The organism is Glycomyces terrestris (genome assembly GCF_003933745.1).
Lineage (GTDB): Bacteria > Actinomycetota > Actinomycetes > Mycobacteriales > Micromonosporaceae > Glycomyces > Glycomyces terrestris.
In genome coordinates this window covers 168,438-259,353 of the sequence record NZ_RSEB01000006.1, presented here as the reverse complement: position 1 = coordinate 259,353, position 90,916 = coordinate 168,438, and the positions used below count along the sequence as shown (strand labels likewise).

At 72.5% G+C, this 90,916-nt stretch carries 78 protein-coding genes and 2 pseudogenes (1 of these 80 running past the window's edge); 40 read left to right on the top strand and 40 right to left on the bottom strand.

The annotated features are described in order from the left end of the window. The first annotated feature begins 262 nt into the window (after positions 1 to 262). A complete protein-coding gene (locus EIW28_RS21300) occupies positions 263 to 688 on the top strand; it encodes an OsmC family peroxiredoxin (RefSeq protein WP_125249724.1) in 426 nt (141 codons plus the stop codon). Positions 689 to 894: 206 nt separating this feature from the next. Next, positions 895 to 2,187, top strand: a complete 1,293-nt coding sequence (locus EIW28_RS21295; RefSeq protein WP_125249723.1) for a KamA family radical SAM protein — start codon at positions 895 to 897, stop codon at positions 2,185 to 2,187. A 78-nt stretch (positions 2,188 to 2,265) separates the two neighbouring features. On the opposite strand, the gene EIW28_RS21290 is transcribed toward EIW28_RS21295, so the two are convergent. After that, the gene (locus tag EIW28_RS21290) at positions 2,266 to 3,015 is read right to left on the bottom strand and encodes an NAD(P)H-dependent oxidoreductase (RefSeq protein WP_125249722.1); all 750 of its coding nucleotides are present in this window, start codon (positions 3,013 to 3,015) and stop codon (positions 2,266 to 2,268) included. Between the two features lie 131 nt (positions 3,016 to 3,146). On the opposite strand from EIW28_RS21290, the gene EIW28_RS21285 reads away from it, so the two are divergent. Beyond that, a complete protein-coding gene (locus tag EIW28_RS21285; RefSeq protein ID WP_125249721.1) occupies positions 3,147 to 3,998 on the top strand; it encodes a helix-turn-helix transcriptional regulator in 852 nt (283 codons plus the stop codon). Between the two features lie 21 nt (positions 3,999 to 4,019). On the opposite strand, the gene EIW28_RS21280 is transcribed toward EIW28_RS21285, so the two are convergent. Genes EIW28_RS21280 through EIW28_RS21270 form a run of 3 tightly spaced genes read right to left on the bottom strand, consistent with a single transcriptional unit; the run spans position 4,020 to position 6,692 of the window. Next, positions 4,020 to 4,883, bottom strand: a complete 864-nt coding sequence (locus EIW28_RS21280) for an NAD(P)-dependent oxidoreductase (protein ID WP_125249720.1) — start codon at positions 4,881 to 4,883, stop codon at positions 4,020 to 4,022. A gap of 11 nt (positions 4,884 to 4,894) precedes the next feature. Continuing rightward, entirely contained in the window at positions 4,895 to 5,764 is an 870-nt protein-coding gene (locus EIW28_RS21275) for an NAD(P)-dependent oxidoreductase (RefSeq protein ID WP_125249719.1), read from the bottom strand. A gap of 16 nt (positions 5,765 to 5,780) precedes the next feature. Then, complete coding sequence (locus tag EIW28_RS21270) at positions 5,781 to 6,692, bottom strand: NAD(P)-dependent oxidoreductase (protein WP_269462618.1); 912 nt, start codon at positions 6,690 to 6,692, stop codon at positions 5,781 to 5,783. Positions 6,693 to 6,790: 98 nt separating this feature from the next. On the opposite strand from EIW28_RS21270, the gene EIW28_RS21265 reads away from it, so the two are divergent. Beyond that, a complete protein-coding gene (locus tag EIW28_RS21265) occupies positions 6,791 to 7,135 on the top strand; it encodes a winged helix-turn-helix transcriptional regulator (RefSeq protein WP_125249717.1) in 345 nt (114 codons plus the stop codon). 1 nt (position 7,136) lies between these two features. Here EIW28_RS21265 and EIW28_RS21260 read toward each other — a convergent pair whose 3' ends face one another. The 4 genes from EIW28_RS21260 to metH all read right to left on the bottom strand — a co-directional run bounded on the left by EIW28_RS21260 (position 7,137) and on the right by metH (position 12,630). After that, positions 7,137 to 7,664 carry a DUF2087 domain-containing protein gene (locus tag EIW28_RS21260; RefSeq protein WP_125249716.1) on the bottom strand — a complete coding sequence of 176 codons (528 nt, stop codon included), beginning with the start codon at positions 7,662 to 7,664 and terminating at the stop codon, positions 7,137 to 7,139. Positions 7,665 to 7,705: 41 nt separating this feature from the next. Beyond that, the gene (locus tag EIW28_RS21255; protein WP_125249715.1) at positions 7,706 to 8,374 is read right to left on the bottom strand and encodes an HAD family hydrolase; all 669 of its coding nucleotides are present in this window, start codon (positions 8,372 to 8,374) and stop codon (positions 7,706 to 7,708) included. A 71-nt stretch (positions 8,375 to 8,445) separates the two neighbouring features. Then, complete coding sequence (locus EIW28_RS21250; protein ID WP_125249714.1) at positions 8,446 to 9,003, bottom strand: thymidine kinase; 558 nt, start codon at positions 9,001 to 9,003, stop codon at positions 8,446 to 8,448. A 90-nt stretch (positions 9,004 to 9,093) separates the two neighbouring features. After that, positions 9,094 to 12,630, bottom strand: a complete 3,537-nt coding sequence (gene metH / locus EIW28_RS21245) for a methionine synthase (protein ID WP_232014103.1) — start codon at positions 12,628 to 12,630, stop codon at positions 9,094 to 9,096. 180 nt (positions 12,631 to 12,810) lie between these two features. On the opposite strand from metH, the gene EIW28_RS21240 reads away from it, so the two are divergent. Beyond that, a complete protein-coding gene (locus EIW28_RS21240; RefSeq protein WP_125249712.1) occupies positions 12,811 to 13,449 on the top strand; it encodes a pyridoxamine 5'-phosphate oxidase family protein in 639 nt (212 codons plus the stop codon). Here EIW28_RS21240 and EIW28_RS21235 read toward each other — a convergent pair. The 3 genes from EIW28_RS21235 to mshC form a co-directional block, all read right to left on the bottom strand. Next, positions 13,446 to 14,339 (bottom strand): phenylalanine 4-monooxygenase, encoded by an 894-nt coding sequence (locus tag EIW28_RS21235; protein ID WP_125249711.1) that lies wholly within the window; start codon positions 14,337 to 14,339, stop codon positions 13,446 to 13,448. The genes EIW28_RS21240 and EIW28_RS21235 overlap by 4 nt on opposite strands. Before the next feature lie 48 nt (positions 14,340 to 14,387). Next, positions 14,388 to 16,043, bottom strand: coding sequence for an enoyl-CoA hydratase-related protein (locus EIW28_RS21230; RefSeq protein ID WP_125249710.1), 1,656 nt, complete (start codon positions 16,041 to 16,043; stop codon positions 14,388 to 14,390). Between the two features lie 71 nt (positions 16,044 to 16,114). Next, positions 16,115 to 17,356: a cysteine--1-D-myo-inosityl 2-amino-2-deoxy-alpha-D-glucopyranoside ligase gene (gene mshC, locus EIW28_RS21225; RefSeq protein ID WP_125249709.1), complete on the bottom strand. Its 1,242-nt coding sequence runs from the start codon at positions 17,354 to 17,356 to the stop codon at positions 16,115 to 16,117. Between the two features lie 117 nt (positions 17,357 to 17,473). Between mshC and EIW28_RS21220 the strand changes: the two genes are divergently transcribed. Continuing rightward, complete coding sequence (locus EIW28_RS21220; protein ID WP_125249708.1) at positions 17,474 to 18,448, top strand: aldo/keto reductase; 975 nt, start codon at positions 17,474 to 17,476, stop codon at positions 18,446 to 18,448. A 35-nt stretch (positions 18,449 to 18,483) separates the two neighbouring features. On the opposite strand, the gene EIW28_RS21215 is transcribed toward EIW28_RS21220, so the two are convergent. After that, on the bottom strand, positions 18,484 to 18,966 hold the full coding sequence (locus tag EIW28_RS21215; RefSeq protein WP_125249707.1) for a VOC family protein: 483 nt from the start codon (positions 18,964 to 18,966) through the stop codon (positions 18,484 to 18,486). A gap of 76 nt (positions 18,967 to 19,042) precedes the next feature. Here EIW28_RS21215 and EIW28_RS21210 point away from each other — a divergent pair, with 76 nt between their 5' ends. Continuing rightward, positions 19,043 to 19,879, top strand: a complete 837-nt coding sequence (locus EIW28_RS21210) for a helix-turn-helix domain-containing protein (RefSeq protein ID WP_125249706.1) — start codon at positions 19,043 to 19,045, stop codon at positions 19,877 to 19,879. Positions 19,880 to 19,887: 8 nt separating this feature from the next. On the opposite strand, the gene abc-f is transcribed toward EIW28_RS21210, so the two are convergent. From abc-f to kdd, 9 genes are all read right to left on the bottom strand, one after another. After that, the gene (gene abc-f / locus EIW28_RS21205) at positions 19,888 to 21,504 is read right to left on the bottom strand and encodes a ribosomal protection-like ABC-F family protein (RefSeq protein WP_125249705.1); all 1,617 of its coding nucleotides are present in this window, start codon (positions 21,502 to 21,504) and stop codon (positions 19,888 to 19,890) included. A gap of 246 nt (positions 21,505 to 21,750) precedes the next feature. Next, the gene (locus EIW28_RS21200; RefSeq protein ID WP_125249704.1) at positions 21,751 to 23,073 is read right to left on the bottom strand and encodes a M20/M25/M40 family metallo-hydrolase; all 1,323 of its coding nucleotides are present in this window, start codon (positions 23,071 to 23,073) and stop codon (positions 21,751 to 21,753) included. A gap of 105 nt (positions 23,074 to 23,178) precedes the next feature. Then, positions 23,179 to 24,369: a cation:proton antiporter gene (locus EIW28_RS21195; RefSeq protein WP_125249703.1), complete on the bottom strand. Its 1,191-nt coding sequence runs from the start codon at positions 24,367 to 24,369 to the stop codon at positions 23,179 to 23,181. Next, positions 24,369 to 24,854, bottom strand: coding sequence for a cation:proton antiporter regulatory subunit (locus tag EIW28_RS21190; RefSeq protein WP_125249702.1), 486 nt, complete (start codon positions 24,852 to 24,854; stop codon positions 24,369 to 24,371). The genes EIW28_RS21195 and EIW28_RS21190 overlap by 1 nt, the downstream gene beginning before the upstream one ends. Positions 24,855 to 24,990: 136 nt before the next feature. Continuing rightward, on the bottom strand, positions 24,991 to 26,319 hold the full coding sequence (locus EIW28_RS21185; RefSeq protein ID WP_232014102.1) for a glutamate mutase L: 1,329 nt from the start codon (positions 26,317 to 26,319) through the stop codon (positions 24,991 to 24,993). Beyond that, positions 26,316 to 26,696 carry a 3-aminobutyryl-CoA ammonia lyase gene (gene kal / locus EIW28_RS21180; RefSeq protein WP_125249701.1) on the bottom strand — a complete coding sequence of 127 codons (381 nt, stop codon included), beginning with the start codon at positions 26,694 to 26,696 and terminating at the stop codon, positions 26,316 to 26,318. Before kal ends, EIW28_RS21185 begins: the two co-directional genes overlap by 4 nt. Continuing rightward, positions 26,693 to 27,439 carry a lysine 5,6-aminomutase subunit beta gene (gene kamE / locus EIW28_RS21175; RefSeq protein WP_125249700.1) on the bottom strand — a complete coding sequence of 249 codons (747 nt, stop codon included), beginning with the start codon at positions 27,437 to 27,439 and terminating at the stop codon, positions 26,693 to 26,695. Before kamE ends, kal begins: the two co-directional genes overlap by 4 nt. Continuing rightward, positions 27,436 to 29,022 carry a lysine 5,6-aminomutase subunit alpha gene (gene kamD, locus EIW28_RS21170; RefSeq protein ID WP_125249699.1) on the bottom strand — a complete coding sequence of 529 codons (1,587 nt, stop codon included), beginning with the start codon at positions 29,020 to 29,022 and terminating at the stop codon, positions 27,436 to 27,438. The genes kamE and kamD overlap by 4 nt, the downstream gene beginning before the upstream one ends. Position 29,023: 1 nt before the next feature. Further along, a complete protein-coding gene (gene kdd, locus EIW28_RS21165; RefSeq protein ID WP_125249698.1) occupies positions 29,024 to 30,073 on the bottom strand; it encodes an L-erythro-3,5-diaminohexanoate dehydrogenase in 1,050 nt (349 codons plus the stop codon). 180 nt (positions 30,074 to 30,253) lie between these two features. Between kdd and EIW28_RS21160 the strand changes: the two genes are divergently transcribed. Together EIW28_RS21160 and EIW28_RS21155 are read left to right on the top strand one after the other, a co-directional pair. Continuing rightward, positions 30,254 to 31,705, top strand: coding sequence for a KamA family radical SAM protein (locus EIW28_RS21160; RefSeq protein WP_125249697.1), 1,452 nt, complete (start codon positions 30,254 to 30,256; stop codon positions 31,703 to 31,705). Then, a complete protein-coding gene (locus tag EIW28_RS21155; protein WP_125249696.1) occupies positions 31,702 to 32,541 on the top strand; it encodes a BKACE family enzyme in 840 nt (279 codons plus the stop codon). Before EIW28_RS21160 ends, EIW28_RS21155 begins: the two co-directional genes overlap by 4 nt. A gap of 119 nt (positions 32,542 to 32,660) precedes the next feature. Here EIW28_RS21155 and EIW28_RS21150 read toward each other — a convergent pair whose 3' ends face one another. From EIW28_RS21150 to EIW28_RS21135, 3 genes are all read right to left on the bottom strand, one after another. Continuing rightward, entirely contained in the window at positions 32,661 to 33,026 is a 366-nt protein-coding gene (locus EIW28_RS21150) for a hypothetical protein (protein WP_125249695.1), read from the bottom strand. Between the two features lie 297 nt (positions 33,027 to 33,323). Further along, the gene (locus EIW28_RS21140; RefSeq protein ID WP_125249694.1) at positions 33,324 to 33,881 is read right to left on the bottom strand and encodes a DinB family protein; all 558 of its coding nucleotides are present in this window, start codon (positions 33,879 to 33,881) and stop codon (positions 33,324 to 33,326) included. A gap of 84 nt (positions 33,882 to 33,965) precedes the next feature. Beyond that, on the bottom strand, positions 33,966 to 34,268 hold the full coding sequence (locus tag EIW28_RS21135) for a hypothetical protein (RefSeq protein WP_125249693.1): 303 nt from the start codon (positions 34,266 to 34,268) through the stop codon (positions 33,966 to 33,968). Positions 34,269 to 34,429: 161 nt separating this feature from the next. Here EIW28_RS21135 and EIW28_RS21130 point away from each other — a divergent pair, with 161 nt between their 5' ends. The 3 genes from EIW28_RS21130 to EIW28_RS21120 are packed head-to-tail and all read left to right on the top strand — an operon-like array spanning position 34,430 to position 38,524. Then, positions 34,430 to 36,076, top strand: a complete 1,647-nt coding sequence (locus EIW28_RS21130) for an ABC transporter transmembrane domain-containing protein (protein ID WP_125249692.1) — start codon at positions 34,430 to 34,432, stop codon at positions 36,074 to 36,076. A gap of 20 nt (positions 36,077 to 36,096) precedes the next feature. Beyond that, positions 36,097 to 37,839 (top strand): ABC transporter ATP-binding protein, encoded by a 1,743-nt coding sequence (locus tag EIW28_RS21125; protein WP_125249691.1) that lies wholly within the window; start codon positions 36,097 to 36,099, stop codon positions 37,837 to 37,839. A 43-nt stretch (positions 37,840 to 37,882) separates the two neighbouring features. Continuing rightward, positions 37,883 to 38,524, top strand: a complete 642-nt coding sequence (locus tag EIW28_RS21120) for a hypothetical protein (RefSeq protein WP_197717408.1) — start codon at positions 37,883 to 37,885, stop codon at positions 38,522 to 38,524. Between the two features lie 54 nt (positions 38,525 to 38,578). Here EIW28_RS21120 and EIW28_RS21115 read toward each other — a convergent pair whose 3' ends face one another. After that, a complete protein-coding gene (locus tag EIW28_RS21115; protein WP_125249690.1) occupies positions 38,579 to 39,778 on the bottom strand; it encodes a serpin family protein in 1,200 nt (399 codons plus the stop codon). Then, positions 39,775 to 40,965 carry a serpin family protein gene (locus tag EIW28_RS21110; protein WP_125249689.1) on the bottom strand — a complete coding sequence of 397 codons (1,191 nt, stop codon included), beginning with the start codon at positions 40,963 to 40,965 and terminating at the stop codon, positions 39,775 to 39,777. The genes EIW28_RS21115 and EIW28_RS21110 overlap by 4 nt, the downstream gene beginning before the upstream one ends. A 172-nt stretch (positions 40,966 to 41,137) precedes the next feature. Between EIW28_RS21110 and EIW28_RS21105 the strand changes: the two genes are divergently transcribed. Next, a complete protein-coding gene (locus EIW28_RS21105) occupies positions 41,138 to 43,072 on the top strand; it encodes an elongation factor G (RefSeq protein ID WP_125249688.1) in 1,935 nt (644 codons plus the stop codon). Here the strand turns inward: EIW28_RS21105 and EIW28_RS21100 are convergent. Continuing rightward, positions 43,039 to 43,986, bottom strand: a complete 948-nt coding sequence (locus EIW28_RS21100) for a GlxA family transcriptional regulator (RefSeq protein WP_125249687.1) — start codon at positions 43,984 to 43,986, stop codon at positions 43,039 to 43,041. The genes EIW28_RS21105 and EIW28_RS21100 overlap by 34 nt on opposite strands. Positions 43,987 to 44,113: 127 nt before the next feature. Here EIW28_RS21100 and EIW28_RS21095 point away from each other — a divergent pair, with 127 nt between their 5' ends. The 9 genes from EIW28_RS21095 (at position 44,114) to EIW28_RS21055 (ending at position 54,840) form a co-directional block, all read left to right on the top strand. Then, positions 44,114 to 45,004 carry an NAD-dependent epimerase/dehydratase family protein gene (locus EIW28_RS21095; protein WP_125249686.1) on the top strand — a complete coding sequence of 297 codons (891 nt, stop codon included), beginning with the start codon at positions 44,114 to 44,116 and terminating at the stop codon, positions 45,002 to 45,004. 393 nt (positions 45,005 to 45,397) lie between these two features. Beyond that, positions 45,398 to 46,576, top strand: a complete 1,179-nt coding sequence (locus EIW28_RS21090) for an NAD(P)/FAD-dependent oxidoreductase (protein WP_125249740.1) — start codon at positions 45,398 to 45,400, stop codon at positions 46,574 to 46,576. A 22-nt stretch (positions 46,577 to 46,598) separates the two neighbouring features. Then, entirely contained in the window at positions 46,599 to 46,856 is a 258-nt protein-coding gene (locus tag EIW28_RS21085) for a (2Fe-2S)-binding protein (protein WP_125249685.1), read from the top strand. After that, a complete protein-coding gene (locus tag EIW28_RS21080) occupies positions 46,853 to 48,238 on the top strand; it encodes an NAD(P)/FAD-dependent oxidoreductase (protein ID WP_125249684.1) in 1,386 nt (461 codons plus the stop codon). The genes EIW28_RS21085 and EIW28_RS21080 overlap by 4 nt, the downstream gene beginning before the upstream one ends. A 90-nt stretch (positions 48,239 to 48,328) precedes the next feature. Further along, positions 48,329 to 49,411: a LacI family DNA-binding transcriptional regulator gene (locus tag EIW28_RS21075; protein WP_197717407.1), complete on the top strand. Its 1,083-nt coding sequence runs from the start codon at positions 48,329 to 48,331 to the stop codon at positions 49,409 to 49,411. Further along, complete coding sequence (locus tag EIW28_RS21070; RefSeq protein ID WP_125249683.1) at positions 49,408 to 50,769, top strand: ABC transporter substrate-binding protein; 1,362 nt, start codon at positions 49,408 to 49,410, stop codon at positions 50,767 to 50,769. Before EIW28_RS21075 ends, EIW28_RS21070 begins: the two co-directional genes overlap by 4 nt. Beyond that, positions 50,766 to 51,695: a carbohydrate ABC transporter permease gene (locus EIW28_RS21065; protein ID WP_125249682.1), complete on the top strand. Its 930-nt coding sequence runs from the start codon at positions 50,766 to 50,768 to the stop codon at positions 51,693 to 51,695. Before EIW28_RS21070 ends, EIW28_RS21065 begins: the two co-directional genes overlap by 4 nt. Next, entirely contained in the window at positions 51,692 to 52,657 is a 966-nt protein-coding gene (locus EIW28_RS21060) for a carbohydrate ABC transporter permease (RefSeq protein ID WP_125249681.1), read from the top strand. The genes EIW28_RS21065 and EIW28_RS21060 overlap by 4 nt, the downstream gene beginning before the upstream one ends. A 68-nt stretch (positions 52,658 to 52,725) precedes the next feature. Then, on the top strand, positions 52,726 to 54,840 hold the full coding sequence (locus EIW28_RS21055) for a beta-galactosidase (RefSeq protein ID WP_125249680.1): 2,115 nt from the start codon (positions 52,726 to 52,728) through the stop codon (positions 54,838 to 54,840). A 402-nt stretch (positions 54,841 to 55,242) separates the two neighbouring features. Here EIW28_RS21055 and EIW28_RS25230 read toward each other — a convergent pair. Next, positions 55,243 to 55,701: pseudogene (locus tag EIW28_RS25230) on the bottom strand (sigma-70 family RNA polymerase sigma factor); the annotation flags it as partial. 59 nt (positions 55,702 to 55,760) lie between these two features. Beyond that, on the bottom strand, positions 55,761 to 56,330 hold the full coding sequence (locus EIW28_RS21045) for a TetR/AcrR family transcriptional regulator (RefSeq protein ID WP_125249679.1): 570 nt from the start codon (positions 56,328 to 56,330) through the stop codon (positions 55,761 to 55,763). A 105-nt stretch (positions 56,331 to 56,435) separates the two neighbouring features. Between EIW28_RS21045 and EIW28_RS21040 the strand changes: the two genes are divergently transcribed. Continuing rightward, on the top strand, positions 56,436 to 56,846 hold the full coding sequence (locus tag EIW28_RS21040) for a DUF4267 domain-containing protein (RefSeq protein ID WP_125249678.1): 411 nt from the start codon (positions 56,436 to 56,438) through the stop codon (positions 56,844 to 56,846). 101 nt (positions 56,847 to 56,947) lie between these two features. Here EIW28_RS21040 and EIW28_RS21035 read toward each other — a convergent pair whose 3' ends face one another. Then, positions 56,948 to 58,246 (bottom strand): MFS transporter, encoded by a 1,299-nt coding sequence (locus tag EIW28_RS21035; protein WP_125249677.1) that lies wholly within the window; start codon positions 58,244 to 58,246, stop codon positions 56,948 to 56,950. A gap of 82 nt (positions 58,247 to 58,328) precedes the next feature. Here EIW28_RS21035 and EIW28_RS21030 point away from each other — a divergent pair, with 82 nt between their 5' ends. After that, a complete protein-coding gene (locus EIW28_RS21030) occupies positions 58,329 to 58,874 on the top strand; it encodes an ArsR/SmtB family transcription factor (RefSeq protein ID WP_125249676.1) in 546 nt (181 codons plus the stop codon). Between the two features lie 366 nt (positions 58,875 to 59,240). Here EIW28_RS21030 and EIW28_RS21025 read toward each other — a convergent pair whose 3' ends face one another. From EIW28_RS21025 to EIW28_RS21010, 4 genes are all read right to left on the bottom strand, one after another. Beyond that, positions 59,241 to 60,872 carry a glycerol-3-phosphate dehydrogenase/oxidase gene (locus EIW28_RS21025; protein ID WP_125249675.1) on the bottom strand — a complete coding sequence of 544 codons (1,632 nt, stop codon included), beginning with the start codon at positions 60,870 to 60,872 and terminating at the stop codon, positions 59,241 to 59,243. A 38-nt stretch (positions 60,873 to 60,910) separates the two neighbouring features. Then, complete coding sequence (gene glpK / locus EIW28_RS21020) at positions 60,911 to 62,440, bottom strand: glycerol kinase GlpK (protein ID WP_125249674.1); 1,530 nt, start codon at positions 62,438 to 62,440, stop codon at positions 60,911 to 60,913. A gap of 55 nt (positions 62,441 to 62,495) precedes the next feature. After that, a complete protein-coding gene (locus EIW28_RS21015; RefSeq protein WP_125249673.1) occupies positions 62,496 to 63,269 on the bottom strand; it encodes an MIP/aquaporin family protein in 774 nt (257 codons plus the stop codon). A 277-nt stretch (positions 63,270 to 63,546) separates the two neighbouring features. Further along, positions 63,547 to 64,311 (bottom strand): IclR family transcriptional regulator, encoded by a 765-nt coding sequence (locus tag EIW28_RS21010; protein ID WP_125249672.1) that lies wholly within the window; start codon positions 64,309 to 64,311, stop codon positions 63,547 to 63,549. A 235-nt stretch (positions 64,312 to 64,546) separates the two neighbouring features. Here EIW28_RS21010 and EIW28_RS21005 point away from each other — a divergent pair, with 235 nt between their 5' ends. Then, positions 64,547 to 65,437 carry an SMP-30/gluconolactonase/LRE family protein gene (locus EIW28_RS21005; RefSeq protein ID WP_125249671.1) on the top strand — a complete coding sequence of 297 codons (891 nt, stop codon included), beginning with the start codon at positions 64,547 to 64,549 and terminating at the stop codon, positions 65,435 to 65,437. Here EIW28_RS21005 and aspT (EIW28_RS21000) read toward each other — a convergent pair. From aspT (EIW28_RS21000) to aspT (EIW28_RS20990), 3 genes are read right to left on the bottom strand one after another with little or no spacing between them, the layout of a single operon-like run. Then, entirely contained in the window at positions 65,434 to 67,119 is a 1,686-nt protein-coding gene (aspT, locus tag EIW28_RS21000) for an aspartate-alanine antiporter (protein ID WP_125249670.1), read from the bottom strand. The genes EIW28_RS21005 and aspT (EIW28_RS21000) overlap by 4 nt on opposite strands. Before the next feature lie 12 nt (positions 67,120 to 67,131). Beyond that, a complete protein-coding gene (gene aspD / locus EIW28_RS20995; RefSeq protein ID WP_125249669.1) occupies positions 67,132 to 68,751 on the bottom strand; it encodes an aspartate 4-decarboxylase in 1,620 nt (539 codons plus the stop codon). 19 nt (positions 68,752 to 68,770) lie between these two features. Beyond that, a complete protein-coding gene (aspT, locus tag EIW28_RS20990) occupies positions 68,771 to 70,468 on the bottom strand; it encodes an aspartate-alanine antiporter (RefSeq protein ID WP_125249668.1) in 1,698 nt (565 codons plus the stop codon). A 230-nt stretch (positions 70,469 to 70,698) separates the two neighbouring features. Between aspT (EIW28_RS20990) and EIW28_RS20985 the strand changes: the two genes are divergently transcribed. From EIW28_RS20985 to EIW28_RS25535, 12 genes and pseudogenes are all read left to right on the top strand, one after another. Then, positions 70,699 to 72,510: an ABC transporter substrate-binding protein gene (locus EIW28_RS20985; RefSeq protein ID WP_125249667.1), complete on the top strand. Its 1,812-nt coding sequence runs from the start codon at positions 70,699 to 70,701 to the stop codon at positions 72,508 to 72,510. Continuing rightward, entirely contained in the window at positions 72,507 to 73,565 is a 1,059-nt protein-coding gene (locus tag EIW28_RS20980) for an ABC transporter permease (protein ID WP_125249666.1), read from the top strand. The genes EIW28_RS20985 and EIW28_RS20980 overlap by 4 nt, the downstream gene beginning before the upstream one ends. Beyond that, a complete protein-coding gene (locus EIW28_RS20975; RefSeq protein WP_125249665.1) occupies positions 73,562 to 74,494 on the top strand; it encodes an ABC transporter permease in 933 nt (310 codons plus the stop codon). Before EIW28_RS20980 ends, EIW28_RS20975 begins: the two co-directional genes overlap by 4 nt. After that, complete coding sequence (locus EIW28_RS20970) at positions 74,491 to 75,474, top strand: ABC transporter ATP-binding protein (RefSeq protein WP_125249664.1); 984 nt, start codon at positions 74,491 to 74,493, stop codon at positions 75,472 to 75,474. The genes EIW28_RS20975 and EIW28_RS20970 overlap by 4 nt, the downstream gene beginning before the upstream one ends. Further along, positions 75,461 to 76,453, top strand: coding sequence for an ABC transporter ATP-binding protein (locus EIW28_RS20965; RefSeq protein ID WP_125249663.1), 993 nt, complete (start codon positions 75,461 to 75,463; stop codon positions 76,451 to 76,453). Before EIW28_RS20970 ends, EIW28_RS20965 begins: the two co-directional genes overlap by 14 nt. Then, positions 76,450 to 77,280 carry a M55 family metallopeptidase gene (locus EIW28_RS20960; protein WP_125249662.1) on the top strand — a complete coding sequence of 277 codons (831 nt, stop codon included), beginning with the start codon at positions 76,450 to 76,452 and terminating at the stop codon, positions 77,278 to 77,280. The genes EIW28_RS20965 and EIW28_RS20960 overlap by 4 nt, the downstream gene beginning before the upstream one ends. Next, on the top strand, positions 77,273 to 78,565 hold the full coding sequence (locus EIW28_RS20955; RefSeq protein WP_125249661.1) for a M20/M25/M40 family metallo-hydrolase: 1,293 nt from the start codon (positions 77,273 to 77,275) through the stop codon (positions 78,563 to 78,565). The genes EIW28_RS20960 and EIW28_RS20955 overlap by 8 nt, the downstream gene beginning before the upstream one ends. A gap of 9 nt (positions 78,566 to 78,574) precedes the next feature. Beyond that, positions 78,575 to 80,554 (top strand): prolyl oligopeptidase family serine peptidase, encoded by a 1,980-nt coding sequence (locus EIW28_RS20950; RefSeq protein WP_125249660.1) that lies wholly within the window; start codon positions 78,575 to 78,577, stop codon positions 80,552 to 80,554. After that, positions 80,551 to 81,468: a S66 peptidase family protein gene (locus tag EIW28_RS20945; RefSeq protein WP_125249659.1), complete on the top strand. Its 918-nt coding sequence runs from the start codon at positions 80,551 to 80,553 to the stop codon at positions 81,466 to 81,468. The genes EIW28_RS20950 and EIW28_RS20945 overlap by 4 nt, the downstream gene beginning before the upstream one ends. A 135-nt stretch (positions 81,469 to 81,603) precedes the next feature. Then, positions 81,604 to 83,382, top strand: a complete 1,779-nt coding sequence (locus tag EIW28_RS20940; RefSeq protein WP_125249658.1) for a glycoside hydrolase family 3 protein — start codon at positions 81,604 to 81,606, stop codon at positions 83,380 to 83,382. A 9-nt stretch (positions 83,383 to 83,391) separates the two neighbouring features. Beyond that, a complete protein-coding gene (locus EIW28_RS20935; RefSeq protein ID WP_125249657.1) occupies positions 83,392 to 84,639 on the top strand; it encodes an exo-beta-N-acetylmuramidase NamZ family protein in 1,248 nt (415 codons plus the stop codon). A 23-nt stretch (positions 84,640 to 84,662) separates the two neighbouring features. Then, positions 84,663 to 85,925, top strand: a pseudogene (locus tag EIW28_RS25535) (serine hydrolase domain-containing protein); the annotation flags it as partial. Between the two features lie 486 nt (positions 85,926 to 86,411). Here EIW28_RS25535 and EIW28_RS25530 read toward each other — a convergent pair. Next, positions 86,412 to 87,410 carry an SDR family oxidoreductase gene (locus EIW28_RS25530; RefSeq protein WP_125249738.1) on the bottom strand — a complete coding sequence of 333 codons (999 nt, stop codon included), beginning with the start codon at positions 87,408 to 87,410 and terminating at the stop codon, positions 86,412 to 86,414. A gap of 154 nt (positions 87,411 to 87,564) precedes the next feature. Between EIW28_RS25530 and EIW28_RS20920 the strand changes: the two genes are divergently transcribed. Then, positions 87,565 to 88,218: a VOC family protein gene (locus EIW28_RS20920; protein ID WP_158630490.1), complete on the top strand. Its 654-nt coding sequence runs from the start codon at positions 87,565 to 87,567 to the stop codon at positions 88,216 to 88,218. Positions 88,219 to 88,254: 36 nt separating this feature from the next. Next, complete coding sequence (locus EIW28_RS20915; RefSeq protein ID WP_125249655.1) at positions 88,255 to 88,896, top strand: hypothetical protein; 642 nt, start codon at positions 88,255 to 88,257, stop codon at positions 88,894 to 88,896. On the opposite strand, the gene EIW28_RS20910 is transcribed toward EIW28_RS20915, so the two are convergent. Beyond that, positions 88,887 to 89,795, bottom strand: coding sequence for an AraC family transcriptional regulator (locus tag EIW28_RS20910; protein WP_125249654.1), 909 nt, complete (start codon positions 89,793 to 89,795; stop codon positions 88,887 to 88,889). The genes EIW28_RS20915 and EIW28_RS20910 overlap by 10 nt on opposite strands. A gap of 80 nt (positions 89,796 to 89,875) precedes the next feature. Here EIW28_RS20910 and EIW28_RS20905 point away from each other — a divergent pair, with 80 nt between their 5' ends. Continuing rightward, positions 89,876 to 90,484 carry an NAD(P)H oxidoreductase gene (locus EIW28_RS20905; protein ID WP_232014099.1) on the top strand — a complete coding sequence of 203 codons (609 nt, stop codon included), beginning with the start codon at positions 89,876 to 89,878 and terminating at the stop codon, positions 90,482 to 90,484. Here the strand turns inward: EIW28_RS20905 and EIW28_RS20900 are convergent. Beyond that, positions 90,481 to 90,916 carry the 3' portion of a hypothetical protein gene (locus tag EIW28_RS20900; RefSeq protein ID WP_125249652.1) on the bottom strand. 128 nt of this gene lie beyond the right edge of the window, so only the last 436 of its 564 coding nucleotides appear in the window; its start codon lies off the right edge, out of view; the stop codon is at positions 90,481 to 90,483. The genes EIW28_RS20905 and EIW28_RS20900 overlap by 4 nt on opposite strands.

The following is a 90,916-nucleotide window of genomic DNA, read 5'->3' as shown; positions in this document are numbered from 1 at the left end:
CCTCCGTGATCTCCGGACCGGCTCAGCCGTTCCGTTCCCCCGCGGGCAAAGACAAATATACACACCCCCGAAGGGGCCGAAACCAGGGGGGTCATCTGCCGTTCAACGTTACGCTTGACCAGCGGAGACGGCAAGGACTTCGCGAGAACACCGCGGCAGGTCGGCAGGACGACCGCCGTCGCGGACCGTCTTCAGGCGCCCTTCAGGCGTCAACTCCGACTGTTAGCCTGCGAGCGAAGGAACTCCGATCAGAGGAGAAGGCATGTCAGTCACTCGCAACGCAAGCACCCGATGGACCGGCGGACTCCAGGACGGCGGCGGCGTCACCAGCTTCCTGTCGTCCGGCCTGCCGGACACTCCGGTGACCTGGGCGTCGCGCGCGAACGAGCCGGAGGGCAAGACCAGCCCCGAGGAGCTCATCGGCGCGGCGCACGCCTCCTGCTACTCCATGGCGTTCGCGGCCGGCCTCGGCAAGGCCGGTTACACCGCCGAGGAGATCGTCACCGAAGCGGCCGTGGACTTCAAGCCCGGCACGGGCATCACCGGCATCGCCCTCACCGTTCGGGCCGTCATTCCCGGGATCGAGAAGGACGAGTTCGAGCAGATCGCCGCGGCGACGAAGGACGGCTGCCCCGTGAGCCAGGCGCTCAAGGCGGTCCCGATTTCGCTTGAGGCGACGCTGGGCTAGGGTCGCCTCAAACGCCTGAAAATTTCATATTCACGCACAGTGTGCGCGAAAGCATCGGGTGCACCATCCGTGGCCGAAAGGCCACGGAGCCGACGCGGACTCCGGTCCGCGAAGGCGGGGTGAGCGTTGGTTTCGCGCACTTGTTTGTAACTGGAGGCCCTGCCGGCCGCGTTGCAAACCGACAACCGCAAGAGGAGGGAGTTCTCGTGACTGCCCCTGAAAACACCGGTAGGCGGTTCCAGGCCTACACCATCCGCCACCTGGACGATCTGCTGCAACGAGCGCCGCTGTCGGAGGAGCAGCGGCTCCGCACCAGGGCCGTCGCCTCGGTCCTGCCGTTCCGGACGAACGCGTACGTGGTCGATGAGCTCATCGACTGGGACCGTCCGTTCGAGGACCCGATGTTCCGGCTGGTGTTCCCGCAGGAGGACATGCTTCCCGCGGAGGACGTCGACCACATCGCGGGGCTGCTCAAGTCCGACGCCTCCAAGCAGGAGGTGACGGCCGCGGCCAACGAGGTCCGGTTCAAGCTCAACCCGCATCCGGCGGGTCAGCTCGAGCTGAACATCCCCAAGGCCGGCGAGGAGCCCATTCCCGGGCTCCAGCACAAGTACCGCGAGACGGTGCTGTTCTTCCCGCAGCAGGGCCAGACCTGCCACGCGTACTGCACCTACTGCTTCAGGTGGGCGCAGTTCGTGGGGATCGCCGACCTGAAGATGGCGAACAACGACGTGGAGCAGCTCGCCGGCTACGTGCGCGAGCACCCGGAGGTGAGCAGCGTGCTGCTGACCGGCGGGGACCCGATGATCATGGGCGAGCCGGTCCTGCGGCGGTACATCGAGCCGCTGCTGGGCATGGACCACGTCGAGTCGATCCGCATCGGGTCGAAGGCGCTCGCGTACTGGCCGCAGCGGTTCGTGTCGGACCCCGACGCGGACGACACGCTGCGGCTGTTCGAGCAGGTGGTGGACTCGGGGAGGAACCTCGCGTTCATGGCGCACTTCTCGCACTCGAAGGAGCTCGACTCCGACATCGTGCGGGAGGCGGTGCGCCGCATCCGGTCCACGGGTGCGGTGATCCGGACGCAGGCGCCGCTGATCAGGACGATCAACGACGACGCGGACGAGTGGGCGGGGATGTGGAGGACCCAGCACCGGCTGGGGATGATCCCGTACTACATGTTCGTGGAGCGCGACACCGGACCGAGGGACTACTTCTCGGTGCCGCTGGTGCAGGCCTGGGAGATCTACCGGGACGCGTTCAGCCAGGTCTCCGGCTTGTGCCGGACCGTGAGAGGCCCGTCGATGTCGGCCACGCCGGGCAAGGTGGCGGTGGACGGCGTCGTCCGGATCGGCGAGGAGCAGGTGTTCGCGCTGCGGATGCTCCAGGCGCGCGACCCGAGCATCGTGGGCGTGCCGTTCTACGCGAAGTTCGACGAGAACGCCGTGTGGGTGGACGAGCTGAAGCCCGCGTTCGCGGACAAGTTCCCCTTCGAGTAGACCCGTCCTCATCGGCTGGACGGCGTCTGGCGGGCCGGAGCGGTTTCGACCGCTCCGGCCCGTTTCATGTGCGCCCGGTCAGGCGATGTGCAGCGCGAAGCCGGTGGTGCCCGCGGGCTCGAGGCCGGGCTTGAGGCGCTTGGCGTCGTCGTAGTCGTCGGCCTGCCTGCGGTAGGCGATCGGCGCGGTCTCGGCGACGGCCGCCATGCGGATGCGCACGAGTTCCGTCGCGCCGGCGAAGCCGGCCTCGTCCATGACGGCGGCGCCGGTGACGACGACCGGGGGCAGGACCTCCATGCCGGTGTAGAACAGGACGCCGTGCTGGAGCGGGAACAGCAGGTCGTCGATGGAGCCGTTCACGCCGCGGTCGGAGAGGTGGGACTCGGCGGCGCCGGTGGTCACGACGACCATGGCGCGCCTGCCCTTGAGGACGCCGTCGCCGAAGCGGGGCCAGTCGCGGGAGGTGCCGTAGCCGAAGCCGTTGGTGAAGACCCGGTCTATCCAGCCCTTGAGGATCGCCGGGACGGTGTACCACCAGAGCGGGAACTGGAGGACCACGAGGTCGGCGGCGAGGAGCTTCGCCTGCTCCTCCTTGACGTCGGCGGCGATCTCGCCCTTCTCCCACGCCTCCCCCGCGGCGAACATGAACCGCTCCTCCTCGGTGGGGCCGAAGTCGTCGTAGTCGGCGACGGCCTTCCACTTCATGGCGTACAGGTCCGAGACGGTGACGGCGTGGCCGGAGCCTTCGAGGGTCCGGACGGCCTCGTCGCGGAGCGCGGCGTTCAGGGAGGCGGTGTGCGGGTGGGCGTAGACGATGTGGATCTTCATGGCGACCATGCTTCGCGGAAACCGCGGGGCCTGCCAGACGTCTGTTCGACCTGGGGTCGTTCGACCCTAGGACTGACAGACCTAGGCACCGCCGGGCGGGCGCGGGCATGCTTGCCGCGGAGGTTTGAGTGATGTCATCTGATGCGACCGGGATCCACAAGCTCGAGGACGTCGTGGACCTGGGCAAGTTCCTGCAAGCGCGGCGCGCCCGGGTGAATCCCGACGAGGTCGGGCTGCCGGCGGACTCGCGGCGGCGGGTGCCCGGGCTGCGGCGCGAGGAGCTGGCGCTGCTGGCCGGGGTGAGCGTGGACTACTACACGCGGCTGGAGCAGGGGCGGGCCAAGCGGCCCTCGGATCAGGTGCTGGACGCGGTGGCGCGGGCGCTGCGGCTCGACGAGACCACGCGGGCGCATCTGCACCTGCTGGCGGGGAACACGCGCCGGAGCCCGGTGCAGGAGCGCACGGGCGTGCGGCCCTCGCTCCAGACGATGCTCGCGGCGATCGACAACTTCCCCGCGCTGATCATGAACCACCGCCAGGACGTGCTCGCCTCGAACCGGCTGGCGCGGCTGCTGTACGGCGGGTTCGGCTGGGACCTGGAGTCGGGGCCGAACTTCGTGCGGCTGCTGTTCGACGAGGACTCGCGGGAGTTCTTCCCGGACTGGGGGGCCATGTGCTCCCACGAGACGGTGGCGCAGCTGCGGAAGATGTCGGCGCTGTTCCCCGAGGACGCGGAGATGACCGCGCTCATCGGCGAGCTGTCAGTGGCGCACCGGGACTTCGCGGAGATGTGGGCGAGGGCCGAGGTCAAGGACTGCAACATCGGCTGGGTGCGGTTCGACCACCCGATGGTGGGCCTGCTCCAGCTGTACAAGGACCAGTTCCGGGTCGCGGACGGGTCCGGGCAGATGCTCGTGACGCTGACGGCCGCGCCGGGGACGGACGGGTACGAGAAGCTCGCGCTGCTGGGGGCGGGGGCTTGATCCCCCGCCCCCAGGCGGCGGCTAGCCGATGGCGAGCTGCTCGTTGACGCTGGTCCAGTCGGCGCCGCCGCGGCCGGTGGCGCTGAGCTCGTCGAGGCGGCTCAGGAGCGGCTCGAGGAAGTCGGCGCTGACGCCCTGCTCGCGGCTGGCGGCGATGAGCGAGCCGACCGCGGCGCGGGTGAAGTCCACGCTCTGGCCGGCGCTGTAGTCGCGGCTGTCGATGACGCCGGCGAAGAGCTCGGTGTGCGGCAGGATCGCGCCGAGCCAGGCCGACACCTCGCGGGCCGTCTCGGCCGCGGGGACGCCGACGGTGCGCATCATCGCGGCGGCCTGGATGAAGCCGCTGAACAGCTGGTACATCGAGGTCAGCAGGGCCATGTCCTTGAGGGACGCGAGCCCGGCGTCCTCGCCTTCGTAGTCGGCGGCGCCGAGCGTCTCGAGGATGCCGCGGGCGGCGTCGTAGGCGCCCCGGTCCCCCGAGTACAGCAGCCGCGAGACGGGGGTGCCGATCATCTCGGGGACGGCCATGATGGCGCCGTCGAGGTAGGTCAGGCCGTGCTCGGCGGCCCAGGCGGCGGTCGCGCGGGCCTGGTTCGGCGTGGTCGTCGTCAGGTTGACGACGACCTTGCCCTTGAGCTCGGCCGCGACCGGGTCGAGGTGCTCGCGGACGCTCAGGTGGTCGAGCAGGACGACGAGGACGACGTCGCCCAGCGCGGCCGCTTCGGCGACCGTGGCGGCGGCGCGGGAGCCGGCCGCGACGTGCGGTTCGGTCTTGGCGGCGGTGCGGTTCCACACCACGGTGTCGTGGCCGGTGTCGCGGAGCCGGGCGGTGATCGCGGCGCCCATGGCACCGAGCCCGAGGATGGAGACGGTCTGGTTCGGCATGTGCTGCTTCCTTATCGGGGAATCGTGAGTCGGTCGATGATGCGGGGCCAGTCGCTCGCGCCGTGGCCGGCGGCGGCGAGCTCCTCGAGGAGCCGCTGATGGGTCTCGAGGAGTCGCGCGCTGACGCCCTGCTCGCGGCTGGCGGTGATGAGCGAGGCGAGGCCGCGGCGGTCGAAGTCGACGCTCTGGCCGCCGGTGTCGTAGGTCCCGCCGTCCACGACGGCGGCGATCTCCTTGCCGTACGGGAGCATCGCGGCGAGCCACGCCTCGGTCTCCTCCGCGGTGTCGGCGGCGCTGGCGCCGACGGTGCGCATCATCGCGATGGCCTGGAGGTAGCCCTGGAGCATGAGGTCCATGGCCGCGAGCAGGGCCATGTCCTTGAGGGAGGCGACCCCGGCGTTGGCCCCCGCGAACTCGGCGGCGCCGAGGGTCTCGAGGGCCGGCCGGGCGATCGCGTAGGCGTTCTCGTCGCCGGAGTACAGCAGGCGGGCGCCCGGGGAGCCGATCATGTCCGGGACGGCCATGATCGCGCCGTCGAGGTAGGCGATGCCGTGCTCGGCGGCCCAGGCGGCGGTCGCGCGGGCCTGGTTCGGCGTGGTCGTCGTCAGGTTGACGACGACCTTGCCCTTGAGCTCGGCCGCGACCGGGTCGAGGTGCTCGCGGACGCTCTCGTGGTCGAGGAGCACGACCAGGACGACGTCCCCCGCGCCGACCGCTTCGGCGACCGTGGCCGCGGCCTTCGAGCCGGCCGCCACGTGCGGCCCGGTCTTGGCGGCGGTGCGGTTCCAGACGGTCACGGCGTAGCCGGAGCCGCGGAGCCGCTCGGCGATCGCCGAGCCCATGGCGCCGAGTCCGAGGACGGTGAGGTGGCCTTTCGGCATCGTGGGATCTCCTTTCCTAGGCGTCGCCGCGGAAGATGCGGTAGACGGGGACGGCCTCGCCGGCGCGCTCGCTCGCCTCGAGTGCGCGCTGGTAGTAGTCCTGGATGGTCTTGGTGATAGCGGCGTCGACGCCCGCGTCCTCGCTGGCGTCGATGACGTGCTGGGCGCCGGCGTGCATCATCTTCAGGCTGGCCAGGTCGCCCCAGCCGCCGCCCTTGGCGGCCTGGGCGAAGAAGTTCGTGAAGTCCTGCTGGCTGACCGGCTCGTCCTTGCGGAGGTCGAGGAAGGTGTCGATGTCGCCGCCGGAGCGCTCGATCATGGCGAACGCCTGCTGGAGCGAGATGAGGTAGGCGTGGAACATGGCGAGCCCGGCCTGGTAGTACAGCTGGGCGAGCCCGTAGTCGCCGCCGAGGTAGACGTTGGCGCAGAGCTTCTCGAGGATCGGCCGGAGCGAGTCGTGGAGGTCGGCGGGGCCGCTCACGTACAGCTTCGAGGCCGGGTGGGCGATGTCGTCGCTCTGGGTCATGTACGCGCCGGTGAGGAACTTCGCGCCGCGCTTGAGGACCCAGTCCGCGCCCTTGGCGGTGTTGGCCGGGGAGTCGGAGGAGAGGTTGACGATCGTCTTCCCGGTCAGGTCGGCCGGGCCCTGCTCCAGGACGCCGTACATGGCGTCGTAATGGATCAGGGAGAGCAGGATCGTGTCGCTCGCGGCGATCGCCTCGGCGACGGTGGCGGCCGGCTTGGCGCCGAGTTCGGCCAGCGCCTCGGCCTTGCCGGGGGTGCGGTTCCAGACGGTGACGTCGAAGCCGGCGTCGAGGAGGAGGCGGGCGGTGGCGCGGCCCATCGGGCCCAGACCGAGGACGGTGACGGCAGACATGTTGTGCCCCTTCGTTAGTGGTGATTTCCTGTCGGTGTCGACGGGATCCATCGTCGGTCGGGGCGGGTACGCTCGGCAAGACCGCACTTCCTGGTGGGGTTGCTTACGTCGAGGTTCGGAATATGGTCGGGAGGCGCGCAGTGGCGGCGATGAGTGACGGAGATCAAACCTGCGGCATGTCGATCGCGATCGACGTCGTGGGCGGCAAGTGGAAGATGCACCTGATGTGGGTGCTGGCCGAGGGGCCGGTCCGGTTCGGGCAGATCCGGCGGAAGCTCGACGGGGTGAGCGAGAAGGTGCTCGCGGAGAACCTGCGGCAGCTGGAGGCGAGCGGGGTGGTGCACCGCGAGCTGTACGCGGAGGTGCCGCCGCGGGTGGAGTACTCGCTGACGCCGCTCGGGGAGTCGCTGAACCGGGCGCTCGCGCCCCTGGAGGCGTGGGGCGACGAGCACCGCGATCAGTTGGAGGCGCGGCCGCAGGTCGCGGCCTGCTAGGTCAGATGGGCGGGGCCTCGCGGCGGCGGTACTCGCGGCCGCCGAGGGTCCGTTCGAGGAGGAGTTCGTCGATCATCTCGCGGCGGAGGGTCAGCGGGTCGTCGTGGACGTCGGCGAGCGCCGCGGTGACCTCGTCCTGGGTGTAGACGCGGTCGTGCTCGAAGAGCCGGTCGGCGAGGTCGCGGAGGACGGCGACGCGGGTGGCGCGGCGGGTGGGGATGACGGTGAGGCGTCCGGCGCGGTAGAGGTGGGCGACGTCGGGGGCGGTGCCCGCGGGGGCGTCGGGGACGGCGGAGCGGGCCGCGGCGGCGGCGTCGCGGAACGCCTGCGGGTCGGCGCGGAATCCGGTGTCGGCGGTGGTCACGAGTCCGGCGCGGACGAGGCGCGGGAGGGCCTGGTCGGCGCGGGGGTGGGTCTGGCGGAGGGCGGCGAGGCCGGTGCCGGTGTCGCCGGCGAGGACGATCGCGGCGAAGACGCGGAGGCGGTCGGGGTCGGCCAGGGCCTTGACGATCTCGTGGCTGGGTTCCATGGCCCCACGATGGCCGGGTCCGGCCGGGGCGTCAACGCGATTTAGGCGGCCGCGACGGCGCGGAGGCGGGCGAGGGTGACGCCGGCGAGGGTGTCGAGGCGGTGGGCCGGGAGGTCGTCGGGGAGGGCGACCTCGCTGGGGACGGCGATGGTGACGGCGCCGGCGGCGAGCGCGGACTCGCTGCCGGAGCGGGAGTCCTCGATGGCGATGGTGCGGGTGATGTCGACGCCGAGCTTCTCGGCGGCGGTGCGGTAGGGCTCGGGGTCGGGTTTGCGGGCCTGGACTTCGTCGCCGCAGATGATGACGTCGAAGTTGGCGGGGTCGAGGGTCTGGAGGAGGACTTCGGTGAGTTCGCGCGCGGTGGAGGTGACGAGGGCGGTGGGGATGCCGGCGGCGCGGACTTCGAGGAGGAGTTCCCGCGCGCCGGGCTTCCAGTCGACGCCGTCCGCGAAGAGGGTCTTCATGCGGTTGCGGAGCCAGGCGACGTGCTCGGGGAAGGTCTCGACGGGGAGGCCGAGGTCTTCGAGGAGGAAGACGACGGAGGCGTCCTCGTTGGAGCCGACCATGCGGTCGCGGACTTCGGGGCGGAGGGTGCCGCCGAGGAGGACGGCGAGCTCTTCGAGGGCGGTGTCCCAGCGCGGCTCCGAGTCGAGGAGGGTGCCGTCCATGTCGAAGAGGACGGCCTGCGGGAACGCGTGAAGCTCAGCCATGGGGTGAACGGTATCGGGGGCGCGGGGGCGATCCGGGGTTTCGGCGGTTCCGGGCGAGGAGGCTCACAGCGTCAGGCGAGTCCGGCGCGGTGGTGGCGGCGGCAGAGGACGGTGTAGGAGTCCATGTCGCCGACTTCGACGAGGTCGCCGGAGAAGACCATGACGCCGTCGCGGACGCGGGCGTTGTGGGTGCCGCGTTCGCCGCACCAGCAGTTGACGCGGACGGGGAGTTCCTCGACGCGGTCGGCGAGTTCGATGAGGCGCTGGGAGGCGGGGAAGAGGCGGCCGAGGAAGTCGGTCTTGAGGCCGAAGGCGTAGACGTCGAGTCCGAGGCCGTCGACGGCGTCGGCGAGGTGGTTGATCTGCTTGGGGGCTTCGAGGAACTGGACTTCGTCGACGATGACGTAGGGGGGCCGGAGGGCGGCGAGGTCGTCGTAGATGTCGAAGCCGGGTTTGACTTCGCGGGCTTCGTGGGCGAGGCCGATGCGGCTGGAGACGACGCCTTCGCCGCCGCGGTCCATGGAGGTGTAGACGACGCCTTGCCCGCCGAGGGAGTGGTGGTACTGGAGGGCGAGGGTGGACTTCCCGGCGTCCATGACGCCGAGGTAGGCGACGAGTTCGTGCGACATGGGCCTATCGTGCCGGGCGGGTGGACGGGGTTGGAAGCGGGCTGCGCGCGAGGTGCCCGGGACCCTATGGGCCCCGGGCTCCTGTGGCGGTCATTTGGCGTTGAAGTAGCTCGCCTCGGGGTGGTGCAGGACGATCGCGTCGGTGGACTGCTCGGGGTGGAGCTGGTCCCCTTCGGACAGTTCGACGCCGATGCGGTGGGCGCCGAGGAGGTCGACGAGGGTGGCGCGGTCGGCGAGCTCGGGGCAGGCCGGGTAGCCGAAGGAGTAGCGGCAGCCGCGGAAGTCGACGTCGAGGATGCCCTTGAGGTCGGCGGGGTCGGCGTCGGCGACGGTGCCGCCGGAGGGCAGGACCCATTCGCGGCGCATGCGGCGGTGCCAGTACTCGGCGAGGGACTCGGTGAGCTGCACGGTGAGGCCGTGCACTTCGAGGTAGTCGCGGTAGGCGTTGGCCTGGAACAGCTCGTTGGTGTACTCGGAGACCTTGGAGCCGAGGGTGACCAGCTGCATGCCGAGGACGTCGAGCTGCTCGCCGTCCTTGGCGCGGAAGAAGTCCGCGAGGCACAGGCGCCGGCCTTGGCGCTGGCGCGGGAAGGTGAAGCGGGCGCGTTCGGCGTGGCCGTTCTCGTCGAGGACGACGAGGGTGTTGCCTTCGGCGTAGGCCGGGAAGTACGCGTAGGCGACCTTCGCCTCGATGACGTTGTCGGTGGCGAGGCGGTCGAGCCAGTAGCGCAGGCGGGGGCGGCCCTCGGTCTCGACGAGCTCCTCGTAGGAGGGGCCGTCGTCGCCGCGGGTCGGCTTGAGGCCCCACTGGCCGAGGAAGGTGGCGCGCTCGTCGAGCAGGGCGGCGTACTCGGAGGTCTGGACGCCCTTGACGACGCGGGAGCCGTAGAAGGGCGGGACGGGGATCTCGACGTCGGTGGCGACGTCGGAGCGCACCGAGGTGTCGTCGAGGTCGGGGAGGGTGTCGGCGACGAGCGTGGCCTGCTTGGCGCGGCGTTCGCGGCGCAGGGCGATCTTCGCCTCCTTCTCCGCGTCGACGATGGGGACGCCGGTGCGGCGGGCGGTCATGACCTTGTTCATGAGGTCGAGGCCCTCGAACGCGTCGCGCGCGTAGTGGACTTCGCCGCCTTCGAACATCTCGCGCAGGTCGTCCTCGACGTAGGCGCGGGTGAGCGCGGCGCCGCCGAGGAGGACCGGCCAGCGCGTGTGCATCGAGCGGGCCATCATCTCGGCGAGGTTGTCCTTCATGATGACCGTGGACTTGACGAGGAGGCCGCTCATGCCGATGACGTCGGCCCGGTGCTCCTCGGCGGCGTCGAGGATGGCGTTGATGGGCTGCTTGATGCCGAGGTTGACGACGGTGTAGCCGTTGTTGGACAGGATGATGTCGACGAGGTTCTTGCCGATGTCGTGGACGTCGCCGCGGACGGTGGCGAGGACGATGGTGCCCTTGTCGGTGGAGTCGGCCTTGTCCATGTGGGGTTCGAGGTGGGCGACGGCGAACTTCATGGCCTCGGCGGACTGGAGGACGAACGGGAGCTGCATCTGGCCGGAGCCGAAGCGGTCGCCGACGACCTTCATGCCTTCGAGGAGGTGGTCGTTGATGATGTCGAGCGGGCGCCTGCCTTCGGCGAGGGCCTCGTCGAGGTCGGTGTCCATGCCGTTCTTGTCGCCGTCGATGATGCGCTGGGCGAGGCGCTCGCCGAGCGGGAGGGCGGCGAGGGCTTCGGCGCGGGCCTCCTTGGAGCCGGCGAGGCTGACGCCGTCGAAGATCTCGATGAGGCGCTGGAGCGGGTCGTAGTCCGCAGTGCGGCGGTCGTAGACCATGTCGAGGGCGACCTGCTGCTGTTCCTTGGGGATGGAGGCCATGGGCAGGATCTTGGAGGCGTGGACGATGGCGCTGGTCAGGCCCGCTTCGACGCATTCGTTGAGGAACACGGAGTTGAGGACCTGGCGGGCGGCGGGGTTGAGGCCGAAGGAGATGTTGGAGATGCCGAGGGTGAAGTTGACGCCGGGGTAGCGGCGGGCGATCTCGCGGATGGCCTCGATGGTCTCGAGCCCGTCGCGGCGGGTCTCCTCCTGGCCGGTGGAGATGGGGAAGGTGAGGGCGTCGACGAAGATGTCCTCGATGCGCATGCCCCAGGTGCCGGTGAGGTCGTCGATGAGGCGGGCGGCGACTCCCACTTTCCATTCGCGGTCGCGGGCCTGGCCCTCCTCGTCGATGCAGAGGGCGACGACGCCGGCGCCGTGCTCGGCGACGAGGGGCATCATGCGCTGGTAGCGGGAGTTCGGGCCGTCGCCGTCCTCGAAGTTGACGGAGTTGACGATGCACTTGCCGCCGAGGGCCTCGAGGCCGGCTTCGACCACGTTCGGCTCGGTGGAGTCGAGCATGATCGGGAGGGTGGAGGCGGTGGCGAAGCGGGAGGCGAGGACCTTCATGTCCTCGGCGCCGTCGCGGCCGACGTAGTCGACGCAGAGGTCGAGGAGGTGGGAGCCGCCGCCGGCCTGCTCGCGGGCGATCTCGACGCAGCGGTCGTAGTCGGCGGCGAGCATGGCGTCGCGGAAGGCCTTGGAGCCGTTGGCGTTGGTGCGCTCGCCGACGTTGAGGATGGAGGCGTCCTGGCGGTAGGGGACGTGGTGGTACGAGGAGGAGGCGCCCGCTTCGAGGACGGGGGTGCGCTCCCTGGGGGCGATGAGGTCGGCGCCGCCGAGGCGCTCGCGGACGGCGCGGATGTGGTCGGGGGTGGTGCCGCAGCAGCCGCCGACGAGGTTGACGCCGAAGTTCTTGACGAACTCCTCGTGGGCGTCGGCGAGCTCCTCGGGGGTGAGCGGGTAGACGGCGCCGTTCGGGCCGAGGACGGGCAGGCCGGCGTTCGGCATGACCGAGATGGGCACGGGCGAGTGCCGGGAGAGGTAGCGGATGGACTCGCTCATCTCGTCGGGCCCGGTGGCGCAGTTGAGGCCGATGAGGTCGATGCCGAGGGCGGCGAGGCTGGTGAGGGCGGCGCCGATCTCGCCGCCGACGAGCATGGTGCCGGTGGTCTCGACGGTGACCTGGGCGATGATCGGGACGCTGGTGCCGAGGGCGGCGTTGGCGCGCTTGGCGCCGATGACGGCGGCCTTGGCCTGGAGGAGGTCCTGGGCGGTCTCGACCAGGAGGGCGTCGGCGCCGCCTTCGATGAGGCCGGCGGAGCACTCCTCGTAGTGGTCGCGCAGGAGCGCGAACGGGGCGTGGCCGAGGGTGGGCAGGCGGGTGCCGCCGCCCATGGAGCCGAGGACGAAGCGGGGCCATTCGGGGGTGGCGTACTCGTCGGCCTTGCGGCGGGCGAGGGAGGCGGCCGCGCGGGCGAGCTCGCGGGCGCGGGCTTCGAGGCCGTATTCGACCAGGCCGCCGTAGTTGGCGTTGAAGCTGTTGGTCTCGACGCACTCGGCGCCGGCCGCGAGGTAGGCGTCGTGGATGCCGAGGACGATGTCGGGCCTGGTCAGGCACAGGATGTCGGAGAGGCCCTCGTGGCCGTCGTAGTCCTCCATCGTCGGGTCGAAGGTCTGGAGCATCGTGCCCATGCCCCCGTCGGCGATGACGACGCGGCGCTTCAGGGTTTCGAGGAAGATGCTCTGCTCAGACACGCGGTCAAGGGTACTTGCGCGTGCCGCGTCGTGGGAAGTCGGTTTCACAGGATGGGCAGGGTGGCGGGTCAAGATCACAGCGGCCGGAACGGGACGCCGCGCGCGTTGAAGACGGTTGCCCGCGTTCCGGGCCGGGCGTAGCATCGGGTCGGAATGGCACCCCCGCCGGAAGGGACCGATATGGACGCCGTGGACGCCCGCACGTGGACCGAAGTGACCGACCCCCAGAAGCTCCGGGAGATCGTCGGTGAGGTGAAACCCCAAGCGGCGCAGAAGGAGCGGCCGCGGCTCCATGAGCGGGACCGCGAGTGGCTCGCGGCCTCCCCCTACGTCGTGGTGGCGACCGCCGACGCCGAGGGCAACTGCGACGCCTCCCCCAAGGGCGACCCGGCCGGGCACCTCGTGCACGTGCTGGACGACCGCACGGTCGCGATCCCCGAGCGCAAGGGCAACCACCGGGTCGACGGGTACCACAACGTGCTCGCGAACCCGCACGTCGGCCTGCTCTCGCTCATTCCGGGGCGGCGCGAGACGCTGCGGATCAACGGGCGCGCCCGAGTGGTCTCGGACGCGCCCTTCTTCGCGGACATGGTCGTCAAGGGCCACCGGCCGGTGCTCGCGCTCGTGGTCGAGATCGACACGATCTTCTTCCACTGCGGCAAGGCGTCGATGCGGTCGGGCATCTGGAAGCCCGAGACGTGGGCGCCCGACGCCCTGCCGAGCCACGCGCAGATGGTCAAGGAGACCCAGGACGTGGACAAGACCCTCGACGAGCTCGTCGAGTACTACGGCGAGACCTACGCCAAGCAGCTGTACTAGGCGGCCTTCGCGTCCGCCTTGAGCCGCTCGATCATGTCGTCGTCGCACGTCTCCCAGAACTCGCCGACGACGTCCTCCAGCCGGTCCATCGACCCCGCGTCGAACAGCTTGTCCTGGTAGTGCGTGATGTCGTAGTCGATGGTGCCCATGGTGACCAGGTCGAGCGGCAGGATCGTCATGTCCCGGAACTCGTCGATCTCCCCGTACGAGGAGAGGATGCCCGCGCCGTACGCCTTGAGGCCGTCCGGCTCGCTGATCACCCCGAACTCGAGGGTGAACCAGAAGACGCGGGAGACGAACTCGAGCGCGTCCTCGGAGTGCACGCGGCGGGCCGCGTCCCCGGCGGCGCGGTACAGGGCGGCGAAGCGGGGCGCGGCGAGGGCGTTGGCGTGGCCGATGACCTCGTGGATCACGTCCGGCTCCGGCGTGTACAGCGGCACCGAGTGGTGGCGGATGTACTGGGTCGCGTGGAACTTCCCGTCGGCGAGCACGCCGTAGAAGTCGCGCAGCGGCACCAGCCCCGCCGCGGGCAGGTAGCTGAACCCGGTCAGGGGCTCCAGCAGCTCGGAGACCTCGTGGAGCTGCGGGATGTGGTCGGCGGGGAGCTTGAGGCGCTCGGCACCGTCGAGGTAGTCGTGTGCGGCCAGGGCCTGGTGCTTGACGGCCAGTTCCGCACTGACCAGCCGCCATATCTCGTGCTCGGCATCGGTGTAGTCGACCGTCGGCATGGGTAGGCCGGGCCTCCAGTCCAATGCGAGTGCCGCGATGGCGTTGCGCCGTTCGCGGTATTCGGCGTCCGCGAAGCCCGGGTGGGTCTCACCCAGCTCCACGACGACCGTGCCGTCGGCGTCGGTGTTGACCGGCGCGAAGTACTGTCCTTCTTCGAACATGCCTCCAGTCCACCAGGTGGGACGCGGCCTGTCAACGCACTCCCGATTTCAACTGAAGCGCAGTTTCGCTGGCGTCTCGGCCGGGGCCGACTTGCCCAGGAAGGCGCGGCGCTTGCCGTGGAAGCCGTGCCGGTCGTCGAACATGTCGCGGGCCATCTCGGCCAGCTCGATCGTGCGGTAGTACGACATCGGCTTCGAGTCGGCGCGGCGGCGGGCCTTCGCGGCGAACATCCGCCCGCGCGTGACCGGCTCGTTGTAGCCGATCGCGACCGCGCGCAGCCAGCGCTGGAACTCCTCCCAGTCGCGGGGCCCGACGGCGCCGATGAGGCCCATGCGGGCGGCCTCGGCGGCCGAGACGGGGAGCTTGTCGCCGAGGAGGCGCGCGGCGGCCTGCTCCCCGATGCGGTCGGCGACCGACCAGGTGTGCAGCTCGGAGCCGTAGATGCCCATGTCGTAGTAGGGGTTGAGGACGACGCCGTCGCGGGCGACGGTGACGTCGGCGCACAGCCCGGCCATGACGCCGCCGGCGCCGGCGTTCGCGGTGAACGCGGCGACGGTGAGCTGGTCGGCGCCCGCGATCGCCTCGCACAGGTCGTCGATGGCGTTGATGTTGTCCCACGCCTCGGCGGCGGGGTCGGGGGCGGCGTCGATGACGCCGAGGTGGATGCCGTTGGAGAAGGCGTGCTCGGTGCCGGTGAGGACGAGGATGCGGGTGTCCTCGGCGAGGGCCTTCCCGACCGCCTGGGTGAGGCGGCGGCACTGCTCGGTGTGCATGGCGCCGTTGTAGGAGCGGATCCGGAGGTAGCCGATGTCGCCTTCGCGGCGGTAGGCCGTCTCGGCGATGGCGGCGGGCGCGGCCTTGAAGGGGGCGTCCTTGGGGTCGATGACCATCGCGGCGGGGAGCTTGGGGCCGCGGCGGCGGTCGAGGGTGGCGGCGTAGCCGACCCAGAGGATGCCGCGGCCGGTGGCGAAGGCGAGGGCCTCGGCGTCGCGGCCGACGATCGCGCCCGGTTCGGCGCCGGTGTGCTCGTCGGCGACGGCGGCGTCGAAGAGGCAGTAGGTCTGGCCGTTGAGCTCGGCGGGCGCGCCGGGGGCGCCGTCGGCGGCGGCGATGCGGCGGGCGAGCTCGGCGGCGGGGGCGCGCCAGTCGAGCGCGAACGCGGGGCGGCGCAGCAGCGGGAGTTCGCCGGTGCCGGGGACGGCGCGCGGGTGCTCGTCGGCGGGTTTGGGCCGCTCCCCCGCGGCGACCTTGCGGACGACGGCGGCGACGCAGTCCATGGCGGCGTCGGCGACGCGGCTGTTGTAGAGCGCGGACTTGGTGATGCCCTCGGGGACGTCGAACGTGAAGGAGGCCCAGACCGGGCCCGCGTCCATCTCCTCGACCGCCGAGAGGGCGGTGACGCCCCAGCGCGGGCTCTGCCCGAGGAGGGCGTGGTCGAGCGAGGAGGGGCCCCGGTCGCCCACCGGGCCGGGGTGGACGATGACGGTGGTCCAGCGGCGCCACACGTCCTCGGGGACGCGGTGCTTGAGGAAGGGGCACAGGATGAGGTCGGGGTCGACCCGCTCCACCGCGGCGGTCAGCGACTCGGGGGCCTCGTGGGCCGGGGCGAGTTCCACGCCGACGTCGTGCCCCTGCTCGCGGAGGGCGCACCAGACACGCTGAGTCAGCCCGTTGAAACCGGACGCCAGCAGCAGGATCTTCAATTCGACTCCAGGAGGATGGGGAGTCGGCCACGCTCAGTGAAAAGCGTACCGATACTCGGCATTTCGCACAATCAGCGCGTGCAGTCTATGCCGAGCAATCCTCCGATCGTGTCGCGGGCGAGGGCCGGAGCCGAAGGGTCCTCGCCACCTGCGGCAAGGGTCTCCTCGGCCCAGGCGTCGATCACGGAGAGTGCGCCGGGGGTGTCGAGATCGTCGGCGAGGCGCTCGCGGACGGCCGTCAGGACCGACCCGGCGGGGACGGCGAGCTCGCGGGAGGCGGCCTCGCGCCAGCGGCCCAGGCGCAGTTCGGCCTCGGCGAGGACGGCGGCGCTCCACTGCCGGTCGGACCGGTAGTGCTGGGCCATGAGGGCCAGGCGCACCGCGGAGGGGTCGACGCCCTCGGCGCGGAGCTTGGAGACGAACACGAGGTTCCCGAGGGACTTCGACATCTTCTCGCCGTCGAGGCCGATCATGCCGGTGTGCACGTACGCGTTCGCGAAGGGCCGCTTGCCGGTCAGGGACTGGGCGTGCGCGGCCGACATCTCGTGGTGGGGGTAGATCAGGTCGGAGCCGCCGCCCTGGACGTCGATCTGCTCGCCGAGGTAGTCCAGGGCGATGCAGGCGCACTCGATGTGCCAGCCGGGGCGGCCGGGGCCGGCCTCGGTGTCCCAGGACGGCTCGCCCTCGCGCGGGGCGTTCCACAGGATCGGGTCGAGCGGGTCGCGCTTGCCCTCGCGGTCGGGGTCGCCGCCGCGCTCGCGGGCGTAGGAGAGCATCGTGGCGCGGTCGTAGTTCGACTCGGCGCCGAAGAACGGGTCGGCCGCGACGGCGTAGTAGACGTCGCCGGACTCGTGCCGGTAGGCGGCGCCCTGTTCCAGCAGCTGGGCGACGGCCTTGCCGACGGACGGGATGGACTCGACCGCGCCGATGTAGTGGCGGGGCGGGAGGACCTGGAGGGCCTCCATGTCCTCGCGGTAGAGGGCGGTCTCGCGCAGGCCGAGGACCTGCCAGTCGGTGCCGTCGCGCTCGGCGCGCTCGAACAGCGGCTCGTCGACGTCGGTCACGTTCTGCGCGTAGTGCACGTCGATGCCCTGGTCGAGCCAGTAGCGGTGCACGAGGTCGAACGTGATCATGGTGGCCGCGTGGCCCAGGTGCGTCGCGTCGTAGGGGGTGATGCCGCACACGTACATGGTGGCGCGCTCGGCGTCGGGGGCGACCGTCTCGCGCGGGCCCGCGGTCGCGGTGTCGTGCAGGCGCAGGGCGGGGCCGTGGCCGGGCAGGGCGGGTACGTGCGGTGCGGTCCAGGATTCCATGCCCGCGATCCTATTTCGGAATCCGGCCGGGCGGCCAGCGCCGGTGCGATCGGGAGCGAGGTCTCATGCGCACCTGAGGCTTTCCCGCGAATCACGTTGGAGGTACCTTGTGAACCCATGGAACGCCGACCACTTGGACGCAGCGGCATCGAGGTCTCCTCCCTCGGCCTGGGGACCATGACGTGGACCACTGACGAAGCGGGCCTTGAGGACGCGGCCGCGCAGCTCCAGACGTTCGTGGAGGCCGGCGGCACGCTCGTGGACACCGCCGACGTGTTCGGGCAGGGCATGGCGGAGGCGGCGATCGGGCAGCTCATCGGGAAGGTGGTCGCGCGCTCGGAGCTGCACATCGCGACGAAGGCCGGCGTGCGCACCGACGGGGCCCCGCGCAAGCGGGACACCTCGCGGGGATGGCTCATGCGGTCGCTGGAGGGGTCGCTGCGGCGCCTCGGGACCGACTACATCGACCTGTGGATCCTGCACGTGTACGACCCGGACACGCCGCTGGAGGAGACGATGTCGGTGCTCGACGGGGCGGTGTCGAGCGGGAAGGTCCGGTACGTGGGCCTGTCGAACCACACGGGCTGGCAGACGGCGCGCGCGTACGCGTGGCAGGCGGCGTGGCCGGGGCGGACGCCGATCGTCGCGAGCGAGGTCGAGTACTCGCTGCTCCAGCGCGGGGTCGAACGGGAGGTGCTGCCGGCGTGCCTGGCGATGGAGCTGGGGGTGCTGGCGTGGTCGCCGCTGGGCCGGGGCGTGCTGACGGGCAAGTACCGGTTCGGGCGGCCGGCGGACTCGCGGGCGGTGTCGGCGCAGTGGTCGCGGTTCGCGGGCGCGTACCTGGACGAGCGGTCGGCGGGGATCGTGGAGGCGTGCGCGACGGCGGCCGAGGGGCTCGGGGTGAGCCCGCTGGAGGTGGCGCTGGCGTGGGTGCGGGACCAGCCGGGCGTGGCCTCGGCGATCGTGGGCGCGCGGAACGCGACGCAGCTGCGGGCCTCGCTCGCGGCCGAGCAGCTGTTCCTGCCCCCGGAGATCCGCTTGGCGCTCGACGACGTGTCGGCGCCGACCGTGGGGTATCCCGAGAGCTACTGAGCCGCAGGCGGACTCGCCGCCTGCGGCGGGTCCGGCTACTCCTGGCCGCCCATGGAGGCGATCCACTCGTCGACGCGGCGCTCGCCCTCCTCGCGGGAGACGTCCTCGACGCGGGTCATGATCGACCAGCGGCGGCCGAACGGGTCGGCGATGGAGGCGTACCGGTCGCCGGTGAGGAACACGGCGGGCTCCTCGCGGACGACGGCGCCGGCCTCGACGGCCTTGGCGTAGACCGCGTCGCAGTCCTCGACGTAGAGGACGAGCGAGGCGGTGATCTGCTCGGGGTCGGGTTCGGCCATACCCCAGGCGGGGTTGACGTCGCCGAGCTGGAGGATCGAGTCGCCGATCTGGAGCTCGCAGTGCGCGACGGTGCCGTCGGGCATGTCGTTGCGGGTCAGGACCTGTGCGCCGAACACCTCGCCGTACCAGTCGATCGCCTTGGCGCCGTCCTTGACGACGATGAACGGCGTGATCGAGTGGTAGCCGGCGGGGATCGGGTTCACCTTGGATTCGCTCATGCCCCCAGTCTCGCCGCGGGCGGGGGCGGGCGCTTGTAAAAACGCGACGTCGGTGGGCGGGGTTAGATTCGGGGGCATGACGGGACCGACGGCGAGCGACAAGGGCATACTGCGGCCGCAGGAGGCGGCCCGGCACATCGACCTGCGGCGGTTCCCGGTGTCGGGGCCGCTGGGCCGGTACGTGGAGCGGTTCTGGTCGGTGCGCTGGGACCTGCCGGAGGGGACGCGGTACGAGTCGGTGGTGGTCCCCCACCCGTGCGTGAACCTGAGTTTCATGCCGGGGCTCGGCGCAGAGGTGCACGGCCCGGGGCTGGCGGTGTCGCGGCATCCGCTCGCCGGCGCGGGCCGGGTGTTCGGGGCGAAGTTCCGGCCCGGCGGGTTCACGGCGTTCACGGGGGTCGAGGCGGCCGCGGTCGCCGACTGGGTCGCCGGGGCGGCCCGGTTCTTCGGGCCCGCCGCGGACGAGCTGAACGCGGCCGTCATGGGCGGCGGCGACGAGCGCGCGGCGGACCTGGTGTCGCGGTTCCTGCTGGAGCGGATGCCCGAGCGGGAGGACGAGCGGTACGGGGAGCTGCTGCGGATCGTCGCGGTGATGCTCGAGGACCGGTCGCTCACGCGGGTCGACCAGGTGGCGGCGCGGTGCTTCACGACGCCGAAGGCGCTCCAGCGGCTGTTCCAGGCGTACATCGGGCTGGGCCCGAAGGCGCTGCTGTGCCGGTACCGGCTCCACGACGCGGCCGACCGGCTCGCGGCCGACCCGGGCGCGGACCTGGCCCGGCTGGCGGCCGAGCTCGGCTGGACGGACCAGGCCCACTTCACGCACGACTTCAAGGACCTCATCGGGTTCCCGCCGGCCGAGTACGCCTCGCAGTGCGCCTCGGCCGCACGGGAACTGGTGATGGCCCACCGCTGACCGGCAGGTCAGGCGGCGATCGCGCCGGAGTCCATCTCCAGGCGCCGGCCCGCGAAGGAGGCCCGGAGCCGGCGGTCGTGGCTGACCAGGACCACCGTGCCGGTGTAGGAGGCCAGGGCCTCCTGGAGCTCCTCGGCGAGGACCGGCGACAGGTGGTTCGTCGGCTCGTCCAGGAGGAGGACGTCGACCGGGCGGGACACGAGCCGGGCGAGTTCGAGGCGGCGGCGCTGGCCCGTGGACAGGGCCGCGACCTCCTTCCCGAACTGCTCGGGTGCGAACAGCCCCAGGGCGAGCAGCGCCTCGGCGTGCTCCTCGAGCGTGCCGGCGCGGCCCGCGGCGAAGGCCCGCAGGACGGACGTGCGGCCCGAGCCGGGCCCGGCGAGCTGGCGCAGGTGGCCGACCGCGCCGGTGCGCTCGGCCTCGCCCTCGTCGGGCGCGAGCTCGCCGGCGAGGACCCGCATGAGCGTGGTCTTGCCGGCGCCGTTCGGCCCGGTGACGAGGACGCGCTCGCCGCGCGCCACGGTCAGCTCGGGGACCTTGAGCCGGTCGCCGACGCGGACGCCGCGGAGCCGCAGCGCGGGCGCGTCGGTCGCGGCGGTGGCCGCGGCCAGCGCCGGCTCGAAGCGGAGCGGTTCGGGCGGCGGCGCGACGGCGTTGGCGCGCAGGCGTTCGAGCTGCTGCTTGGCGACCTTGATGCGGCTCTGGGCACCGTGGCTGCGGCTGCGGGACCGGAAGGCCCCGGTGGACATGTTCGCCATCGGGAGCTTGCGCGGGATGGCGCCGGCGCGGCCGGCGTTGTGGTCGACGATGCCCTGCTGGCGGGCGACCTCGGCGGTCCACTGCTCGTAGGCGGCCTGGGCCTGGCGGCGTTCGGTCTCCTTCGCGGTGAGGTAGCCGGCGTAGCCGTTGCCGTAGCGGCGGGCCTTGCGGTCGGCGACCTCGATCATGGTGGTGGTGACGGCCTCGAGGAAGGCCCGGTCGTGGGTGACGGCCACGACGGTGCCGGACCAGTCCCGCAGCTGGGCTTCGAGCCAGGCGACGGCGTCGTCGTCGAGGTCGTTGGACGGCTCGTCGAGCAGGAGCAGGGCCGGGCGGGACGCGAGGGTCGCGGCCAGCATGAGGCGGGAGCGCTCGCCGCCCGAGAGGGTCCCGAGCGGGCGGGCGCGGTCGAGCCCGGGCAGGCCGAGGGCGGCCAGGGCCAGGTCGACGCGGAGGTCGGCGTCCCAGCCGTCGCGGGCCTCGAAGCGCGCGAGGAGGCCGGCGTAGGTCTCGGCGGCCCGCGGGTCGTCGGCGAGCGCCTGCTCGGTCTCGCGCATGGCGGCCTCGATCTCGCGGAGGTCGGCCAGGGCGAGGTCGATCGCGTCGGCGACGGTGCGGTCCTCGGGCAGGTCGAGCTGCTGCGGCAGGTAGCCGACGCCTCCGGGGGAGGCGACGGTGAGGTCGCCGTTGTCGGGCTCCTCGGTCCGCGCGAGGAGCCGGAGCAGGGTGGACTTGCCGGAGCCGTTGTCGCCGACGACGCCGAGGCGTTCGCCGGGCTTGACGGCGAAGGAGACCCGGTCGAGGACGAGGTGGTCGGCGTAGCGCTTGGAGACGTCTACAAGGGACAGATGTACGTGGCGGAGCATGCGCGCCCTCCGGAAGCAGTCGGGGAAGAACGGGAAGTGCGGGCACGCGGATGCGAAGCTCAGGGCTGCATGTGAGGAGGCGTGCCGTTGCGGTCGGGCGGAGCGGGGCTCGACGCGGCGACCTGGCTGCTTCTAGGAGAAGAAAATCAACATCGCGGACGATTGTAAGCCGGTCCGGGAGCGGCTGTCCAGAGCACGGCGGGGCCCGGGCCCGTGAGCGTGCTCACCGGCCCGGGGCCGGAATCGCTAGGACCGGGAGACGAAGCGGTCCATGACGTCGACGCCGAACTGGAGGCCCGAGATCGGGACGCGCTCGTCGATGCCGTGGAACAGGGCGGTGAAGTCGAGGTCGGCGGGGAGCTGGAGGGGCGCGAAGCCGAAGCAGCGGATGCCGAGGGTGGCGAACGCCTTGGCGTCGGTGCCGCCCGAGAGCATGTACGGGACGGTGCGGGCGCCGGGGTCGGCGAGGCGGATGGCCTCGGCCATGGCGTCGACGAGGGCGCCGTCGAAGGAGGTCTCGTAGCCGGGCTGGCGGATCTCGTACTCGAAGTCGATGCCGGCGCCGGCGAGCTCCTTGAGGGTGGCCTCGAGCTCGTCGTTGCGGCCGGGCAGGGACCGGCAGTCGATGACGGCCTCGGCGGCGGAGGGGATGACGTTCGTCTTGTACCCGGCGTTCAGGCGGGTCGGGTTCGCGGTGTTGCGGAGGGTCGCGCCGACGAGGCGGGCGATCGGGCCGAGCTTGGCGACGGCCTCGTCGGGGTTCGCGGGGTCGAACTCGACGCCGGTGAGCTCGGAGACCGACTCCAGGAACTGGCGGACGGTGGGGGTCATCTCGACCGGGAACTCGTGCCCGCCGATGTTGGCGACGGCGCGGGCGAGGCGGGTGACGGCGTTGTCGTCGTGGAGCATCGAGCCGTGGCCGGGGCGGCCGGAGGCGCGCAGGCGGAGCCAGTCGAGGCCCTTCTCGGCGGTCTGGACGACGTAGACGCGCAGGTCGTTCGGGAGGGTCATGGAGAAGCCGCCGACCTCGCCGACCGCTTCGGTGACGCCTTCGAAGACCTCGGGGTGCTCCTCGACCATGAAGCGGGCGCCGTAGTCGGAGCCGGCCTCCTCGTCGGCGGTGAAGAGCAGGACGAGGTCGCGCGGGGGGACCTTCCCGGTGCGCTTCCAGTCGCGCACGAGCGCGATGAGCATGGCGTCGAAGTCCTTCATGTCGACCGCGCCGCGGCCGAAGAGGTAGCCGTCCTTGATCTCGCCGCTGAAGGGGTGGACGGACCACTCGCCGGCCTCGGCGGGGACGACGTCGAGGTGGCCGTGGACGAGGAGGGCCCCGCGGGAGGGGTCGGCGCCGGGGAAGCGGCACGCGACGGAGGCGCGGCCGGGGGCCGACTCGTAGATCTTCGGTTCGAGGCCGACTTCGGCGAGCATCGCGGCGACGTACTCGGCGGCGGCGCGCTCCCCCTTCGCGGTCGCGTTGTCGCCGGTGTTCGTCGTGTCGATGCGGATCAGGTCGCGGGCGATGTCGACGACCTCGTCTTCGGGGCGGGGCGGGTTCGCGGTTTCAGCCATCCCTGAGTTGTATCAAGCCCGCATAACGGTTCGCACCGTGCGGTGGCGGGAGTCGCAGTCTTCACTCCGGCCCCGCCGGCGACCGCGCGCTCCCGCCACCGGCGGTCACACGGCGGCCTCCGCGAGGCGCTTCGCGCGGGCCTTCTTGCGGCGCTTGGCGACGATCGGGCCCGCCAGGCGCGGGGCGAGCGGGCCCACGGCCGCGAGGATGAGCACGTACGCCGCGGCCACCGACCCGAGCTGCGAGTCGAGGCCGGCCGCGACGCCGAGTCCGGCGATGACGATCGAGAACTCGCCCCGCGGCAGCAGGACGAGCCCGGCTCTGAGCTTGCCGGTGAACGCCGAGCCGCTCCTTCCGGCGGCCCACCAGCCCGTGGCGAACTTCGTGGCGATCGTGACGACCGCGAGCGCGATCGCGACCGGCAGCACCGGCGGGAGCGCCGACGGGTCGGTCTCCAGGCCGAAGTTGACGAAGAAGATCGCCGCGAACAGGTTCTTCAGCGGCTCCAGCGTCTCCTCGGCCTGGCGCGAGACCTCGCCGGAGAGCGCCATGCCGACGATGAACGCGCCGACGGCGGCCGAGACGTGGACCTGCTCGGCGAGGCCGGCGATGACCAGGACGATGCCCATGACCTTGAGCAGCAGGATCTCGTCGTTCGGGGACTCGAGGAACCGCGAGAGGAGGCCGCCGAAGCGGGAGGCGACCACGAACGCGCCGGCGACGGCCAGCAGCGCGATCCCCAGGCCCGAGGCGGCCTGCGCGAACGCGAGGCCGGCGAGGAGGGTGGTGAGGATCGGCAGGTACAGGGCCATGATCATGTCCTCGGCGACCAGCAGCGCGAGGACCGTGGGGGTCTCGCGGTTGCCGAGCCAGCCGAGGTCGGTGAGGACCTTCGCGATGATGCCCGAGGAGGACACGTACGTGACGCCGCCGAAGACGACGGCGGCGATCGGGCCCCAGCCGAGGAGGAGCGCGCACGCGACGCCGGGGGCGGCGTTGAGCACGAGGTCGACCACGGCGCCGAGCCAGGAGGTCTTCATCGTGCCGAGCAGTTCGCGCGGGGTGTACTCGAGGCCGAGGGTGAACAGGAGGAGGACGACGCCGACTTCGGCGCCGACGTCGAGGAAGCCGGTGATCGCGTGCATCTCGTAGATGCCGCCGTGCCCGAAGGCGAGTCCGGCGATGAGGTAGAGCGGGATGGCTGAGATGCCGGCCTTGCCGGCGATGGCTCCGAGGAGGCCGAGGGCTCCTACGAGGAGGCCGAGTTCGAGGAGGAGCTCGACGGTTCCGTGCATTACTCGATCCCGCGCAGGATCTTGTCCACGCCTTCGACCGCTTCCTGCGTCCCGATGGTCACGAGCCGGTCCCCGACGTGGAGGATCGCCGAGGGCGGCGGGCCGGTCTCGACGCCGTCGGCGCGCACGATCGCGACGATGGAGGCGCCGGTGCGGGTGCGGGCGCGGGTGTCGCCGAGGGGCCGCTCGGCGTAGGGGCTGGTGGCGCCGACCTTGAGCTGCTGGGACACGAGGTTGTCGATCTCGTGGTGAAGCCGGTTGAGCTTCTCGACGATGCGGGCGCCGCCGAGGAGCTCGCCGATCGCGGCGGACTCGTCGGCGGAGAACACGATGCAGTCGAGCATCGAGTCCGGATCGTCGGGGTCGTAGATGATGAAGTCGCGGCGGCCCTCCCGGTGGGCGACGATCCCGAGGCGCACGTGCCGCTTCGTCTCGAATTCGAACCGCACGCCGATACCGGGCAGCTCGGTGCGCTCCACGTCCACTGCGATCACTCCTTTTGTGTGGGATACGCACCGAACCGTACAGCACCGGGGGCCGAACCGCGCCGCGCCCGGTGCGGCCTGCGGCTTCACGCGCACATGACCGCCCGGCAGGCGCCGCCGGGCGGTCGAGGGGCCGCTACAGGTCGGCGAGCAGGCGCGCGGCCAGGTCGCCGCGGCCGGCGGCGGCGAGGAGCCCGGCGGGGGCGAGGCGGTAGTCGGCGTCGACGGTGAAGCGGGCGTCCTTCGGCGGCCGCACGCCGCCGGAGGTGTCGGCGCCGACGGCCTCGCGCAGCCAGTCGGCGGCCCCGGGGTCGCGGCGCAGGACGCCGCCGGAGCCGACGACGGTGCCGACGGCGGCGAGGTCCTTGCCGCCGCGCAGCGGTTCGGTGGGGCCGCCGATGCGCTCGCCGCGGGCGTGGCGGCGGACGGCGATGCGGGCGGCGAGCGCGCTCAGCTCCCGGTCGAGGGCGCGTTCGCGGTCGTCGCCGGCCCGGAAGGCGGGGTCGGCGGCGCGGCGGCGGGCGGCCTCGGGCAGGTCCGGGTCGGCGGCCAGGTCCTCGTCGGCGGCGGCCTCGGCGATGCCGACGGCGGTGTGTCGGACGCCGAGGTCGCCTTCGACGGTCCTTGAGCGCCAGGCGGTCCCGGCGACCTCGGCGCGCGGGCCCTGGAGTTCGGCGTCGGGGGTGAGGACGGAGTAGACGTCGGTGGTGGCGCCGCCGACGTCGACCACGAGGAGGTCGCCGGTGCGCTCGGCGAGCAGTTCCACGCCGGTCAGGACGGCGTCGGGGGTGGCGGCCTTGACCATGCGGGTGAAGTCGGCGCTGGCGGAGAGGTGCTTGCCGGCGATGACGTGGCGCAGGAAGACCTCGCGGAGCGCGGTGCGGGCCGGGAGGGGGTCGAGGGCGCCGATGCGCGGGAGGACGTTCCCGACGGCGGTGACCGGGACGCCGGCGGACTCCAGGACGGCGGTCACGTCGGCGCTGGCGCGCGCGTTGCCCGCCAGGACGACCGGGGTGCGGAGGCCGGAGGCGGCGAGGCCGGCGGCGTGGGCGCGCAGGACGGTCTCGTCGCCGCCGTCGGTGCCGCCGGCCAGGAGGATCACGTCGGGCCGGGCGGCGGCGAGGGCCGCGAAGTCGCCGGCGGCGAGGGTCCCGGCGCGCACGTCGACCACGCGGGCGCCGGCGCTCAGGCCGGCCCGGTAGGCGGCGCGCGCGGTGACCAGGGGCTCGTTGCCGATGACGGCGAGGCGCAGGCCGCCGCCCGCGGAGGAGCAGACGAGCGTGTCGATCGCTTTGGCGCCCTTGGGGAGGGCGGCGTCGACGGCGGCCCGGAGGCCGTCCATGACGTCGGTGCCGAGCGTGGTCGGGTGCGAGGCGGCGCCGGCGAGCGCGCCGGTGTCCGCGTCGACGGCGGCAGCCTTGGTGTAGGTGGAGCCGACGTCGACGCAGACGATCACGTCGGTCACGGGACCACGACGGTGCCGGTCGCCGTGGTGGCGACGATGGGCTCGGCGAGGACCCGGGCGGCCGAGTCGCCGCGCTCGGGCTCGGCGCGGCAGACGACGGTGAGGGTGAACTCGACGGTGCGGGAGCGGGTGCCGGTGCGGACGACGACCGCGGTGGCCTCGACGACGTCGCCGGCCCGGACGGGGGCCTTGAACTGGACGTCTGAGTAGGAGGCGAAGAGGCCCTCGTCGCCGTCGGTGAGGATGCACAGCTCGGTGGCGACGTCGCCGAAGAGGCCGAGCCCGTAGGCGCCGTCGACGAGGTTCCCGCCGTAGTGGGCGTGCGAGTAGGGGATGTAGCGGCGGTGGGTCACCGTGGCGCCGTTGTGGTCGGTCATGCGGTCTCCCGGTTGGTGAAGACGAGGCGGTGGACGAGGTAGGAGGCGACGTCGGAGGGCATGGTGCCGCGGCTGAAGATCCGGTCGACGCCGAGGTCGGCGGCGGCGGACTCGTCGAAGCGGGGGCCGCCGACGACCAGGAGCGGGCGCTTGCCGGGCGGGAGCGCCTCGCGGAACGCGGCCGACATCTCGCGGGTGTTGTGGAGGTGGGCGTCCTTCTGGGTCACGACCTGGCTGACGAGGACGGCGTCGGCGCCTTCGTCCACGGCGCGGTTGACGAGGTCGGGGACGGCGACCTGGGCGCCGAGGTTGACCACGCGCAGTTCGCGGTAGTACTCCAGGCCCTTCTCCCCCGCGACGCCCTTGATGTTGAGGATCGCGTCGATGCCGACGGTGTGGGCGTCGGTCCCGATGCAGGCGCCGACGACGGTGAGCTTGCGGCCGAGCTTCTCGCGGACGGCGTCGTTGACCTCCTTGGGGCTCAGGTGCGGATAGTCGCGCTCGACGACCTGGACCTCGTCGAGGTTGACGAGGTGGGTGCTGGCGCCGTAGACGACGAAGAACGTGTAGGACTCGCCGATGGGCTTGGCGTGCACGAGCATCGCGCCGTCGATGCCCATCTTGGCGGCGAGCTGGAGGGCGGCGCCCTCGGCGCGCTTGTCGTGCGGGACGGGCAGGGTGAAGGACAGCTGCACCATGCCGTCGCCGGTGGTGTCGCCGTAGGGGCGGACGATGCGGCTCATGCGGGGTCTCCGTCCGGGATCGGGGCGGTGCTTCCTTGGTCGAGGATCGCGACGGCCGGGTTCCAGTAGTCGTCGGCGCGCTTCGCGACGCCGTCGAGGCCGCGGCCGCCGTCGGCGGGGCGCTTCATGATGCCGAAGGTGCCGTCGGCGATGGCGTTGAGGAGGCCGTCGTCGCGGATGCGTTCGAGGAGGTCGACCGCTTCGCCGAGGACGTGGTTCGCGCGCGTGGCGATGAAGCCGTCGGCGGGCGGGTGGAAGTCCTCGGCGAGGCCGGCGCAGGCGCTGAGGACGTAGCGGACGTTCTGGAGGGCGATGTCGCGGTCGGAGAGCCACGGGGTGACGACCGCTTCGGTCATCATGCCCACCAGGAGGATCGACTGCCCGGTCATGACCCCGGCGAGGTTGAAGAAGCCGTCGAGGAGGTTGCCGCGGAACACGTCGCCGGTCATGTGCTTGGTCGGCGGCATCCACTTGAGCGGCGCGTCGGGGAACAGCTGGCGGGCCAGGAGCGCGTGCGCGAGTTCGAGCCGGAACGACTCGGGCACTTCGGGGTTGATCTCGAAGGCGTGCCCGAGGCCGAGCAGTTCGTCGGGGAGCCCGGCCTCGTGGGCGAAGCGCTCGTTGAGCAGCTGGGAGACGGTGACGGTGTGCGCGGCCTCGACCGCGTCCGCGGTGGTGAGGTAGTTGTCCTCGCCGGTGTTGATGATGATGCCGGCGCGGGCGTGGACCTGGCGGCTGAAGCGCTGGTCCACGAAGGTGCGGATGGGGTTGATGTCGCGGAACAGGATGCCGTACATGGAGTCGTTGAGCATCATGTCGAGCCGGTTCATGCCGGCGAGCGCGGCGATCTCGGGCATGCAGAGCCCGGACGCGTAGTTGGTGAGGCGGATGTAGCGGCCGACCTCGCGGGAGGTCTCGTCCAGGGCGGCGCGCATGAGCCGGAAGTTCTCGCCGGTGGCGTAGGTGCCGGCGAAGCCCTCGCGGGTGGCGCCTTCGGGGACGTAGTCCAGGAGGGACTGCCCGGTGGAGCGGATGACGGCGATGACGTCGGCGCCGGCCTTCGCGGCGGCCTGGGCCTGCGGGATGTCCTCGTAGATGTCGCCGGTGGCGACGATGAGGTAGATCCAGGGGCGCTGGGGCGGGTCGCCGATCTCGGCGACGAGCTGCGAGCGGGTGGCGCGGGAGGCGTCGATGCGGTCGAAGCCGGCGCCGACGGCGCTGCTCGCGCGGTCGCGGGCCGCTCGCGCGGCGCGGCCGTCCGGGAGCGCGAAGCGGACGCCGCCCGCGGCGGCGGCGTGGGCGAGGCGTTCGAGGTCGGGGAAGTCCTTGAGCGCGTGGAAGACCGGCAGGGCGATGCCGTGCTCGATGCCGACCTGCGCTTGGACGGCGTCGGCGAGGCGGTTGACCCAGGGGATGCCGTCGGGGTCGGCGCCGGTGAGGCCGGCGAGGCGGAGGGTGGCGCGTTCGACGGAGACGGTGGTGTGGCTGCGGGCGAGGTCCACGACGGGCTGGGCGGCCTCGGCGGCGAGCGCGCGGGCCCGGGCGACGAGTCCGGCGTCGAGCGGCAGGAGCGGTCCGGTCATGTCAGTCCTGCTTTCCGACGCGGGCGGTGAACAGCTCTTTGAGGCGCGGGCGGGCGTTCATGAGGTGGAGGGCGTAGTCGGCGTGGCCGGGGACGTAGCCGTTGCCGATGAGCATCTCGACGTCGGCGGCGAGCCCTTCGGCGCCGAGGGCGGCCTGCGGGAAGGAGGTGGCCATGGAGAAGAACACGACGGTGCCGCCGGTCGCGGTGGCGAGGATGGCGCCGTGCTCGCAGCCGGGGACGTCGACGCAGACGACGGTGACGTCGGCGCCGCGGCCGCCGAGGGCCTCGTTCACCGCGCGGGAGAGCTGGAGCGGGTCGGTGGCGTCGGCGACGGCGATCTCGTCGGCGAGTCCGAGGCGGCGCATCTGAGCGGCCTCGATCTGGTCGCGGACGACGGCGACGACCTTGGCGGCGCGGGCGTCCTTGGCGGCGGCGAGGGAGAGGGAGCCGGACTTGCCGGCGGCGCCGAGGACCGCGACCGTGGGGCCCGAGTGGGAGCGGCGGGAGACGACGCGGCGGACGAGGGCGGGGGCGCCGCACACGTCGAAGACGGCGAGCGCGAGGGCTTCGGGCATGTCGTCGGGGATCGGGGCGGCGATGGAACGGCCGAAGAGGATGGCGGTACCGGCTGCGGGGACCTGCTCGGACCTGCCGTCCCAGCGCTCCAACCGGTCGGTGATGCGCAGCGGGGTGAGGGTGAGGGAGACGAGGGTGGCGATCTTCTGGCCGGGTTTGAGGCCGAGCGGCGAGCGGGGGCCGACGGCGTCGACGGTGCCGATGAGCATGCCGCCGGAGCCGGTGACGGGGTTCTGCATCTTGCCGCGCTCGGCGACGATCGCGAGGACCTCGGCGCGGATGGCGTCGCCGTCGCCGCCGTGCTTGGTGTGGAGCTGCCGGTAGGAGGCCGCGTCGAGGTTGAGGCGCTCGACGCTGACGCGGACCTCGTCGTCGGCGATCTCGGGGTCGGGGTCGAGCCGGTCGGCCGCTTGTGGCAGGGACCCGGCGGGGCTGACGACTCGGTGCGATCCGACGGGTGAGCCTGTCGACATCGTTGCCGCCCTTCTGGTGATACGGAGTTGATCGAATCTCAATATGCGAGACCTAGCGAGCAACTGTAACGGAAGGTTATCCTCGTCACAAGGCGGTCTACCCCCGCCGCGACGTTTCCCCGGGCCGAACATCCCGGACATGGAGGTGAGAACGTGGCCGATCGACCATTCGAGGCGACAATGCCCAAGATGATCGAGCAGCCGTACCAGTACCGGCGGCGCGAGCTGGTCGAGCCGGACTGGACCCGGTTCCCCGGCTGGGCCGGCGTGACCGAGGCCGACTGGGCCTCGGCGCAGTGGCAGCGCGTGCACTGCGTGAAGAACGTGAAGCAGCTGCGGGCCGTGCTCGGCGACCGGCTCCACGAGTCCTTCTACGAGGATCTGGAGGCCGACATCGCGCAGAGCGCGACGATGTCGATGCTGCTGCCGCCGCAGATGCTCAACACGATGGTCCCGGCGGTCGAGGAGACCGGCGCGGGCTCGTGGACGGACGCGTTCTACGCCGACCCCGTGCGCCGCTACATGCTCCCCGTCGCCTCCGACCGGCGCACCGACTGGCCTTCCCACCCCTTCGCGGCGCGCGACTCGCTGCACGAGCACGACATGTGGGCGGTCGAGGGCCTGACCCACCGCTACCCCACGAAGGTCCTCGCCGAGCTCCTGTCGACCTGCCCGCAGTACTGCGGGCACTGCACCCGCATGGACCTGGTCGGCAACTCCACCCCCACCGTGGACAAGCGGCGGCTGTCGCTCAAGCCCGTCGACCGGCAGACGGCGATCCTCGACTACCTCCGGGCCCACCCGGGCGTGCGGGACGTGGTCGTCTCCGGCGGCGACGTGGCGAACCTGCCGTGGAAGCAGCTGGAGGCGTTCCTCGACCGGCTCCTGGACGTCGAGACCATCCGCGATATCCGCCTGGCGACCAAGGCGCTCATGGGGCTGCCGCAGCACTGGCTCCAGGAGGAGGTCGTCGACGGCATGGCTCGGGTCGCGAAGCGCGCGGCCGGGCAGGGCGTGAACCTCGCGATCCACACCCACGTCAACCACGTCAACTCGGTGACCCCGGCGGTGGCGCGGGCCGCGGCGGCGATGCTCGACGCGGGCGTGCGCGACGTGCGCAACCAGGGCGTGCTCATGCGCGGCGTCAACGACACCCAGGCCGACCTGCTCGACCTGTGCTTCGCGCTCCAGGGCGAGGCGAACATCCTGCCGTACTACTTCTACATGTGCGACATGATCCCCAACGCCGAGCACTGGCGGACCTCGGTCGCGCAGGCGCAGGAGCTCCAGACCGCGATCATGGGCTACCTGCCCGGGTACGCGACGCCGCGGATCATCTGCGACGTGCCGATGGTCGGCAAGCGCTGGGTGCACCAGCTCTCCGAGTACGACCGGGAGCTGGGCATCTCGTACTGGACGAAGAACTACCGGACCTCGATCGAGGCCGACGACCCCGACGCGCTCACCCGCCGCTACCCGTTCTACGACCCGATCGACACGCTGCCGAAGGCCGGCCAGCAGTGGTGGGCGAACATGCACGCCCCCAGGGAGGTCAAGGAGGCCGGGGACGCCGCGGCGGTCCGGTCCCGGCGGGCCTCGGCGGCCCAGCACGAGGCCGCGGACCTCGTATGACCGGAACCCTGATCACGGTGGCGCCCACCGGGGCCGAGGTCGACAAGGCCGAGGTCCCGGCCCTGCCGGTGACGCTCGACGAGCTGGTCGCCGCGGCCGTGGCGTGCGAGCGGGCGGGCGCGTCGATCATCCACGTGCACCTGCGCGACGACGACGCGAAGCCGACGCTGGACCCGGTGCGGCTGCGCGACGCCGTCGCGGCCCTCAAGGACGCCACGGACCTGATCGTGCAGCTCTCCACGGGCGGTTCGGTCCGCGACGGCGAGGAGGCCCGCCTCGCGGTCCTCGACGCCGAACCGGACATGGCCTCCTGCACGATGGGCACGGTGAACTTCGGCGACGACGTGTTCACCAACCGCTGGGAGTTCGTGGTCCGCCTGCACGAGCGGATGCGGGAGCTCGCGGTCGTGCCCGAGTACGAGCTGTTCGACCTCGGGCACCTCGCGGCGCTGGAGCGCCTGCTCGACCGGCACGGGCTGCCGTTCGGCGAGCACGTGCACGTCGACTTCGTGCTCGGCGTGCCCGGCGGGGCCGCGGGGGACGCCTCGACGGTGACGGCGTTCGCCGAAGGGGTCCGCCGCTACCTGCCGGAGGGGACCACGTTCTCCGCCACCGGGATCGGGCGCACCACGCTGCCGGTCATGTTCGCCGCGCTCGCCCACGGCGGGCACCTGCGCGTGGGCATGGAGGACACGGTGTCGTTCGCGCGGCGCCAGGCCGTGACGGGCAACGACCAGCTGGTCGCCCGCGCGGCGGCGGCCGCGGCGCTGGCGCAGCGCCCGGCGATCACGACCGTGGAGGCGCGCAAGCTGCTGCGGATGCGCGACGCCGACTAGGTCGTGTTTACGAACTGAGGAAGCCTCCTGTTGAATCTGTTGTTCCGCAACAAGGTTCATAAACAGGAGGCTTCCTTGGCAAGTCTGTCCCGCCGCGGGGATCCGACCGACAACACGACCTAGACGCTCCAGTCCATCTGGTCCTCGGGGATGCCGATCGTCGCGGCGTGGCCGAGGGCGGCGGCACGGCCGGCCTCGTCGCCGCTCCGGTAGCTGAAGACCTTCCCGGCGAAGACCACGAACTTCTCGTCGGCCGTGTTGAAGTCGACATACCAGGGGCCTTCGTCGAGGGCCTTCGCGAGCGACTCGCCCAGCCGCGCGGCGCTATCGTCGTCGGCCTCGAAGTGGAGGACCGTCCACACCTTCGGCTGCCCGGCCGGGGGCGACCCGACGTCGCCGCGCCAGATGCGGGTGACGTGCAGCGGCACCACGTTCAGCTCGGCCCCGACGCGCAGGCTCTCCGCGATCAGCATTCCCGTGACCATGCGGCCTCCCTCTCCCCTCGCCCGTGCCCCGATCCTATGCGGCGGGCCCGACAGTCCCCGGACCCGTTGCGGCGCTTCGCACCGCCGTTGGGGCAGCCCCGCCAGCGCCGGCACCGACCGGCGCCGAGCGGACCATCGGCCGCCTCAAGCGCCACCGCGCGGTCTCGACCAGGTTCGACAGACTCGCCGTCCGATACGAGGCCACCATCCAAGTCGCGATCATCCTCGACTGGAAACCGAATTCGCAAACACGACCCAGGAGGCGGGGCCCGGCCGGAGCCGGGCCCCGCCTCGTCGTCAGAAGCGGGCGCGGTAGAGGTCGCGCAGGAGGCAGATCTCGGCGCCGTGGGCCATGGTCTCCCGGTTGAGGTGGAGGAGCAGGGCGCCCATCGGGTCGCGGTCGTAGGGCTCGCCCTTGGGGCCGAGCGGCGCCGCGAACGCCTCGTCGCTCATCGCGGCGACGGCGCCGCGCCAGTGGTCCACGGCCCCTTCGAGCATCGCGATCGCGCCGTCGGCGGTGGCCGGGAGCGGCTCGGGCCACAGGCGGCGGTCGAACATGCCGGCGTCCTCGAATCCCTCGTGGGGGCCGAAGAACGCGCGGGCGCGGACGCCGAGGACGTCGCGGCCCACGTGGGCCATGCGCCAGGCGATCGTGGTGACCGGTGGCGGCACGGGCTCGCGCTCGGCCTCGTCCATGACGAGGGCGCCGGAGCCGTCCGGGCGGAGGCTCCAGCAGCCTTCGACCGGTTCCCAGAGGTACTCGTCGTCGGTCAGTCCCGCCAGCCGCGGCCGCAGGTGGAAGTCCCAGTAGAACTCCAGCTGCCCGAGCACGGCCTCGCGCCAGTTCACGCCCATGCGCCCGACCCTATGCCAGGGGTCCGACGGGCCGCGCCCCTTCAGCGGGGGCGCGGCCCGTGGGGCCGTCGGAGTCGCGCTTCGCTATGCGGTCCGCCAGCGGTGGCCGACACCCGTCAGGATGCCGCCGATCGCCAGGTAGACCAGGGCGGCCAGACCGTAGTTCACGACGGCCCGCACCTTCGGGTCGTCGATGGTGAACATGTCACGGAACAGCCATGAGAACCAGTTGGCCAGGTCGGCGATGAACGCCACCAAGGGGTTGCCGGCGTTGGCCTCGAGCAGCACGAAGGCGAGGTGCAGCAGGATGATCAACGCGATGAGCCCGAACACGATCGAGATGATGTGGGCGATCACCGAGTTGTGCCGCGTCGCTACGTAAGGCATGACCACTCCTCCACTTCGGTAGTCGACGTTGGACAGGGGTGTTCCCCTCCGCTTCCGTCCCAAACGGAATCACCGCAGGTTGGAACGGGTGCGCACTCGAGAGGAGGGTGCGCCGCACCGGCGGATGCCGGACAGCCGGTCGGCAGGTAAGCTTGCGTCCCATGCCCCCAGCACCCCCGCCGCTCACCCCGATGCGGCTGTTCCTCAGGCAGGCGCGGCCCCACAAGGCGCGGCTGGCGCTCGGCTTCCTCTTCTACGCGGGGGCCTCCTGCACCTCGATGCCGCAGCTGTGGGTCGTCGGGAAGGTGATCGACGAGGGGTTCATCGCGCGCTCGCCGCGCGACCTCGCGGCCTGGCTCGGCGTCGCCGCCGCCCTGGTGGTGCTGCAACCGATCCTGTGGGCCAACGGGTTCCGGCAGTTCTCGACCGTCGAGGCCCGCAACCAGCGCCAGCTCGTGCGCGACCTCACCGACCGGCTGAACACGGCCGGGCCGGCCGTGCGCGACCGCGTCTCCTCCGGGGAGCTCCTCAACCTGCCGAGCGAGGACGCGAGGCGCGCGGCCCGGGCAGTGAACGACGCCGGGTTCTTCTTCAACACGCTCGTGATGTTCCTCGTCGGCGCGGCCCTGGTGTGGTCGATCCACCCGCTGCTCGGCGTCGTCATCATCAGCGGCAGCCTCGTCACCGCCGTCATCGCCGGGCCGCTCCTCGGCCGGCTCCAGGCCAGCCAGTCGGACTACCGGGCCCGGATCGGCGACCTGTCCGCGCACGCGGCCGACATCGTCGGCGGCCTGCGGGTCCTGCGCGGCATCGGCGGCGACGTGCTGTTCGCCGCCCGGTACCGGGAGCGCTCGGACGAGCTGCGCCGCAAGGGGTACGAGGTCGCCGGGCCGAGCTCGTGGATCCACGCCCTGCGGCACTCGATGCCGATCGTGTTCGTCGCGGTCATCACCTGGGTCGGCGCGCTCCTGGCCGCCGACGGGGCGATCACCATCGGCGGCCTGGCCTCGGCGTTCAGCTTCGCGACGATCTTCATCGCCGTCTCGGGGAACTTCGTGGGCACCTCGCAGTACCTGGTCGCGGCCTGGGTGGCGGCCAAGCGGATCGTGCGGGTACTCCGCATCGAGCCCGACCTCGCCGACGACGGCACGGCCCGCGGCGGGCGCGGCGAGCTGCGCGACCCCGAATCCGGTCTGGCCGTGCCGGTCTCGGGCCTGACCGTGGTCGTCACCGCCGAGACCGCGCCGGCCGCCGCGGCGTGCGAGCGGCTCGCGCGTTACCGGGACTCCGAGACGGTCTGGGGCGGGCGGCCGCTCGCGGAGTACGCGCTCGCCGAGGTGCGCTCGCGGATCATGCTCCTCACCGACGAGGACTACCTGTTCACCGGGACGCTCGCGGCGACGCTGCGGGTGCCCGAGGCCCGGGCGCGGCAGGCGGTCGCGGCCGCGTGCGCCGACGACCTGGCCTCGCAGGGCATGGACCTCGTCGTCGAGGAGGGCGGCCGGAACCTCTCGGGCGGGCAGCGGCAGCGGCTGCGCCTGGCGCGGGCCCTTGCGGCCGAACCGGAGACGCTGCTCGCGGTCGAGCCGACGTCCGCGGTCGACGCCCACACCGAGTCGCTCATCGCCTCCCGCGTCGCGGCGGCCCGCGCCGGGCGGGCCACGCTCGTGGTCACCGCCTCGCCGCTGTGGCTCGCGCACGCCGACCGGGTCGCGTGGATGGTCGACGGCAAGGTCCACGCCCTCGGGACCCACGCCGAGCTCCTCGCCGACGCCGCCTACCGCCGCCTCGCCTCGCACAGCGCCTGAGCCCCTTCGATGGAGAACGCATGAGCACCATGGAGACCGTCCGAGGGCGGCTGCCGGTCGCCGGGCCCGCCGCGGTCCGCCGGGCCGTGGGGCGGCTCCTGGCCGCCGACCCGGGCCGCGCCTCCGCGGTCCTGCTGCTGTACTTCGGCGCCGCAGCGTTCAGCGTGTCGGTCCCGATCCTGCTCGGGAAGGTCGTCGACGGCATCGCCGCGGACTGGACCACCGGGCAGGTGCACCTCGTGTGCGCGGTGATCCTCGCCTGCGTATGCGTCCAGTTCGTGCTCAGCCGGCTCGGGCGCCTCGCCGGGTACCGGTTCGGCGAGCGCGCCGCGGCGCGGCTGCGCGAATCGGTCGTGGAGCGGGTCCTCTCGCTCCCGCTCGTGCAGGTCGAGCGCGCCGGGCGCGGCGACCTCGGCACCCGGACCGCCTCCGACGTGAACGTCGTCGCGGACATGCTGCGCGACAACGGGCCCACGGTCGCGACCCTCGTCATCGAGGTGGTCGTGCTGTACGTCGCCACGTTCGTCGCCAGTCCCCTGCTGGGCCTGGTCGCGCTGGTGACGGTGCCGCCGCTGTACCTGAGCGCCCGCCGGTACCTGCGGCGCGCGGCGCCGGCGTTCCTGGAGCAGCGGGCGGCCATGAGCGAGGCGGCCGAGACGATCAGCGCCTCGGGCGCGGGCGCGCGGACCGTCGAGTCGCTCGCGATGCAGGAGGAGCGGCGCGAGCTCGGGTACGCCCGCGGACAGTCCATGATGGACAAGATGCTGCGGGTGGTGCGGCTCCAGACGAACTTCTTCACCCTGCTGCTCATGATCAACCGCGGCCAGCTCGTCCTCGTCACCCTCGCGGCCGGCATCTGGTACTTCCAGGGCGGGCTCACGCTCGGCACCGCGATCGCCGCCATCACCGTCACCGTGCGGATCGCGAACCCCACCAACGGGATCATGACGCAGCTCGGCGAGTTCCAGCAGGGCGCGGCCGCGCTCGCGCGCATCGAGGGCGTCAACCTCATCCCCGAGGAGCCGCGGGACGCCAGGCCCGAGGGCGCACGGCTGCGCCTCGACGGGGTCACGTTCGGGTACGGCGACGGCCCCGACGTGCTCCACGGGCTCAGCCTCCACCCCGCGCCGGGCGAGCGCCTCGTCGTGGTCGGGCCCTCCGGGGCCGGGAAGTCCACGATCGCGCGGCTCCTGGCCGGCATCGACCGGCCGCGCACCGGGAACGCGACCCTCGGCGGGGTGCCCGTGTACGACATCGGCGTGGAGGAGCTGCGGCGGCACGTCGTCCTGGTCACGCAGGAGCACTACGTGTTCACGGCCTCCTTGCGGGACAACCTGATCCTGGCCGCGCCCGACGCGGGCGACGAGCGGCTGCGGGAGGCGCTGCGGCGCGTCGACGCCCGCTGGGCGCTCGAGGAGGGCCTCGACGTGATGCTCGGCGAGGAGCACCGGAAGCTGACGACAGCCGAGGCGCAGCAGATCGCGCTCGCGCGGGTCGTCATCGCCGACCCCGACATCGTGATCCTCGACGAGGCCACCGCCGGGATCGACCCCGCCAGCGCGGGGAACGTGGAGGCGGCGCTGGCCGCGGCGCTGGCGGGCCGCACGGTCATCGCGATCGCCCACCAGCTCCAGGCCGCGCGCTCGGCCGACCGGATCGCGGTGGTCGAGGGCGGCCGGATCGCCGAGGCGGGGACGCACGAGGAGCTGCTGGCGGCGGGCGGGGTGTACGCGGGGCTGTGGCATGCGTGGCAGGGCGATTGAGAATCGACTTCCATCGATGCCGTTGAGCGGTTAGGTTGTCGGCATGACTCGAACCCCCGTCACCGGCGACCACGTCATCGAGGCGGTCGCGATCACCGCGGTCGCGCTCGGCGAGGGCGCCGAGGAGGCCTGGTCGAACCAGGCCGGACCCATGGAGGCGTCCTGCTGGGACGCCTTGGCGCACTTGCACAACGGCCTGTTCTCCTATGCGCTGCGGCTGTCGGCGCCCGTGCCGTGGATGCCGGGCACGCCGACGATCCTGTGGGAGCGGCCCGGCGACCTGCCGCTGCCGATCCACTTCGACCGGACCGAGGGGCCCGCGGCCGGCATCGAGGTGCTCACGATGATGGGCGGCCTGGTCGCGGTCACCGTGGACGCCCGCGGCCCCGCGGAGCGGGCCTGGCACATCTGGGGCGTGGCCGACCCGGAGGGCTTCGCGGCCATGGGCGTGGTCGAGACCCTGGCGCACGCGTTCGACCTGACGCAGGGGCTGGGGGTGGACTTCGAGGCGCCGGAGGATCTGGTGGCGCCGGCGCTGGCCCGGTTGTTCCCGGAGGCGCCCCTGGACACCGATCCGTGGCGGACGCTGCTGTGGGCCACGGGGAGAGGCGAGCTGGAGGGCTTCGCGCGGCGGGGTCCGGACTGGTCCTGGCACGCGGCGCCGCTGGAGGAGACCGCCGGTTGAGGTCTGCTCGGCGGCGGCGAGGCCGGCGCGGGGGCGGGCGCCTCCTCACCGCCGCTAGGCCGACGCCGGGGTCGTCACCCAGCCGGCGACGAGGACGAGGCCGGTCGGGCGGTGGACCGCGAGATAGGCGAAGGGCCGGTCGAAGGTCACGTTGTGGCGCAGGTGGAGGTACTGCGTGGGGTCGAACATCCCGCCGGCCATGGCCATGCCGAAGGCGGTGACGGCCGCGGCCTCGAAACCGGTGGCGCTGAACTTCGCCGTGCATGACTGCTTCGCCTGGCTGACATAGAGTCTCTTGGCCGTGAGGCGGTCGAACTGAGCCCTGTCGCGGTCGCTCGGGAGCACGAGGCCGAGTGCAGGGGCGTCCGGGATCAGGTCGAGTTCGTCCTGAATGTCGAAGGCGACTGTGGTGGCCGCGATCTCCGGGCCGGTCTGCGGTGAGTAAGCGATGTACTCGCTCACCGTGACCCCTACGGCCTGCTCCCCCAGTCGGAGTTCGGTCGCGGCTCGGCCCCAGGCGGGGTCGACGGCGTCGATCAGGGTGTGGATCACCTCGTGCGGCGAGAGCTCGGGGTCGCCGAGGCCGAGGAGGACGTCGATGTCGTCTCGGCCGCGGACGGTGAGGACGGTGGCGCTGTCGGTGATGCGCAGGACCTCGTCGTTGTAGACGGCGCGGAGGATCTGGGCGTTGTCGAGGTTCGACCACGGTCCGGAGCGGAACGGACTGTACGAGTAGTCCTCGAACTCGGTGATCCACTTGGTGCGGACCAAGAGGGCGCTGGCGAGGAGGAGTTCGATCGGTTCGGGGGCGTCGAGGTCGATCGGCATCGCGTCGATGAGGCCGTCGGTGTTCGCGGCGGCCCAGTCGTCGAGGCGGGCCTTGTCGGCGGCGTTGTCGCCGGTGAGGGAGCCGACCGTGCCGGCAGGGAGGGTCGCGGCCCAGTCGGGGTCGAGGACCACGTCCGGACCGGACCAGACGCCGAGGGCGACGTTGAGGGCGCGGGAGGAGCGCACGCCGTCGAGGAGGGCTCGCGGGAGCGCGGCGGCGCGGTCGGCGTCGAGGCCGAGGGCGGTGAGGAGTTCGGTCCTGGTCTCGCCGACCGCTCCGGTGGCGAGCATCGCGAGGAGGGGCCAGACGCCGAGTCCTGATGCGGCGCCGGTGATCTCGTCTCGGGAGGTGATCCAGTGCCGGGTGAGGGCGTTGGCGGCGGCGACGTCGGCGGGGGTGAGGGCGTCGTGGAGGGCGGTGGTCATGCGGTCTCCGGTTCGTCGACCCAGCCCGCGAACAGGTTGAGGCCGGTGGGTCGGTGGCGGACGAGGAAGGCGAAGGGCCGGTCGAAGGTGATGAGGACGCGTTTGCGGCGGTGGTTGAGCTTCGGGACCCCGGCGGCCCGGGCCATGGCGATCGCGGTGACCGCGGCGGCCTCGAAGCCGGTGGCGGAGAAGACGGCCCGGCAGGACTGGCGGGCCTGGCTCACGTTGACGGGCTGGGCGGCCATGCGGTCGAACCGGGCCCGGTCGCGGTCGGCGGCGAGGGTGAGGCCGAGGGCGCGGTGGGCGTCGAGGAGGTCGAGGTCGGAGGCGAGGTCGAAGCGGACGGTCTCGACGTCGACTTCGGGGCCCTGCTGGGGCCGGGCGGTGCGCTGCTCGGTGACCTCGACGCCGATGGCGCGGTCGCCGACGGCGAGGTCGGCGGCCGGGGCGAGCGATGCGGGGTCGGTCGCGACGAGGCTGCCGAGGACGAGTCCGGGGGCGCGGTCGGCGGGGCCGAGGCCGAGGAGCACGTCGATGTCGCCGTCGCCGGGGAGCGTGAGCACCGAGAGGTGGTCGCCGACGCGGAGGCGGTCGCCGGGGAGGGTGGCCGCGAGGCCGCGCACGGGGCCGAGCCGGGACCAGGGGCCGGTGGTGAAGGTGCGCCGCAGGTCGCGGAAGGGGGTGATCCATTTGGTGGTCACGGAGAGGGCGGAGGCGAGGAGGAGGTCCACGGGCTGGGAGAGGTCGACGGGCATCCGGTCGATGAGGCCCCGGGTGGCGCGCGCGGCCCAGGCGTCGAGGGCGGCCTTGTCGGCGGCGGTGTCGCCGGTGAGGGTGCCGACGGCGTCGACCGGGAGGCCGGCGGTCCAGTCCGGGTCGAGGGTGATCCGGGAGCCGGCCCAGACGGCGATCGCGAGGCGGATCGACTCGGTCTCGGCGAACGCCTCCGCGAGGGCGGCGGGGATCCGGGCGGCGCGTTCGGGGGTGAGCCCGGCGGCGGTGAGGAGCTGGCTGCGGGTGTCGCCGACGGCGCCGGTGGCGAGGACGCTGAGCAGGGGCCAGACGCCGAAGCCGGACATGACCGGGAGCGGCGCGCGGGCTTCGAGCCAGGTCCGGTGCAGGCGGTTGGCGGCGGCGACCTCGCGGGGGGTGAGGATTCGCTCGAGCGCGCGCTCTCTGGTGGCCATGGTGCGGAGCCTAACGCGGGCGCGCCCGCGGCGAAAACCGGTTGCGGGAACGGGCGGGCGGGCCTAGCGTCGCCGGGGTACGGTCCGAAACCAGTCTGAGAGGGGTCCGACATGCGCCGGACTACGGAGTTCACCCAGCGAATCCAGCCGAACTCTTTCCTGAGGACCGACATTGCCTTTTCTGAATCTGGGGATTCTCGCCCACGTCGACGCCGGTAAGACCAGCCTGACCGAGCGGCTGCTGTTCGACGCGGGGATCATCGACCGCGTCGGGAGCGTCGACTCCGGGAGCACGCAGACCGACTCGATGGAGCTGGAGCGCCGCCGCGGGATCACGATCCAGTCGGCCGTCGTCGCGTTCCGCTTGGGCGGCACCACCGTCAACCTCATCGACACGCCCGGCCACACCGACTTCATCGCCGAGGTCGAGCGCGCGCTGCGCGTCCTCGACGGCGCGGTCCTGGTGGTCTCCGCGGTCGAGGGCGTGCAGGCCCAGACGCGGGTCCTGTTCCGCACCCTGGAGCGCCTTGGCGTGCCGACGCTCCTGTTCGTCAACAAGATCGACCGCCGCGGCGCCCGCGAGGCGGACCTGCTGGAGGACCTGGCCGAGAAGCTGAGCCCGCGGCTGCTGCCGATGGGCACCGTGCGCGCGATCGGGTCGGCCGAGGCGCAGGCCGTGCCGTTCGGGTTCGGCGAGCGCGCGTTCGCCGACCGGGCCGCGGACCTGCTGTCGGCGGGCTCGGACGAATTCCTCGCGGCGTACCTGGAGCGACCGGAGTCGCTCGACTACGACACCGAGCTGGCCGCGCAGGTGCGGGCCGGGGCCGCGCACCCGGTGTACTTCGGGTCGGCCGTGACCGGCGCGGGCGTGGCGGCCCTGACCGAGGGGATCCGCCGCTACCTGCCGGTGCCGCAAGGGGACCCGGACGCGGAGGCCCGCGGCACGGTGTTCAAGGTGGAGCACCACCACCAGAAGGTCGCGTACGTGCGGGTGAGCGCGGGCCGGATCGCGCCGCGGGACGTGCTGACGGCGTACCGCCGCGGCGAGTTCGGCGCGGTCGAGGCGCACGAGGGCAAGGTGACCGCGGTGGAGGTCTTCGACCACGGCACGGCCACCGTCCCGGGCGAGGCCGGACCGGGCGCGATCGCGAAGGTCAAGGGGCTCAGCGACATCCGCATCGGGGATGCGATCGGCTCCCCTGACGGCCTGGCGACCGGCGGCCTGTTCACGCCGCCGACGCTGGAGACCGTGGTGCGCCCGGCCGACCCGAACGACCGCGTGCCGCTCAACCGGGCGCTGCTGAGCCTGGCCGAGCGCGACCCGCTGGTGGACCCGCACCTGGACGAGCTGTCCGAGGAGATGGCGGTGCGCCTGTACGGGGAGGTCCAGAAGGAGGTCGTGGCCTCGCTCCTGGACGAGGAGTTCGGGATCGGCGTCGAGTTCGAGGAGACGCGCGCGATCCACGTCGAGCGGCCGCTGCGCGCCGTCGCGGCGCTGCACGAGATGGGGCCGTGGCAGCAGACGACGAACGTCGCGACCGTGGGGCTGCGGCTGGAGCCGGGCGAGCCGGGTTCGGGCCTGCACTACGGGCTCGAGGTGGAGCGGGGCTCGCTGACGCGGGCGCTGCGGAACGCTGTCGAGGAGGGCGTGTACGAGTACCTGCGCCGGGGCCTGTACGGCTGGGCGGTCACCGACTGCCGGGTGTGGCTGACGGCCACCGGGTACATCGGGCGCACGAGCACGGCCGCGCACTTCCGGGACACGACGAAGTACCTGCTCGACGTGATGCTCCGCGAGGCGGGCACGGCGGTGTGCGAGCCGGTGAACAGCTTCCACGTGGAGTTTCCGGCGGGGACGGGGAACGCCGTCCTCAAGCGGCTGGGCGAGGCGCGCGCGAACATCAAGGGACAGTTCTCGACCACGACCACCGGGTACGTCTCGGGGTTCATGCCGACGGAGGCGGTCCACGGCGTCGAGCGCAGCCTGCCGGGCCTGACCGAGGGGCTGGCGCTGTTCACGACCGAGTTCGCCGAGTACCGCCCGGTCTACGGTCCGCCGCCGCACCGCGGCGGTCAGGCCGGGGAGCGGGTGAACGAGGCCCGGTAGGCGCTCGGCGTCAGTCCGATGTGGCGGGTGAAGTGCTGGCGCAGCGACTCGGCGGAGCCGAAGCCGCTGCGCCGCGCCACCTGGTCGACCGTGTGGTCGGTGGCCTCCAGGAGCTCGCGGGCGCGGTGGAGGCGCTGCTGGAGGAGCCACTGGAACGGGGTCATGCCGGTCTCGGCGGTGAAGCGGCGCGCGAGGGTCCGGACGCTGACGCGGGCCTCGCGGGCGAGGTCGTCGAGTGAGATGGGGCGGTCGAGGCGCCCGAGCGCCCACACGCGGGCCTCGGCGAGGGGCGAGCCGGTGTCGGGCGGCAGGGGCGTCTCGACGAACTGGGCCTGGCCGCCCTGGCGCACCGGGGTGGCGACGGCGGCGCGGGCGACCGCGTTCGCCACGGCCGCGCCGTAGTCGGTGCGGATGAGGTGGAGGCACAGGTCGATCCCGGCGGTGGAGCCCGCGCCGGTCACGATCGGGCCCTCGTCGACGAACAGCACGTTCGGGTCGACCTCGACCGCGGGGCGGGCGCGGCGGAGCTCGTCGGCGAGCGCCCAGTGGGTGGTGGCGCGGCGGCCGTCGAGGAGGCCGGCGCGGGCGAGGACGAACGCGCCGGAGCAGATGGAGGCGATCCGCTTCCCCGCGGCGGCGGCGTCTCGGAGCGCGTCGAGGACCGCCTCGGGCGGATCGTGGCGGGCCCCGGTGGAGGGGACGACGACCGTGTCGGCCGCGTCCAGGGCCTCGAGGCCGGCGGTGACGACGACGCCGATGCCGCCGGAGGCCGCGATGACGCCGGGTTCGGGCGTGCAGACCGTGATGTCGTAGCAGGGCCGCCCTTCGATGGCGGCGTCCTCGAACAGGGTGGAGGGCATCGACAGGTCGAAGGCCTTGACGGGCGGGACGGCGAGAACCGCGATGCGATGCATGGCTGAATCCTTGGGGAGTCTGGCGTTCAGGCCACTAGGCTACCCGCGCGGCGCGGCGCAGGATTGGAGCCGCGGTCGGGCCCACCGCGTTCCTTCCACTACGGACACCAGCGAATCGGAGCAACCCATGACAGAGCGCGTCATCGTCGGACGAGGCGCCGTCGCGGCCGCGGCCGCGCGGCGGCTGGCCGAGAGCGGCGACCGGGTCCGCGTGATCTCCCGCAGCGGCGGCGGCCCGGAGCACCCCGGGATCGAGCGGATCGCGCTCGACGCCGCCGACACTCCGGCCCTCATCGACGCCGTCCAAGGCGCGGACACCGTCTTCAACGCGGCCATGACCGCGTACCACACCTGGCCGGAAGCGATGCCTCCGCTGTTCGACTCGATCCTCACCGCGGCCGAGAAGGCCGGCGCCGACTACGTGATGCTCGGCAACCTCTACGGGTACCGCCCGGCATCCCCGGTGACCGAGCGGACCCCGATGGAGCCGACGACCCGCAAGGGGAAGGTCCGGGCCGAGCTGTGGCGGCGCGCGAAGGCCGCCCACGACGAGGGGCGCCTGCGCGTCACCGAACTGCGCGCCGGCCAGTTCCTCGGGCCGGGCGCGTACTCGCCGTTCAACCTCATGGTCGAACCCAACGTCCTCAAGGGAGAGCTGGCGCTCGTGGACGGCAACCCGGACGCTCAGCACTCGTTCACGTACACCGAGGACGCCGCCGCCGCGCTCGTCGCGCTGGCGCGCAGCGAGACCGCGTGGGGCCGGGCGTGGCACGCCCCGGTGCTCACCGCCACGGTCCGCGAGGTCGCGACCCGCCTGGCCGAGCTCCGCGGCGCCCCCGAGCCGCGGCTGGAGGAGCTGACCGAGCGGGAGGCGGCCCTCCTCGCGTTCACCGACCCGTTGTGGGGCGAGTTCGCGGAGATGGCGTACATGTCGTCGCGGCCGTTCATCATTGACGACGGCGACTTCCGCGCGGCGTTCGGCATCGCGGCGTCGCCGCTGGACACGATCCTGGCCTGAGACGGCGGGGCGGGGCGCCGCGGCGCCCCGCCCCGCCGGGGCCCGGGTTCCACCGTCAGGGCTGGCGCACACCATGCGCGTGTGGCGCATGAGCGGACGCGCCGGTCGTCCCGGTCACCGAGCTGCCGTGGGCGCACACCACCGACGCACCGGGCGGCCTGCGGGAGTTCGGGCAGCCCGCAGCCGAGGACGGTGACGCCGTGGGCGAGCCCGGACCGGGCGACCGCGTCGATCCGCTCCACGAGGGCGCGGCGCGTCGGGGCCCGCAGGGCGCTGCGGCCGGCGGTGGTCGGGTTCCCGGCGGGGCACGCGCATTGACGCCGGAACACGAATATTCAGGGCCGGATCGGGCATACTGTCCCCCGGCCTGAAGTCAGGACGGGGGTGAGTCCGATCGAGTCCGCCGACGTCGTCGTCGTGGGCGCCGGGATCATCGGCGCCGCCTGCGCCGAGGCCCTGAGCGCGAGCGGCCGACGCGTGCTCGTGGTCGACCGCGGCGCGCCCGCCGGGGCGACCACCGCCGCCGGCGAAGGCAACGTGCTCCTCTCCGACAAGGCCCCCGGACCCGAACTCGACCTGGCGCTGGCCTCCCGGCGCCGCTGGCCGGAGCTGCTGGAGTCCCTCCGCGGCGAGCTCGGCGAGGCGCTCGCCGACGTCGAATGGGAGGCCAAGGGCGGCTTGGTGGTCGCCACCGACCAGGACTCGATCACCCCGCTGCGCATCATCACCGAGGCGCAGCGCGAAGCCGGCGTCGAGGTGCGCGACCTCGGGCAGGCCGCGGCCCGCGCCCTCGAACCGCATCTGACGACGGCGATCACGGCCGCGGCCCACTACCCCGGGGACGCGCAGGTGCAGCCGGTGCTCGCGGCGACCGCGCTCCTGGCGGCCGTCCGCGCCCGCGGCGGGGCCGTGTGCGGCGGCACCGCGGTCGAAGGGCTCATCGTCAAGGGCGGCAAGGTCGCGGGCGTGCGCGTCGGCGGCGAGGCGGTCCCGTGCGGCGCGGTCGTGAACGCGTGCGGCCCGTGGGCCGGGCACTTCTCGATCACCGCGGGCGCGCCGATCGAGGTCCTGCCGCGCCGCGGCATGGTCCTGGTGACCGCGCCGCTCCCGCCGCTCGTGGCCCGCAAGGTCTACGCCGCCGACTACGTCGCGTCCGTCGCCAGCGGCGACGTGGACCTCCAGGTCTCACCGGTGGTCGAGTCCACCCCCACCGGGACCGTCCTCATCGGATCGAGTCGCCAGCGCACCGGGTTCGACGAGTCGCTGGAGGTCGAGGTGCTGCGGCGCCTGGCGCGCGGCGCGGTGCGGCTGTTCCCGGTCCTGGAGCGGGTGCCGGTCATGCGCGCGTACGGCGGGTTCCGCCCGTACACGCCCGACCACCTGCCGGTCATCGGGCGGGACCCGCGGATTCCGGGCCTGTGGCACGCGAGCGGGCACGAGGGCGCGGGGGTCGGGCTGGCGCCGGGCACGGGGCGGATGCTCGCGGACCTGATGGACGGGCGGCGGCCCGAGGTGGACCCGGTGCCGTTCCGGGTGGACCGGCCGGCGCTGATGGCGCAGATCAAGGCATGACTGGAGCGAGGCGGGTGCTGGCGTGAGGGTGGTCTGGGACGGCGAGGAGGTCGAGGCCCGGGAGGGCCAGACGGTCGCCGGGGTGCTGACCGGGCTCGGGGTCCGGTCGTGGCGGACGACACGGGGCTCGGGGCGGCCGCGCGGGCTGTTCTGCGGGATCGGGACGTGCTTCGACTGCCTGGTGAAGGTGAACGGGGTGCCCGATGTGCGGGCGTGCCAGCGCGTGGTGGCAGACGGGGACGACATCCGGCCGCAGTCCGGGGCGGAGCTGCCGTCGTGAACCGGATCGTGGTGGTCGGGGCCGGCCCGGCGGGGCTGGCGGCGGCGACGGCCGCGGCGGCGCTCGGGGTCGAGGTCGTGCTCGTGGACGCGGCGCCGAAGCTCGGCGGGCAGTTCTTCCGGCAGGACGCGCTCGCGCGCGGGGACCGGTTCACGCTGCCGTTCCAGGTGGAGCACGTGCCGAACGCGACGGTGTGGGCGGTGGAGCCGGTCGCGGGCGGGCACCGGGTGCACCTGCGGATCGGGGCCGCGGACGATCCGTCGCGGACGGGGCGGGTGCTGGAGACGCGGGCGCTGGTGCTGGCGACGGGCGCGTTCGACCGGGCGCTGCCGTTCCCGGGCTGGGACCTGCCGGGGGTGTTCACCGCCGGTGCGGCGCAGGCGATGGCGAAGGGCCAGGGGGTCGCGGTGGGCGACCGGGTGCTGGTGGGCGGGACGGGGCCGTTCCTGCTGCCGGTGGCGGCGTCGCTGGCGGCGGCCGGGGCGCGGGTGGTGGCGGTCGCGGAGGCGAACGCGCCGGTGTCGGCCTGGCTGTCGGACCCGGCGGGGGCGGCCGCGGGCGGGCGGCGGATTCCGGAGCTGGCGCGGTACGCGGGGCTGCTGGCGCGGCACCGGGTGCCGTACCGCCGGCGGACGGCGGTCGTGGAGGCGCACGGGTCGCGGCAGGTCGAGGCGGTGACGCTGGCGCGGCTGGACCGGGAGTGGGCGCCGGTGCCGGGTTCGGAGCGGCGGGTCGAGGTCGACGCGGTGGCGGTCGGGTTCGGGTTCACGCCGCAGCTGGAGCTCGCGGTGGCGGCGCGGTGCCGGATCGAGGGCGGGTTCGTGGCGGTGGACGCGGCGCAGGGCACGTCGGTGCCGGGGGTGTTCGCGGCCGGGGAGTTGACGGGGATCGGCGGGGCCGAGCTGGCGGCGTCGGAGGGCGCGGTGGCCGGGGCGGCGGCCGCGAAGCGGCTCGGGGCCGTGGTGGAGCCGCCGCTGGGCGCGATGGCGCGGGTGCGGGCGGGGCGGCGGTTCGCGGCGGCGCTGGCGGCGGCGTTCCCGGTGCGGTCGGGCTGGACGGGCTGGCTGCGGGAGGACACGGTCGTGTGCCGGTGCGAGGAGGTCGACCTGCGGCGGCTGCGGGCGGCGGTCGAGGAGCGGGACGTCGGCGGGGTGCGGCCGCTGAAGCTGGCGAGCGGCGCGGGCCTGGGGCTGTGCCAGGGCCGAGTGTGCGGGCGGAACGCGGCGGTGCTGGCGGGCCTGGGCGACACGGCGTTCGCGCGGCGGCGGATCGCGTCGCCGGTGCGGCTCGGGGAGCTCGCGGCGGCCGAGCCGGAGGTGGAGTCGGCCGATCCGCCGTGGTCGGCGGCCGCGGAGCGCGGCTTCGGGCAGGATTTCGGGTAGTTTCCGGCTTTCGCCGGTGATGTCTTGACAGGGCACGCGAGTGTGACCTACGTTTCACGTTGACAACGTAGTCAGACGGCAGGAGCCCCCATGGCCCCCTCGACTCCCCCCGGCGGGACCCCGGCGCGGCGGCGCCCGCCCGGCATGACCGACGTGGCCCGACTGGCCGGGGTCTCGCAGAAGACGGTCTCGCGCGTGGTGAACGGCGAGCCGTACGTCTCCGAGCGCGTGCGCGAGAAGGTGCTGCGGGCCGCGCGCGAACTGGGGTACCGGCCGAACACGGCCGCGCGGGCGCTCATCACGGGCCGGTTCGGGCGCATCGGCGTGGTGGCGCTGGGGACCGCGCTGTACGGCCCCGCCTCGCTCCAAGTCGCGATAGAGCGCGCTACCCGCGCGGCCGGGCTCTCGGTCATCGTCGCGAACACCCTGGAAGGGCAGCCGGACTCGGTCGGCGACGCCGTCGAGTGGCTGCTGCGCCAGGGCGTGGACGCGATCATCCTCTCCGAGCCGATCGACGAGGGCGTCGAGCTGCGGACCGACCCGGACGTGCCGCTCTACAGCGTCGGCCGCAGCGTGCCGCAGGCCGAGAACCTGCTCCAGGGCGACTTCAACACCGACGGGTTCCGCGAAGCGGTCGAGCACCTCCTCGACCTCGGGCACGAGCGGGTCTGGCACGTCGCCGGGCCCGCCTCCTGGTTCGCCGCCCGCGAGCGCGCCGCCGGCTGGCGGGCCGCCCACGAGGCGCGCGGGATCGAGCCGCCCGAGCCGCTCGAGGGCGACTGGACGCCGGCCTCCGGGTACGAGGCCGGGCGACGGCTCCTGCGCGAGCCGGGCGTCACGGCCGTGGCCTGCGCGAACGACGACATGGCGCTCGGGCTCATCCGCGCGTGCACCGAGGCGGGCGTCCCGGTGCCGGAGCGGGTGAGCGTCACCGGGTTCGACGACATCCCCGCGGCCGCGTACCTGACGCCGCCGCTGACCACCGTCCGCCAGCAGTTCGAGACCGACGCCGTGCTCAGCCTCGGCCTCCTCCTGCGGCGGCTCTCCGGCGCGCCCGACGGCGCGCCGGAGCCGTCCCGCCCGTCACCGGACCCGCACCGGCTCGTGGTCCGCCGATCCACCGCACCGCCTCCGCACCGGCTCGACGAGGAGCCAGGAAAGGACGACCGATGAATCCCCGCTTCAGACGGCGGACCGGGCTGGGCGCCGCGCTCGCGGCCCCGCTCGCGTTCGCCGCGTGCGCCCGCCCGCCCGTCGACCCGCCCGAACACGTGAGCGAGGCCGAGATCGCCGCGGCCATGCGCACGCCGACCGAACTGAACTTCTGGACCTGGGTGCCCGGGATCGAGAAGCAGGTCGCCCTCTTCGAGGAGGCCTATCCGGACGTCAAGGTGGACGTCGTGAACGCCGCGCAGGGCGCGGGCCACTACGCGAAGATCCGCACCGCGCTGCGGGCCGGGCGCGGCGCGCCCGACGTCGCCCAGGTCGAGTACCAGCTGATCCCGTCCTTCTCGATCACGAACCACCTGCTCGACCTGCGGCCCTACGGCGCCGGCGAGCTCGAGGACCAGTTCGTGGACTGGGTGTGGGCGCAGGTCACGGGCCCCGGCGGCGAGGTGTGGGCGATCCCGCAGGACACCGGTCCGATGGGGATGCTCTACCGCGCCGACCTGTTCGAGGCGCACGGCATCGAGGTCCCCGAGACGTGGGACGCGTTCGCCGACGCCGCCCGGACCCTCCACGCGGCCGACCCCGAGGCGTACCTGACGAACTTCCCGCCCAGCCAGGGCCCGTACTTCGCGGGGGCGCTCTGGCAGGCCGGCGCCGACCCGTTCGGCGGCTCCGAGGGCCCCGACCTCCACGTGGACGTCACCTCCGCGGACGCCAAGCGCGTCACCGACTACTGGGCCGGGCTCGTCGCCGAGGGCGTCGTCTCCACCGACCCGGACTTCTCCGACCAGTGGTACCAGGCCGCGAACCGCGGCAAGTACGCCACCTGGCTCACCGCCGCATGGGGACCGGTGTTCCTCCAGTCGACCGCGGCGTCCACGAGCGGGAAGTGGCGGGCCGCGCCCCTGCCGCAGTGGGAGCCCGGCGCGCAGGCCGCCGGGAACTGGGGCGGGTCCACGAGCGCGGTCTTCAACCAGACCGCGCACCCGATCCAGGCCGCGGTCTTCGCGCAGTTCATCAACACCGACCCCGAGTGCACCAAGGCGATGGCGACCGAGCAGTTCCTGTTCCCGCCCACCAAGGCGCTCCTGGAGGACCCCGAGTTCACCGGACTCGAACTCGAGTTCTACGGCGGCCAGCGGGTGAACGAGGTCTTCGCGCAGATCAGCGAGACGGTCTCGCCGGACTTCCAGTGGTCGCCGTTCCAGGACCAGGTGTACGCCGACTACGGCGCCACCGTCGGCACCGCCGTCGCGGAGGGCGCCGACACCGACGCGGCCCTCGCCGCCTGGCAGGACCGCATCACCGAGTACGCCCGGCTCCAGGGGTTCACCGTCGTCGGGAACGAGGAGGGCTCATGAGCGCCGACACCGCGCCGCGCGCCGCGGCCGCGCCCCGGACCGCCAAGGGCGGCAAGGGGCCCCGGTACGCCAGGACGGGGTACCTGTTCGTCGCGCCGTTCATGGTCGCCTTCACGGCGATGTTCCTGGTGCCGCTCGCGTACGCGGCCTGGTTCAGCCTCTTCCGGGAGCAGATGATCGGCGGGAACGTCTTCGTCGGCCTCGACAACTACACGCGGGCCTTCACCGACCCGCGGCTCATCCAGGGCCTCGGCCGCGTCGGCCTGTTCTTCCTGATCCAGGTGCCGCTCATGATGGCGCTGGCGCTGTTCTTCGCGCTCGCGCTGGACACCGCGCTGCTGCGCCTGTCGAGGACGATCCGGCTGGCGATCTTCATGCCCTACGCAGTGCCGAGCGTCGTCGCCGCGCTCATGTGGGGCTTCCTGTACGGGCCCGACTTCGGGCCCCTCGCGCAGCTCGCCGAGCGGATCGGCGCCACCGCGCCGGACTTCCTCGGCGCCGACCTCATGCTCGGGTCGATCGCGAACATCGTCACGTGGGAGTTCACCGGGTACAACATGATCCTGCTGTACGCGGCGCTGCGGGCGATCCCGACCGAGCTGTACGAGGCGGCCTCGGTGGACGGCGCCGGGCCGTGGCGCACGGCCTGGTCGATCAAGATCCCGCTGCTGCGGCCCGCGATCGTCCTGTGCATGGTCTTCTCGGTCATCGGCAGCTTCCAGCTGTTCAACGAGCCGAGCATCATGCGGACCCTGGCGCCGAACGTCATCGTCGCCGACTACACGCCCAACCTCTACGCGTACAACCTCGCGTTCGTCGGCCAGGAGTACAACTACGCGGCCGCCGTCTCGTTCGTGCTCGGCTTCGTCATCATGGCCGGCTCGTACGTCTTCATGCTCGCCACCAACCGCAGGAGCCGGTCATGAGCGCCGCCATCGCCAACCCTGAAGCACCCGACGAGCCGGCCGCCGCCGCGCAGCCGCCCCGCGAGGGCGAGGGCCGCCGCGAGGTCCGCGGCGGCCGGGGCCGCAAGCGCCGCTCGAAGCGGAGCACGCTCCTCACGGTGGGGATGCTCGCGGCCGCCGCGTACTTCCTGCTGCCGCTGTTCTGGCTCGTCGTGGCGAGCACCAAGAGCACCGGGGACCTGTTCTCCACGTTCGGGCTCTGGTTCGCCGGGCACAACAACCTGTTCACGAACCTCGGGAACACGTTCACGCAGGACGGCGGCGCGTTCACCGTCTGGTTCGGGAACTCCCTCCTGTACGCGGTCGCCTCGGCCGTGGGCGGCACGTTCCTCGCCGCGCTCGGCGGGTACGGGTTCGCGAAGTACCGGTTCCGGGGCAACCAGGCCATGTTCATGGGGGTCCTCGGCGCGATGGCGGTGCCCGCGACGGCCCTGGCGATCCCGATCTACCTGCTGTTCAGCCAGATCGGACTCACGGACACGCCGTGGGCGATCATCCTGCCGTCCATGGCGATCCACCCGTTCGGGCTGTACTTCATGCGGGTCTACACCGACAGCGCCGTCCCCGACAGCCTCATCGAGTCGGGCCGGATCGACGGCGCGGGCGACTTCAGGATCTTCTTCCAGGTCACCGGCAGGCTCCTGACGCCCGCGCTCGCGACGGTCTTCCTGTTCATGCTGGTGTCGACCTGGAACAACTACTTCCTGCCGCTCATCATGCTCAACGACCCGGACCTGTACCCGGTCACCGTGGGCCTCGCCAACTGGCAGGGCCAGGCGTCCAGCTCGGGCGGGGCGAGCGGCGACTACGTGCCGCTCGTGATCACCGGATCGCTCGTCTCGATCTTCCCGCTGATCATCGCCTTCCTGTTCCTCCAGCGCTACTGGACGACCGGCCTGGTCTCCGGGAGCGTCAAGCAGTGAGCGCGGCCGGGCCGGGCGCATCGCGGCGCCCGGCCCGGCGCCTGCCACCACCACCCGAAGGAGACCGCATGTCCGAGTGGCCCCAGCCGATCTTGTTCGGCGCCGCCTACTACTACGAGTACCAGCCCGACGTCCTGGACGGCTTCGACACCGAGCGCGCCAAGCGCCGCCTCGAGGAGGACCTCGACCTCATGGCCGGGGCCGGGTTCTCCGTGATCCGGGTCGGCGAATCGGTCTGGAGCACCTGGGAACCCGAGCCCGGCCGCTTCGACCTCGACTGGCTCCAGCCGGTCCTGGACGGGGCCCAAGAGCACGGCATCGGCGTGATCCTGGGAACCCCGACCTACGCGGTCCCCCCGTGGCTGGCGCGCCTGTACCCCGAGATCGCCGGCGAACACCGCACAGGGCAGCGGATCGCCTGGGGCGGGCGCCAAGAGGTCGACTACACCCACCCGGCCTTCCGCTTCCACGCCGAACGCGTCATCCGCAAGATCCTCGACCGCTACGCCGACCACCCGGCGGTGATCGGCTTCCAGGTCGACAACGAACCGGGACTCCAGCTGTTCCACAACGAGGGCGTGTTCCAGCGCTTCACCGACCACCTCCGACACACATACGGGGACGTGGAGACGCTGAACCGCGAATGGGGCCTGGTGTACTGGTCCCACCGGCTCTCCACCTGGGCCGACCTGTGGCGCCCCGACGGCAACGCGCAACCGCAGTACGAACAGGCATGGCGGCGCTTCCAGACCGAACTGACCACCGAGTTCATCGCCTGGCAGGCCGACATCGCACGCGAGTACGCCCGCGAGGACCAGTTCGTGACCACCTGCATCTCGTACCCGCGCCCGGCGGTCGACGACCGCGCGCTCGCCGCGCGGCTCACCGTCACGGCCGGAAACCCCTACTACCGCATGCAGGACGCGTTCGCGCTGCCGCACGACAGCGCGGGCGACGCCGCGCACTGGAACACGCAGGGCACATGGGCGCTCTACCACTCCGCGGACCGGATGTACTCCTCCCGGCAGGAGCCGTTCCTGGTCACCGAGACGAACGCGCAGGCGATCGGCGGGCCGTGGACGAACGAGCCGGCGTACGAGGGGCAGTGGCGGCAGGCGGCGTGGGCCCTGGTCTCGCGCGGAGCCAGGATGATCGAATACTGGCACTGGCACACCCTCCACTTCGGCACCGAGACGTACTGGGGCGGCATCCTCCCCCACAGCCAGCGCCCCGGCCGCGTCTACCGCGAACTCGCGCAGCTCGGCGCGGAGCTCCGCAGGGCCGGTGCGGCGATCGAGGGACTGGTCCCCCACGCCGACGTCGCCGTCCTGTACTCCAAGGAGAGCGAATGGGCCCTCGCGGCGCAGCCTTCGCTCGCCGACGCCGCGGGCGGGCCCGACCGGCGCTCGTTCGAGTCGATCACCGGGCCGTTCTACAAGGGCGCCTTCGACGCCGGACTCCAAGCACGCATCATCCACACCGAGCAACTCGGGTCCCCAGAGGACGCGGCCGCCCAGTACCCGGTGCTCGTAGCGGCCGGAATCTACACCGCCGACGACGACCTGCTGGACTGGCTGGACCAGTACGCCGCCGCGGGCGGACACCTCGTGATCGGCCCGCGCACCGCCTACGCCGACCAGGAGGCCCGCGCCCGCCTCGAAGTCAAACCCGCGCGGCTGCACGAAGCGGCCGGAGTCTGGTACGAGGAGTTCGCGAACCTGGCCGAGGCGGTCGAGGTGCGCGCGGCCGAGGGCTCGGGACTGGAGCTGGGCCCGGACGCGGCGGCGCTGAAGTGGGCCGACGGGGTGTACCTGGAGGGCGCGGAGGCGCTGGCCGAGTACGTGCACCCGCATTACGGCAGGTTCACGGCGGCGGCGACGCAGGACCACGGGCTGGGCCGCGTCACGTACGTGGGGACGGTGCCGAACGACGCGTTCGCGAAGTCGCTGTTCGAGTGGATCGCGCCGGCGGACCGGTGGCGGCCGGCCGAGCCGAGCGTGACGGCGACGAGCGGCGTCGCGGGCGACGGGTCGGTGATCCGGTTCGTGCACAACTGGTCCTGGGGTGAGGCCGAGGTCGCGCTGCCGGCCGCGGCGGTCGACCTCCTCGACGGCTCGGCGTATGCGGCCGGGGCCGCGGTCCCGCTGGGGCCGTGGGACGTGAAGGTGCTCCGCGAGCGGTAACGCGAGCGGGGAGAGGTCGAGGGCGGCGAGCGTCGCCGGGTCGTTCATGATGGCGATCGCGGTGATGCGGCCGCCCTCGACGGTGACGTCGAGGACCGCGCGCGGCGTGCCGCCGGGTGCCCACATGGCGCCGACGTGGCCGTCGACCAGGACCAGTTCCGCGGCGGCGGCGTGGCCGTTGAAGATCGCGGCGACCTCCTTCGCGCCGATGACCTCGCGGGCGGCGAAGCCGGTGGCGACCGCGGTGTCGTCGGCGACGACCACGATGCCGGGGTCGAGGACTTCGAGGAGGTCCTCGAAGCGGCCGTCGCGGGCGGCGGCGAGGAACGCCTCGACGACGGTCTTCTCCAGCGGCGCTTCGGGAGCGGCGTCGCCGTCGCGGCTGCGGTCGACGCGGCGGCGGGCGCGGCTGGCGAGCTGGCGGACCGCCTCGGGGGTGCGGTCGAGGACCGGGGCGATGCGGTCGAAGGGGACGCCGAAGAGGTCGTGGAGGACGAACGCGACCCGTTCGGCCGGGTTCAGCGAGTCGAGGACGACCTGGAGGGCGTGGCCGACCGCGTCGGCCATGACGGCCTGGTCCTCGGGGCCGCGGGCGTCGGCGGGCGCGTGGAGGGCGTCGTCGAGCGCGTCCTCGCGGCGGGTCCGGCGGGAGCGAAGGAGGTTGAGGCAGACCCGCGAGACGACGGTGGTGAGCCAGCCGCGGAGGTTCTCGACGTCGCCGGTGTCGGTGCGGGCGAAGCGCATCCAGGTCTCCTGGACCGCGTCGTCGGCCTCGGCGGCGCTGCCGAGCATGCGGAAGGCCACCGCGCGCAGGTGGTCGCGGTGCTCCTCGAAGCGCTGCACTGGGAAGTCGCCGTCCATGAATCCTCCGTGAGTCGCCCAACTGTACGGACCGGCAGGCGGGTCCGTCCGCGGCGGGTTCAGTCCTTCGCGAACAGGCCCAGCAGGACGGCCATGCGCTGCTCGCGGAGGTCGGGGCGGAGGCGGCCGTCGCGGTCGAGGGCCGCGAGGCCGTGGACCGCGGCCCAGCCGACTTCGGTGAGGGCGTCGGGGTCGCGGTCGCCCGCGAGCGGCGCGAAGACCGCGAACAGCTCGGCGAAGGCGGCCTTGAGGGTCTCGGGGGCGTCGGCGCCGAACGGCAGTCCTTCGGCGAGGGTGAAGATCGCCTCGAACAGGGCCGGGTGCGCGGTCGAGAAGTCGAGGTAGGCCTGGACGACGGCGGCGAGCTCCCCGCCGGGCGCGGCCCCGGCCCGCGCCGCGCGGAAGACCTCGGTGAGCTCGGCGATGCCCTGGAGGGCCACGGCGTCGATGATCGCGCCGCGGCCGGCGAAGTGGCTGTAGAGGACCGGCTGGCTGTACTCGATGCGCTCGGCGAGCCGCCGGATGGTGACCGCGGGCCAGCCGTCGGTCTCGGCCATCTCGCGGGCGGCGGTGACGATGAGCGTCTCTCGCTGGGCGCGTTCGCGTTCGCGGCGCTGCTGGGTTGCCATGCAGCGATCCTAGCACCGCTAGACATCCGAGCATGGTTATGTTAGCGTCGTTCATGTTCCTAGCAACGCTAGATTTCCTAGCCCCCGTGAATCAAGGAGTCCCCCATGGCCCGCCGCATCACCGCCGACGCCCTCACCGTGCTCAGCGTCCTCTTCGTCTTCTCGTTCGGCCTCCAGTACCTCCTGACGCCCGGCGCGGTCGCGCCGAGCATGGGCTTCGCACACTGGCCCACCGGCGAGGCGGCCGAGTTCCTCAGTGTCAAGGGCGCGCGCGACCTCGGCTCGGCCGTGGTGCTCCTGGTGCTGCTGCTGATCCGCGAGCGCCGCGCGCTCGGCTGGGCCCTGCTCGCCACCGCGCTCATCCCGATCGGCGACGGCACGCTCATCCTCGTCCACGGCGGCAGCGCCGCGGCGGCGCTCGGCGTCCACTACGCCACCGCGGTCGGAGTCGTCCTCATCGGCCTGCTCCAGCTCTCGGTCGCGAAGCGCGCCAAGCGGTCCGAGGCCGCGGCCTGAGCGGCCGGACGCAACGAGAGCCCGCCCGGCCGCGGCAGGCGCCCTCTCCGAGGCGAGAGGGGTTCGCGGCCGGGCGGGCCCGGCTGGTGCGGGGGCGGCCGCTAGGCGGCCGCCCCCGCGGGCTCCGGTTCGGGCTCCGGCAGGGTGCGCAGGTTCCGCAAGGGCGAGAAGAACACCGGGAGGAACGCGGTGCAGATCCCGGCCGCGGCGATCCAGAGCGTGGTGCGGGCGCCGAGGTACTGGCCGAGGACGCCGCCGATGATCGAGCCGACCGCGTAGGCGCCGAACACGACGAAGCGGATCGTCGCGTTCATGCGGCCGAGCATGTTGTCCGGGGTGAGGCGCTGGCGGAAGCTGACCTGGGTGACGTTGTAGACGACGCCGCCGATGCCGACGAAGGCCATCGCGACCGCGCCGACCCAGACCCGCCAGCCCGGTTCGGCCGCGGGGATGAGCAGGATCCACGGCGAGGTGACGGCGACCGAGACCCAGACGACGCGGCCCTGCCCGAGCCAGCGGGTGGCGGGGCCGACCGCGAACGCGCCGGCGACGCCGCCGACGCCGAAGAGCGCGAAGAACAGGCCGATCTCGCCGGGCGTCATGCCCATGTCGCGCGGGAGGAAGACCACGATCATGGCCATGAACGCGCCCATCCAGAGGTTCCAGGAGCCGGTGCAGGCGACGATCGAGGCGAGGATGCGGTGGCCGAGCACGAACGTGAGGCCGTCCTTGATCTCGGCGGCGATGCGGGAATCCCGGGCGACCTCGGGCTTGGGCTCGCGGCGCTTGATGCGCAGGAGGAAGAGGGCGGAGGCGCCCATGGCGGCGGCGTCGAAGGCCATCGCGACGGGGGCGGTGAGCCATTCGATGAGCTGGCCGGCGAGGACGGGGCCGCCGAGCTGGGCGGTGGAGCGGACGGTCTCGAGTTTGGCGTTGCCTTCGACGAGCTTGTCGCGGCCCACGAGGTGGGGCAGGTAGCTCTGGTAGGAGACGTCGAAGAAGACGGTGAAGACGCCGATGAGGAGGGCGACGGCGTAGAGCTGCCAGATGGTGAGGGTGTCGGTCCACCAGGCGACGGGGACGGTGAAGAGGACGGCGGCGCGCACGACGTCGCTGACGATGAGGACGCGGCGGCGGCGCATGCGGTCGACCCACGCGCCGGCGGGGAGGCCGATGAGCAGGAAGGCGATCATCGTCATCGAGGAGAGGACGCCGACCTCGAACTCGCTGACGTCGAGGGCGATGACCGCCGCGAGCGGGAGTGCGAGTGAGGTGATCTGGTACCCGACCTGGGCGACGGTGGTGGAGAGGAAGAGGTCGCGGAAGTCGTGGTCGCGGAGGAGGCCGAGGCGGTCGCGTTTCTCGGGCGCGACGGCGTCGGGATCGCCGAGGGAGATCATGCGATTGAGTATTTCCAATCGGTTGGGAAATGTCAATCGGACATCGGAGCCGAGGAGCGGACGCGCGCCCTAAGATGGGGGCGTGGCAGAGCAGCGCAGATCAGAGGGCTTCAAGGACGACCGGCCGCTGGCGACCGAGGCCGAAGCGAAGGCCGTGGCCTCGGCGGTGCGCCTGCGGATCCTGCGGCTGTGCCTGGACCAGGCGCTGACGAACAAGGAGATCGCCCTGCGGCTGGGGTCGAACCCGGCGACGGTGCTGCACCACGTGCGCAAGCTCGTGGAGACGGGGTTCCTGGCGCCGCAGGAGGAGCGGATCGGGGCGCGGGGGGCGCGCGAGATCCCGTACCTGGCGACGCGGAAGTCGTGGGCGCTGCGGCTGGGCGAGGAGTACTGGTCGGACCTGTCGACGGCCATGATGGACGCGTTCCGGACCGAGGTGGCGGAGCTGGGCGACCCCGCGAAGGTGAACGTGGGGCGGCTCGGCATGCGGCTCAACGAGGCGCAGTACCAGGAGGTCACGGCCCGGTTCAAGGTGCTGTTCGACGACCTCGCGGCGATGCAGCCGGGCCCGGACGCCCGGCCGTACTCGCTGTTCATGGCGATCCACCCGGACGCGGGGCGGGAGTGAGCCGAGCGGGGTTCGCGAGGATCGCTCGATTCGCGGTCGCCCCCGGCTTCAACGATGCCTTGGGAGTGCGACAGTCCGTTGACGGCTGAGGTGTGCCGCCAGAGGTGAGCGGGGCTCAGTTCGCGGTCGCCCCCGGCTTCAACGATGCCCCGGGGGTGCGACGTTCGGCGGGCGGCCGAAACGTGCCGCCAGAGGTGAGCAAGGTTCGATTCGCGGAGCCCCCGGTTGCAAGGGTGCCGCGGGGGTCCGACAGGGGTCGCCGGGCCGGCCCGCGTAGCGAGGAAAAAGGCGGGACGGGGACCCCTCAGACCCCGTCCCGCCCTCCGAGGCGGTTGCCTGCCTCGTGTGTGCGGAGTAAAGCTTCTGTCAGCGCTGGTCGAGCAGCGATTGGACGCGGGTGCGGATCTCGGGCGTGTCGAGGCCGCGGATGGTGAGGGTGGTGCGGCGGCGGAGGACGTCGTCGGGCGTCTCGGCCCACTCCATGTCGCGCGCGTAGACCACCTGGGCCCAGATCTCAGGGGCGTCCGGGTGGACGCGCTCGGCGAGCTCCGGGTGCTCTCCCGCGAGGCGGGCGATGTCGAAGGCGATGGAGCCGTAGTGGGTCGCGAGGTGCTTCGCGGTGTCCTCGCCGAGGTTCGGCAGCGGCGCGCCGCCGTCGGAGAGGAGCCGGTGCTGCACGGCGTGCGGGTTCGCGATGCCCGGCAGCGGCAGCCGCCGCGGCAGGTTCCGCATCGGCTCCATGTCGGCGCCGAGCGTGTACCCGGGCATCGCCGCGAGCTTCTTCATCACGGTCCGTCCGATGTGGCGGAACGTGGTCCACTTGCCGCCCGCCACCGAGAGCATCCCGCCGCGGCCCTCGGTCACCACGGTCTCGCGCTTGGCCTTCGCGGTGCTGCCCGGCCCGCCCGGCAGGACCCGCAGGCCCGCGAACGCGTACGTGATGAGCTCGCGGCGCAGCTGCTCGGAGCGCACCGAGTGGCCGGCCTCGTCGAGGATCTGCGCGATGTCCCGCTCGTTCACCGCGACCTCGCCGGGGTCGCCCTCGTACTCCTCGTCGGTGGTGCCGAGCAGGAGCATGTCCTCCCACGGCAGCGCGAACGTGATGCGGTACTTGTCGATCGGCGTCGCCAGCGCGGCCTGCCAGTGGGAGGTGCGCTTGAGGACGAGGTGGGCGCCCTTGGAGAGGCGGATCGAGGGGTCGGCGCCGGCGTCCTCCATGCGGCGCAGGTGGTCGACCCAGGGGCCGGTGGCGTTGAGGACGACGCGGGCGTCGACGCCGAACTCCGCGCCGGTGAGGCGGTCGCGGAGCTCGGCGCCGCTGACGCGGGACCTGGTGCCCTGCTTCGCGGTGAAGCGCAGGCCGGTGACCTCGGCGTGGTTGAGGACGACGGCGCCGGCGTCCGCGGCGGCGCGGACGGTCATGAGGGCCATGCGGGCGTCGTTCATCTGGCTGTCGCCGTAGACGGCGACGGCCTTGAGGTCGTCGATGCGCAGTTCGGGCACGGCCATGCGGGCCTTGACCGGGTTGAGCAGGTGGCCGACGCCGTCGCCGAAGGCCGAGAGCGCGGAGTAGGCGAAGACGCCGGCGCCCATCTTGGCGGCGCCGTGGGGGCCGTTCTTGTAGATGGGCAGGTAGAAGGTGAGCGGGCGGGAGAGGTGCGGCGCCACCTGGCGGGTGACGGCGCGGCGTTCGAAGTGGTTCTCCGCGACGAGTTTGACCGCGCCGGTCTGGAGGTAGCGCAGTCCGCCGTGGAGGAGCTTGGAGGAGGCCGAGGAGGTGGCCCCGGCGAAGTCGCCGGAGTCGACCAGGGCCACCCGCAGTCCCGACTGGGCGGCGTGCCAGGCGGTGGAGATGCCCAGGATGCCGCCGCCGATGACGAGCAGGTCGAACGTCGTGTTGGACAGGTTCTGGCGCTGCTCGGCCCGGTCGGCCCGCTCGGTGAAGCGGACCGCGGTCGGGCCCTCCCAGTTCGCGGGGAGGTGCTGCAAGGTGGTCATGGCCGACTCCTCATTCCCTTGTGTTCCTTGCCTGGCGGCTAGTCCTCGAGCCAGCCCATGGTGCGCTCGACGGCTTTGAGCCAGTTCTTGTATTCGCGGTCCCGCAGGTCCGGGTCCATGTCGGGGGTCCACTCGGCGGCGCGGCGCCAGTTGGCGCGCAGGTCGTCGGTGGAGTTCCAGAAGCCGACGGCGAGCCCGGCCGCGTAGGCGGCGCCGAGGCAGGTGGTCTCGGCGACCATCGGGCGCACGACCGGGGCGTCGAGGACGTCGGCGAGGAACTGCATGAGGAGGTTGTTGGAGGTCATGCCGCCGTCGACCTTGAGCGCGGAGAGCTCGACGCCGGAGTCCTTGGTCATGGCGTCGGTGATCTCGCGGGTCTGCCAGGCGGTGGCCTCCAGGACGGCGCGGGCGATGTGGGCCTTGGTGACGTACCGGGTGAGGCCGGCGATCACGCCGCGGGCGTCGGAGCGCCAGTAGGGGGCGAACAGCCCGGAGAACGCCGGCACGAAGTAGGCGCCGCCGTTGTCCTCGACCGAGAGCGCGAGCGTCTCGATCTCGGCGGCGGTGCTGATGAGCCCCATCTGGTCGCGCATCCACTGGACGAGCGAGCCGGTGACGGCGATGGAGCCTTCGAGGGCGTAGACCGGGTCCTGGTCGCCGATGCGGTAGCCGACGGTGGTGAGCAGGCCCGACTCGGAGTGGATGAGCTTCTCGCCGGTGTTCATGAGCATGAACGTGCCGGTGCCGTAGGTGGACTTGGCCTCGCCGGTGGAGAAGCAGGTCTGTCCGAACAGGGCGGCCTGCTGGTCGCCGAGGGCGGAGGCGACGGGGACGCCGCCGAGGAGCTGGCCGAGGGTGCCGCCGGTGACCTCGCCGTAGATCTCGGAGGAGGAGCGGATCTCGGGCAGGACCTGGAGCGGGACGCCCATCTCGGCGGCGATGTCGGCGTTCCAGGACAGGTCCTCGAGGTTCATGAGGAGGGTCCGGGAGGCGTTGGTGACGTCGGTGACGTGGACGCCGCCCTCGGTGCCGCCGGTGAGGTTCCAGATGACCCAGGAGTCCATGGTGCCGAACAGGAGGTCGCCGGCCTCGGCCTTCTCGCGGAGGCCGTCGACGTTGTCGAGGAGCCAGGCGATCTTGGGGCCGGCGAAGTAGGCGGCGAGGGGCAGGCCGGTCTCGCGGCGCCAGCGGTCCTGGCCGGCGTCGCCGCCGAGCTGCTTGCAGAGCTGGTCGGTGCGGGTGTCCTGCCAGACGATGGCGTTGTGGACGGGCTGGCCGGTGTGCTTGTCCCACAGCATGGTGGTCTCGCGCTGGTTGGTGATGCCGATCGACAGGATGTCGTCGCGGCGGGCGCCGGCCTTGACCATGGCGCCGGCGACGACCTCCTGGACGTTGCGCCAGATCTCCGCGGCGTCGTGCTCGACCCAGCCCGGCTTGGGGAAGATCTGGGCGTGCTCCTTCTGGTCGACGGCGACGATGCGGCCGTCGCGGTCGAAGATGATGCACCTCGAGGAGGTGGTGCCCTGGTCGATGGCCGCGATGAACGGGCCGCTGTGCGAGTCGGTCATGGTGCGCTCCAAAACATCGTTGTCGAGGCGGAATAGGTCGATTGTGTCGTCATGGCTAGGCGAAGGCAACGTTGTAGAGCAGACCGGCGAGGACGGCGCCGACGACGGGGCCGACGACGGGGACCCACGCGTAGCCCCAGTCGGAGCGTCCCTTGTGCTTGAGCGGCAGGAGGGCGTGGACGATGCGGGGGCCGAGGTCGCGGGCGGGGTTGATGGCGTAGCCGGTGGGGCCGCCGAGGGAGAGGCCGATGGAGACGACGACGAGGGCGGTGATGAGGACGCCGAGGGTGCCGAGTCCTTCGCCGGAGCCGTTGAGGCCCTGGGTGAGGATGGCGATGAGGAGGACGAAGGTGCCGATGACCTCGGTCGCGAGGTTCATGGCGGCGTTGCGGACCTCGGGGCCGGTGGAGAAGATGCCGAGGACCGGGCCGGCCTTGGCGTCGTCGGGGCCTTCGGCGGCCTCGGGCTGGGCGGCGAGGTCGGCCATGTGGGCCTGGAACTGGCCGTAGTAGGCGACCCAGACGAGGAAGGCGCCGAGCATCGCGCCGACCATCTGGGAGCCGATGTAGAGCGGGACCTGGTCCCAGGGGGTGCCGCCGGTGACGGCGAGGCCGATGGTGACCGCGGGGTTGAGGTGGGCGCCGGAGACGCCGGCGGCGACGTAGGCGGCGGTGAGCACGGCGAAGCCCCACCCGAAGGTGATCGCGAGCCAGCCGGCGTTCTGGGCCTTGGACTTCTTGAGGGTGACGGCGGCGCACACGCCGCCGCCGAGCAGGATCAGCAGGGCCGTGCCGACGACCTCGCCGATGATGATGTCTGTGCTGGACACTTGCGACTCCTTTGTCCGTGCCCGAGAGCGGAGCCGGGGGCGCCGTCCTCGTTTCGAGGGCTTGTTGTTCGCGTCGGCGGGCGCAGCGAACGCTGAAGCCGTTTAGCATTCGACAATGCCGACCGACGTACGCAAAGTGTTCTCCTCGCCGACCTGCACGTCAATAGATATGTGACGACCGCCACATTCCAATCCTCGAACCATGCGAAACGCCTGCAAGACAGGCATAGCAGGACCACACGCGGCCCGCAGCAAAGTGGAGGAATCGGGCGTACCGCTAGAAGGGTTTGGCCCCGAGGTCGCGCGAGACCGAGCGCGCGGTGTCGCGGACGGCCGCGACGAGCTCGGGCCGCAGGTCGCCGTCCCTGCACACGCGCTCGACGGCGCCGGTAATGCCGACCGCGCCCACCGCGAGGCGGTGCCGGTCGAAGATCGGCGCGGCCACCGAGGCCACGCCCTCCCAGGTCTCGTCGAGGTCGGTGGCGTAGCCCTGGGAGCGGGTGCGCTCCAGGACCCGCTCGATCTCGGGCAGCTCCACGAGCGTGCGCGAGGTGAACGGCTCGCGCTTCGCCTCCACGAGCTCGGCATGCGCGACCGGGTCGAACGCGGTGAGCACCTTGCCGAGCGCGGTCGAGTGCATCGGCTGCATGGCGCCGACCTCCAGGACCTGGCGGCTGTCGTCGGGCCGGAAGACGTGGTGGACGATGAGGACGCCCTGCTGGTGGACCACCCCGAGGTAGACCGCCTCGCCGCCCGAGCGGGCCAGGTCGTCGGTCCACACCAGCGCGCGGGCGCGCAGCTCGTGGACGTCGAGGTAGGTGGTGCCCAGGCGCAGCAGCTCGGCGCCCAGCTGGTAGCGGCCCGAGCCGGGGTCCTGCTCCACGAAGCCCTCGTGCTGGAGGGTCCGCAGGATGCCGTGCGCGGTGGCCTTGGCCAGGCCGAGCGCCGAGGCGATGTCCGACAGGCCGAGGCGCCGCTCGCCGCCCGCGAGCAGCCGCAGCATCGCGGCCGCGCGCTCCAGCGACTGGATGTGCTTGGCCATCCGCCCGCCTCCGTTCCCGTCCCGTCCCGATCGCGGCCCGGGTGTGTCTTGAGATTGCCGCGTTCGACAATGCTAAACACTATCGGCCCTTGCCGACCAGACCGGGACCGACACCACACCCGTCCGGATGAGGGGACGGGGACACCTCACCCCGGAGAGCGAGGATCGAACATGTTCGATCCCGTAGATTGGGCGGCGTGGCCGCGCGGCGGCACCACTGCGACAGGAGGTTCCGGTGAGCAAGACGCTCGCGAGTTTCGAGGTGCACGACGCCCTCTTCAAGGTGGCCGGGGACGACTACCTCGAGTGCCTGTACTCCGGCGGCCGGTGGGTCGAGGGCCCGGTGTACGTGCCGCACGGGAAGTACCTGCTGTTCAGCGACATCCCGAACGACCGGATGCTGCGCTGGGACGAGACCGACGGCTCGGTGAGCGTCTTCCGCTCCCCCGCCGGGTACACGAACGGCCACACCCTCGACCGGCAGGGCCGCCTCGTCTCCTGCGAGCAGGGGCGGCGGGCCGTGACCCGGACCGAGCTCGACGGCTCGGTCACCGTGCTCGCGGACCGCTGGGACGGCAAGCGGTTCAACAGCCCCAACGACGTCGTGGTCGACTCGACCGGCGCGGTCTGGTTCACCGACCCGCCCTACGGCATCACCAGCGACTACGAAGGGATCCGGGCGGAGCAGGAGATCGACGGCTGCCACGTGTACCGCATCGACCCGGGCACCGGCGAGGTCGCGCGCGTCGCCGACGACTTCCAGCGGCCCAACGGACTCGCCTTCTCCCCCGACGAGCGGACCCTCTACATCGCCGACACCGCCGGCGGCCACATCCGGTCCTTCGCGGTCGAGGGCGCCGGCCTCCGCGGCGGCGAGGTCTTCGCCGAGTCCCCCGGCGGGCACTTCGACGGCCTGCGCGTCGACGTGGAGGGCCGCGTGTGGGCCGCGGCCGGCGGGGTGCGCTGCTTCGACCCCGACGGGACCCTCCTGGCGACGCTCCCGGTGCCGCAGCCGGCGGTGTCCAACCTGGTCTTCGGCGGCCCCAAGCGCAACCGGCTGTTCATCACCGCCACCGACTCCGTGTACTCGCTCATGCTGAACACGAACGGGGCCTTCCGGCTCTAGCCGATCGCGTGCGCCATGGCCACCACGATCGGGCCCAGCAGCGGCAGGACGACGTTCGAGAACGCGTAGACGATCGTGTAGGCCATGAGCGGCGTCGCGTTGCCCGCGGCGCCCTGGACGGCGGTGACGCCGGGCGTGGAGCACTGCTGGCCGGTAACCGCGCCGAGCGTCAGCGGCGCCGGCAGCTTCATGACCTTCCAGGCCACGAACAGCGAGACGAACGCCGGGATCGCGGTCATCGCCACGCCCGCGATCGGCAGGCCGACCCCGAACTGCTCCACCAGCTTCACCGCCTGCGGGCCCGAGGACAGGCCGACCGCGCAGATGAAGGTCGCCAGGCCGAGCGTCTTGATCACGTCCGCGGCGCCCGAGTCGTACTGGCCGAACGTGGGCCGCTTCGAGCGGATCCAGCCGAACAGCAGGCCGGCCAGGAGGCAGCCGCCGCCGGTGCCGAGCGTGAGCGGGATCGTCCCCACGGTCCACACCAGCAGGCCGATGAGGAAGCCGAGGACGACGCCAACCGCGATGAACACCATGTCGAAGGTGACCTTCGGGTCGACGCGGAAGCCGATCATGGGGACCACCCGCTGCATGTCCCGCGTGGCGCCTGCCAGGCGCAGCGTGTCGCCGCGCTGGATGAGCGTCTTGGGCTGGACGGGCAGCTCGTGGTCGCCGCGGGTGATCCGCTGGAGGAACACGCCCTGGCGCTCCTCGGCGAACTCGCGCCGGATGTCCCCCAGCGTCGCGGCCGTGTAGCCCTTGCGGGTGACGACGACGTCGGCGAGGTCGAGGCTCATGCCCATGGACTCGTCGAGGTCCACTTCGGCGCCGATGCGGCCGGCGGCGCCGACCAGGGCCTCGCGGCGGCCGACGAGGAGGACCCGGTCGCCCTCGGCGAGCCGCACCCCCGGCTCCACCTTCACCTGGGCCCCTTCACGGAACACCTCCTCGACGGTGGCCTCGCCGAGGTCGGCCTGCAACTCGGCCACCGTCTTCCCCGCGGCGGCCGAGACGAGGTACTCGCGGCCCACGATCGCCGGGGCCGCGGGCGCGGCGGTGGCGTCGTCGGCCGCGCCGCCGAGCCGCTTCCAGAGCTTCGCGGCCTCCTCGCGCAGGTTCACGCGCATGATGAGCGGGAAGAACTGGCTCGACAGCAGCACGATCGTGATGAGGCCGCAGATGTACGAGATCGAGTACGCGGTGCCGACGTTCGCCTGGAGCGTCGCGATCTCGTCGGCCGACAGGTCCAGGCGCCCGATCGCGTCGGTCGCGGTGCCCACGGCCGCGGACTCGGTGGCGCCGCCCGCGAGCAGGCCCGCGGCGGTGCCGACGTCGAGGTCCATGATGAGGACCGCCGCGGCCGTGATCGCCAGGACGGAGACGACCTCGATGCCGGTGAACGTGGCGTACCGCAGGCTCCTGCGGTTGAGGCTGGCGAAGAACGTCGGCCCCGAGATGTAGCCCAGGGTGAAGATGAACAGCGCGAACGCGATCGTCTTCACCTGGTCGTTCAGCTCGATGTCGGCGAACATGCCGAGGAAGATCGCCACGATGAGCGTGCCCGCGACGCCGCCGAGCGAGATCTTCCAGATCTTCACCCGCCCCACGGCGAAGCCGAGCGCTAGGCACAGGAACAGCGCGATCTCGGGCGTCGACTCCAGTGTCGACTCGATCCAGTCCATCGATCGGCTCCTCTAGCGCCTGGAGGCCTGGAACGCCTCGTGGTACTCCTCGCCGATGCGGCGCAGGGCCGCGCCGATCCGCTGGTAGGCGTCCATGCGGAGGTTCGCGAGCGAGACGCGGACCGACCACTCGGGGCCGTCGAAGCCGCCGCCGTTGAGCAGGACCACCGACTCCTCCTGGGCCAGGCGGAAGACCGGGTCCACCGGCTCGTAGTTCGCCTGCATCCAGTCGGCGAACGCCGCGCCCCAGTTGCGCTCGGCCCACGAGAGCAGGTCGAGCTCGACGTAGTAGTGCGCGGCCTCCGGGTCCTCGGGGTAGGGCACGTCCAGGCCCTCCACGAGCTGCTTCAGGCGGCGCGCGATGACGGCCCGGCAGTCGCGCTTGTAGGCGCCCTCGGCGTCGGTGAGGCAGTGGAGCGCGAACAGGGCCATCTGGACCTGCTGCGGCGTCGACAGGCCCGCGGTGTGGTTGAGCGCCACGTCGCGCGAGTCGGCCACGATCCGGTCGATGAACTTGAGCTTCTCGGGCTCCAGCGTGATCGAGGCGTACCGCTCGCGCAGCGCCGCGGTGCGGGTCTCCTCCAGGGCGGCGATCCGCTGGTCGAACACGTTGTCCTTCGCGACGGCGATGACGCCGAGGCGCCAGCCGGTGCAGCCGAAGTACTTCGAGAAGGAGTACACGCCGATCGTGTTGGCCGCCTGGCTCGACATGAGCGAGGTGAACCCGTCGGTGAAGGTGCCGTAGACGTCGTCGGTGATGATCGTCAGGCCCGGGTTGTGGTTCGCCACGATGTCCCGGATGCGCTCCAGGGTCGGCTCGGCGAGCTTCACCGACGGCGGGTTCGAGGGGTTGACCAGGAACAGCGCCTTGATGGACGGGTCCTTGAGCTTGTCGATCTCCTCGTCCGGGTACTGCCAGGTGTGCACGCCCGTCTCGCCGGTGGTCGTGGCCGCGATCGGGACGATGTCGAAGGCGTACCGGTCCAGCAGCGGGATCTCCAGGTAGGGCGTGAAGATCGGCACCATGAGGGCGACCCGGTCGCCGCGGTGGAGCAGGCCGTTGACCTGCGCGGAGTCGAAGAGGTAGCACATCGCGGCGGTGCCGCCCTCCACGGCGTACAGGTCCCAGCCGCCCTTCGGGGCGCCGCCCATCTCGGCGGCGAGGTAGGCGTGCACGACCTGCTCGGCGTGGACGAGCATCCGGTCGGGGACCGGGTAGTGATCGCCGATGATCGCGTCCGCGAGCTCGCCGACCCAGTCGTCGGCGTCGAAGCCGAGGACGTCGACGCCGTGGGCGACATAGGAGGCCAGCGCGGAGGCCCCGGGCGCGGCGGCGTTGGCCTTGAGGTAGTCGTCGAGGCGCTGGGCGATGCCCTCGCTCTGGGGCATGCCGCCGAAGGACTCGAACTCGTCCCAGTCGCGGCGGGTCTCGGTGACGGCGAACTGGCCGAGGAGGAAGAACGCCTCGCGGGGCGCGGTCGCGGTCCAGTTGGGGTTGCCGCGGCCGGCGTTGACCATGGCGAGGGCGTTGGCCTTCTCGTTCTCGCCGGCGAGTTCGATGAGGCGGTTCTTGAGCTCGAAGGGGCTGAGCCCTTCGAGCCGGCGCTGTTCGTCGCGGTCCACCGTGGTCATGGTCGGTTCCCTTTCGTGGTCAGGCGAGGACGGCCACGATGACCGCGCCCCAGATCGTGAGCAGGACGTTGCCGATGGCGTAGGGGATCGTGTAGCCGAGGACGGGGACCTGGCTCCTGGCGGTGTCGGTGATGGCGCCGATGGAGGCGGTGGTGGTGTTGGCGCCGGCGGTGATGCCGAGGTTGACCGGGACGGGGATCTTGAAGAGCCACTTGGCGAGGTACATGGTCACGAGCATGGGGAGGAGGGTGACGACGAGGCCGGCGAAGACGAGGACGAGGCCCTCGGACTTGACGCCGTCGATGAAGTCGGGGCCGGCCGTGATGCCGACGATGCCGACGAACATGCACAGGCCGCCGGTGGAGAGCATCCAGTTGGCGGCGGGCGGGAACCGCCCGAAGGTGGGCGACTTGGCGCGGAGCCAGCCGAAGACCAGGCCCATGATGAGGGCGCCGCCGGAGGTGGTGAGGCCGATGTCGGCGCCGGCGACGGCGATGGTGGGGACGCCGATGAGGGCGCCGAGGACGATGCCGAGGCCGACGTAGCTCATGTCGGTGGCGTCGGAGGCGCGGTTGGGGTAGCCGAGGTCGCCGACGGCGGCTTCGACCTCCTCCTTGCCGCCCTGGACGGTGATCTCGTCTCCGGCGTGGATGACGGTGTCGTCGCTCCAGGGGATCTCGTGGCCGCCGCGGACGAGCTTGGTGACGAACAGGCGGGGGGCGTGCTCGGCGAAGGCGGGTCCGATCCGCTGTCCGGCGAGCTTCTTGCCGGTGACGACGATGGGGAGGGTCTCGACGCGGTAGTCGAGGAGCTCCTCGTCGTCGACCTCCTCGCCCCACTGGTCGACGCTGAGGGCGACGAGGTCGGGGCGGCGGGCGGCGAGGGTGACGACGTCGCCGGCCTGGAGGACGGTGGCGGGCCTGGTCGGCTGGACGGCGGTGCCGCGGCGCAGGTCGTGGAACATGATGCGGTGGCCGAGGTCGAGGGCGCGCCGTTCGAGGTCGCCGACGGTGCGGCCGACGGCGGAGCCGCCGGTGACGCGGTAGGAGCGGCGGACGATGGAGTAGTAGGCGGGGCTGATGCCGGGTTCTCGGGCGACGCCGAGGCGCTGCTCCATCTCGTGGGCGTCGGCGGCGAGGCTCTTGGAGCCGAGCATGCGCGGGGCGAGGGAGGAGAGGAAGAACGCGGCGGCGGCGGTGCCGAAGAGGTAGCAGACGGCGTAGCCGACGGCGACCTGGGACTCGAGTTCCTCGACCTCGTCGGCGCTGAGGCCGGGGAGGGCGGCGATGGCGGAGTCGGCGACGCCGATGACGGCGGACTGGGTGAGGCCGCCGGCGAGGAGGCCGGCGCCCCAGCCGGGGCCGTAGCCGAGGGCCTTGGCGAGGGCGATGACGATGAGGAGGCCGACGACGCAGTTGACGACGGCGAGGAGGACCTGCTTGAGGCCGTCGCCTTTGAGGCCGGCGAAGAACTGGGGGCCGACGTTGTAGCCGAGGGCGAAGAGGAAGGCGACGAAGGCGACGGTCTTGACGAGGTCGGGGATGTCGACGCCGGTGAAGACGATGCCGACGAGGACGCCGGCGAGGAGGGTGCCGGTGACGGGGCCGAGGGCGATGCCCTTGATCTTGAGCTTGCCGACGAGGAAGCCGAGGCCGAGGGCGAGGAAGATCGCGATCTCGGGGTGCGCGGTGAACGCGTCCTCAAGCCAGCTCCACACCGCAGTCTCCTCATCACTCTCGGTAGCCAGCTGAATCTACTGGAGAACGCAGGGGGTTCTCATGGTTTTCGGGGTTCGCGGGCGCCCCATATTGCAGCAATGAAAACTTTCTTCACATCGTTGACAACTCGAGAAGAGTTCCGTCATGCTGTCCGGTACATTCCAGGCCGCGGCCGCGGTGCGCGCCGCGGGCACTGGCGCCCGGAACCGAATGCGAGGACCTGCACCCCATGAATCCCCATGCCCTGACGCGGCGGCTCCTCTCCGCCGCGGCCGCGCTCCTGATGTCGGCCGGAGCGCTGGCCGTCGCCGCGCCCGGCGCGGCCCAAGAGGAGCAGACGGACTCCCTGCTCATCGCCACGAACCAGGAGGTCGACACCTTCAACCCGTTCAAGCGGCGGTTCGTCATCACCTACAACACGAGCATGATGACGTACGAGACGCTCGTGCGCATGGGCACCGACTACGAGCCGGTGCCGGGCCTGGCGACCGAATGGGAGGAGTCCGAGGACGGTCTCACCTGGACGTTCCAGATCCGCGAAGGCGCCGAATGGTCCGACGGCGAGCCCCTCACCGCGCAGGACGTCGCCTACACCTACGACCTCCTCATCGAGAACCAGGCCATTCGCGACTGGAACATCGACTTCGCCGGGAACCTGGTGAGCGCCGAGGCGCCGGACGACACCACGTTCGTGCTCACGCTCGCGCAGCCGTCGCCGTGGGACGTGCTCACCCGCGAGGTGTTCATCGTGCCCGAGCACATCTGGTCGCAGTATCCGGACCCGTCGGCCGACGACGCGAACCAGCTGCCGCTGGTCGGCTCCGGACCGTTCCAGGTCACCGAGTTCGAGACCGACGAGTTCATCCGGCTCGAGGCCAACGAGCACTACTGGGACGGCGCGCCCGGGTTCGACGAGATCGTCTTCGACTACTACACCGAGACCGACGCGGCCGTGGCCGCGCTCGAAGCCGGCGAGGTCGACATCGTGAACGGCCTCAACCCGGCCCAGATCGAGGCCCTCGACGGCCAGGACGGCATCACCGTCAACAACGCGCAGGGCCGCCGGTACGTCTCGCTCACCCTCAACTACAACTCGGTGACGCAGGACGGCACCGCGTTCGGCGACGGGCACCCCGCGCTCAAGGACCCGATCGTCCGCCAGGCCATGCACATGGCGATCGACAAGGCGGCCCTGGTCGACCGGGTCCTCGACGGCAACGGCCAGCCCGCGACCTCGATCATCCCCGAGATCTTCGAGCAGTACCACTGGGACGGCGGGGACTCCCTGCTGGAGTTCGACATCGACGCGGCGAACGCCCTCCTCGACGAGGCCGGGTACGTGCGCGGCGAGGACGGGATCCGGACCATGCCGGGCACCGGCGAGCGGCTGAGCTTCCGGTTCTTCCAGCACGCCGACAACACCGACTACGCGACCGTGGTGCAGTTCGTGACCGAGTGGTGGACCGAACTCGGCCTGGAGATCAAGCCCGAGGCCATCGAGCAGGGCACCCTGAACGACATGGCCTACCTGGGCGAGTTCGACATCGCCTTCTCCGGCTGGGGCGTCGGCCCCAACCCGACCGAGCAGCTCGGCATGCACACCTGCGCGGTCCTGCCGACCCTGACCGACGGCACCGAGCGCTCCAGCGAGAACAACTACTGCAACCCCGAGTTCGACGCGCTCCACGAGCAGCAGAAGGTCGAGTCCGACCCGGACGCGCGCGCCGCGCTCATCAAGGAGCAGCAGCGGATGCTCTACGAGGACACGCCCGTGATCTACCTGTACTACCAGAACGTGCTCGAGGCGTACAACAGCGACAAGATCACCGGCATGACGCTCCAGCCCAGCGACGGCGGCATGATCACCGGCCAGCAGGGCTACGCGTGGTCGTACGTCACCGCGCAGCCGGTCGGCGCAGCCGAGGAGGCCGGGACGCCGGCCTGGGTGTGGATCGCCGTCGCGGGCGCCGCGGTCGTGGTCGTGGCCGGCGCCGTCGTGTTCGCGCTGCGGCGCAGGAAGACCGCGGACGAGCGCGAATGACGGCCGACGGTCCGACCCCCGCGGACGCGGCGGCGCCCTCCGGCGCCGCCCCGTCCGCGGGGCGCCGCCCCGGGCGCGTCGCGAACGGGTTCGGGCGGTACCTCTGCAAGCACGTCGCCGGCGCCGCCGTGTCGCTCCTGCTGGTGCTGTTCTCGTCGTTCTTCATCTTCCGGCTCATCGCCGGGGACCCGATCGACCAGCTCACCAAGGAGCGGCCCGTCTCGCCCGAGGAGCGCGCCGCGCTCCGGGCCGAGCTCGGCCTCGACCGGCCCATGTGGGAGCAGTTCTGGGACTACATCATCGGAACGCTCACCATGGACCTCGGGGACTCGTTCCAGTACCGGCGCCCGATCTTCGACCTCATCGTCGAGCGGCTGCCGGCCACGATCCTGCTCTCCGGCACCGGCATGGTGCTCGCCGTCCTGCTCGGCTTCTGGATCGGCACCCGCACCGGCTGGCGGCAGGGCAGCCGCTACGACCGCGGGCACGTCGCGGCCGGCCTGCTCCTGTACTCGGCGCCCACGTTCTGGCTCGGCATGATCGTCATCCTCGTCTTCGCGCGGTACCTGGGGATCTTCCCGGTCAACGGGATGCGCTCGCCGAGCACGCCGCCGCAGTTCTGGCCGCAGGCGCTCGACATCGCCCACCACCTGGTGCTGCCGGTGCTCACCTACACGGCCGTGGTGTACGCCGGGTACCTCATGATCATGCGCTCGTCCATCCTGGACGAGATCGGCTCGGACTACCTGACGACGGCACGGGCCAAGGGCCTGCGGGACGACCAGGTGCGCGACCGGCACGCGGTGCCGAACGCGCTCCTGCCCACCGTGACGCTGGTGTTCCTCGCCATCGGCGGGATCGTCAACGGCTCCATCGTGACCGAGGCGGTGTTCTCCTGGCCGGGCCTGGGCAGCCTGTTCGTGCAGGCGGTCTTCTACCCCGACCGGCCGGTCCTCCAGGCGCTGTTCGTGCTGTTCTCGGCCTCCACGATCCTCGCGGTCCTCGCCGCCGAGATCCTCTACTGGTTCATCGACCCACGGATTCGGAAGTCATGACGGCATCCACACCGACCCCGGCGCCCGCGGCCTCCGCCGCGCGGCGCCGGCTGGCACGGGCGCGGCGGCGGCAGTCGCTCGCCCGCTCCTGGGCCGCCTACCGGGCCCAGCGCACCGGCATGATCGGCCTGGTCCTCCTGGGCGCCATCGTGGTCCTGGCGATCGCCGCGCCCGTCCTCGTCGACGAGTCCGCGCTCTCGGTCACGCAGGCCACCGGCGGGCGCATGGAGCCGCCGAGCGCGGCGTTCCCGCTCGGCACCGACGAGGTCGGCCGCTCCGTGCTCGCGCTGACGCTGTGGGGCTCGCGGATCTCCCTCCTCATCGGACTCACCGCGACCGTCGTCGCCGTCGTCATCGGCACCGCCGTCGGCGTCACCAGCGGCCACGTCGGCGGCTGGTACGGCTGGGTCGCGCTGCGCGTCTCCGACTGGTTCATGGTGCTGCCCAGCCTGGTCGTGGCCATCGCACTCCTGGCCGTGCTCGGCCGGAGCATGGCCACCACCATCATCGTCATCGCGCTCGTCTCCTGGTCGGGCACGACCCGCCTGGTGCGGGCCCAGACGCTCACCGTCCAGTCCCGGCCCTACCTCGAGCGCGCCCGCGCGCTCGGCGCGGGCCACTGGCACCAGATGACCAAGCACATTCTCCCCAACGTCCTCCCGCTGGTGCTCGCCAGCGCGACCCTGCTCGTGCCCTCGGCGATCCTCATGGAGTCCTCGCTCGCGTGGCTGGGCCTGGGCGACCCGAACGTGGTCTCGTGGGGCTCGATCCTCAACCGCGCCAGCGACAACGGCGCGGTCTCGGCGCACGCCTGGTGGTACCTGCTGCCGCCGGGCCTGGCGATCCTGCTGGTCGTGCTCGCGTTCATGATGTGCGGGCGGGCCCTGGAGGCCGTGTTCAACCCCCGGCTGCGAGGTGAGTCCGCATGACGCTCCTGGAGTTCCGGGACGTGCACGTCACGTACACCGGCTCGCGCGGGCGCATCCCGGCCGTGCGCGGCGTCGACCTGACGGTGGAGGCCGGGACGACGCTCGGCATCGCGGGCGAGTCGGGCTGCGGGAAGTCGACGCTCGCGATGGCGGTGCTGCGGCTGCTGCCGAAGACCGCGGAGGTCACCGGCGAGATCCTGCTCGACGGCGAGGACCTGCTCGCGATGGGGTGGGGCCGGCTGCGGGCGGTGCGGTGGACGGGCGCCTCGATCGTGTTCCAGGGGGCGATGCACTCGCTCAACGCGGTGCAGCGGATCGGGCGGCAGGTGGCCGAGCCGATGCTGGTGCACGACAAGGGCTTGAGCGCGGCGGCGGCCGCGAAGCGGGCCGAGGGCCTGCTCGAGCGGGTCGGGCTGCCGGCGTCGCGGGCGCGGAGCTACCCGCACGAGCTGTCGGGCGGGCAGCGCCAGCGGGTCATGATCGCGATGGCGCTGGCGTGCGACCCGGACCTGATCATCGCCGACGAGGCGACGACGGCGCTCGACGTCATGGTGCAGGCCCAAGTGCTGCAACTGATCTCGGGGCTGGTGTCGGAGCGGGGCGTGGGCCTGGTGATGATCAGCCACGACCTGTCGGTGCTCTCCTCGGTGTGCGACACGGCCGCGGTCATGTACGCGGGACGGGTGGTCGAGCAGGGGCCGGCGCGGGAGGTGTTCGCGCAGGCGCGGCACCCGTACTCGGCGGCGCTCGGGGCGGCGTTCCCGGTGATCGGGGACCCGGCCTCGCGCCGGAACCCGGGCGGCCTGGCGGGCGACCCGCCGGACCCGGCGCGGCTGCCGGAGGGCTGCTCGTTCCGGCCGCGGTGCGCGGTGGCGGTCGAGCGGTGCGGCGAGGCGGCGCCGGAGCTGTTGCACATCGGGGGCGCGCGGTCGAGCGCGTGCTTCGTGGCCCAGGAAGGGGAGCCCGTTGTCATCGGATGAGCTGGTGCTGTCGGCGCGGGGCCTGCGGGTCGAGTTCGGACTGCCCGGGGGGCGGACCGCGCGGGCCGTGGACGGCGTGGACCTGGAGGTCCGGCCCGGGGAGATCGTGGCCCTGGCCGGGGAGTCCGGGTGCGGGAAGACGACGCTGGCGCGCACGCTGCTGGGCCTGGAGCGGGCCACCGGCGGCGAGGTCGCGTTCGGCGGGCGGCCGCTGGGGCGGTCGTCGAAGGCGCTCAAGGCGTACCGGCGGCAGGTGCAGCTGGTGCTCCAGGACCCGTCGGGGGCGCTGAACCCGCGGCACACCGTGTACGAGGCGGTGGCCGAGGGGCTGCGGATCCACGGGATCGGCGACGACGAGCCGGCGCGGGTCGCGGACGCGCTCGCGCGGGCGGGGCTGCGGCCGCCGGAGCGGTTCTTCCTCGCGTACCCGCACGAGCTCTCGGGCGGGCAGCGCCAGCGCGTGGTGATCGCGGGGGCGCTGGTGCTGGAGCCGAGCATCCTGGTCGCCGACGAGCCGGTGGCGTCGCTGGACGCGTCGGTGCGCGGGGAGATCCTCTCGCTCCTGCTGCGGCTCAAGGAGGACGCGGGGCTCGGGGCGCTGGTGATCACGCACGACCTGGGGCTGGCGTGGAGCATCGCGGACCGGATCGCGATCATGTACCTGGGGCGGATCGTGGAGCAGGGGCCGGTGGAGCAGGTGCTCACCGAGCCGCGGCACCCGTACACGCGCGCGCTGGTGTCGGTGCTGCCCAACTCGGCCGCGTTCCTGGACGGCGCGGCGGAGCCGGTGGTGCTGGCCGGGGAGCTGCCGGACGCGTCGCGGATTCCGGGCGGGTGCCGGTTCCGGCCGCGGTGCCAGGAGGTGGCGTCGGGGGCCGCCCTGGCGGTGCTGGGGCGGTGCGAGGGCGAGGACCCGGTGCTGGGGTCCGGGGCGCACGCGGCGGCGTGCCATCTCGTGCATGCGAGGATGGCGGCGTGAAGATCCTCATCAGCGCCGACATGGAGGGCGCGACGGGTGTGACGTGCCCCGAGGACGTGCTGCCGGGCGGGCCGGGCTGGGAGCGGATGCGGCCGGTGTTCACCGGCGACGTGAACGCGGCGGTGCAGGGCCTGTTCATGCAGGGCGCGGACGCGGTGGTGGTGAACGAGGCGCACTGGTCGATGCGGAACCTGCTGCTGGAGCGGCTGGACCCGCGGGCGTCGATGATCACCGGCCGGCACAAGGACCTGTCCATGATGGAGGGCGTGCAGCACGGGGACGTGGACGGCGTGGTGTTCCTGGGCTACCACGCGGGCGCCGGCGAGGAGGGGGTGCTGGCGCACACGTACCTGGCGAACTCGGTGACGGGCGTGTGGCTCGACGGGGTGCGCGCGAGCGAGGGCCGCCTGAACGCGGCGGTGGCGGCCGAGTTCGGGGTCCCGGTCATCATGGTGATCGGCGACGACAAGACCGTCGAGGACGCGAGGGGCTATGCGCCGCAAGCGGTCGGCGTGCAGGTGAAGGAGTGCGTGTCGCGGTACGCGGCGCGGTGCGACCCGCCCGAGGCGACGGCCGAGGCGATCACGGCCGGGGCCGCGGAGGCGGTGGCGCTGGCGGTGCGGCACGAGCCGGTCGTCCTCCCGCACCGGGTCGAGGTCGAGTTCGACGCGGACCACCTGGCGCGGGCGGTGACGGTGGTCCCGGGCGTGGCGGTGTGCGGGGAGCGGCGCGTCGGGTACGAGGCGGCCACGATGTACGAGGCGATCCGCTGCTTCAAGGCGGTCACGACGCTGGCGAGCGCGGCGATGGAGGAGCAGTATGGCTGACGAGCGGTCGTTCGAGGAGGTCGTCGAGTTCACTCGCGACCTGATCCGCATCGACACGACGAACCGGGGCGGCGGCGACGGGGACGAGCGGGCGGCGGCGGAGTACGCGGCCGTGAAGCTGGCGGAGGCCGGGCTGGAACCGGTGGTCCTCGAGAAGGCCCCGGGTCGGTCCAATGTGGTGGCCCGGTTGGCGGGGGCCGATCCGGACGCTCCGGCGCTGCTGGTGCACGGGCACCTCGACGTGGTCCCCGCCGAGGCCGCCGACTGGAGCGTGGACCCGTTCTCGGGCGAGATCGACGCCGACGGGATGCTCTGGGGCCGCGGCGCGATCGACATGAAGAGCATGGACGCGATGATGCTCGCGGCCGTGCGGTCCTGGGCGCGCGAGGGCGTGCGGCCGCGGCGGTCGATCGTGTTCGCGTTCCTGGCGGACGAGGAGGCCGAGGCCGACTACGGGTCGCGGTTCCTCGCGGACGAGCACGCGGAGCTGTTCGAGGGCTGCACCGAGGGGATCTCGGAGATGGGCGGGTTCACCTTCCACAGCGAGGGGATGCGGATCTACCCGATCGCGGCGGGCGAGCGCGGCACGGCCTGGCTGGAGCTGACGGCGCGGGGCCGGGCCGGGCACGGCTCCAAGCGGAACCCCGAGAACGCGGTGAGCAGGCTCGCGGCGGCCGTGGCGCGCATCGGCGCGCACGAGTGGCCGCTGCGGGTGACGCCCGTGGTGGAGGCCGCGGTGCGCGAGCTGGCGGAGCTGCACGGCGTCGCCCCCGACTACGAGGACCTGTCGGGCCTGGGCGAGGCGGCGCAGCTGGTGGAGTCGACGCTGCGCAACAGCGCGAACCCGACGGTCCTGGAGGCGGGGTACAAGATCAACGTCATCCCCGAGCACGCCCGGGCCGAGGTGGACGGCCGGGTGGTGCCCGGCGGGGAGGCCGAGTTCGAGGCGACCCTGGACGAGCTGTGCGGGCCCGACGTCCAGTGGCGCTACGCGCATCGGGACGCGTCGCTCATCGCGCCGGTCGACTCGCCGACGTTCCGGGCGATGCGCGCGGCGATCGAGAAGTTCGACCCCGAGGGGCACCCGGTGCCGTACTGCATGTCCGGCGGCACCGACGCGAAGCCGTTCACGCCCCTGGGGATCACCGGCTACGGGTTCTCGCCGCTCGCGCTGCCGCCCGGCTTCGGGTACGGGAAGCTCGCGCACGGCGTCGACGAGCGCGTCCCGGTCGAGGGGCTGCGGTTCGGCCTGCGGGTCCTGGACGACTTCCTGCTGAGCGCTTAGGAGCAGACCGTGAAGCGATCCCCTTACGGCGCCTGGGACTCCCCCATCGGCGCCGACCTGGTCGCCGCCTCGGACGGGCGGCCCGGGTTCCTCGGCGCGGTCGGCGGCGAGCTGTGGTGGACCGAGCCGCGCCCGAACGAGGGCGGGCGGCGGGCCCTGGTGCGGCGCAAGGAGGACGGGACCACCGAGACCGTGCTGCCCGAGCCGTGGAACGTGCGCAACCGGGTGCACGAGTACGGCGGCCGGCCGTGGGCGGGCGCGGTCGGCGAGGACGGCGGCCCGGTCGTCGTGTTCACCAACTACGCGGACCAGCGGCTGTACGTGTTCGCGCCGGACCGGCACCGCGAACCGCTCCCGGTCAGCCCCGCGCCGGCGTTCCCCGGCGCGCTGCGCTGGTCCGAGCCGGTCGTGGACCTGGAGCGGTCCGAGGCGTGGGCGGTCCTGGAGGAGCACACCGGGCCGAACCCGACCGACGTGCGGCGCGTGCTCGCGGCGGTCGACCTGACGCGGCACGGCGACGCGGCGGCCTACCGGGAGCTGACCGACGACGCCTACCGGTTCCTCGCCTGCCCGCGGGTGAGCCCGAGCGGCGCCGCGATCGCGTGGATCGCGTGGAACCACCCGCACATGCCCTGGGACGAGACCCAACTGCGCGTCGCCGACATCACCGCGGACGGGGCCCTGACCGGGGCGAGGACCGTCGCCGGAGGCGGCGGCGAGTCGATCGCGCAGGTCGAGTGGACCCGCGACGACACCCTCGTGTTCGCCGGGGACCGCGGCGGCTGGTGGAACCTGCACTGGAGCGACCCGCACACCGGCGAGCGCGGCCCGGTCCTGGAGGCCGAGGCCGAGTTCGCGGGTCCCCTGTGGACGCTCGGGTCGCAGTGGTTCCAGATCCTCGCCTCCGGCGACATCGCCGCCGTCCACGGCAGGGGCGAAGGGCGCCTGGGCGTCTTCGACGCGTGGGAGCGGCGGATGAACCTCGTCGAGGGCCCCTGGACCGACTGGGCCCCCGGGATCACCGCCGTCGGCGACCGGGTCTACGGCCTGGCCGCGAGCGCGCACACCGGCTACGAGGTGGTCGAGGTGGACTCGCTCTCGCTGGCGGCCAAGGCGGTCGCGGCCGAGCACGTGCCCGCCGTCGACCCGGCGTACCTGCCGGTCCCCGAGCACCGCACGTTCACCGGGCCGGGCGGGCGCGAGGTCCACGCCCACGTCTACCCGCCCCGTAACCCCGGTTTCGCAGGGCCCGAAGGCGAGCGGCCGCCGTACGCGGTGTGGGTCCACGGGGGCCCGACCAGCCACGTGCGGGCCGTGCTCGACCTCGAACTGGCCTACTTCACCTCCCGCGGCATCGGCGTGGTGGAGGTGAACTACGGCGGCTCGACCGGGTACGGGCGGGCCTACCGGGAGCGGCTGCGCGAGGCGTGGGGCGAGGTCGACGTCGAGGACTGCGCGGCCGTCGCCAGGGCGCTGGCGGCCGAGGGCGCGGCGGACGCGGGCCGGATCGCGATCCGCGGCGGCAGCGCCGGCGGCTGGACAGCCGCGGCCTCGCTCACCTCGCCTGCAGCGCAGGGGGTGTACGCGTGCGCGGTGGTGAAGTACCCGATCCTGGACCTGGCGCTGTGGAGCGGCGACGACACGCACGACTTCGAGTCGCAGTACGTGTACTCGCTCGTGGGGCCGCCGGGGAGGCTCGAGGAGCGGTCGCTGGAGCGCTCGCCGGTGCACCACGCCGACCGGATCGAGGTGCCGTTCGTCCTGCTCCAGGGCCTGGAGGACGAGATCTGCCCGCCCGCGCAGGCGGAGCTGCTGCTCGAGCGCGTCAAGGGCAGGGGCGTGCCGCACGCCTACCGGGCCTACGAGGGCGAGCAGCACGGGTTCCGGCGGGCCGAGACGATCGTGGACGCCGTGCTCGCCGAGCACGCCCTGTACGCGGCGGTCTTCGGCTTCGCGGGCCCCGACGTCGACCTGGGGCTGGAGCCGTGAGGGCGCTGCGCCGGCCGCGGCGGCTCGTCCCCGGCGACCGGGTCGCGGTGGTCTCCCCCGCGGGCCCTTCCCCCACCGCGAACCTCGAAGCGGGACTTGGCGTCCTGCGCTCGTGGGGCCTGGAGCCGGTGCTCCTGCCGCACGCGGCGGCCCAGGGCGCGTACCTGGCCGGCGGCGACGCCGAGCGGGCCGCGGACTTCGAGGCGGCCTGGGCCGACCCGTCGTTCGCGGCCGTGATCGCCGCGCGCGGCGGCTACGGGGCGCAGCGGATGCTCGACCGCGTCGACTGGGTCCGGCTGCGCGGGGCCGAGCCGAAGGCGCTCGTGGGCTTCAGCGACGTGACGGCCCTGCACGAGGCGGTCGCGCTCAAGCTGGGGACGGCGACGATCCACGGCCCCATGCCGGCCTGGTCCGCGTTCGCCGCCGACGAGGCGATGCGCGAGCACCTGCGGCTGACGCTGTTCGAGCCCGAGCGGGTGCAGGTCCTCGCGCCGCGCTTCGCGAAGCCGATCACGGGCGGGAGGGCGACCGGGGTGACCGTCGGCGGGACGCTGACGCTCCTGGCCGCCGGGATCGGCACCGCCGAGCACCGCGAGAGCCTCGCGGGCGGCCTGCTGCTGCTGGAGGACGTCGGCGAGGCGCCGTACCGGCTCGACCGGGCCCTGACGCAGCTGCGGCGCGCCGGCTGGTTCGACGGGATCGCCGGGGTCGTCCTCGGCTCCTGGGTCGAATGCGGGCCCGAGGCGGAGGTGCGCGCGCTGTTCGAGGACCTGCTCGGGGACCTCGGCGTGCCGGTCGTCTGGGACTTCTGCTTCGGCCACTGCCCGAACACGCTCACGGTCCCGTTGGGGCTCAAGGCGACCCTGGACGCGGACGCGGGGACGCTGGCGTTCGCGGAGCCGGCGCTGCGCTAGCGGCCGCCCGCCAGTTTCTGAAAATTCTCTCCGTAGTCTTGCCTTCACTTGAAGCTTTCTGCCAGGATGGGCGGATCGGGTCAACCCGTCGCGAAGGGACCGCCCCCGAATCCCCGCAGAGACTGGAGTCGCGCCATGGAGACGCATCCCCGCCGGACCGTGCTCGCCGCCGCCCTCGGCGCCGCCGCGGCGGCGGCCGCCGCAGGAACCGCGCACGCGCACGGCGACCGGGGCGAGCGCCGGTTCGTCAAGCGCCGCCTCAAGGCCATGAGCCTGGAGGAGAAGGTCGGACAGCTGTTCACCACCTACGCGTACGGGCAGACCGCCGACACCACGGCCGCCGCCGACGTCGCCGCCAACCGGGCCGCGCACGGCGTCGACAACGCCGCCGAGCTCATCGAGACCTACCACCTCGGCGGGATCATCTACTTCGCCTGGTCGAACAACGTCGCGAACCCCGACCAGATCACGGCCCTCTCCAACGGGCTCCAGGACGCGGCCCTCGCCGACTGCGGCACGCCGCTGTTCATCGCCACCGACCAGGAGCACGGCCTCGTCACCCGCATCGGCCCGCCCGCCACGCAGCTGCCCGGCGCGATGGCGCTCGGCGCGACCCACGACCCCGAGGCCGCCCGGGCCGCGGCCGTGATCGCCGGGACCGAGCTGCGCGCCATGGGACTGAACCAGAACTTCGCGCCCGACGCCGACGTCAACGTCAACCCCGCCAACCCCGTGATCGGGGTGCGCTCCTTCGGGTCCGACGCCGAGCACGTCGCCGCGTTCGTGGCCGCGCAGGTCGAGGGCTACCAGGCCCGGGGCGACCTCGCCGCCACGGTCAAGCACTTCCCCGGGCACGGCGACACCGAGGACGACAGCCACGCCGAGCTGCCGCGCATCGACCACACCTACGAGGAGTGGCAGGCGATCGACGCCCCGCCGTTCCGCGCCGCGATCGCCTCCGGCGTGGACCTCGTCATGACCGCGCACATCCAGTTCCCGGCCCTGGACGACTCGCTGCGGCCCGCGACGCTCTCGGAGGAGATCCTCACCGGGCTGCTGCGCGAGGAGCTCGGCTACGACGGCGTCGTCATCACCGACTCGCTGCGCATGGAGGGCGTGCGCGACGGCTACGGCGACGACCGCATCCCCGTCCTCGCGCTCCTGGCCGGCGCGGACGTCCTGCTCATGCCCGAGCACATCGACGTCGCGTTCAACGCCGTCCTCGACGCGGTCGGGACCGGCGAGCTCACCGAGCGGCGCATCGACGAGTCCGTCACCCGCATCCTCGGCCTGAAGTACCGGCTCGGCTTGTTCGGGAACCCGTACGCCGACCCGGAACTGGTCAACGACGTGGTCGGCGCCCCGGCCAGCCTCGAAGCGGCGCAGGCGCTCTCGGACCGCACCACGACCCTAGTCGTCAACGACGGGACGCTGCCGGTCGCGACCGACGGCGGGGCCGTCCTGGTCACCGGCTGGGGCGTGACGACGAACGCGCGGCTCGTCGCCGAGTTCGCGAACCGCGGCTGGAGCCCCACGGGCCTGGTCACCGGCACCGCGCCGACGCAGGCGCAGATCGACGCGGCCGTGGCCGCCGCCGACGGGAAGGCCCTGATCGCGGTGGCGACCAACAACGCCAAGGCGAACCCGGGCCAGGCCGCGCTCGTGCGGGCGCTCGCCGCCACCGGCGTCCCGCTCGTCGCGATCGGGGTGCAGAACCCCTACGACATCGCGTCCTTCCCCGACGACGTGAACGCCTACCTCGCGACCTACTCGTACTCGCTCGACGGCCTCGAATCGGCCGTCCGCGCGATCCTCGGCTCGGTGAACCCGCAGGGGCGCCTGCCGGTCGACATCCCGCGCGCCGACGACCCCGGCGCGGTCCTGTTCCCGTTCGGCCACGGCCTGAGCTACTAGGAGGGCGACGTGAAGCGCAGGACCGTCATCGGCGGCGCCGCCGCCGGAGCCGCGCTCGCGGCCACCGCCGCCGCACCCGCCGCCGCCCGCGGCAGGCGCGTCAGGACCGGCGCGGAGGTGCTGGCCCGCGACGACTTCCGCGACCTCGCCGGGCAGCGGGTCGGCGTCGTGTCGAACCCGACCGGCGTGCTCCCGGACCTGAGCCACGAAGTGGACCTCATGCACGGCAGCGGGAAGGTCGACCTCGCGGCGGTCTTCGGGCCCGAGCACGGCTTCCGGGGCGTCTCGCAGGCCGGCGAGGGCGAGGAGTTCTTCCTCGACCCGAAGACCGGGCTGCCGGTGTACAACGCGTACAACGACATGGACCGCATGGCGGAGCTGTTCGCCGAGACCGGGATCGAGACCGTCGTCTTCGACATCCAGGACGTGGGCGCCCGGTTCTACACCTACATCTGGACCATGTACCTCGCGATGGAGGCCGCCGGGCAGCTCGGGCTGCGGTTCGTGGTCCTCGACCGGCCCAACCCGGGCACGGGCCTGGCCGCGAGCGGGCCGGTGCTCCACCCCGAGCACGCGACCTTCGTGGGGCTCAAGCCGATCGCGCAGCGCCACGGCATGACCGTGGGCGAGCTCGCCGGGCTGTTCAACGGCGAGTTCCTCGGCGGCGCCGTCGACCTCGCGGTGGTGCGGATGGAAGGCTGGCGGCGCGGCATGCACTTCGAGGAGACGGGGCTGCCGTGGGTGCCGCCGTCGCCGAACATGCCCACGGTCGCGACGGCCGTGGTGTACCCGGGGACGTGCCTGTTCGAGGCCACCGCGCTCTCGGAGGGCCGCGGCACCACGAAGCCGTTCGAGCTCCTCGGCGCGCCCGGGATCGACCACGCGTGGTCCGAGGAGCTGGAGGGGCTGCCGGGCACCGCCTTCCGGGAGGCGTATTTCACCCCGACGTTCTCGAAATGGTCCGGAAAGGTCTGCGGCGGCGTCGAGCTGCAAGTCACCCGGAGGGATGAATTCGATCCGATCAGGACGGCGCTGGCGATGATCGTCGCGCAGCGGCGCGCCTTCCCGCAGTACGGCTGGCGGTCACAGGACGTGACGTCGTTCTGGCTGGACAAGCTCACCGGGAACCAGGCGGTCCGGCTCGCGATCGAGGCCGGCGCGGACGTCGACGAGGTCACGGCGCTGTGGTCCGACGAATTGGATGCGTTTTCCGAGCAAAGAGAGTCGTACTTGCTCTATCGCGGCACCGCTCAGTGATGGCACGATAACCAGGAGACACGATGCAGCGTCGAACCATGCTCGGGGGCGCGGCGGGGGCGCTATGGTCGGCGTTCGCGCTCGCCTCCGCCGCCAACGCCGAGGAGCGCCCCTCCATGCCCGAACTGACCGGCCCGCCGAGCGCCGGACCGTACGACGTGACCTTTCCCGAACATCCGCGCGAACTGCGGTACGGGTCCTGTTCGGAAGCGCGGTTGACCGCCGCCCACGTCGACCTCATCACCCCCCGCCTGAAGTCCTATATGGAGGGCTCTGCGCCCTCGTTCCCCGGGTTCACCGTCCTGGCCGCGCGGCGCGGCGTGGTCGTGAAGCACGAGGCCGGCGGCCACCGGCTCCGCTACTCGGGCTGGGACGACGCGACCGAGACCGCCGTCGAGCTGCCCGAGTCCGAGCGGCTCCCCGCCGAGACCGGCACGGTCTACGACCTCGCCTCCATCTCGAAGCTGTTCACCGCCACCGTCACCGGCCGCCTCATCGACGACCACGTGGTCGACCTGAAGCTCCCGGTCGCCGAGTACCTGCCCGAGTTCGACTCCGTCGACCCCGCCAAGTCCCCGATCACGCTGGAGCAGCTGCTCTCGCACACCTCCGGGATGATCTCGTTCATCAACCTGTACGACAAGCCCGACGACGCGGCCCGGATGGCCGCCATCTACGCGCAGCCGCTGCGCCGCGTCCCCGGCAGCGGCTACGAGTACTCCGACCTCAACCTCATCGTCCTCGGCAAGGTCCTCGAACGCGTCACGGGCCAGCGCCTGGACGAACTGGTGGCCGCGTACGTGTGCGAGCCCTTGGGGCTCAAGGACACCGGGTACAACCCGGCGGACCGGTCGCGGACGGCCGCCACGGAGTACCAGCCGTGGACGGGCCGGGGCACCGTGCACGGGGAGGTCCACGACGAGAACGCGTGGGCGTTCGGCGGCGTCGCCGGGCACGCGGGCGTGTTCGCGACCGCGTGGGACCTGGCCGTGTTCGGGCAGATGATCCTCAACGGGGGCCGCTACGGCGACGCGGAGGTCCTCAGCGAGGCCACGGCCCGCCTGGTGTTCACGGACATGAACGCCGGCATGGGCGAGTCGGCGGCCCGCGGGATCGGCTGGCAGCTCGGGCAGCGCTGGTACATGGACGCGATGAGCTCACCGGTCACGGTGGGGCACACGGGGTACACGGGCACGTCGATCGTGCTCGACCCGCTCGCGGGCACGCTGCTGGTGCTTCTGACGAACCGGGTCCACCCGACGCGCAACCGGGGCACGGCCAGCGCCTACCGGCGGGCGGCCTCGCGGCCGCTGGGCCGGGCGGTGCCGGTGCGGCCCGAGCGGGGCCGGGACGCGTGGTACGCGGGGCAGGTCGACGCGTCGACCGCGACGCTCACGGCCGCGCTGCCGCGCCCGACCGACCGGGCCACCGTCGGGTTCGCGCTCTGGTACGACACCGAGGCGACCGACCTGGCGGTGCTGGAGACGAGCCCCGACGGGACGGTGTGGACGCCGGTGCCGCTCGACCTGCGGACCGAGGACCACTGCTGGCGCACCGAGGGAGCGTTCTCCGGGTACTCGGGGCGGCAGTGGATCCGGGCGTCGGCGGCGCTGCCGGACGGCACCGCGCTGCTGCGCTGGCGGTACACGTCGGACCCGGTGTACCAGGGCCGGGGCGTGTACGTGGACGACGCGGAGGTCCGCGAGGGCCGCGCCGTCCTGTGGGAGGACGGCGACGGCGTCGAGGCGGTCGGCTGGGAGCGGGTGCGCGATTTACGCGATCGGGCGCGGGGCGTAGCGGTCGGCGAGCCAGTCCATGACCTTGTCGCGCTGCGCGTCGACGACCTGGTGCTCGGGGTGGGCGTCGTACCAGGCGACCACCTCGCGCGCGCCCAGCTTGTAGGGCGTGGTGCGGCGCCCGAACTCGGGCACGAGCGCCTTGATCTTGCTGTTGTCGAAGACCATCGAGTGGGCCTTGTCGCCGAGGAGGCCCGGGCCCCAGTCGGGGTCGGCGGCGGCGATCGCGTCTGAGGGGACGTGGACGAGCTTCGGGTCCGGGACGCCCGCGGCGGCGGCGACGTGGAGGAAGATCTGGTTCCAGGTGGGGGCCTCGTCGCCGGTGATGTGGAACGCCTCGCCGATCGCGGCCTCCTTGCCGAGGAGGCCGGTGAAGCCGACGGCGAAGTCGCGGGCGTGGGTGATGGTCCACAGTGAGGTGCCGTCGCCGTGGACGACGACGGGCTTGCCGGCGCGCATGCGCTCGACGACGGTCCAGCCGCCGTCGAAGGGCAGCAGGGTCTCGTCGTAGGTGTGGGAGGGCCGCACGATGGTGGCGGGGAAGGCGTCCTCGCGGTAGGCGGCGGTGAGGATGTCCTCGCACTCGATCTTGTCGCGCGAGTACTGCCAGAACGGGTTGCGCAGCGGCGTGGACTCGGTGACGGGCAGGTGCGTGGGCGGGGTCTGGTAGGCCGAGGCGGACGAGATGAACAGGTACTGGCCGGTGCGGCCGGCGAACAGCTCGATGTCGCGGCGGACCTGCTCGGGGGTGAACACGACCCAGTTGACGACGGCGTCGAAGGTCCGGTCGCCGAGGACGGCGCGGACGGCGGCGGGGTCGCCCGCGTCGGCGGTGAGGACCTCGGCGCCTTCGGGGACGGCGCGCTCGCTGGTGCGGCCGCGGTTGAGGACGGTGACGTCGAGGCCCTGGGCGAGGGCCTCGCGCACGCAGGAGGTGGAGATCCGACCGGTTCCGCCGATGAACAGCACGCTGATGCTCACGTGAAACCCCTTTCTCTTGGGCAACGGTCCCCACCCTAACGCGCGCCCGGGCGCGGAGCGCGCCGTTGGCGAGGGCGGCACTGTCCGGCAATACCGCCGCACGGCGTCGCCGGCCGGGGTTGTCGGACCCCGGGGTTACGGTGGCCGCATGGACGACAGGGTCAGCCCCAAGGGCTTCCGCTCAGCCGAGGGCGCCGGCGATTGGCGGGTGCTCGGCGACGGCGCGTGCGCGTTCTTCGCGACCGCGTCGCTGGCGGAGGGCGCCGCGTTCGCCGCCGCGGTCGGGGCCCTGCCGGGCGTCGGGCCGCACCGGCCCGACATCGACCTGCGCCACGAGGGGGTGACGGTCCGGCTCGTCGCGGTGGAGCCGGACTTCTGGGGCCTCACGACCGCTGAGGTCGCACTGGCGCGGGAGATCTCGGCCCTCGCGGCTGGGAGGGGACTGGAGCCGAACCCCTCGCGGCTCCAATCCGTCCAGGTCAGCGTCGACGCGCTGTCGCACCCGCCGGTGATCCGGTTCTGGAAGGCGGTGCTCGGCTACGACGAGCGCGGCGGCGAGGACCTGGTCGACCCGCAGGGGCGCAACGCGTCCTTCTGGTTCCAGGAGATGGACGCGCCGCGGCCGCAGCGCAACCGCCTCCATGTGGACGTGTTCCTGCCCGAGGAGCAGGTCGAGGCCCGGCTCGCGGCGGCGCTCGCCGCGGGCGGCACGCTCGTGCGGGACCGCTCGCCTGAGTGGTGGGTCGTGGCCGACCCGGAGGGCAACGAGGCCTGCATCGCGACCCTCGCCGCCCGCGACTGACGTTTCGTGTCGGAGGGGCCGGGCACAATCGGGGGTGTGAGCAATCCTGACGCCTCGGTCCCGTGGGGCCGCCCCGTGGTCGACACGATCCCGCTGCCGCCCTTCGCGACACCAGACGAGCACGTGCGCTTCACCAGGGCCCTGCAACTGCACGTGGCCCTCGTCGACGACGGCGGGCCCTCGCTCGCGGCGAAGGTCCTCTCCGAGACGCTCGCCCGGCAGGGACAGGGCCCGGACCTGTCGCCGCTGGAGCTGACGGTCGCCCTCGCGACGTTCTTCCCGGCGCCGTGGACGCCGGCCGCGCTCGCGGCGGTCCTGGCGGCGCGCGAGCGCTTCGGACCGCGCGAGCTCGAAGGGGTCTGGAACTGGGAGTTCGACCCCGACTTCACCGCGGTCCCCCGGGCCGGGGGCGGCTGGGAGGTCGAGCGGCACGAGCGCGGCTCGCGGCGGCCGTGGGCGTCCCTGGAGCACGAGGGCGACCTGGTGCTCATGTGGATGGACCACTACCGCACCACCTCGGCCTACCCGTACGGGTGGCGGGCCGACGAGGGCGCGGGCGAGGCGCTGGCCGAGTCGGCGCGGGCGGTGCGCCTGGCGCACGCGGCCGACGCCGCGAAGCCGTACCTGGCGAACTGGCGGGCCGAACGCGAGCGCTTCCTGGAGGACGGTCAGGCGTAGGCGTCGCGGAACGCCCTGGGGCTCATGCCCTGCGTGCGCTTGAACGCGGTGCTGAACGCGAACGGGTCGGCGTACCCGACCGTGCGGGCCACGGCCGCCACCGGGAGCTCGGGGTCGGCGAGGAGGTCCTCGGCGAGCGACATGCGCCATTCGGCGAGGTAGGCCAGCGGCGGGCGGCCCATGACCGCGGTGAAGCGCTTGGCGAAGTGGGCGCGGGAGACGCCGGCCTCGGCGGCGAGGGCCTCCACGGTCCAGCGGGCCGCCGGGTCGCCGTGCATGGCCTCGATCGCGGGGCCGGTCACCGGGTCGAGCACGCCGCGGTACCAGGCGGGCGCCTCGGCGCCCTGGAGGTCGAACCAGCAGCTGAGCGTGCAGACGAGGCCCCAGTCGAGGACGCGGTCCACGAGGGACCCGCCGCCGGGGCGGCGGCTGCGGGCCAGCGCGTCGTCGAGGGCCTTGAGCCACAGCACGTCCGCGGGGTTCTCGTCGAGGACGAGGGCCTTCGGGAGGGTCCGCAGGAGGCGTTCGTGGCGGGGCCGCAGGTCGCGGTAGGCGCCGACGACGAGCGCGGTGGGGCCGTGCGGGTCGCGCTTGGGTTCGCACTCGGCGTCGGGGTCGAAGCACGAGACCTGGTAGGCGGGGCCGCTCGCGCCGGGAGCGGCGTCGCGGTCGACGAGGTGGAACGGCTCGGTGTCGCGCACGAGCGCGGTCGAGCCGGGCCCGAGCGGGTGCTCCTCGCCGTCGGCGAGGACGAGGCGGCCGCCGCCGTGGACGACGGTGATGAGGGTGAGCGGCGCCCGGTCGGGGAATCCGATGCGCCAGGCCGGTTCGAGGGCGGCGCGGGTGACGGAGGCGCGTTCGGCGCGGATGCCGCGGAGCATGTCGCTCAGTGGGTCCATGGCCCCATCGTAGACGCTCGCGAAGGTATCCCCCGGTTTCGACCATGGCACGTCTGCGCAGGGTCGGGTGTACTTGCGGCATGAGCGAAACCGAACCCACCGCACTCGTCGTCGTCGGCCACCACCGGTCCGACTCGCTGACCGCCGCCGTCGCCGAGCGGGCCGCGAAGCGCCTCGCCGCCGGCGGCTACCGCGTCGACGTGCTCGACCTGCACGAGGCCGGCTTCGATCCGCGAGGGAACACCGCGGACGAGCCCGACTACGGGAACCGCGACAAGCGGTACAGCGAAGAGGTGCACGAGCACATCGCGCGCGTGCACGCCGCGGACGTGATCGTCCCGGTGTTCCCGGTGTGGTGGTACGGGCTGCCGGCGCTCCTCAAGGGCTGGATCGACCGGGTGTGGAACTACGGGCTCGCGTACGGGCGCAGCCGGTCGCCGATGGCGGGCAAGCGGATGCTGTGGATCGCGCTCGCCGGGCTGGCGGAGGACGACCCGAACTCGGCGCTGACGCGGGCGTTCCTCGACGGGCCGCTGCGGGTCGGGATCTCGGCGTACTGCGGCATCCCTGACGCGGCCGCGGTCGCGCTGTACGACTCGGAGGCGCAGGGGCTCGCCGGGGCCGAGCGGGACCGGCACTACCGGGAGCTGTTCGCGAAGGCGGACGAGGCGGTCGACGCGCTGCTCTAGTGGACGCGCGGGGTCTTGCGGGCGCGTTCGCGGCGCGGGCCGTCGACGAGGACGCGGACGGCGACCTCGCCGTCGGGGAACGCGGCCGCGACCTCGTCGGCGAGGCCGGCCGCGGCGTTGCGGAGCGACTCGCCGTCGGCGCGGGGGTCGACATGGGACCGCAGTTCGATGAGCTGGCCGCCGCGCACGTCGAAGCGGCGACTGGTGACGCGGTCGACGGGCGCGCGGCGTTCGAGGTCGGCGCGCAGGCGCGGGGCGACCGAGCGGGCGTCGAGGTCGATCCGGTCCGCGCCGGAGGAGGCGAGGGCGACGCGGCCCTCCGCCGGGCGCGGGAGCCGCGCGAGGAGCCACCACAGGGCCAGGACGGCGAGGACGGCGGCGGCGCCGAGGGCGGCCCACGCGAACCAGTCGGCGTCCACGACGGCGTCGACC

Coding starts and splice junctions, on each gene's coding strand:
- EIW28_RS21300 (WP_125249724.1), top strand. CDS start 263: ATGTCAGTCACTCGCAACGCAAGCACCCGATGGACCGGCGGACTCCAG.
- EIW28_RS21290 (WP_125249722.1), bottom strand. CDS start 3,015: ATGAAGATCCACATCGTCTACGCCCACCCGCACACCGCCTCCCTGAAC.
- EIW28_RS21285 (WP_125249721.1), top strand. CDS start 3,147: ATGTCATCTGATGCGACCGGGATCCACAAGCTCGAGGACGTCGTGGAC.
- EIW28_RS21280 (WP_125249720.1), bottom strand. CDS start 4,883: ATGCCGAACCAGACCGTCTCCATCCTCGGGCTCGGTGCCATGGGCGCC.
- EIW28_RS21275 (WP_125249719.1), bottom strand. CDS start 5,764: ATGCCGAAAGGCCACCTCACCGTCCTCGGACTCGGCGCCATGGGCTCG.
- EIW28_RS21270 (WP_269462618.1), bottom strand. CDS start 6,692: ATGGATCCCGTCGACACCGACAGGAAATCACCACTAACGAAGGGGCAC.
- EIW28_RS21265 (WP_125249717.1), top strand. CDS start 6,791: ATGAGTGACGGAGATCAAACCTGCGGCATGTCGATCGCGATCGACGTC.
- EIW28_RS21260 (WP_125249716.1), bottom strand. CDS start 7,664: ATGGAACCCAGCCACGAGATCGTCAAGGCCCTGGCCGACCCCGACCGC.
- EIW28_RS21255 (WP_125249715.1), bottom strand. CDS start 8,374: ATGGCTGAGCTTCACGCGTTCCCGCAGGCCGTCCTCTTCGACATGGAC.
- EIW28_RS21250 (WP_125249714.1), bottom strand. CDS start 9,003: ATGTCGCACGAACTCGTCGCCTACCTCGGCGTCATGGACGCCGGGAAG.
- EIW28_RS21240 (WP_125249712.1), top strand. CDS start 12,811: ATGGACGCCGTGGACGCCCGCACGTGGACCGAAGTGACCGACCCCCAG.
- EIW28_RS21235 (WP_125249711.1), bottom strand. CDS start 14,339: ATGTTCGAAGAAGGACAGTACTTCGCGCCGGTCAACACCGACGCCGAC.
- mshC (WP_125249709.1), bottom strand. CDS start 17,356: ATGGAATCCTGGACCGCACCGCACGTACCCGCCCTGCCCGGCCACGGC.
- EIW28_RS21220 (WP_125249708.1), top strand. CDS start 17,474: ATGGAACGCCGACCACTTGGACGCAGCGGCATCGAGGTCTCCTCCCTC.
- EIW28_RS21215 (WP_125249707.1), bottom strand. CDS start 18,966: ATGAGCGAATCCAAGGTGAACCCGATCCCCGCCGGCTACCACTCGATC.
- EIW28_RS21210 (WP_125249706.1), top strand. CDS start 19,043: ATGACGGGACCGACGGCGAGCGACAAGGGCATACTGCGGCCGCAGGAG.
- abc-f (WP_125249705.1), bottom strand. CDS start 21,504: ATGCTCCGCCACGTACATCTGTCCCTTGTAGACGTCTCCAAGCGCTAC.
- EIW28_RS21200 (WP_125249704.1), bottom strand. CDS start 23,073: ATGGCTGAAACCGCGAACCCGCCCCGCCCCGAAGACGAGGTCGTCGAC.
- EIW28_RS21195 (WP_125249703.1), bottom strand. CDS start 24,369: ATGCACGGAACCGTCGAGCTCCTCCTCGAACTCGGCCTCCTCGTAGGA.
- kal (WP_125249701.1), bottom strand. CDS start 26,696: ATGACCGACCACAACGGCGCCACGGTGACCCACCGCCGCTACATCCCC.
- kamE (WP_125249700.1), bottom strand. CDS start 27,439: ATGAGCCGCATCGTCCGCCCCTACGGCGACACCACCGGCGACGGCATG.
- kamD (WP_125249699.1), bottom strand. CDS start 29,022: ATGACCGGACCGCTCCTGCCGCTCGACGCCGGACTCGTCGCCCGGGCC.
- kdd (WP_125249698.1), bottom strand. CDS start 30,073: ATGTCGACAGGCTCACCCGTCGGATCGCACCGAGTCGTCAGCCCCGCC.
- EIW28_RS21160 (WP_125249697.1), top strand. CDS start 30,254: ATGCCCAAGATGATCGAGCAGCCGTACCAGTACCGGCGGCGCGAGCTG.
- EIW28_RS21155 (WP_125249696.1), top strand. CDS start 31,702: ATGACCGGAACCCTGATCACGGTGGCGCCCACCGGGGCCGAGGTCGAC.
- EIW28_RS21150 (WP_125249695.1), bottom strand. CDS start 33,026: ATGGTCACGGGAATGCTGATCGCGGAGAGCCTGCGCGTCGGGGCCGAG.
- EIW28_RS21140 (WP_125249694.1), bottom strand. CDS start 33,881: ATGGGCGTGAACTGGCGCGAGGCCGTGCTCGGGCAGCTGGAGTTCTAC.
- EIW28_RS21135 (WP_125249693.1), bottom strand. CDS start 34,268: ATGCCTTACGTAGCGACGCGGCACAACTCGGTGATCGCCCACATCATC.
- EIW28_RS21130 (WP_125249692.1), top strand. CDS start 34,430: ATGCCCCCAGCACCCCCGCCGCTCACCCCGATGCGGCTGTTCCTCAGG.
- EIW28_RS21125 (WP_125249691.1), top strand. CDS start 36,097: ATGAGCACCATGGAGACCGTCCGAGGGCGGCTGCCGGTCGCCGGGCCC.
- EIW28_RS21120 (WP_197717408.1), top strand. CDS start 37,883: ATGACTCGAACCCCCGTCACCGGCGACCACGTCATCGAGGCGGTCGCG.
- EIW28_RS21115 (WP_125249690.1), bottom strand. CDS start 39,778: ATGACCACCGCCCTCCACGACGCCCTCACCCCCGCCGACGTCGCCGCC.
- EIW28_RS21110 (WP_125249689.1), bottom strand. CDS start 40,965: ATGGCCACCAGAGAGCGCGCGCTCGAGCGAATCCTCACCCCCCGCGAG.
- EIW28_RS21100 (WP_125249687.1), bottom strand. CDS start 43,986: ATGCATCGCATCGCGGTTCTCGCCGTCCCGCCCGTCAAGGCCTTCGAC.
- EIW28_RS21095 (WP_125249686.1), top strand. CDS start 44,114: ATGACAGAGCGCGTCATCGTCGGACGAGGCGCCGTCGCGGCCGCGGCC.
- EIW28_RS21075 (WP_197717407.1), top strand. CDS start 48,329: ATGGCCCCCTCGACTCCCCCCGGCGGGACCCCGGCGCGGCGGCGCCCG.
- EIW28_RS21070 (WP_125249683.1), top strand. CDS start 49,408: ATGAATCCCCGCTTCAGACGGCGGACCGGGCTGGGCGCCGCGCTCGCG.
- EIW28_RS21065 (WP_125249682.1), top strand. CDS start 50,766: ATGAGCGCCGACACCGCGCCGCGCGCCGCGGCCGCGCCCCGGACCGCC.
- EIW28_RS21060 (WP_125249681.1), top strand. CDS start 51,692: ATGAGCGCCGCCATCGCCAACCCTGAAGCACCCGACGAGCCGGCCGCC.
- EIW28_RS21055 (WP_125249680.1), top strand. CDS start 52,726: ATGTCCGAGTGGCCCCAGCCGATCTTGTTCGGCGCCGCCTACTACTAC.
- EIW28_RS21045 (WP_125249679.1), bottom strand. CDS start 56,330: ATGGCAACCCAGCAGCGCCGCGAACGCGAACGCGCCCAGCGAGAGACG.
- EIW28_RS21040 (WP_125249678.1), top strand. CDS start 56,436: ATGGCCCGCCGCATCACCGCCGACGCCCTCACCGTGCTCAGCGTCCTC.
- EIW28_RS21035 (WP_125249677.1), bottom strand. CDS start 58,246: ATGATCTCCCTCGGCGATCCCGACGCCGTCGCGCCCGAGAAACGCGAC.
- EIW28_RS21025 (WP_125249675.1), bottom strand. CDS start 60,872: ATGACCACCTTGCAGCACCTCCCCGCGAACTGGGAGGGCCCGACCGCG.
- glpK (WP_125249674.1), bottom strand. CDS start 62,440: ATGACCGACTCGCACAGCGGCCCGTTCATCGCGGCCATCGACCAGGGC.
- EIW28_RS21010 (WP_125249672.1), bottom strand. CDS start 64,311: ATGGCCAAGCACATCCAGTCGCTGGAGCGCGCGGCCGCGATGCTGCGG.
- aspT (WP_125249670.1), bottom strand. CDS start 67,119: ATGGACTGGATCGAGTCGACACTGGAGTCGACGCCCGAGATCGCGCTG.
- aspD (WP_125249669.1), bottom strand. CDS start 68,751: ATGACCACGGTGGACCGCGACGAACAGCGCCGGCTCGAAGGGCTCAGC.
- EIW28_RS20985 (WP_125249667.1), top strand. CDS start 70,699: ATGAATCCCCATGCCCTGACGCGGCGGCTCCTCTCCGCCGCGGCCGCG.
- EIW28_RS20980 (WP_125249666.1), top strand. CDS start 72,507: ATGACGGCCGACGGTCCGACCCCCGCGGACGCGGCGGCGCCCTCCGGC.
- EIW28_RS20975 (WP_125249665.1), top strand. CDS start 73,562: ATGACGGCATCCACACCGACCCCGGCGCCCGCGGCCTCCGCCGCGCGG.
- EIW28_RS20970 (WP_125249664.1), top strand. CDS start 74,491: ATGACGCTCCTGGAGTTCCGGGACGTGCACGTCACGTACACCGGCTCG.
- EIW28_RS20955 (WP_125249661.1), top strand. CDS start 77,273: ATGGCTGACGAGCGGTCGTTCGAGGAGGTCGTCGAGTTCACTCGCGAC.
- EIW28_RS20940 (WP_125249658.1), top strand. CDS start 81,604: ATGGAGACGCATCCCCGCCGGACCGTGCTCGCCGCCGCCCTCGGCGCC.
- EIW28_RS20920 (WP_158630490.1), top strand. CDS start 87,565: ATGGACGACAGGGTCAGCCCCAAGGGCTTCCGCTCAGCCGAGGGCGCC.
- EIW28_RS20910 (WP_125249654.1), bottom strand. CDS start 89,795: ATGGACCCACTGAGCGACATGCTCCGCGGCATCCGCGCCGAACGCGCC.
- EIW28_RS20905 (WP_232014099.1), top strand. CDS start 89,876: ATGAGCGAAACCGAACCCACCGCACTCGTCGTCGTCGGCCACCACCGG.